General features: G+C 47.4%; 113 protein-coding genes, 1 pseudogene and 1 riboswitch (2 of these 115 running past the window's edge). Of the genes and pseudogenes, 83 read left to right on the top strand and 31 right to left on the bottom strand.

Translation table 11 applies throughout. The features are described from left to right. The 3 genes from BLV50_RS13395 to BLV50_RS13405 form a co-directional block, all read left to right on the top strand. Positions 1-256: the 3' portion of a thiol-disulfide oxidoreductase DCC family protein gene (locus BLV50_RS13395; RefSeq protein WP_063564420.1), read on the top strand. Its footprint begins 167 nt before the window's first position; 256 of the gene's 423 nt are visible here — the last part of the coding sequence; the start codon falls outside the window, past its left edge; its stop codon occupies positions 254-256. A gap of 99 nt (positions 257-355) precedes the next feature. Next, a complete protein-coding gene (locus BLV50_RS13400; RefSeq protein ID WP_090808169.1) occupies positions 356-1,219 on the top strand; it encodes a DUF6612 family protein in 864 nt (287 codons plus the stop codon). A gap of 939 nt (positions 1,220-2,158) precedes the next feature. After that, entirely contained in the window at positions 2,159-2,542 is a 384-nt protein-coding gene (locus BLV50_RS13405) for a VOC family protein (RefSeq protein ID WP_079695288.1), read from the top strand. Positions 2,543-2,827: 285 nt separating this feature from the next. On the opposite strand, the gene BLV50_RS13410 is transcribed toward BLV50_RS13405, so the two are convergent. After that, positions 2,828-3,166: a BLB8/JUQZ-1 family protein gene (locus BLV50_RS13410; RefSeq protein ID WP_090808171.1), complete on the bottom strand. Its 339-nt coding sequence runs from the start codon at positions 3,164-3,166 to the stop codon at positions 2,828-2,830. 485 nt (positions 3,167-3,651) lie between these two features. On the opposite strand from BLV50_RS13410, the gene BLV50_RS13415 reads away from it, so the two are divergent. The 10 genes from BLV50_RS13415 to BLV50_RS13460 all read left to right on the top strand — a co-directional run bounded on the left by BLV50_RS13415 (position 3,652) and on the right by BLV50_RS13460 (position 14,494). Further along, a complete protein-coding gene (locus BLV50_RS13415; RefSeq protein ID WP_143038121.1) occupies positions 3,652-4,875 on the top strand; it encodes a nucleotide-binding protein in 1,224 nt (407 codons plus the stop codon). Continuing rightward, on the top strand, positions 4,875-6,176 hold the full coding sequence (locus BLV50_RS13420; protein ID WP_371129248.1) for a TadA family conjugal transfer-associated ATPase: 1,302 nt from the start codon (positions 4,875-4,877) through the stop codon (positions 6,174-6,176). The genes BLV50_RS13415 and BLV50_RS13420 overlap by 1 nt, the downstream gene beginning before the upstream one ends. A 19-nt stretch (positions 6,177-6,195) precedes the next feature. Then, positions 6,196-6,963, top strand: coding sequence for a type II secretion system F family protein (locus BLV50_RS13425; RefSeq protein WP_072734284.1), 768 nt, complete (start codon positions 6,196-6,198; stop codon positions 6,961-6,963). 12 nt (positions 6,964-6,975) lie between these two features. Next, positions 6,976-7,845 carry a type II secretion system F family protein gene (locus BLV50_RS13430; protein WP_090808177.1) on the top strand — a complete coding sequence of 290 codons (870 nt, stop codon included), beginning with the start codon at positions 6,976-6,978 and terminating at the stop codon, positions 7,843-7,845. Positions 7,846-7,857: 12 nt separating this feature from the next. Continuing rightward, positions 7,858-8,049: a Flp1 family type IVb pilin gene (locus BLV50_RS13435; protein WP_064639984.1), complete on the top strand. Its 192-nt coding sequence runs from the start codon at positions 7,858-7,860 to the stop codon at positions 8,047-8,049. Next, entirely contained in the window at positions 8,030-8,707 is a 678-nt protein-coding gene (locus BLV50_RS13440) for a TadE/TadG family type IV pilus assembly protein (RefSeq protein ID WP_090808179.1), read from the top strand. The genes BLV50_RS13435 and BLV50_RS13440 overlap by 20 nt, the downstream gene beginning before the upstream one ends. Positions 8,708-8,764: 57 nt before the next feature. Continuing rightward, entirely contained in the window at positions 8,765-10,915 is a 2,151-nt protein-coding gene (locus BLV50_RS13445) for a hypothetical protein (protein WP_090808181.1), read from the top strand. Positions 10,916-11,118: 203 nt separating this feature from the next. Then, complete coding sequence (locus tag BLV50_RS13450) at positions 11,119-12,030, top strand: TadE/TadG family type IV pilus assembly protein (protein WP_371129257.1); 912 nt, start codon at positions 11,119-11,121, stop codon at positions 12,028-12,030. A gap of 8 nt (positions 12,031-12,038) precedes the next feature. After that, positions 12,039-12,551: an A24 family peptidase gene (locus tag BLV50_RS13455; protein WP_090808186.1), complete on the top strand. Its 513-nt coding sequence runs from the start codon at positions 12,039-12,041 to the stop codon at positions 12,549-12,551. A gap of 26 nt (positions 12,552-12,577) precedes the next feature. Next, positions 12,578-14,494, top strand: coding sequence for a DUF6382 domain-containing protein (locus BLV50_RS13460; RefSeq protein WP_090808188.1), 1,917 nt, complete (start codon positions 12,578-12,580; stop codon positions 14,492-14,494). On the opposite strand, the gene BLV50_RS13465 is transcribed toward BLV50_RS13460, so the two are convergent. Continuing rightward, complete coding sequence (locus tag BLV50_RS13465; RefSeq protein ID WP_090808190.1) at positions 14,483-15,394, bottom strand: TIGR01777 family oxidoreductase; 912 nt, start codon at positions 15,392-15,394, stop codon at positions 14,483-14,485. The genes BLV50_RS13460 and BLV50_RS13465 overlap by 12 nt on opposite strands. Positions 15,395-15,551: 157 nt before the next feature. After that, a complete protein-coding gene (locus tag BLV50_RS13470; protein ID WP_090808192.1) occupies positions 15,552-16,022 on the bottom strand; it encodes a DUF2621 domain-containing protein in 471 nt (156 codons plus the stop codon). 170 nt (positions 16,023-16,192) lie between these two features. Between BLV50_RS13470 and BLV50_RS13475 the strand changes: the two genes are divergently transcribed. After that, positions 16,193-17,320: a deoxyribonuclease IV gene (locus tag BLV50_RS13475; RefSeq protein WP_063564407.1), complete on the top strand. Its 1,128-nt coding sequence runs from the start codon at positions 16,193-16,195 to the stop codon at positions 17,318-17,320. Positions 17,321-17,342: 22 nt separating this feature from the next. Beyond that, positions 17,343-18,236, top strand: coding sequence for a formyltetrahydrofolate deformylase (gene purU / locus BLV50_RS13480; protein WP_063564406.1), 894 nt, complete (start codon positions 17,343-17,345; stop codon positions 18,234-18,236). A 79-nt stretch (positions 18,237-18,315) separates the two neighbouring features. Here the strand turns inward: purU and BLV50_RS13485 are convergent, their stop codons facing one another. Beyond that, on the bottom strand, positions 18,316-18,816 hold the full coding sequence (locus BLV50_RS13485; protein WP_090808194.1) for a hypothetical protein: 501 nt from the start codon (positions 18,814-18,816) through the stop codon (positions 18,316-18,318). A gap of 433 nt (positions 18,817-19,249) precedes the next feature. Here BLV50_RS13485 and tkt point away from each other — a divergent pair, with 433 nt between their 5' ends. From tkt to BLV50_RS13510, 5 genes are all read left to right on the top strand, one after another. Further along, a complete protein-coding gene (gene tkt / locus BLV50_RS13490) occupies positions 19,250-21,292 on the top strand; it encodes a transketolase (RefSeq protein ID WP_063564404.1) in 2,043 nt (680 codons plus the stop codon). Positions 21,293-21,433: 141 nt separating this feature from the next. After that, complete coding sequence (locus tag BLV50_RS13495) at positions 21,434-21,751, top strand: pyrimidine/purine nucleoside phosphorylase (protein ID WP_053781719.1); 318 nt, start codon at positions 21,434-21,436, stop codon at positions 21,749-21,751. A gap of 186 nt (positions 21,752-21,937) precedes the next feature. Further along, the gene (locus BLV50_RS13500) at positions 21,938-23,293 is read left to right on the top strand and encodes a glucose-6-phosphate isomerase (protein WP_063564402.1); all 1,356 of its coding nucleotides are present in this window, start codon (positions 21,938-21,940) and stop codon (positions 23,291-23,293) included. A 164-nt stretch (positions 23,294-23,457) separates the two neighbouring features. After that, positions 23,458-24,090 carry a YigZ family protein gene (locus BLV50_RS13505; RefSeq protein ID WP_063564401.1) on the top strand — a complete coding sequence of 211 codons (633 nt, stop codon included), beginning with the start codon at positions 23,458-23,460 and terminating at the stop codon, positions 24,088-24,090. 5 nt (positions 24,091-24,095) lie between these two features. Further along, positions 24,096-24,698, top strand: a complete 603-nt coding sequence (locus BLV50_RS13510) for a TetR/AcrR family transcriptional regulator (protein ID WP_063564400.1) — start codon at positions 24,096-24,098, stop codon at positions 24,696-24,698. Between the two features lie 193 nt (positions 24,699-24,891). Here the strand turns inward: BLV50_RS13510 and BLV50_RS13515 are convergent, their stop codons facing one another. Continuing rightward, entirely contained in the window at positions 24,892-25,293 is a 402-nt protein-coding gene (locus BLV50_RS13515) for a secondary thiamine-phosphate synthase enzyme YjbQ (RefSeq protein WP_090808196.1), read from the bottom strand. A 363-nt stretch (positions 25,294-25,656) separates the two neighbouring features. Between BLV50_RS13515 and cysT the strand changes: the two genes are divergently transcribed. The 16 genes from cysT (at position 25,657) to BLV50_RS13595 (ending at position 40,724) form a co-directional block, all read left to right on the top strand. Then, a complete protein-coding gene (gene cysT / locus BLV50_RS13520) occupies positions 25,657-26,472 on the top strand; it encodes a sulfate ABC transporter permease subunit CysT (RefSeq protein WP_063564398.1) in 816 nt (271 codons plus the stop codon). Then, positions 26,469-27,266 (top strand): sulfate ABC transporter permease subunit, encoded by a 798-nt coding sequence (locus BLV50_RS13525; protein WP_063564397.1) that lies wholly within the window; start codon positions 26,469-26,471, stop codon positions 27,264-27,266. Before cysT ends, BLV50_RS13525 begins: the two co-directional genes overlap by 4 nt. A gap of 1 nt (position 27,267) precedes the next feature. Next, a complete protein-coding gene (locus tag BLV50_RS13530; protein ID WP_063564396.1) occupies positions 27,268-28,332 on the top strand; it encodes a sulfate/molybdate ABC transporter ATP-binding protein in 1,065 nt (354 codons plus the stop codon). 56 nt (positions 28,333-28,388) lie between these two features. Further along, positions 28,389-29,453: a sulfate ABC transporter substrate-binding protein gene (locus BLV50_RS13535; RefSeq protein ID WP_072734270.1), complete on the top strand. Its 1,065-nt coding sequence runs from the start codon at positions 28,389-28,391 to the stop codon at positions 29,451-29,453. A gap of 223 nt (positions 29,454-29,676) precedes the next feature. Then, complete coding sequence (locus BLV50_RS13540; protein WP_090808198.1) at positions 29,677-31,284, top strand: ABC transporter substrate-binding protein; 1,608 nt, start codon at positions 29,677-29,679, stop codon at positions 31,282-31,284. 454 nt (positions 31,285-31,738) lie between these two features. Continuing rightward, the gene (locus BLV50_RS13545) at positions 31,739-32,689 is read left to right on the top strand and encodes an ABC transporter permease (RefSeq protein WP_064639956.1); all 951 of its coding nucleotides are present in this window, start codon (positions 31,739-31,741) and stop codon (positions 32,687-32,689) included. A 7-nt stretch (positions 32,690-32,696) separates the two neighbouring features. Continuing rightward, a complete protein-coding gene (locus BLV50_RS13550; RefSeq protein ID WP_053781729.1) occupies positions 32,697-33,542 on the top strand; it encodes an ABC transporter permease in 846 nt (281 codons plus the stop codon). 101 nt (positions 33,543-33,643) lie between these two features. Beyond that, positions 33,644-34,669: an ABC transporter ATP-binding protein gene (locus BLV50_RS13555; RefSeq protein WP_090808200.1), complete on the top strand. Its 1,026-nt coding sequence runs from the start codon at positions 33,644-33,646 to the stop codon at positions 34,667-34,669. Then, a complete protein-coding gene (locus BLV50_RS13560; protein WP_063564391.1) occupies positions 34,666-35,601 on the top strand; it encodes an ABC transporter ATP-binding protein in 936 nt (311 codons plus the stop codon). The genes BLV50_RS13555 and BLV50_RS13560 overlap by 4 nt, the downstream gene beginning before the upstream one ends. Positions 35,602-35,656: 55 nt before the next feature. Then, positions 35,657-36,103: a hypothetical protein gene (locus BLV50_RS13565; protein WP_090808201.1), complete on the top strand. Its 447-nt coding sequence runs from the start codon at positions 35,657-35,659 to the stop codon at positions 36,101-36,103. Between the two features lie 157 nt (positions 36,104-36,260). After that, a complete protein-coding gene (locus BLV50_RS13570) occupies positions 36,261-37,040 on the top strand; it encodes an MBL fold metallo-hydrolase (protein WP_090808203.1) in 780 nt (259 codons plus the stop codon). Between the two features lie 133 nt (positions 37,041-37,173). Beyond that, positions 37,174-38,040, top strand: a complete 867-nt coding sequence (locus BLV50_RS13575; RefSeq protein ID WP_090808205.1) for an RNA polymerase sigma factor — start codon at positions 37,174-37,176, stop codon at positions 38,038-38,040. An 18-nt stretch (positions 38,041-38,058) separates the two neighbouring features. After that, a complete protein-coding gene (gene clpP, locus BLV50_RS13580; protein ID WP_062326868.1) occupies positions 38,059-38,640 on the top strand; it encodes an ATP-dependent Clp endopeptidase proteolytic subunit ClpP in 582 nt (193 codons plus the stop codon). Between the two features lie 218 nt (positions 38,641-38,858). Beyond that, on the top strand, positions 38,859-39,239 hold the full coding sequence (locus BLV50_RS13585; protein ID WP_063564387.1) for a GntR family transcriptional regulator: 381 nt from the start codon (positions 38,859-38,861) through the stop codon (positions 39,237-39,239). After that, entirely contained in the window at positions 39,239-40,105 is an 867-nt protein-coding gene (locus BLV50_RS13590) for an ABC transporter ATP-binding protein (protein WP_090808799.1), read from the top strand. The genes BLV50_RS13585 and BLV50_RS13590 overlap by 1 nt, the downstream gene beginning before the upstream one ends. Further along, the gene (locus BLV50_RS13595) at positions 40,098-40,724 is read left to right on the top strand and encodes an ABC-2 transporter permease (RefSeq protein WP_090808207.1); all 627 of its coding nucleotides are present in this window, start codon (positions 40,098-40,100) and stop codon (positions 40,722-40,724) included. The genes BLV50_RS13590 and BLV50_RS13595 overlap by 8 nt, the downstream gene beginning before the upstream one ends. A gap of 178 nt (positions 40,725-40,902) precedes the next feature. On the opposite strand, the gene BLV50_RS13600 is transcribed toward BLV50_RS13595, so the two are convergent. After that, the gene (locus tag BLV50_RS13600; protein WP_231952662.1) at positions 40,903-42,324 is read right to left on the bottom strand and encodes an aminotransferase-like domain-containing protein; all 1,422 of its coding nucleotides are present in this window, start codon (positions 42,322-42,324) and stop codon (positions 40,903-40,905) included. A gap of 120 nt (positions 42,325-42,444) precedes the next feature. Between BLV50_RS13600 and BLV50_RS13605 the strand changes: the two genes are divergently transcribed. Next, a complete protein-coding gene (locus BLV50_RS13605) occupies positions 42,445-43,383 on the top strand; it encodes a DMT family transporter (RefSeq protein ID WP_090808209.1) in 939 nt (312 codons plus the stop codon). A gap of 22 nt (positions 43,384-43,405) precedes the next feature. Beyond that, positions 43,406-43,729 carry a hypothetical protein gene (locus BLV50_RS13610; protein ID WP_143038122.1) on the top strand — a complete coding sequence of 108 codons (324 nt, stop codon included), beginning with the start codon at positions 43,406-43,408 and terminating at the stop codon, positions 43,727-43,729. Positions 43,730-43,840: 111 nt separating this feature from the next. Here the strand turns inward: BLV50_RS13610 and BLV50_RS13615 are convergent, their stop codons facing one another. Continuing rightward, complete coding sequence (locus tag BLV50_RS13615) at positions 43,841-44,644, bottom strand: Cof-type HAD-IIB family hydrolase (protein WP_090808213.1); 804 nt, start codon at positions 44,642-44,644, stop codon at positions 43,841-43,843. A gap of 233 nt (positions 44,645-44,877) precedes the next feature. Next, a complete protein-coding gene (locus tag BLV50_RS13620; protein WP_090808215.1) occupies positions 44,878-45,879 on the bottom strand; it encodes a lipoate--protein ligase in 1,002 nt (333 codons plus the stop codon). 211 nt (positions 45,880-46,090) lie between these two features. Between BLV50_RS13620 and cobD the strand changes: the two genes are divergently transcribed. The 11 genes from cobD to BLV50_RS13675 all read left to right on the top strand — a co-directional run bounded on the left by cobD (position 46,091) and on the right by BLV50_RS13675 (position 57,306). Continuing rightward, positions 46,091-47,239 (top strand): threonine-phosphate decarboxylase CobD, encoded by a 1,149-nt coding sequence (cobD, locus tag BLV50_RS13625; RefSeq protein ID WP_090808216.1) that lies wholly within the window; start codon positions 46,091-46,093, stop codon positions 47,237-47,239. After that, entirely contained in the window at positions 47,220-48,038 is an 819-nt protein-coding gene (locus BLV50_RS13630; RefSeq protein ID WP_090808218.1) for an adenosylcobinamide amidohydrolase, read from the top strand. Before cobD ends, BLV50_RS13630 begins: the two co-directional genes overlap by 20 nt. 44 nt (positions 48,039-48,082) lie before the next feature. After that, positions 48,083-49,063: an adenosylcobinamide-phosphate synthase CbiB gene (cbiB, locus tag BLV50_RS13635; protein WP_090808801.1), complete on the top strand. Its 981-nt coding sequence runs from the start codon at positions 48,083-48,085 to the stop codon at positions 49,061-49,063. Next, positions 49,054-49,701, top strand: a complete 648-nt coding sequence (locus BLV50_RS13640) for a histidine phosphatase family protein (RefSeq protein ID WP_177031182.1) — start codon at positions 49,054-49,056, stop codon at positions 49,699-49,701. The genes cbiB and BLV50_RS13640 overlap by 10 nt, the downstream gene beginning before the upstream one ends. A 166-nt stretch (positions 49,702-49,867) precedes the next feature. Beyond that, a riboswitch (cobalamin riboswitch) is annotated at positions 49,868-50,005 on the top strand. 199 nt (positions 50,006-50,204) lie between these two features. Further along, entirely contained in the window at positions 50,205-51,209 is a 1,005-nt protein-coding gene (locus tag BLV50_RS13645) for an ABC transporter substrate-binding protein (RefSeq protein ID WP_371121646.1), read from the top strand. Then, positions 51,206-52,252: a FecCD family ABC transporter permease gene (locus BLV50_RS13650; RefSeq protein ID WP_090808224.1), complete on the top strand. Its 1,047-nt coding sequence runs from the start codon at positions 51,206-51,208 to the stop codon at positions 52,250-52,252. The genes BLV50_RS13645 and BLV50_RS13650 overlap by 4 nt, the downstream gene beginning before the upstream one ends. Then, positions 52,249-53,070 carry an ABC transporter ATP-binding protein gene (locus BLV50_RS13655; RefSeq protein WP_371129249.1) on the top strand — a complete coding sequence of 274 codons (822 nt, stop codon included), beginning with the start codon at positions 52,249-52,251 and terminating at the stop codon, positions 53,068-53,070. The genes BLV50_RS13650 and BLV50_RS13655 overlap by 4 nt, the downstream gene beginning before the upstream one ends. Positions 53,071-53,117: 47 nt before the next feature. After that, positions 53,118-54,248: a nicotinate-nucleotide--dimethylbenzimidazole phosphoribosyltransferase gene (cobT, locus tag BLV50_RS13660; RefSeq protein WP_090808805.1), complete on the top strand. Its 1,131-nt coding sequence runs from the start codon at positions 53,118-53,120 to the stop codon at positions 54,246-54,248. Next, positions 54,245-54,805, top strand: a complete 561-nt coding sequence (gene cobU, locus BLV50_RS13665) for a bifunctional adenosylcobinamide kinase/adenosylcobinamide-phosphate guanylyltransferase (RefSeq protein WP_090808227.1) — start codon at positions 54,245-54,247, stop codon at positions 54,803-54,805. Before cobT ends, cobU begins: the two co-directional genes overlap by 4 nt. After that, complete coding sequence (gene cobS / locus BLV50_RS13670; protein WP_090808229.1) at positions 54,802-55,692, top strand: adenosylcobinamide-GDP ribazoletransferase; 891 nt, start codon at positions 54,802-54,804, stop codon at positions 55,690-55,692. The genes cobU and cobS overlap by 4 nt, the downstream gene beginning before the upstream one ends. 72 nt (positions 55,693-55,764) lie before the next feature. Continuing rightward, positions 55,765-57,306, top strand: coding sequence for a cobyric acid synthase (locus tag BLV50_RS13675; RefSeq protein ID WP_090808807.1), 1,542 nt, complete (start codon positions 55,765-55,767; stop codon positions 57,304-57,306). Positions 57,307-57,457: 151 nt separating this feature from the next. Here the strand turns inward: BLV50_RS13675 and BLV50_RS13680 are convergent, their stop codons facing one another. Then, a complete protein-coding gene (locus tag BLV50_RS13680; RefSeq protein WP_072734254.1) occupies positions 57,458-59,158 on the bottom strand; it encodes a methyl-accepting chemotaxis protein in 1,701 nt (566 codons plus the stop codon). A 334-nt stretch (positions 59,159-59,492) separates the two neighbouring features. On the opposite strand from BLV50_RS13680, the gene BLV50_RS13685 reads away from it, so the two are divergent. Beyond that, positions 59,493-60,890 carry an L-cystine transporter gene (locus BLV50_RS13685; protein WP_063564371.1) on the top strand — a complete coding sequence of 466 codons (1,398 nt, stop codon included), beginning with the start codon at positions 59,493-59,495 and terminating at the stop codon, positions 60,888-60,890. Between the two features lie 259 nt (positions 60,891-61,149). Next, positions 61,150-61,833: a queuosine precursor transporter gene (locus BLV50_RS13690; RefSeq protein ID WP_090808231.1), complete on the top strand. Its 684-nt coding sequence runs from the start codon at positions 61,150-61,152 to the stop codon at positions 61,831-61,833. 104 nt (positions 61,834-61,937) lie between these two features. On the opposite strand, the gene BLV50_RS13695 is transcribed toward BLV50_RS13690, so the two are convergent. Further along, positions 61,938-63,029: a M24 family metallopeptidase gene (locus tag BLV50_RS13695; protein ID WP_090808233.1), complete on the bottom strand. Its 1,092-nt coding sequence runs from the start codon at positions 63,027-63,029 to the stop codon at positions 61,938-61,940. Between the two features lie 262 nt (positions 63,030-63,291). Here BLV50_RS13695 and BLV50_RS13700 point away from each other — a divergent pair, with 262 nt between their 5' ends. Continuing rightward, positions 63,292-64,500 carry a PQQ-dependent sugar dehydrogenase gene (locus tag BLV50_RS13700; protein ID WP_090808235.1) on the top strand — a complete coding sequence of 403 codons (1,209 nt, stop codon included), beginning with the start codon at positions 63,292-63,294 and terminating at the stop codon, positions 64,498-64,500. 102 nt (positions 64,501-64,602) lie between these two features. Here the strand turns inward: BLV50_RS13700 and BLV50_RS13705 are convergent, their stop codons facing one another. Beyond that, positions 64,603-65,334, bottom strand: a complete 732-nt coding sequence (locus BLV50_RS13705; protein WP_072734250.1) for an MBL fold metallo-hydrolase — start codon at positions 65,332-65,334, stop codon at positions 64,603-64,605. Between the two features lie 67 nt (positions 65,335-65,401). Beyond that, a complete protein-coding gene (locus BLV50_RS13710; RefSeq protein WP_063564366.1) occupies positions 65,402-65,947 on the bottom strand; it encodes a hypothetical protein in 546 nt (181 codons plus the stop codon). Positions 65,948-66,076: 129 nt separating this feature from the next. Between BLV50_RS13710 and BLV50_RS13715 the strand changes: the two genes are divergently transcribed. Further along, a complete protein-coding gene (locus tag BLV50_RS13715; RefSeq protein ID WP_063564365.1) occupies positions 66,077-66,940 on the top strand; it encodes an SDR family oxidoreductase in 864 nt (287 codons plus the stop codon). Positions 66,941-67,056: 116 nt separating this feature from the next. On the opposite strand, the gene thrS is transcribed toward BLV50_RS13715, so the two are convergent. The 3 genes from thrS to BLV50_RS13730 form a co-directional block, all read right to left on the bottom strand. Beyond that, complete coding sequence (gene thrS / locus BLV50_RS13720; protein WP_256337949.1) at positions 67,057-69,033, bottom strand: threonine--tRNA ligase; 1,977 nt, start codon at positions 69,031-69,033, stop codon at positions 67,057-67,059. 477 nt (positions 69,034-69,510) lie between these two features. After that, positions 69,511-71,271, bottom strand: coding sequence for a sensor histidine kinase (locus BLV50_RS13725; RefSeq protein WP_090808237.1), 1,761 nt, complete (start codon positions 71,269-71,271; stop codon positions 69,511-69,513). Beyond that, the gene (locus BLV50_RS13730) at positions 71,268-72,035 is read right to left on the bottom strand and encodes a response regulator transcription factor (protein WP_072734248.1); all 768 of its coding nucleotides are present in this window, start codon (positions 72,033-72,035) and stop codon (positions 71,268-71,270) included. Before BLV50_RS13730 ends, BLV50_RS13725 begins: the two co-directional genes overlap by 4 nt. Before the next feature lie 217 nt (positions 72,036-72,252). On the opposite strand from BLV50_RS13730, the gene BLV50_RS13735 reads away from it, so the two are divergent. Together BLV50_RS13735 and BLV50_RS13740 are read left to right on the top strand one after the other, a co-directional pair. Continuing rightward, positions 72,253-73,401, top strand: coding sequence for a M23 family metallopeptidase (locus BLV50_RS13735; protein ID WP_083584735.1), 1,149 nt, complete (start codon positions 72,253-72,255; stop codon positions 73,399-73,401). A 100-nt stretch (positions 73,402-73,501) separates the two neighbouring features. Continuing rightward, positions 73,502-74,005 carry a GNAT family N-acetyltransferase gene (locus BLV50_RS13740; protein WP_090808239.1) on the top strand — a complete coding sequence of 168 codons (504 nt, stop codon included), beginning with the start codon at positions 73,502-73,504 and terminating at the stop codon, positions 74,003-74,005. 87 nt (positions 74,006-74,092) lie between these two features. On the opposite strand, the gene BLV50_RS13745 is transcribed toward BLV50_RS13740, so the two are convergent. Next, a complete protein-coding gene (locus BLV50_RS13745) occupies positions 74,093-74,593 on the bottom strand; it encodes a DinB family protein (protein WP_090808241.1) in 501 nt (166 codons plus the stop codon). A gap of 282 nt (positions 74,594-74,875) precedes the next feature. Between BLV50_RS13745 and BLV50_RS13750 the strand changes: the two genes are divergently transcribed. The 8 genes from BLV50_RS13750 (at position 74,876) to BLV50_RS13785 (ending at position 83,393) form a co-directional block, all read left to right on the top strand. Then, on the top strand, positions 74,876-75,289 hold the full coding sequence (locus BLV50_RS13750) for a hypothetical protein (RefSeq protein WP_063564360.1): 414 nt from the start codon (positions 74,876-74,878) through the stop codon (positions 75,287-75,289). Positions 75,290-75,291: 2 nt separating this feature from the next. Next, positions 75,292-76,581: an ammonium transporter gene (locus BLV50_RS13755; protein WP_072734246.1), complete on the top strand. Its 1,290-nt coding sequence runs from the start codon at positions 75,292-75,294 to the stop codon at positions 76,579-76,581. A gap of 155 nt (positions 76,582-76,736) precedes the next feature. Further along, a complete protein-coding gene (locus BLV50_RS13760; protein ID WP_063564358.1) occupies positions 76,737-77,681 on the top strand; it encodes a DUF1963 domain-containing protein in 945 nt (314 codons plus the stop codon). A 175-nt stretch (positions 77,682-77,856) separates the two neighbouring features. Beyond that, positions 77,857-78,324 (top strand): DinB family protein, encoded by a 468-nt coding sequence (locus BLV50_RS13765; protein WP_256336556.1) that lies wholly within the window; start codon positions 77,857-77,859, stop codon positions 78,322-78,324. A gap of 336 nt (positions 78,325-78,660) precedes the next feature. Beyond that, positions 78,661-79,383 (top strand): response regulator transcription factor, encoded by a 723-nt coding sequence (locus tag BLV50_RS13770; protein WP_063564620.1) that lies wholly within the window; start codon positions 78,661-78,663, stop codon positions 79,381-79,383. Positions 79,384-79,437: 54 nt separating this feature from the next. After that, entirely contained in the window at positions 79,438-80,574 is a 1,137-nt protein-coding gene (locus BLV50_RS13775) for a sensor histidine kinase (RefSeq protein WP_072734244.1), read from the top strand. A gap of 168 nt (positions 80,575-80,742) precedes the next feature. Next, positions 80,743-81,537, top strand: coding sequence for a hypothetical protein (locus BLV50_RS13780; RefSeq protein ID WP_090808245.1), 795 nt, complete (start codon positions 80,743-80,745; stop codon positions 81,535-81,537). Then, positions 81,534-83,393, top strand: a complete 1,860-nt coding sequence (locus tag BLV50_RS13785; protein WP_371129250.1) for a transglycosylase domain-containing protein — start codon at positions 81,534-81,536, stop codon at positions 83,391-83,393. Before BLV50_RS13780 ends, BLV50_RS13785 begins: the two co-directional genes overlap by 4 nt. Positions 83,394-83,636: 243 nt before the next feature. Here the strand turns inward: BLV50_RS13785 and BLV50_RS13790 are convergent, their stop codons facing one another. The 12 genes and pseudogenes from BLV50_RS13790 to BLV50_RS13840 form a co-directional block, all read right to left on the bottom strand. Then, positions 83,637-84,086: a threonine/serine exporter family protein gene (locus BLV50_RS13790; protein WP_063564353.1), complete on the bottom strand. Its 450-nt coding sequence runs from the start codon at positions 84,084-84,086 to the stop codon at positions 83,637-83,639. Between the two features lie 19 nt (positions 84,087-84,105). Continuing rightward, positions 84,106-84,801, bottom strand: a complete 696-nt coding sequence (locus BLV50_RS13795) for a threonine/serine exporter family protein (protein ID WP_371129258.1) — start codon at positions 84,799-84,801, stop codon at positions 84,106-84,108. Positions 84,802-85,166: 365 nt separating this feature from the next. Further along, positions 85,167-85,472 (bottom strand): hypothetical protein, encoded by a 306-nt coding sequence (locus BLV50_RS13800; protein ID WP_076291774.1) that lies wholly within the window; start codon positions 85,470-85,472, stop codon positions 85,167-85,169. 64 nt (positions 85,473-85,536) lie between these two features. Next, complete coding sequence (locus tag BLV50_RS13805) at positions 85,537-86,580, bottom strand: S66 family peptidase (protein ID WP_090808251.1); 1,044 nt, start codon at positions 86,578-86,580, stop codon at positions 85,537-85,539. A 113-nt stretch (positions 86,581-86,693) separates the two neighbouring features. Further along, positions 86,694-88,025 carry a DUF4179 domain-containing protein gene (locus BLV50_RS13810; RefSeq protein ID WP_090808252.1) on the bottom strand — a complete coding sequence of 444 codons (1,332 nt, stop codon included), beginning with the start codon at positions 88,023-88,025 and terminating at the stop codon, positions 86,694-86,696. Beyond that, positions 88,022-88,537, bottom strand: a complete 516-nt coding sequence (locus BLV50_RS13815) for an RNA polymerase sigma factor (RefSeq protein WP_090808254.1) — start codon at positions 88,535-88,537, stop codon at positions 88,022-88,024. The genes BLV50_RS13810 and BLV50_RS13815 overlap by 4 nt, the downstream gene beginning before the upstream one ends. Positions 88,538-88,771: 234 nt before the next feature. Next, positions 88,772-89,179 (bottom strand): NUDIX domain-containing protein, encoded by a 408-nt coding sequence (locus BLV50_RS13820; RefSeq protein WP_256337971.1) that lies wholly within the window; start codon positions 89,177-89,179, stop codon positions 88,772-88,774. A gap of 201 nt (positions 89,180-89,380) precedes the next feature. Further along, a pseudogene (locus BLV50_RS33440) lies at positions 89,381-89,872 on the bottom strand (GNAT family N-acetyltransferase); the annotation flags it as partial. Positions 89,873-90,101: 229 nt separating this feature from the next. Further along, complete coding sequence (gene flgB, locus BLV50_RS13825) at positions 90,102-90,512, bottom strand: flagellar basal body rod protein FlgB (RefSeq protein WP_090808256.1); 411 nt, start codon at positions 90,510-90,512, stop codon at positions 90,102-90,104. A gap of 179 nt (positions 90,513-90,691) precedes the next feature. Further along, on the bottom strand, positions 90,692-91,510 hold the full coding sequence (speD, locus tag BLV50_RS13830; RefSeq protein WP_063564347.1) for an adenosylmethionine decarboxylase: 819 nt from the start codon (positions 91,508-91,510) through the stop codon (positions 90,692-90,694). 121 nt (positions 91,511-91,631) lie between these two features. Beyond that, a complete protein-coding gene (locus BLV50_RS13835; RefSeq protein ID WP_072734237.1) occupies positions 91,632-92,210 on the bottom strand; it encodes an SLOG family protein in 579 nt (192 codons plus the stop codon). A gap of 114 nt (positions 92,211-92,324) precedes the next feature. Further along, positions 92,325-93,458 carry an RluA family pseudouridine synthase gene (locus BLV50_RS13840; RefSeq protein ID WP_072734236.1) on the bottom strand — a complete coding sequence of 378 codons (1,134 nt, stop codon included), beginning with the start codon at positions 93,456-93,458 and terminating at the stop codon, positions 92,325-92,327. Between the two features lie 189 nt (positions 93,459-93,647). Between BLV50_RS13840 and BLV50_RS13845 the strand changes: the two genes are divergently transcribed. After that, a complete protein-coding gene (locus BLV50_RS13845; RefSeq protein ID WP_063564344.1) occupies positions 93,648-94,064 on the top strand; it encodes a hypothetical protein in 417 nt (138 codons plus the stop codon). Between the two features lie 118 nt (positions 94,065-94,182). Here the strand turns inward: BLV50_RS13845 and BLV50_RS13850 are convergent, their stop codons facing one another. Next, the gene (locus BLV50_RS13850; RefSeq protein ID WP_064639872.1) at positions 94,183-94,893 is read right to left on the bottom strand and encodes a GT-D fold domain-containing glycosyltransferase; all 711 of its coding nucleotides are present in this window, start codon (positions 94,891-94,893) and stop codon (positions 94,183-94,185) included. A 355-nt stretch (positions 94,894-95,248) separates the two neighbouring features. On the opposite strand from BLV50_RS13850, the gene BLV50_RS13855 reads away from it, so the two are divergent. Genes BLV50_RS13855 through BLV50_RS13875 form a run of 5 tightly spaced genes read left to right on the top strand, consistent with a single transcriptional unit; the run spans position 95,249 to position 100,322 of the window. Beyond that, complete coding sequence (locus BLV50_RS13855; RefSeq protein WP_090808259.1) at positions 95,249-95,938, top strand: glycosyltransferase; 690 nt, start codon at positions 95,249-95,251, stop codon at positions 95,936-95,938. 18 nt (positions 95,939-95,956) lie between these two features. Next, a complete protein-coding gene (locus BLV50_RS13860) occupies positions 95,957-96,946 on the top strand; it encodes a polysaccharide biosynthesis protein (RefSeq protein ID WP_090808261.1) in 990 nt (329 codons plus the stop codon). 25 nt (positions 96,947-96,971) lie between these two features. After that, a complete protein-coding gene (locus BLV50_RS13865; RefSeq protein WP_256336574.1) occupies positions 96,972-98,399 on the top strand; it encodes a nucleotide sugar dehydrogenase in 1,428 nt (475 codons plus the stop codon). Beyond that, positions 98,386-99,132: a class I SAM-dependent methyltransferase gene (locus tag BLV50_RS13870; protein WP_063568330.1), complete on the top strand. Its 747-nt coding sequence runs from the start codon at positions 98,386-98,388 to the stop codon at positions 99,130-99,132. Before BLV50_RS13865 ends, BLV50_RS13870 begins: the two co-directional genes overlap by 14 nt. Before the next feature lie 59 nt (positions 99,133-99,191). After that, positions 99,192-100,322, top strand: a complete 1,131-nt coding sequence (locus tag BLV50_RS13875) for a glycosyltransferase family 2 protein (protein WP_256337950.1) — start codon at positions 99,192-99,194, stop codon at positions 100,320-100,322. Between the two features lie 80 nt (positions 100,323-100,402). On the opposite strand, the gene BLV50_RS13880 is transcribed toward BLV50_RS13875, so the two are convergent. Continuing rightward, positions 100,403-100,927, bottom strand: coding sequence for a DUF5412 family protein (locus BLV50_RS13880; RefSeq protein ID WP_090808263.1), 525 nt, complete (start codon positions 100,925-100,927; stop codon positions 100,403-100,405). Between the two features lie 331 nt (positions 100,928-101,258). On the opposite strand from BLV50_RS13880, the gene BLV50_RS13885 reads away from it, so the two are divergent. The 4 genes from BLV50_RS13885 (at position 101,259) to BLV50_RS13900 (ending at position 106,783) form a co-directional block, all read left to right on the top strand. Beyond that, positions 101,259-102,125 carry an Rpn family recombination-promoting nuclease/putative transposase gene (locus BLV50_RS13885; RefSeq protein ID WP_090808265.1) on the top strand — a complete coding sequence of 289 codons (867 nt, stop codon included), beginning with the start codon at positions 101,259-101,261 and terminating at the stop codon, positions 102,123-102,125. 54 nt (positions 102,126-102,179) lie between these two features. Further along, on the top strand, positions 102,180-102,449 hold the full coding sequence (locus BLV50_RS13890) for a hypothetical protein (RefSeq protein WP_090808267.1): 270 nt from the start codon (positions 102,180-102,182) through the stop codon (positions 102,447-102,449). A 344-nt stretch (positions 102,450-102,793) separates the two neighbouring features. After that, complete coding sequence (gene recQ, locus BLV50_RS13895; protein ID WP_072734229.1) at positions 102,794-104,674, top strand: DNA helicase RecQ; 1,881 nt, start codon at positions 102,794-102,796, stop codon at positions 104,672-104,674. A gap of 72 nt (positions 104,675-104,746) precedes the next feature. After that, positions 104,747-106,783 (top strand): B12-binding domain-containing radical SAM protein, encoded by a 2,037-nt coding sequence (locus BLV50_RS13900; RefSeq protein ID WP_090808269.1) that lies wholly within the window; start codon positions 104,747-104,749, stop codon positions 106,781-106,783. On the opposite strand, the gene BLV50_RS13905 is transcribed toward BLV50_RS13900, so the two are convergent. Then, a complete protein-coding gene (locus BLV50_RS13905) occupies positions 106,776-107,060 on the bottom strand; it encodes a hypothetical protein (protein ID WP_090808271.1) in 285 nt (94 codons plus the stop codon). The two genes, BLV50_RS13900 and BLV50_RS13905, sit on opposite strands and share 8 nt — an antisense overlap. Positions 107,061-107,500: 440 nt before the next feature. On the opposite strand from BLV50_RS13905, the gene thrC reads away from it, so the two are divergent. From thrC to BLV50_RS13955, 10 genes are all read left to right on the top strand, one after another. Continuing rightward, the gene (thrC, locus tag BLV50_RS13910) at positions 107,501-108,754 is read left to right on the top strand and encodes a threonine synthase (RefSeq protein ID WP_090808273.1); all 1,254 of its coding nucleotides are present in this window, start codon (positions 107,501-107,503) and stop codon (positions 108,752-108,754) included. Between the two features lie 39 nt (positions 108,755-108,793). After that, positions 108,794-109,297, top strand: coding sequence for a hypothetical protein (locus tag BLV50_RS13915; RefSeq protein WP_090808274.1), 504 nt, complete (start codon positions 108,794-108,796; stop codon positions 109,295-109,297). 9 nt (positions 109,298-109,306) lie between these two features. Beyond that, positions 109,307-109,858 carry a thiamine pyrophosphate-dependent enzyme gene (locus tag BLV50_RS13920; RefSeq protein ID WP_090808276.1) on the top strand — a complete coding sequence of 184 codons (552 nt, stop codon included), beginning with the start codon at positions 109,307-109,309 and terminating at the stop codon, positions 109,856-109,858. 47 nt (positions 109,859-109,905) lie between these two features. Continuing rightward, positions 109,906-110,916: a beta/alpha barrel domain-containing protein gene (locus BLV50_RS13925; protein ID WP_218135395.1), complete on the top strand. Its 1,011-nt coding sequence runs from the start codon at positions 109,906-109,908 to the stop codon at positions 110,914-110,916. A gap of 11 nt (positions 110,917-110,927) precedes the next feature. Next, positions 110,928-111,830, top strand: a complete 903-nt coding sequence (gene aepX, locus BLV50_RS13930) for a phosphoenolpyruvate mutase (protein WP_090808280.1) — start codon at positions 110,928-110,930, stop codon at positions 111,828-111,830. Positions 111,831-111,850: 20 nt separating this feature from the next. After that, positions 111,851-112,690, top strand: a complete 840-nt coding sequence (locus BLV50_RS13935) for a phytanoyl-CoA dioxygenase family protein (protein WP_177031184.1) — start codon at positions 111,851-111,853, stop codon at positions 112,688-112,690. Between the two features lie 71 nt (positions 112,691-112,761). Next, the gene (locus BLV50_RS13940; protein WP_177031185.1) at positions 112,762-113,802 is read left to right on the top strand and encodes a phosphoenolpyruvate carboxykinase (ATP); all 1,041 of its coding nucleotides are present in this window, start codon (positions 112,762-112,764) and stop codon (positions 113,800-113,802) included. A gap of 1 nt (position 113,803) precedes the next feature. Beyond that, complete coding sequence (locus BLV50_RS13945; RefSeq protein WP_177031186.1) at positions 113,804-114,946, top strand: nucleotidyltransferase domain-containing protein; 1,143 nt, start codon at positions 113,804-113,806, stop codon at positions 114,944-114,946. Positions 114,947-114,961: 15 nt separating this feature from the next. After that, positions 114,962-115,201 carry a hypothetical protein gene (locus BLV50_RS13950; protein WP_090808285.1) on the top strand — a complete coding sequence of 80 codons (240 nt, stop codon included), beginning with the start codon at positions 114,962-114,964 and terminating at the stop codon, positions 115,199-115,201. 23 nt (positions 115,202-115,224) lie between these two features. Continuing rightward, on the top strand, positions 115,225-115,343 hold the start of the coding sequence (locus BLV50_RS13955; RefSeq protein WP_090808287.1) for a YjbQ family protein. The gene runs 289 nt beyond the window's last position; the window shows 119 of its 408 coding nt (coding positions 1-119); its start codon is at positions 115,225-115,227; its stop codon lies off the right edge, out of view.

Below are 115,343 nucleotides of genomic sequence, written 5' to 3' on the forward strand. Positions count from 1 at the left end.
GGGCAATCTGTCCACGGACAGCATGGATACTTTTGTACTCATTGAGGATGGAAAATATTATACACGTTCAACCGCAGCGCTGCGTCTGGCCAAAGGTTTGAAATTCCCTTATCCATTATTGTACGTGTTGATTATTGTACCGAAATTTATTCGAAATGCCATATATAACACTGTAGCTCGCAACCGATATCGCTGGTTCGGTAAAGATGAAGCGTGCATGCTGCCTACACCTGAAATTAAGGATCGATTCCTTTGAAAGGCTGAAGTGTGACATATTTTATCGGTGACGATTGATTAATAACGGAAATAATTGGGTAATGAGTACGGATCAACTCTATTTTGGGAGGCAAATAACTTGAAGAAGTGGACTACATTAATTATTGGGGCATTATTAGCGGTAAGCATGACAGCTTGCGGAAGCGATGCAGATAACAGTACAGCAACGCCGCCAGCTGGAAACGAAACGTCTAACGAGGGGAATACAACTGCGGAGCAGGAGACAAAGATCCCTACATTGGACGAGTTAATTGAGAAAACGAATGCAGCTACTAAAGATATGAAAAGCTTCACTACGGAAGCCAATATCGATCAAAATTTGAAACTGGTGGCTGGTGAGCAGTCCCAGGATCAACAGGTGAAAACATCACTGAAGATGGATATCATCAAAGATCCGATGATGATCTATCAGGAGATGAAAATGGAAATGTCCGGACAGGAAGCGCAGAATGTGAAGCAGTACATCACTTCGGATAAGATTTATTCGCAGGTGGGGAACCAGTGGGTCAAAATTCCTGACGAGCAAACGAAACCACTGATTGAGCAGATGCAGGCAAGCATGAATCCGGAAGGTGAGCTGGAGCAATTCAAAAAGATTGCCGAAGACACCAAAATTACGGAAGAAGGCGACAACTACGTCATTAACGCTGACGTATCCGGTGATAACGTGAAGGAACTGGCCAAAGCGGTTATGGAGCAAAATGGATCGGATGCCCAAACTCAAGCGATGCTTGATCAAATGAATATTACCAGCATGAAAATGAAATATATGATCAACAAAGAAACCTACCTGCCTGCAAGTACGGATGTCAACATGGTTATGAATATGGAGCAGGAAGGACAGAAAATCTCGATGGACATGAAGATGACCAGTACGTTCTCTAACCATAATGGCGTGAAAGAGATCAAGATCCCGCAAGAAGCATTGGATAGTGCTAAATAAAAAGCGTTCGGATAAGCAGGTATGATTCTCTCTGATGAGAAGTTAGCCTGGTAAAGCTGCTATGATGTGGATATTCTGGAGAAGGCACTTCTGATATGAATTTGTGTGAACCGACAGGTTCGCTGAATTCAATCAGGGGTGTTTTTCTTTTTTTGTATGCATTGTGGTTATAGTATTAACAAACGGGTGAGCAGTAGCGGCTTCCATATGGGTAGTGATAAGCCTATAGACTACAGATTGCGTATTTTAGGCATAATTTCGCTTTGGCACATGATTGATCGAGCGGCGAAGTTGCATCTCTTACTTCCGCAGCTCTTCTAAGCCTTCTGCGTAGCGCACAGGCTGCCAAATTCGTTGTCTCGAAGATGAGGACTGGGAATGACTGAGGTCCCTGACGGAGCGTTTAAGCATCATAGCAACCAGATAGGTCAGAGGATTTCCTCAAATATGACTGACAGAAGCTCTCTCCCTTGGTCATACAGGGTTCGGTTGTAGACGACGTTAAGACTGATTATCCTGGCTGTATCCTCATCCTGGAAGTATCGGCGTTCGAGAACCGTCTTCCCCACTGCTACGTATTGAAAAAAAATCTATTCGAGCTTCTTCCTGGCCAAGAAAGCCAGAGTAAATGTCCCACGTAGCGCAACATACCACAACAAACAGATCGTCAGCGAAGAAAGTCTCGATGGCAATCCCTGCGTGCCGTTCGGTCCGCCGCACGACTTATCACCGGAATTAGGGGAACTGGGCACGCTTCATTATGGCTTTCGCAGCTAGTTGTTGCGAAGGCAGGTCCATAGCTGCTCTATTTTTTGCTTTTTCTGAACTTTTTTCCCTTGGCGAAAGCGCTTGGATTTTCTACAATAGTTATGTAAGCGGTTGAATTTAGAGTTGGTGGGAAGCTGAAGAAAGTCTATTTCAGGGAAGAAGGTCGAAGAAATGATTGAATATGCACATATACACCACGTGAGTCTGGCTGTACGTAATTTGGAGGTTGCGAAGAAATTCTATTCCGGTTTGCTTCGCATGCAGGAGATTGAACGTCCGCCTTTCAACTCCACGGGCACCTGGTACGCCATTGGTAGTCAACAGCTTCATCTATTACAGCATCCGCAGGGACATACGCTTCGTGAGGCTGGCATTGATACAACAGATGGACATTTTGCGATCTGGGTGAAGAGTTACAAGGAGACTTTGGTCTGGCTGGAACAGCAGGGAATTGAATATGAGGCAAGACCAGATAGTGTTGCAGGGTTCGCCCAAATTTTTGTGCTTGATCCTGACCGCAATATTATTGAGTTTGATGCACCTTATCATTCTTGATTTTTTTGAAATAGGGGACAAAGAGATAATAGAAGAACGATTTTATTTTATAATTTTTAAATACCATTTAATTCTAAATTGAGAGTTATTGATAAAATAGTACTTATGGGATTCGCCTTCCATATACTGCATGTTAGTGCGGGTATTGGATGGCGGTTTTTTTCGAGGAAGGGAATTAGAATAAAGGTCTAATAAATTTACTTTTCTAAAATTTATTAAAATATATTACATAAATTATCATAGGAAAGAGGGGATGAATTAGATCCCCTCTGATTAAGTATGAGTTTATCGTACAGTGACAGTGTAGAGTACAGTATCACCGTTAGGTAAATAACCAACTACTGTACAAACTCCAGGTGACAAACCAATTATTAATCCTTGTTGATTTAAATAAATACCGCCATAGTCCCCGCTAATCCAAAAGTTGGAGCCAGCAACTGTAATGCTCTCGCCAACTCTCAAACTAATAGGAACAGAAATTTGATCTGCAAGAGTTATTACATTGGACGTTTCTGCAGAAGTAGCACTAGGGCTTGGTGTAGTAGCAGTAGCCGCGAAAGATGTAGAACCAACAGTGAAGCACGCAACGACAGTTAATAGACCAGTAATAAGTTTCTTTTTCATCGTTATCATCCTCTCATATTTGGAATACAACTCTATTATATAGAAAATATATCCAATAGTAAACTATATTCGGAAAATAAAGTATTTTATTGGATGAATATTATGTGAACCAAGTATTAATTTTGAAATACTCAATTTTGTGAAACTGATAATGATAATTGATTTATTTCACATCAAATTGATAAAAATATAAGCTATCGTAATTAACTATTACGAACAGGGATAAGGAATAGAATGCAAATCGAACAATACTTTGTTAGACAAGGAAATGGTATAACAAATGGATACATTGTGATCTGGATGACCAGCTATAAGGAGTAGGAGATTAGTTGAAGTTGAATAAATCCCTTGCTCCCCCAGAAATTGTATGCTATATTATCCATACATTCATAGCACGTGACGGAAGCACCGTCCATACACTGCATATTTTTGCGGTTATTGGACGGTGCTTTTTTGTGCTTTTTTTTGCAGGGAGGGGAGAAGAATTGATTGTTCTTAAGGCAGTGCTGGCTTCTAAAGACAGAGAGTATATCAGCGCCTGGCTTGATTTTGTACAAGGCAGCCCGTCCGGCTCCAGTATACGATTTACCGCCTTTTCACAATGGGAAGCGTTCAGGGATCACATGAACGAACAGGAAGGCAGGGAACTGCCGGACCTGGTGATTGCGGAACCGGAATTTCTGAACAGCTGGCTGAGTCACGGTGGCGAAACCTCGGGTATTCCATGGTTGATGCTTAGTGAAGGATTAGATGAGGTGGATGAGGATAAACGGCTGATGAAATATCAACCATTGCCTACGCTGATGGATGCTGTTCTTAATGCTTGTCGGCAGCCGCGTCGGAAGAAAACCCATCGTCCAGGACAGGAGACACTTTCTATTGGAGTTGTATCAGCTTCCGGCGGGAGTGGCAAAACTGCGGTGGCGATGCATATGGCGAAGCAGCTTGGGCTTGCAGGATATGCTGTTCTGTATCTCAATCTGGAGACGTTAGATAGCTCGATGCCGTTTCTGGAGAAAGGTCTGTCTAGAAGTGGGCAGCGTACACTCGATGCAGAAACAGGGCTGTCACGTCTTCTTTACGATTTGAAGGTGGGCAGGAAGGAATCGGGCAAACAGGGACAAGCACAGTCTTCCTCCAAAGGGGTGGACGGATATGTACTTCGTCACGAAGTGCTGAAGTCGGATGTATTCTGGCCATTATCGAATCGGAAGGAATTGCTGCAAATGTCCCGTGAGGATACGATGAGCCTTATTCGGTATTTGGCGGACTGCGGGCAATATGATGTGCTCATTCTGGATGGGGACTCAGGTTGGGATGGACGCAGTGAGGGGATTTTCGATGCTGCCGATGCATTCGTGTGGCTGGTGGAGGATGACATCTCTTCCATGCACCGCTGGGGTCAATGGATTCAGCACATGGAGCGTACGTGGCCGGATCTGCATGAAAGTGTACTGGATCGTGCCCGCTTCATTGTCAACAAGTATCGGGACAGCGTCATCAATGCTTTGCCAAGATCTGATCTGCATTTGGATGGAGTGCTGCCGTATATCCCTTCCTGGAAGCAGCTGAGTCAGGAGGAAGTGATGCTCAGCTCACCGATTTTTCAACGCGAAGTGAAGAGGCTATGCGCCATGATCGTACAGGATGGGGAAGAAGAACTGAAGCAGACAGGACGAATCCAGAAGGGTGATGGGTGGTCACTATGATGGATTCATCCAAGATGATACTGGACCGTGAAGAGCAGTTTCAGATCATGCGTCGTGAGGTCAGGGAAGGCCTGGATTTAACTTCTTCTGCGGGAGACGAAGAACTGTGGCAGGGAATCGAGCGTAAAGTACTTTCTGACCCGAAACTGGATGATCTGACCTCCGGGGAGCGTCATACGCTGGTACAACGGTTATTCGACTCCTTTCGAGGGCTGGATATTCTGCAACCCTTGGTGGATCATCCCGAAATTACGGAGATTATGATTAACAGCCACCGGGAGATTTTCGTTGAGCAGGAAGGTGAAGTCAGACAGATCACGCTGGAGTTCGAGTCCAGGGAACGACTGGAAGACATTATCCAGATGATTGTATCCGGGGTGAACCGGATTGTGAATGAGTCTTCTCCAATCGTGGATGCGCGGTTGAAAGACGGCTCTCGGGTCAATATCGTGCTGCCTCCTATTGCATTGAAGGGTCCGACTATGACGATTCGGAAATTCCCAAGTGAACCGATGAAGATGTCCGATCTGATTGGTAAAGGTGCCCTGCATGAGAAAGCGGCAGAATTGCTGCAGCAGTTGGTACGCAGCAAATACAATATTTTTATCGGCGGCGGAACCGGGTCGGGGAAAACTACTTTCCTAAATGCATTATCTCAGTTTATCCCGGCGGATGAACGGATCATCACGATTGAGGACTCTGCTGAATTGCAGATTGTTACGGTACCCAATCTGGTATCGCTGGAGACGCGTAATGCCAATACCGAGGGCAAGGGGCAAATATCTATTAGGGACCTGATCAAGTCATCCTTGCGGATGCGTCCAAATCGAATTGTCATTGGTGAGGTGCGGGGGGCAGAAGCACTGGATATGTTGCAGGCCATGAACACTGGACATGATGGCTCGTTGTCCACGGGTCACGCCAATACGATCTCCGATATGATCAGCAGATTGGAGACCATGGTGCTCAGCGGAGCGGATCTTCCCATTGCGGTTGTCCGGCAGCAGATCAGCTCGGCCATTGATATCTTTGTACATTTATCCCGGCTGCGTGATCGTTCACGTCGGGTGACCGAGATTAGCGAAGTGATTGGCATGCAGGACGGAGAAGTACTGCTCAATCCACTGTTTCGTTTCCAGGAAATCGAAGAAAAAGAAGGCAAGATTATTGGCGGACTCGTGCAAGTTGGAACACTGAGACAAGTGGATAAAATTCAGATGGCTGGGCTAGCGGAATGGTTGAACGAGTACATAGAACGCAATAGTGATGAGTTGAATGGATCGGATAACAACGTAAATTAGTTGATTTCATTGGTAGGTGATGAAGTTGGGTGAGGCCAGACAGGCGTTAACAGACTACACCGTATATACGCTTTCCCGGAGACAGCGGATTGTCTGTATGCTGATTAGTAGTTTGTTGTTCTTTGGTGTCGGTATTTTGTTCTATCATCACTGGTTGGCCGGCTTGATATTAGCTGCGGGGTGTATATGGGTACCAAAACACTGGACCAAAGTACTGCTGGAACGAAGAAGAATGACTCTCAGTTTACATTTTAAGCAGGCATTATATGCGTTATCCTCTGCGCTGGCTGCGGGAAAATCAGTAGAGAACGGTTTTAAGGAATCAGTGGAGGATCTGCGCATGCTCAATCCTGAGGCGGATACAGATCTCATTCGTGAATTCACCATTCTGAGGACGCGTATGGAATATGGTCAGCCCATTGAAGAGGCGCTGCAAGACTTCTCGGATCGGGCCAAAATTGAGGATATCACAAACTTTGCCGATGTGTTCATCACTTGTAAGCGAACGGGTGGAGATCTGGTCGAAGTGGTAAGGCGAACCTCTGCGGTGATTGGTGAGAAGCTGGATATTCAGCAGGACATCATGGTAGCGGTGGCACAGAAGAAGTTTGAATCTAAAGTGATGTTTGCCGCTCCATTTATTTTTCTGATTTTTCTAAACTTTACGGCCAAGGATTTTATGGAGCCGTTATACAGCGGGATGGGATATATGATCTCCAGCGGGGCATTGGCGTTACTTGCCTGCTGTTATTTGTGGATTACACGCATTATGGATATCAAAGTATAAGGAGCTGACACGATGCTGCTTCCCGTTATTTTCGGAGGGGTGCTCGGAGCAGGGTGGCTGGTGCTTGATCGAACGCGAGGGCAGACCTACCGACATTTGCGCAAACTGGATATGGAAGGAATACGTCTGAAGAAGCTGCATGGCCCCTTTTTGTTTTTACTGGACAAGTTCGAGGTGGGCCGCAGATTGCCTGTGCTCATGTTCCGTATGCAGCATGCCATTCAGAAAATGTATGGCATACAGCATAGTGGAGAGAAAACGATGCTCTACTGTGCTGAGATGCTGACTTATTCGTGGCTGATGTTGCTCGTAGGCTGCCTTTTGGCGCTCGTTGGGGACATGGGGCTTGGGGGTATGGTAGGTGGATTGGCACTCGGTGCTGCACTGCCCTTTGCGCTCTACAAAGATCTTAACACCAAAGTACAGCGAAGAGATCAGGACATACTCATGGAGCTGCCGGAGTTATTGAACCGAATTGTTCTGCTAGTTGGTGCGGGAGAAACGGTGCAGCGTGCCATTGTTCACTGTGCAGCCAGTCAGGGAGAACGAAATCATCCCCTCTATAATGAGCTGCGAAAGATGGTTGGGGATTGGAATAACGGTTATTCGTTTCAACAATCCTTTGAACAGTTCAGTCGCCGCTGTGGTGTACAGGAAGTGACGATTTTTACAACAACAGTGCTGCTGAATTTCCGGCGAGGGGGTGGTGACTTTGTATTGGCGCTGCGTGATCTGTCCCATGTGTTGTGGGAGAAACGCAAGGCTGTTAGTCGGGCTAAGGGAGAACAGGCTTCTTCCAAACTGGTGTTTCCGATGGTACTGATCTTTTTTTTAATTGTGGTGATGATCGGGGCACCTGCTTTTATGATGATGAATATGTAGGAGGAATTGGGGATGCTGGAATTGATGAAAAGCAAGGCAACTGGATTTTGGAAGGAAGAGGATGGGCTTGGTACGTTGGAGCTGATTCTGATCATCGGCGTTATTATCATTATTGCATTAATATTCAAGAAACAAATAACTGAACTAATTACGAGCCTCCTTAGTAAAGTGGACACGAAAAGTAATGAATTTTTCCCGGGTTAGTAGATTCAAAAAGGAAGAAGGGAGCTTCACCGTTGAAGCTTCCCTGGTCTTCCCTATTGTGTTGTTTATTCTCGTGTTACTTTTATTTTTCTCCATGTACATGTATCAGAAAACATTTTTGAACCAGCATGCGTATGCAGCTTCTGAACGTGCCGCCTACAGCTGGGATAACAGCCACAAGCAGGCGATGACAGGAGAAGTTGTTGCTGGGGAACATGACAACTTGTACTGGAGACTGACCGATGATCGATTGCTCGGAGCACTGTTTGGTTGGGTGGGAGCGGACAATGAGGTTATTGTGTCAGTACCCGCAGGAGAAGGCGGAAGTCTATCGGAAAAGAAACTGTCCCAAGCGGCACAAGGTATGCCCTCTGGCATGAACGGGACAATTGAATATCAGAACTCGCTGATCCAGCGAAAAGTAACGACTAAGCTGGAGCAGGTGATTTCTTTACCGCTGCCTTCTTTTTTATTTGATTCAGGTAACAGTGTATTAACACAAGGTTCATCTGCAGTTGTAGAGCCGACGGAATTCATCCGAACGGTGGATCTGGTCCGTTATTATGCAGCCAAGTTTAAAGGCAAGGGCGGAGCCGCAGCCAGTACTGCCGCTGAAGCGGGACAGGTTGTACAGCATTTTGGCAAAACCAAAAAATGAGGAAAGGAGGAGGAAGCACTGTTCAGAAAAAAAGACGGTGAATCTGGAGCCGTAACCGTGTTCTTGATCTTGATTTTGGCTGGAATCTTTATGTTTGTTTCCATTTTCATTGATTATGCACGTATTGCTGCTTTCAAAGTACAGGCAGAACGAATGACGCATGCAGCGATGAGATCTGTGATGTCAGCCTACGATACTTCCTTGCGGGAGTATGGTCTATTTGGATACGGTGACAGCAGTGGTGACTCCATTATGGCCAAGGTGCTGAATGATAGTGTGAAGCCCTCGGCTGTGAAAGATGGGTTTCCCATTCTGGATATCCAATGGGATACGACTTCACTAAGCATGGAGCGTGAACTGGGCAGATACGATATTTTTAATCGCCAGATCCAGGAGGATATGAAATATCGTGCGCCGGTTGATTTTACCCTGGAAGTGGTCAACCGTTTTAAGCCGATGTCAGAAGAGATGAAAGAAGCTGCTCATACCGTGGATCTGCTCAAAAAATTGCAAAAACTGTATGACAAACGTGAGGAATTGCTGGACGAAGCAATAGCCAATCAGACGGAATCCGCCGATAAGCTGAAGGGTCTGCCTGCACTGATCATGAATCCGCCCTCCTCTGCCATTTACGATGAGATGTTAAGAGAGACGCCAGAGACAGCTGCCGAAGCAGCGGCGCGTTATGCGGATTATCTTAACAAAAAACAAATGGATGAGGGGCTGCCATTTAACCAGCAACAGTACATGCTAGAGCTAGCTCGTTATCGGACAGGTGTAGGGAATGTGGCGACAGGCATAAGCACGATCATACAACCAGCATTGCAGGCACACCAGACAAAATTGGAGGAAGCCCAAGCTAAGATTGAAGAAGCTCGCAAGATCAATGAGGAAATGAAGCAGGTAATCGCTGAAGGGGAGAACCGTTCACAGAATGCCAGTTATGAAAACGTAGGCAACTCAACGCTGCCTGGGACGAGCCCTCCGTCTACCGGATCAGGAAGTGAAGCCAAGAGTACACGCTCCCTTGCTTCGGAACTTGTAAGAGCAGACACGCTGTTTGATCAGTTAAATGCACATGTACGCTCACAAAATTCGGATTTTACCAATGTCAGAAATGACAGTATGGAGCTTAATACGCAGCTTCGCACTGTTACGGTAATGAGTGGTGTTTTCATTAAACCAGCGGTTAGACAGGCTAGTCAGGTCACGGAACGATACATGGACACTTATGTAAGAAGTGGTCCCTCCAATGTTATTCTCCAAAGCAAACAGCTGTTGGAGAGCGGTCGCGGATCTGATGCCCAGCGCAAAGCGAATGATAAGGAATCCAAAGGGAAGTTGAAGGAAGTTAAACGCATATTGTCACAAATCGAAAAGGGGAGCTCCGGCTCCGTGGAAGCCTTCAAACAATTGGAGGAGTACTACAACGCCAACATCGCTTTTAACCAAGCGAGCCGTGAAGAAGCCAAGAAGGCAGAGATTGCTGGAGATCCGTATGACTCCGGTGGTGACGCAATGAACGGAATGGACAGTTTGTTCGGAGGAATGTCTAATTTGCTGGATAGTTTTGGCGATGAGTTGTTCCAGAATGAGTATGCACTGGCGTATTTCAACTCAATGGATTTTGGACAGTTGTTGAGCTGGACTGAAGGTAGTGGAGATGCTGGTGAAGTGTTCAAACTGGAAAATCAGGAACTGGAGTACATCGTCTATGGTTTCCATAATCCTTCTGGGAACATTGCCGCTGCGTATGCGGAGATCTTTGGCATGCGTCTGGCGATTCGAACTGCAGAAGGACTAATTGAGAATAGCAAGCTTGGGAATCCACTACTTGTATTATCTGCTGCAATTTTATACGGAATTACAAACGCTATAGCAGATATGGTGAAACTGGCTAAAGAAGGTAGTGTGGAATTGTCCAAATATATCAAAGTCAAGCTTACATACAGGGACCATCTGCGTTTGTTCCTATTAATGCATAGCAACAATGAACGCAAAATGTCCAGAATGTTGGCTTTGATCCGATTGAATACCGGCGTGAATCCGGATGAGAAGCAGACATACGCTTCAGGAAACATGCGCAGCAGTATTAAATTGTGGTTTTTACCAGGAGTCACAAGAAGTATAGGTGCTCTCATGGGTAGTGCAGACCAGGTAGAGGATGGGCGATTTTTCATTGATCGAAAGGCCGATTATTCCTATTGAGTAATCTGGGTCGTTTCGGTGGAGGGATTATGGATAAGCAGCATCTGCAGGAAAAAATATTGGCACGATTACAGAGTCGACTTACACGAGTGCGTAGACTGGAAAGATTAAAGTCTCTGACTGAGCAGACACATTCAGTTTCCAAAGTGCGTTTTCCAAAAAAAGAAGGTTCTCCAAAAAAGACGGGTTCATCAGAAAAGGAAATGGGCAGCATCGTTTTGGAAGCCTCACTGGTTTTGCCTGTATTCCTGTTCTTTGTCATGTTCCTCATTTACATCGTACAGATGACGTTGGTATCAACAGCATTGCAGAGCACGGCAGGAGAGGCAGTAAAGCAGTTATCCACGAAAATATATCCGGTCTCCCTTGTATTCAGCCCCTCTGATTCCGCAGATGGTGAAGGTTCGGAGGGTGGGTGGAAAATACCGGAGTTGTCACTGACGGAATGGGCCGAAGAGTACGCCTCTTCACTGCCAGAGCCGCTAAGTGATTGGGTACGTGCAGCTGCTGCCAGGGGTGAACAACCGTTACAGGAGGTAAAGACATCCGTTCTTGAGACAGTACTTGATCCTACCGTTAAACCGCTGCTTGAGCCTTTTATTAATACTTCTGTACTAAATGTAGAGCGTGTGCATGTTAATGGTGTTTCCATACCTGATCTCAAAAATAAAACGAATCCTTACTTCAGGCTTGAATTGAGCTATGAATTGCCTGTTAAAGTTCCCTTTCTAGGGAAGTCTTTACGCATTCAAGCGGCTGCGGCAGAACGGGTATGGATTGGAGATACCGGAGAAGGCTCCAACAGTAGTGGGGGAGACACGGATTCAGCTGGAGCAGCAACCGTACTATCCAAGCCGGAGCCAGCATACATAGGCAACAACGCGACAATTAAGGTTCAAGTGGAGCCCGGAGCTACAGCGAACTTAACGATATTTTACAAGTCCGGTGAAAGTTCAGCCAAGCATATCGGGTGGGCGACTGCTGACGAAAATGGTGTGATTGAGTGGAACTGGTTTGTTGGTACACGTACAACGGAAGGCACATGGACATTTGTTGTAGAGACTGCGGATGGTGCCAAGACGGTGACCGAGTTTAATGTGGCTTCCAGAAAATAAGGAAGGAGATGGTGGAGGTGGAGTGGTTTTACCTGGCCTGTAGTCTGTATGTGATTGCAGCTTTTGTTACAGACGTTCGTTCGATGAAAATACCAAATCGTTTAACCTTACCAGTGACTGTCGCGGGAGTTGTGGCCCATATCATCTGGGGAGGATGGGAGGGGGCTCTATTCTCAGCAGCCGGATTCGCGATCGGGTTCGGTGTCTTATTTCTAATGTATCTGATCGGCGCAGTGGGTGCGGGAGATGTAAAATTGTTTGGAGGAATTGGAGCTTGGACAGGACTGGCCTTTGGCGTTCACGTTATTATTTACTCCGTTTTGTACGCAGGGGCAATTGGATTAGTCATTCTCTTATTTCGCAGGGATTCAGCGAAGCGGATTCGTGGCATGGCAGGAAATCTTGCCGGTTTCTTCATGCTCGGTTCGCTCAAGCTGGTCAATCAGGAAAAGACATTGAAGTTTCCTTTTATGCTGGCCGTATTGCCAGGATTCATTAGCGCCTATATCTACATGATTTAACTAAGCAATGGAAAGAGAGGATTGGCATGTATGGATTAACGAGAGATTTCATTCGAAACGGCGGATCGTTTATGGTTTTGGAGAAAGCGGAAGGGCTGCGAATGGACGAACTGAGCCGTGTGCAGACGGGCATGTTGTCTTCCAATCAAATTCCCCGACTTCTTCCCGTTCATATTCGAGAGGTAGACCGAAATGTAACGTTACAATACGATATTTCAGGATATAAGATGTTACCTCAAATGTTGAAGTTGGGAAAAATCAAGCTGCGTGTGTTATATGGTCTATTGTTTCAGCTGGCAGATACGTTTACAGAGTGTAGACAATATATGTTGGATTCGCGTAAATTACAGATTCAGGAAGAGTACATATTTATCAATGGTTCACTTGAACTGGGAGAGCTTGGCTTAGTATATATTCCAATTGTCGATGCAGTTGAGGTAGATCCGACGCCTCAGCAATTCCGCGAACTGGTTATTAGGTTAATGGCCCATGTTCAGGAACTTCAGGGCGAAGGGATTCAGCGTGTCCTCCAGCTATGTGAGATTGAACAATGGGATATTAGACAACTGCGTGAACTTTTGCTTGAATTATATGCTGATGAGCAGAGTGGTTCAGGCCAGGCAACGTTTATGTCTTCACGTGGGTCATCCGGCTCAACTGACAGTAAATTAGGAATGCCACTTTCTGCAGTTCCGGAGCAGGGAAATGATCTGTTTTCCAATAGAAGTGGGCAAGATCAGTATCGTCAGTTGGATCGAAATGGCGAAGCTGGGCAGCAGTTAAAATCAAATCATCAACCGAGGATATCTACTGCGGAGGATGACAAACCACTTAACAAACCCTTTTCAGGATTTTCGGGCAGACGTTCACCGATAGAGTCCTCATTGCAAGCGAAAGGTGTTACGAATCCGTCACAGCGCCAAATGTTTGATTCAATACAGGACGATGATATGGAAAAGGACGAGAAGGACAAGAAGCAGGATTCTTCCAAAACGACCTATATCATTCTGGGCTGTATGATTGCCATCGCGCTGGTATGGAGATTCATCTATATGGAACAACCAGGGCAGACACAAAAGATTCTATCTGCAGCATTAAGTGCTGGCTTGCTTGGGATCGCGGGTTGGGCATGGGTGACCAAAGGAAAATTCGAAAATTCGAAATCCAATTTTCTACGCAAAAAGATGCCGAATGAAGAATATGCAGATGGCGAATTACAAGAGGGCTCTACCAATAAGAAATCTGCTTTTTTTGGATTGGGAAGAGGCAAAGGTAAGCAGAAAGAAAGCCAAGAAGAGATGTTTCAGGAGAGCTGGCGTTGGAATGCAACTGAAATGTCACCAGAAGGTAACACCTATGGACAAGGTTACACGAGTCAACAGAGCTCTGGTGATATACAAAATGCTCAATCAGAACGGGGGCAATCTATTGAATCCAGGTCATCTGTAGCAGGAAATTCTCGCTTTCAAAATCTACATATACCATCTGAAGCTTCTGATGAACCTCTCGTTCAGCATACTGTCGAATCCGTGGCTGCAACATCGGAGCTCATTCGTCATCATGCGGCGGCTGATGCTACAGTAAATTTGCAGAGTGTTGCTGGCGGAAGCATTACGGGAGCAGGTCTAGTAGTACCTTCCTTTTATCTTGAACGCAGATCAGCAACAGGGGACAAAAATGAACGGATGGATGTCCGAGGAGCATCGTTTGTTATTGGCCGATCGGCGGACATGGTCCAGTGGGTAGATTCAGCAACCGGTGTGTCCCGTGCTCATGTGGAATTGAGCCGGAACAAATCGGGCTATGTCATTAAGGATTTGGGTTCTGTGAATGGAACCATTCTCAAGGGCGATGTTCTTGCTCCGTACAAAGAATATCCATTGGAAGATGGGGATACCTTTACGTTAGCTGAGTCTGTTTACACGTATCGATCAGTCGGATAGACCCCGGTGTTTTAGATCTTCCAGTGCATCGGTTAATGTAGGAAAGGTGAACTGGAATCCGTGATCCAACGCTTTTTGCGGGATAACCCGCTGTCCTTGAAGCAGCACGACAGAGAGTTCTCCGACCAGTGTTTTGATCAGAATTCCGGGTACGGGGAACCAGTGCGGACGATGATACACTTTGCCTACCGTGCGTCCGAATTCATCGTTGGTTACCGGGTTGGGCGAAGAGGCGTTCACCGGACCGGAGATTTCTTTATTTTGGATCGTGAAATCAATCAAACGCACAATATCCATAATATGAATCCAACTGGTCCACTGTTTGCCACTTCCCACCCTGCCCCCAACACCAAGCATATAAGGCAGTTTCATTAATGGAAAAGCACCTTTTTTATGACCAAGCACGAGGCTAACGCGGATTTTCACAAGTCTCACATGTTTGATGGCATCAGCAGCAACTTCCCATTGTTGAGAAACGCGGGATGGGAAATTCACCGATTTTTGAGGACTGTTCTCATCAAATGTTTCTGTAGGAGAGGTGCCATAGATTGCCATGGCAGATGCCTGTACGACCACCTCTGGTTTGTGTTCCAGTGAATCTATCAATTTGGCTACGTGTGCTACAGTAGTCACTCTGGATTCAACAATCTCCAGTTTCGCTTTTGTTGTCCAACGTTGATTCAACGTTTCTCCAGCCAGATTCACCAAGGCATCCATTCCCTCCAGCAAATGAGGCTGTTCCTCTACCTGTTCCCATGAGACATAAGTAAGGTTTTGGCTGGGATTATGTAAATTCGGCAGTTTGCGTGTAATAACTTTCACATGGTGGCCTGTCTGAAGCCAGTAATCAACGAGTGCTCCTCCGACAAAACCGGTACCTCCGCAAATCGCAATCTTCATCTTGGCGACCTCCTTGTTATTTTGACTATGCTGACATGTAATATTGGATCGACAAACAGCCCCGGGCGGTAAGCACTGCCTTGCTGGGAATGACTTACCTGACGGAGCATGTTTGCAAATATGTAAGCCTAATGCATGTTCGGCTGTATTCCATTTTCTATTTATTCATCAAATGTTTATAAGGCGAATAGTCAATTTGGTTCTTCTCCAAAAATTTCACCAGAAACTTATTATCCCGCTTCGGTGTGGCTATAATGTATCCTTTAATGCAATGATCTCTGGATACTTCAGGTGCATTATTTTCGTACGCAATTTTGCCGATTTCTGCTGCAATGGAATGTTTGGCGATATCTCGAAATGGGCCAGGAACAGGCTCCACAAGCTGGTCGAGAAAAGCTTTTGCTTCATCTGTCCATAAATGACGGCTGGTTTCAACCCAGTGGTTCTGCCAATCGAGTTTGGACTTCCCGTCTGCCTTCGGAAGCACTTTCAAAAACTTGCGCATCATAAAAAATCCGCCAACACACATACTTCCAAGCAAAAGAACGGTCCAGAATGCGATCGTGTTCATAAACCAATTGCTGGGGGAACTACTAGTCAACGTCCAAACGTAGGAGCCGAAAATCATTGCGGAGTCACCTCGGTTTATTGATTTTCACGGAAAGACGGATTCCGCCCACCCATGTTCCAAATTACAGCTGTAAAAAATAGCCTATATCCCGAATTATAGCGCATTTCTAGATTTATTTCGATAATCGCGTTAGAATAAGGGATAATTCAGAAAAAGGGGGATTAATGATGCTTAAAATCGGCTCCCATGTGTCCTTTTCGGACAAGGGATTATTGAGTGCAACGAAGGAAGCGTCCTCGTACGGTTCCAGTTCGTTTATGATATATACAGGTGCACCGCAAAATACCCGCCGCAAGCCTATTGAGTCCATGTTTATTGAGGAAGGCAAGCTTGCGATGCAAGAGGGCGGAATGGAAGATATCGTTGTCCATGCGCCATACATTATTAACCTCGGATCCTACAAAGAAAACACGTATGAGCTGGCCGTGAGTTTCCTTCAGGAAGAGATTCGTCGTACACATGCGATTGGTGTCAAAAATATCGTGCTGCATCCCGGCGCATTTACGGACAAGGATGCTCATTACGGCATCGGACGTATTGCTGAAGGCTTGAATGAAGTGCTAGACGGAGTGAAAGAGACGGATGTGAACATCGCTCTGGAAACGATGGCTGGCAAAGGAACTGAAATGGGCCGCAGCTTTGAAGAGATCGCTCAGATCATGGAGAAGGTTACACACAATGAACGCCTTACTGTATGTATGGATACATGTCACATTCACGATGCGGGTTATGATATCGTGAACGACCTGGACGGTGTTCTTGAACAATTTGATCGTACGGTAGGGCTTGACCGCATTGCCGTAATGCATATTAATGATAGTAAGAACCCTGTGGGTGCGCACAAGGACCGTCATACACCGATTGGCTCTGGCTGGATTGGTTTTGAGGCGATTAACCGCATCGTGCATCACGAGGCTCTTCAGGGACGTCCGTTTATTTTGGAAACGCCTTGGATTGGTAAAGAAGCCAAAACTCAGCGTCCTATGTATGAAGTAGAAATTGCATTGCTTCGCGGGGATGTTGCTGGTCGATTTGGTCCCGAGTTCCTGACAGAAGTGGAACAATTGCATCATTTCTTCAAAGGAAAAGAGATTGAGTCCCGTTCATATGTTCTGGATATCTGGACACTGCTCAAGAATGATGCCAAAGCGAAGAAAGCCGATCCACGTGAGCCGTTGGAACGTCTGTATGACCTCGTGGCTGAAGCCGCATTGTTCCCGCATTTGAATGAAGAACAACTGAATCATCGTTTGATCGCCTGGCTTGCAGGCAAAGAAATTTTTGTCACGGCCTAGTTGAAGGAGGAAAAATAACCCGATGGAGATTCACGCTAAACAAGTACGTCCTGATGTTAAAAACCGCGCCGATCGGGCGCGGATGCTCATTTCCTGTCCGGATGGACCGGGAATTGTTGCCGCAGTATCCCATTTCTTGCACCAGCATGGTGCAAACATTGTACAGTCGGACCAATACACAATGGACCCGGCTGGCGGCATGTTTTTTATGCGGATCGAGTTCGATCTTCCACAATTATCGTTGAACCTGCCTAAGCTGGAAGCTGATTTCGAAGAAGTGGCAAACCGTTTCAAAATGGATTGGAGTCTTTCTGCGGTTAGCCGCAAGAAGAAACTTGCCATCTTTGTATCCAAGGAGGATCACTGTCTGGTTGAGCTGTTGTGGCAATGGCAGGCTGGCGATCTGGATGCAGACATCGCGCTTGTTGTGAGCAATCATCTGGATATGAAGGACTATGTAGAATCATTTGGCATTCCTTATCACCATATTCCGGTTACAGCGGATACGAAGAAGGAAGCGGAACAACGCCAGTTGGACGTCATTGGTAATGATATCGACGTGATTATTCTTGCGCGCTACATGCAGATCATTTCTCCGATGTTCATTGAGCATTACCGCAATCGTATTATTAACATTCATCACTCGTTTCTGCCTGCCTTTGTCGGCGGTAAACCGTATGCCCAAGCGTACAACCGAGGTGTCAAAATTATCGGTGCGACAGCTCACTATGTTACGGAAGAGCTGGATGGCGGACCGATCATTGAGCAGGACGTTCAGCGTGTAAGCCACGGGGATGATGTAACCGAGTTGAAACGCATTGGACGTACCATTGAGCGTGTAGTTCTTGCTCGTGCCGTTAAATGGCATGTTGAAGACCGTGTACTGGTTCATGAAAATAAAACCGTTGTGTTTTAAGCTAATGCTTTAATACTGCGCAAGGTTGATTCGTAAAGATACAGTTCAGTTCTATTCCGAAAAAAGAAAAGGCGGTCCCCTATTCATGTCTGAAAGGGGGATCGCCTTTTTGGTTGTGCTTCTGGCTGTGCTTCCATACATGACCGCACCAACCAACGACCACGCCAAATAACAGATGCCCTGTCAGCCAGTAAAGTATCGCTTTTATATCATATAGATCAGGCACACGACTCGACAGCTGGGAGAGTGGAATATACAGCAGGGAAGAGAGAGCGCCGATCAGGACGCCTTTGGATATCGGATGACCTGAACGCTGAATCCACCATATGTAGAAGTTGCCAATGATTATGGAAACGATAAGATGCAGCCCAAATTCAATGAACTCAGGTAGCGTGGGCGGAAGCCATGGAACAAAATCAATGTTCAGCAGCAAGGTATAGACTTTTTCACCAGTGTAAGTCTGAATAGCCTTTAAAAAGAACCCGAGCACCAGTCCGGATGTAAGACCTGTTAAAACCCCGGCTTTCCAGGGTAATATGTGCTTTAGCGAATTTGTTGACTTAGCCAAATGTTCCGGCATATGTGAATCCTCCTTTCCATATGAAGTACAGCCTGATGTGCACAAAAGTCCGATTTTTCCAATCATGATCAAGGACCATTATATGCAAAATCAACTTCGATATCTAAAAAGAGTATGGTTTTCCGCTTAAAGGTTATACTTCATCCGATGGATTTGCGATGCTGGCTGAGCTAGAAGATATGCTGAAATGCTCAGTATGACACTCTTTTTGCGCAACTGGAAACAAATCCCTCGTCATAATCAGCCGAATTTTCCCGATCTTCTAAAAGAAGGTTATGGAAAACCTTCACGCCAAGTGATACAATACAAAAGTGAATAAGTCAAAATGAAACACTCAAGCGGATTCACTTATTGTGAAATTCGGTTTGCTTGTATGATGAGAGGGATTCGCTTGCGCAACCCGACTTATCTAAAGACATGAGGAGGACAAACCATGACTGACAAGAACGAAGCGATTCAAAAGGAAGAGAACAACACCATCGACAACCTGTCGATCACTACCGTACGTACACTGGCGATTGATGCAATCGAGAAGGCAAATTCCGGACACCCGGGAATGCCTATGGGCTCCGCTCCAATGGGGTACCAACTTTTTGCAAAAACGATGACACATAACCCGGACCACCCAACTTGGGTTAACCGGGACCGTTTTGTTCTGTCCGCAGGACATGGCTCCATGTTGCTGTACAGCTTACTTCACCTGAGCGGGTATGACCTGCCTATGGAACAATTGAAACAGTTCCGTCAATGGGGAAGCAAAACTCCGGGTCACCCGGAATTCGGACATACTGCAGGCGTTGACGCAACAACTGGACCACTGGGCCAAGGTATTGCAATGGCTGTAGGTATGGCTATGGCTGAAGCTCAACTGAGCGCAACATATAATAAAGACAAATTCAACGTAATCGACCACCACACTTACGCAATCTGTGGTGACGGTGACTTGATGGAAGGTGTATCCCATGAATCAGCTTCCCTGGCTGGACGTTTGCACCTGGGCAAATTGATCATGTTGTTTGACTCCAATGACATCACTTTGGATGGTAAATTGAACCTGTCTTCTTCTGAAAGCATCGCGAAGCGTTTTGAAGCTTATGGCTGGCAAGTGCTGCGCGTTGAAGATGGTAACGATCTGCCTGCAATCCAGAAAGCAATTGAGGAAGGTCAAGCAGATACGCTTCGTCCTACACTGATTGAAGTTAAAACTGTAATTGGTTACGGTAGCCCGAACAAACAAGGTAAAGGCGGCCACGGCGGTACTCACGGATCTCCACTGGGTGCAGACGAAGCTAAATTGACTAAAGAGTTTTACAAATGGGTTTACCAGGAAGATTTCCACGTTCCAACTGAAGTTCGCGAACACTTTGCACAAGTGAAAGATCGTGGTATCTCTGCTAACAAAGCATGGGACGAGAAATTTGCTGAGTACAAAAAAGCATTCCCTGAGCTGGCAGCTCAATTCGAAACGGCAATCAATGGCGATCTTCCAGAAGGTTGGGATCGCGATCTGCCTAAATATGCAGCAACAGACAAAGCTGTATCCACTCGTGTAGCATCCGGTAATGCACTGAACGGTTTGGCTCATAACGTGCCACAACTGACAGGTGGTTCTGCTGACCTTGAAAGCTCCACAATGACTCACTTGAACAACCTGGAGAACTTCTCACCTGAAGATTATTCCGGTCGCAACATCTACTTCGGTATCCGTGAATTCGGTATGGCTGGAGCAATGAACGGTATGGCACTGCACAGTGGTGTGAAAGTATTCGGAGGTACATTCTTCGTATTTACAGACTACCTGCGTCCAGCTGTTCGTCTGGCTGCCCTGATGGGTCTGCCTGTAACGTACGTCCTGACTCACGACAGTATCGCTGTTGGTGAAGACGGTCCTACTCACGAACCAATTGAGCAATTGGCATCCCTGCGTATCATTCCTAACCTGACAGTTATTCGTCCGGCTGACGGTAATGAAACTTCTGCAGCATGGGCTTACGCGCTTGAGAACAAGAGCAATCCGGTTGCACTCGTACTCACTCGTCAAAACCTGCCGATTCTGGAAGGTACCGTTGAAGGTTCACGTGAGAATGTGAAACGTGGTGCGTATGTTGTCTCTGATGCAAAAGAAGGCAAAGCTGTTGCCCAAATCATCGCGACAGGTTCCGAAGTGCAACTGGCTGTCAAAGCTCAAGCAGCACTTGCTGAACAAGGCATCCAAGTTCGTGTAATCAGCATGCCGAGCTGGGATCTGTTCGAGAAACAGGACAAAGCATACAAAGAATCCGTCCTGCTTCCAGATGTTAAAGCGCGTCTGGCGATTGAAATGGCTCACCCAATGGGTTGGGAAAAATATGTCGGCGACCAAGGCGACATTCTCGGAATCAACACATTTGGTGCATCCGCGCCTGGCGACCGTGTTATCCAAGAGTATGGTTTCACTGTGGAAAACGTGGTTAGTCGCGTAAAAGCATTGCTGTAATAGCTTGAAAAATGCTGTAGGAAGGACAGTTTAATTTCTGTCCTGCCGAGCAGCAAGTGATTTCCGGCAGAGAATGGGCGGGCAACCGCCTTGATCTGTTTTGCCTTTTGTTTTGATTAACTTCAGGGGGAGCGGGTACGCATGTCACAGTTTGATCAAGTCAGTGTAGTGAAAGAGGCCAACATTTATTATGAGGGCCAGGTAACGAGTAGAACGGTTATTTTGGGGGATGGCAGCAAGGTGACTCTGGGTATTATGCTTCCAGGTAGTTATGAGTTCGGTACAGATTCCCGTGAGATTATGGAAATACTGTCCGGCGATCTGAGAGTATTACTTCCCGGAGAAGAAGATTGGCAAGAGATTCAAGGTCAAGCTACGTTCCACGTGCCTGCCGAATCCAAATTTAAACTGGAGATACGCAGCGTTACCGACTACTGCTGTTCGTACCCGGCGGAATAATACAAGAAGGGTAACCAGAACCGCGACTCGCGGATTCGGTTAACCCTTTTTGCTTCTTAAACTCTAACGACAAAGTTCGTGCTACAAGCTTGTCAGCCCTGTGGATTTGAAGTATCCTTAGGCTAAGTTGTTTAGTATGGAAAACGGAAAAAAATACGCTACCGATATCAGGAGGTTTTATAGATCATGGCAAAAAAAGTGAAGTTTGACTACAGCACTGCCCTGCAATTTGTCAATCAACATGAAGTGGACTATTTCGCTGAACCGATTCGTTTGGCTCACGAGCAGCTCCACAACGGAACGGGAACGGGATCGGATTATCTGGGCTGGATCGACCTGCCTACCGCTTATGACAAAGAAGAGTTCTCCCGTATTCAAAAAGCGGCTGCTAAAATCCAAAGCGATTCTGAAGTACTGATCGTCATCGGTATTGGTGGATCATACCTTGGTGCACGTGCAGCGATTGAGATGCTTACGCACTCTTTCTACAACAATCTGCCTAAAGACAAACGCAAAACGCCTGAAATCTACTTTGCAGGAAACAACATCAGCTCCACGTATGTAACTCATTTGCTGGATCTGGTTGAAGGTAAAGATTTCTCCGTTAACGTTATCTCCAAATCCGGTACAACAACGGAGCCAGCGATTGCTTTCCGTATCTTCCGTGCAGCACTGGAGAAAAAATACGGTAAAGAAGAAGCTCGCAAACGTATCTATGCAACGACAGATAAAGAGCGCGGCGCACTGAAAAAACTGGCGAATGAAGAAGGCTATGAATCCTTCATTATCCCGGATGATGTAGGTGGACGTTACTCCGTTCTGACGGCTGTAGGTTTGTTGCCAATCGCAGCAGCTGGCATCAGCATTGAAGAAATGATGCAAGGTGCGGCTGACGCTTCCAAAGAATACAGCAACCCGAACGTAGCTGAGAACGAAGCATATCAATATGCAGCTGTTCGTAACGCACTGTATCGCAAAGGTAAAGGAACAGAAATCCTCGTGAACTACGAGCCATCCTTGCACTTTGTATCCGAATGGTGGAAACAGCTTTACGGAGAGAGTGAAGGTAAAGACTATAAAGGGATTTATCCTGCATCCGTTGATTTCTCGACTGACTTGCACTCCATGGGTCAATTCATTCAAGAGGGTAGCCGGAACATCTTCGAAACTGTGATTCAGGTTGCTGAAGTATCGGAGCATATTTCGATCCAAGCTGACCCGGATGATCTGGATGGTCTGAATTTCCTTGAAGGTAAAACAATGGACTTTGTTAACAAAAAAGCGTTCCAAGGAACACTGCTTGCACACACAGATGGTCAAGTACCAAACTTGATTGTGAACATTCCAGATATGTCTCCATATTCTTTCGGATATCTGGTATACTTCTTTGAAAAAGCATGCGGCATTAGTGGTTACCTGCTAGGAGTCAATCCATTTGACCAACCAGGCGTGGAAGCTTACAAGAAAAATATGTTCGCTTTGCTGGGCAAACCAGGCTTTGAAGAAGAGAAAGCAGCGCTGGAAGCGAGACTTTCTGAATAATTCATCGGTCTGCTCATATAGTTAAATAAGGTAATGTAATTACATTCGGGGAGTCATTGTGAAGCAATGGTTTCCCGGATGTTAAACCAAGGCAGTTCGTCCGCGTGCGCGCGGGGAACTGCTTTCTTGTAAAATGGATCAAATTGGTGGAAAGTTGGATAGGGATGATTGAACGTTATCGCACGGTTCGAGGACCGGGCAATCTGGAAATTGTAATCAAAAAGTCGCGATTTATCGGTCATATTATGCCGGTCACGACAGAAGAAGAAGCCAACGCTTTTATTGATGAAATCAAGAAAAAACATTGGAATGCTACTCATAACTGCTCCGCATACATAATTGGTGAGCGGGATGAGATCCAGAAGCAATCCGATGATGGCGAACCAAGCGGAACCGCTGGAAAACCGATTCTTGAAGTCATCAAAAATCAGCAATTGAAGAATGTGGCTATCGTTGTTACACGTTACTTTGGAGGAATTATGCTTGGAGCAGGTGGGTTAATTCGCGCTTATACGGATGGAGCAGTTGCAGCCATAGAAGCCGGGGAAGCGATTACCAAAGTGCTCCATCGTGAAGTGTTTGTTGAACTGGATTACACATGGCTGGGCAAAGTGGAAAATGAATTAAGGAGCCGGGAAGTCCGTACAGGTGAAACTGGGTTCACCGATAAGGTTACGTTGACTTGTCTTCCGCCGGATAGTGAAACCGAGGCATTTGTGGCCTGGATCACAGATTTGACGCAAGGGCAATCCCGGATCACGGAGGGACAGCGGCTTTATTTTATTGAAGGGGAATAAAATATATGGCTAGAAGAGCAGTCGAACAGGAGTTGTCGAGGGAGCGGATACTGGAGGCGGCAAGGCATCTTTTTATTACCAAAGGATACCGTGCCATTTCGATGCGAAGCATCGGCCAGCATCTAGGCTATAGTCATGGGTCGCTGTATTATCATTTTAAGGAAAAGGCAGAGCTGTTTTATGCCATCGTGGTTGAAGATTTCAATCATCTGGGGCATTTGCTGCTGCAAGCCATGGTCAGGCCAGTCATGGGCGGCGTGAGCAAGGTGGAACATATCATGATGGAGTTTATTCGTTTTGGTTTGGAGAATCCGTATCAGTACGAGATTATGTTCATGATTCGGGATGAGGAATTGCTATCGTATTGTCGTACGGAGCAAGGAAGATGCTTTGAATTGTTCGCCTCCATTATTCGGCAATACATGAATGAAGAGGGCTGTACGGAAGAGGATATTCAATGTGTACCACGTACGCTGTTTTTGTCCATGCACGGATTCATATCGTATTATATTCAGGACCGTTTAACCTTTGCAGAGATTGAATCGGCTGCGTTATCTCATGTCAAAGTACTCTGCCGTAATCTCCAACACCAGCCTGGCGTCCAATAAGGCGCTTTTGTCGCACTCCACACTTCAGGGCGGTGAATTGTCATAACATTAATTCTTTATAACGTTGTCTCGCGAAAGTTTTTGCGCGAAGAAGATCATTACAGGCGGGTTACATCCCTAGAATAGGGTGGGCCGCCTGTTTGTTTTTTATTTCAATCAATGGCAAATCATTAGAAATGGGGTTGAAATGGAGCTAACCTTCTATGATTTTAAGAAAATATTCCCGTTGACGAGGACCATCAAATTCGCAAAAATAGATGCCCTGCCATCTGCCAAGCAGTAATCTGCCCTCATGTATAATCACCGTTTGTGATGGTCCGGTTGTGATCGATTTCAAGTGAGAAGCCGTATTTCCTTCAGCATGCCGATATTCGGGATGTTGCCAGGGGTATACCTCGTTTAGACGAAGCAGCACGTCATGTTTGACATCCGGGTCTGCATTTTCATTAATTGCAATGCCTGCTGTCGTATGTGGACAATAAATCAATACAGTCCCATTCTGCACACCGCTGTCACGGACAACCTGCTCTACTTCCCGCGTAATATCCTTCATCTCATCCCGTCGGGATGTCGATAAATTCTTCGTATATAACATATTACTCCACTCCTTCGCTCCAAATTGTTCCTCTAGATTGTACCTTAACCATTACATACCGAACAAACCACTTAGATAAAGGGGATCAAAGAAATCTGGGGATAACAGCGATCGGAAGGTTGTTCTGGCCGCGTAGTGGCGAGTGTAATTTTTATAAAATCCATCTCATAGGTACGCCGATTTTATTCAATAAAAGCATTGACGATTAGCACTGCAAACTGGTAAAGTATCAGATAAGCAAAAACCAAGTAGACTAATGGGAATAATATTAAAGTAATAAAATCCAACTTAGGAAAATGGTTGTACCAAAGCAGGAAGACTGCCGACCGGACATAGAACCGGAGGCTGGGAGGGAATGCAGCAATGAATACCGTTCTTCGTCACAAGGGATGGACTTGGGGATTCCGCAGTACCGTATTGCTATATTTTATCGTACTCATTGTACTTCCAATCATCGGTGTGTACGTCAATTCCTTCTCTGAAGGATGGAGCAACTTTATCCAAAGTATTATGGACCCAATTGCATGGAAAGCCGTGCTGTTAACGATCCGGCTGGCTGTTATAGCTACGGTGATTAACGTCATTTTGGGAACCATGATTGCCTGGGTGCTGACACGTTATCGCTTTTTTGGGAGGTCGTTCCTTAACAGTCTGGTAGATCTTCCTTTTGCTCTTCCAACAGCCGTTGGTGGCCTGATGATTATGCTACTCCTGGGTCCGATCAGTGCCATTGGCAAACTGGCGGAATCCATGGGGTTTGAAATTGTGTTTCACCAGCCTGCGATTGTGATCGCAATGACCTTTGTTACGTTTCCATTTGTCATCCGTGCGGTGCAGCCTTTGCTCGAAGAGATCGATCCTTCGGAGGAAGAGGCATCCTACACGATGGGAGCATCGAAGGCGCGCACATTCAGGCAGGTCATTCTTCCGTCCATGGCTCCGGGCATGATTAGTGGGGGAATGCTCGCATTCTCCAGAGCACTGGCCGAATTCGGGGCTGTTGTGCTGGTGGCAGGCAATATTCCGGGAAGAACATTGACGGCTTCCGTATTTATTTACGGCGAGATCGAAAGTGACAATCCAACCGGAGCCGCGGCCGTGTCCGTACTGCTCTTAACACTCTCCTTCCTGATCCTCTGGCTCATTAATCTGGTGCAGATGCGGGGGAGAAGACGATGAGGCGACTATTAATCGGACTGACGTTTGTGGTGTTCATTGTACTGCTGATCATCCCGCTTGGACGTATTTTTATTGGTGCATTTGAAGACGGGGCAGGAGGATTCCTGGATGGGCTGTTGCGCCCTGAGGCGCTGCATGCCTTGATGATGACAGGACTTGTTGTACTTGTCGTCACACTGTTAAATACATTGTTTGGCGTTATGATGGCTATCTATCTGGTCCGCGCCGGATGGCTGAGTGACCGGGTGAAAGGGCTGCTGAACAGCATTGTGGATCTGCCCTATGCCGTATCGCCCGTCATTGGCGGATTGATGATTGTACTACTGCTGGGTCCCAACAGCATTATGGGCGCTTTTTTTGAAGGAATTGGATTTAATGTGGTGTATGCCTTCCCGGGTATGGTCATTGCAACGTTGTTTGTTACTTTTCCATTGATGGTTCGAGAGGTGATGCCTGTCTTGCAGGAGCTTGGATCTCAGCAGGAAGAGGCTGCGTCAACGCTTGGTGCATACGGCTGGAGAACGTTCTGGAGTGTTACCTGGCCTTCCATCCGCTGGGCGGTTGTGTACGGTCTTGTGCTGACGGTTGCCCGCTCGCTTGGGGAATTCGGTGCAGTGCTGGTTGTATCGGGTAACATTATGAACAAAACGCAGACGGCAACAACGCTTGTATATCAGGATGTAGAGAATTTTAACGTAGCTGCCGCAAATGGTGTGGCATTGGTACTGGTTACCTTTTCCGTCGGGCTGCTGCTTATGATGGAATGGGCCAAGAAGCGAAAGGAAGTGCATTGAGATGCATGTTGAAGTCCGTGATCTGAACAAACATTTCGGTGATTTTCATGCGGTAAAAGATGTCTCGTTCGATATTGCCAAAGGCCATCTAATCGGTTTGCTGGGACCCAGCGGAGGTGGGAAAACATCCATACTGCGTATGCTGGCAGGGCTGGAGAATCCGGGTTCCGGAGAGATTCGTTTTCACGGAAAAGTCGTAAACCATCTGCCTCCGCAGGAGCGGGGAATCGGATTTGTATTTCAGAACTATGCTTTGTTCAAACATATGACGGTATTTGAAAATATCGCCTTTGGGCTCAAGGTTAAAAAGACACCCAAAGCCCAGATCCGTGATCGGGTCATGGAGCTGGTGGAATTGACGGGGCTGAAAGGTTTCGAACAGCGTTATCCACATCAGTTGTCTGGTGGACAGCGTCAGCGCGTCGCTTTTGCCAGAGCATTAGCTCCGGAGCCACAGCTGCTGCTGCTGGATGAACCTTTTGCCGCTATTGATGCCAAGATCCGTCAGGAATTGCGTTCGTGGCTGAGAGAGCTGATTGAGCGGGTAGGCATCACTTCGATCTTTGTAACCCATGACCAGGATGAAGCGATTGAAGTTGCCGATGAAATCATGATTATCAGCCAAGGGCGCTTGGAGCAGAAGGGTACGCCATGGGATATTTACAAAAATCCAGAGACGCCATTTGTTGCTACATTTATCGGGGAATCTACCGTTGTGGAGGATGCTTCACAGCTCAAGGGCTTCGAACATGCGGTGGAAGGAGAGCGCACACGTGCATTGATCCGGCCTGAGTATATCGAGATCGGTTTGAAAAACGAGTTTAGCATGCTGTCCGCTACTGAAAAGGGTACAGTCAAACACCTTCATTTCCGTGGAAGTGAATGGATGGTGGAAGTGGAAGTTGAGGGCCATAAACTCATTACGTATCGATCCCTGGAGAAAACAACGCTGCAAGTCGGCCAACAGATTCGAGTGCTTGTGCATCGGGCATATCTGTTCAATGATACCCATAGCTGGGTTGTTGAGAACCGATTGAAGGAAGATCCAATGCCGGTCATCATCTAATCAGAACATCATTTAATTCAGGAATGATCCTTATTTTTGGAAAAGAGGGGCTGCCCATGCAGACGAGGAAGAAGAAATTCAACCCTTTATATGTTGTCCTCATACTTCTGCTCGTCTGCATGACCGTTGGATGTAGCAAGCAGGAAGATGTGAGCGGACAGAACGGAACCTCGACGGACGACCAATCCAATACGCTGGTAATCGGTGCTTACAGTGTAGCCAAAGACGCCGTCGGAGAATTGCTGCCCAAATTTCAGGAAGAATGGAAGGCAAAGACCGGACAGACGGTTCACTTTCAGGAATCCTATGAAGCTTCTGGCACACAAGCCAGAGCCATTGTTGGTGGATTCGAAGCTGATGTTGCGCTACTCGCGATGGAAAGTGATATCGACAAGCTGGTCAAAGCCGATTTGGTCAGCTCCAATTGGAAGCAGGCTCCGAATAAAGGCATGATCACCCGTTCCATTGTAGTTCTGGGTACAAGAGCAGGCAACCCGCTGGGGATTCGTGATTTTGAAGATTTAACCAAGCCGGGTGTTAAAGTGCTTTATCCTAATCCCAAGACGTCAGGCGGAGCACAGTGGGACATTAATGCCATCTATGGTGCAGGGTTGAAGTTATCTGAGAAGGAGCAAGGCAAGAAAGATCCTGCCGTGGCCAAAGCTTTTCTGGAAAAAGTACATGAGAATGTCGAGTCACTGGATAAGAGTGGTCGATCCTCCATGGCGGCTTTCGAATATGGCGTGGGTGACGTGATCGTCACGTATGAAAATGAATTGCTTGCCCGGATTGCCAAGGGTGTAAATTATGACATCGTGGTTCCCAAAAACACGATCCTGATTGAAAATCCGGCAGTTGTCGTGGACAAATATGCAGGTAAGCATGGCAATCGTGAATTGGCGGAGGCTTTTGTAGCCTATCTACGAACACCGGAAGCACAGCGCATTTTTGCCAAGCATGGTTTCCGTTCGGTAGACCCTGAAGTGTTTGCAGAGACGAAGTCCTCGTTCCCAACGCCAGAAGGTCTGTTCGATATTAACTACCTCGGCGGATGGGACAAGGTACGCAGTACACTATATTCCAAACGAGGCGTATGGTACCAGGTGTTAGCCGGGTTGTAAGCCCGTACGAGCATCGTCCTGTTATTGAATTTCAGAAGATGAATTGTCATCCAAACCTTCATTTCACTACACAACGTGAGCTGGAGGTTTTTTGCATTGCTAGACAATAATGTTATTTCATTTAAACCCGATAGGTTAAGTTGGAAAAAATCGTTGCAATTTGTCGAATCCTTGCCTATACTATCTAACAGAACGTTAAATTACAGCGAGGGGAAATATCATAATGAAATCGAAAAAAATGTGGCTGTCATTGATGCTGGTTCTGGTTGTGGCAATCATGAGTGCATGCGGAAGCAGCGGTGACGGAACAAGTTCTTCGTCTAATAACGCAGAAAATACAGCAACAACGGATGATGGGCAACCGAAAGACGGAGGAAGCATCATTATTGCCGTTCAGGACGATCCTAAAGTGATGAATCCGATCTACGCGGGTGACCGTGTAACGTTGACGATTGATCAATCCTTATATGCTCCACTGTTCAATGTGAATGATGGCAAAAAAACGTATGTGCTCGCAGAAAGCGACAGCTTCTCTGATGATCACCTGACGTATACATTGAAGCTGAAAGACGGTCTGAAATGGCATGACGGACAGCCTCTGACAGCGGATGATATTGTGTTTACAATGGATAGCATCCTTGATGAGAAACAGCACAGTTCTTCCCGTAGTCAGTATGTTTTTGATGGCAAACCGGTTAAAGTAACCAAGATCGATGACCTGACGGTAGAATTCAAATTGCCGGAAGTATCTGCTGCTTTTGAAGGAGCATTGGTTTCTTTCTCTCCAATCCCTAAACACATTTTCGAAGGCGAAGCCGATATTGAGAAAAGCGACAAAAACAACAACCCGATCGGTTCCGGTCCGTTCAAGTTCAAGGAATACCGTCCGGGCGAATACGTAACACTGGAACGTTTTGATGACTACTTTGCAGGCAAAGCTCATCTGGATAGCGTGACGTATCGTGTAGCGAAAGATCCAAATGCAGCGAACCTGGCTTTGCAAAACGGCGAGATTCAAATGCGTATGGTCGACACACAGGATTACAACAAATTGAACGACACAGGCAAATTCAACATGCTGACTTACCCAGAAGGCCGCTTGCAATACATGGTGTTCAACCTGAACGTGCCTTCGATGCAAAAGAAAGAAGTTCGTCAAGCCATCGCTTATGCTTTGGATAAAAATGAACTGATCACCGCTTCGTATTCCTCAGCTGATTTTGCTGAACCGGCTCCGTCCATTCTCACACCGGACACGCTGTACCAAACGGATGATGTTGAGAAATACGACTACAACGTGGAAAAAGCAAAACAATTGCTGGCTGATGCAGGCGTTAGCAACCTGAAATTGCGTCTTGCTTACACAAATACGAACAAACCACAAACAAGCCAAGCGCTGTACATACAGCAAAAGCTGAAAGACGTGGGCATTGAAGTGGAATTGCTGCCGATGGATGGAACGGCTTATGGTAACCGTACATTGGACATGAACAATACAGACTTTGAATTGTCCTTTGGTGGATACATCATGGGTTATGAGCCAGATGCTTATAAATCTCTCTTCCTGAGTGATGCGGCATACAACTACTCCCATTACAAAAATGCTGATTTCGACAAGCTGTGGAATGAAGCAGCCGTTCAAATTGACGAAACTAAACGTGGTGATTTGTACAAACAAATCCAACAAACTGTAGCAAACGAAATGACTGTATATCCAATCGCCTACACGAAAGCTGTAGTGGCTGTGGATAACACATACGGCGGCGTTGAAGATGCAAATCCAAAACCAGTCGTTATGCTTGAAGATCTGTCCAAAATTTATAAAAAATAATCATATAGAATGAACGTATTGTTTGAACCTTTGAGATTCACAAAGAACGTAGAGAGCAGAAAAAATCTGGAGAAACGCCTTTATCACTGAATTTCTTCGTACTATATATGTTCAACTAAACATTTACACAATAACGGAGAGGACAGAAATAACCTGAAGAAGCAAAGCGTTCGCCTTTATCCCCAGATTTCCCCTTTTTATAAAGGAATCAAAGAAATCTGGGGGTAACAGCGATCGGAAGGTTGTTCTGTCATCGGAGTGTCAGTGTAAATATTCATTAGTTGAAACTTATATAGAATACGAAATCAAGAAATCTGGTGATAACAGTGATCGGAAGATTGTTCTGCCATCGGAGTGGCCGATGTGAATCCTTTGTTCAATCCACTTGCGTTCATTCTATATAACAAGCCAATAACGCCGGCCGCGAGGCCGGCGTTGATTCGGAGGTGCCCATGTGAACAACTATATTGTCCGAAGGATCGCACAAGCGATCCCTCTTCTTTTTGTAATCTCCATCGTATCGTTCACCTTGATCAAGCTGGCGCCGGGCGATCCGGTGCTTTCCTTTGTTACCCCAAATATGGGGGCAGAAGATGTGGAGCGTATTCGGCAAAACCTCGGTCTTGATCAACCGATGTACGTGCAATATGTCGTATGGCTCAAAAATGTACTGTCTGGCGACCTTGGTTATTCACTGGTGAACCATCGCCCGGTTGCCGAAATGATTGTTGAACGCTTGCCCGCTACATTCGGATTGATGGGGGCATCGCTATTATTATCTTTGCTGATTTCTATTCCGCTGAGCATGATTGCGGGTTCGCGTCAGAACAGTCTGTTTGACCGTGGACTCAGCTTAATCTCGTATATCGGGATATCGATTCCTAGTTTCTGGTTCGGTATGATGCTGATCTATTTCTTTGCAGTAGAGCTGCACTGGTTACCAAGCATGGGTATGCGAACGGTTGGTATGGACTCCGCATGGGATATTATCAAACACGGCATTTTGCCATGTACCGTATTGACCTTCATGAACGTGTCCGTGTACATGCGGTATATTCGTTCGAATACAATCAGTCAGTTGGAAGAGGACTATGTCCAAATCCAATATGCCTACGGCGCAACCAAAGGAACGGTACTGCTTCGTCATGTGCTCAAAAATGTACTGCTGCCTGTAATCACCATTCTCGGCATGTCTTTGCCGGAGCTGATTGCGGGAGCGTTTATTACGGAGTCCGTTTTCTCGTGGCCGGGGATGGGATCTCTCGGGATTTCGGCCGTTCACGGTTTGGATTATCCAATTATTATGGGCATTACGATGATGTCCTCTGTGCTGCTGGTCGTCGGAAACCTGGTAGCTGATATCTTATATGGCGTGGTAGATCCACGAATCAAGACAACGGGGTGAGACAAAAATGAATTCAATGCGCTGGCGTAATTTACGGACGCAGTTCCGACAGCAGAAACTGGGCCTTGCGGCTGTCATCATATTGGGCATCTTTGTACTCGCATCCCTGTTTGCGTTTCTGTCTCCACATGATCCAAATGAAATTGTAGTGATGGAGCGGCTTCAACAGCCGAGTGCAGATCACTGGTTTGGTACGGACGATTACGGACGGGATTATTTGGCTCGGGCGTTATACGGAGGACGAGTGTCTCTCGCCGTAGGTTTCCTTTCGATGGCAATTGCCGTTATTATGGGAACACTGGTAGGGACGGTTAGTGGTTATTTTGGCGGCTGGGTGGATAATACGTTGATGCGTATTGTTGACGTGCTCATGTCGATTCCATCCTTCTTCCTGATGCTGATCCTGAACGCATATCTTAAGCCGGGGATCGGTACAATTATTGTTATTATCGGGGTGCTGAGCTGGATGAATATTGCCCGGATTGTCAGGGCTGAGGCGATGTCGGTCAAGCAGCGGGAATACGTACTGTATGCGCGTGTATCGGGTCAAAAGCCTGGCCGGATCATCATGAAGCACATTATTCCCAACATTATTCCAACCATTATTGTCGCAGCAACCATCAACATCGCGAGTGCGATTCTGATGGAATCGTCACTAAGCTTCCTCGGACTGGGTGTTAAACAACCGAACTCTTCTTGGGGCAGCATGTTGAATGATGCACAGGGCTTTATTAGTGAAGCGCCGTATATGGCAATTTTCCCGGGATTGTTTATTTTGCTGACGGTGCTGTCGTTTAACTTCCTGGGGGATGTGTTCCGCGTAGCCTTCGAGCCCAAAGCGAACAAGCGATAAATGTTTGAAGTTGAGTTGATCACATAGTGATCCAGTGTGAAATTAATCTTTTAACTTATATAGTCGACAACCCATATCATGTAAACAGCGGGGTGAATACAATGACAGATTTATTATCGGTCAAACAACTGAAAACGTCCTTTGCAACTCGGGAAGGTGAGGTACAGTCCGTCCGGGGTGTGAGTTTTACGTTAAAAGAAGGCGAAGTGGTTGGGCTGGTCGGCGAGTCCGGAAGTGGCAAAAGTGTTACCGCCCGTTCGCTGATTCGACTGATCCAGTCGCCGGGCCGGATTACGGATGGTCAGATTCTGTTCCGTGGAGAGGATCTGCTGACCAAGTCGGACAATGAGCTGCGCAAAATCCGGGGCAACCGCATCTCGATGATTTTCCAGGACCCGATGACATCACTTAATCCAGTGGTTCGTGTAGGCAAACAGATGACAGAGGTCATTCGTCGTCACCGGAAAATGGACAAGTCGGCTGCACGCAAGGAAGCGATTGAGTTGCTGCGGCAAGTGGGCATTCCTTCTCCGGAAGAACGGATTGACCAATATCCACACGAGTTCAGCGGAGGCATGAGACAGCGGGTAATGATCGCCATGGCTCTGTCCTGCAAGCCGGAGTTATTGATCGCGGATGAACCGACGACAGCGCTGGATGTGACCATTCAGGCACAGATTTTACAGCTGATGCAGGAACTAAAAGATTCCACGCAGACATCCATTCTGATGATTACGCATGACCTTGGTGTCGTTGCTCAGGTCTGTACCCGAGTGATTGTGATGTACGGTGGACTTATTATGGAAGAGGGGCCAGTGGAGCGTATTTTCGCTCATCCGCAGCATCCGTATACTCAGGGATTGCTGCGCTCCATTCCGAAGCACGGCGAGGAAGGTGGACGCCAGCGGCTGGCAACCATTGAAGGCACACCGCCCAATCTGCTTCATCCGCCAACCGGATGTCCGTTTATGGAACGTTGCACACACGCCATGGAAGTATGCAAACAGATGCCTAAGTATACCGAGACTGCACCCGGTCATCGAGCGCTATGCTGGTTGCTGGACGATCAAGGTCGGGAACAACAACAAGTACAAACAGGAGCATCGTCAGAGGAGGTGGAGAAATGAGTACAGGAATCGATCAGCGTGAAGTACTGCTGGACGTGCGTGGTTTGAAAAAACATTTTCCGGTACGTGGTGCTGGCAAAGGCAAAGACGTCGTGAAAGCCGTGGATAACGTCAGTTTTCATATTCACAAGGGAGAAACATTTGGACTGGTTGGTGAATCCGGCTGTGGCAAATCAACGACTGGACGCAGCATCGTGAGACTCTATGATGTGACGGACGGAAGCATTATGTTTGGCGGACAGGATGTTGCGAAAATGAATGAACGCCAGTTGAAGCCATTCCGCAAACGGATGCAGACGATTTTTCAGGACCCCTATTCTTCACTGAATCCGGGTATGAATGTTCTGCAGATTATAAGTGAACCCATGGAAATTCATAATTATGCTTCCAAGGCAGAGATGAAGGGGCGAGCGCTTGACCTAATGAACCGTGTGGGTCTTAAACCAGAGCACGCGGAGCGTTATCCACATGAATTCAGTGGGGGGCAGCGTCAGCGGATCAGCATTGCCCGTGCATTGTCGGTGAACCCGGAGTTCATTTTGTGTGATGAGCCGTTGTCTGCTCTGGATGTGTCCGTACAGGCACAGGTGGTCAATATGCTTGAAGATTTGCAGGCAGAGCTGGGACTGACCTATTTGTTCATTGCCCATGATTTGTCGATGGTACGCCACATCTCCAATCGAATCGGTGTGATGTATCGCGGTAAGCTGGTGGAAGTGGCACCAACAGAAGAACTGTACCGTAATCCGGTACATCCGTATACCCAGGCATTGCTGGCAGCAATTCCTGTACCTGATCCAACGGTACGGAACGTTATGCCACCGATCTACAGTGGGGATACCGACCCATCCGCTCGGGGACGGGATGAAGAACCGGAGTGGATGGAAGTTTCACCAGGACACTTTGTATCCGGCTATCGAGACAGGATATAATGGATTAGGAATATCATGGAATAACGATATATAGTGACAGGAAGGTGTGAGGTGGATGAGCGCTGAGTTTAAGTTGTCCCAAAATACAGCCATTCGGCTGGAACAGGCTCGTAGCAAAGGCATGTCGGATGCAGCTTTGTTGGAAGCGATACAGGCCAAAGATGTGGCTGCTTTTGATGCCGTGTCTGAGGAGCACTACAGATATGATGATCTTTTCTCCTATGCGGATGAGCATGGCGAGAATCTGGAAGGCGCGGTTAAAGACGGCTACCGGATTACCTTTAACACTCGTGGTGGTCTGGGGATCTACTTGGAGAAGTCCTTCGGATTACAGCCGGAGAGAGACTTCACAGTGGGTGAAGGCATCGTGACCGGGTTGAAATTAAAACCAGAGCAGGCAGATGTGCTGGCAAAACGCCTCGCATCAAACTGGGTGATTACCGAATCCAAAGATGTACCTGAGGGCCAAGAGCTGACGTTGAAGCTGCGGGCTTTGGTTTAGTGAAACAACAGACTGTCCCGTTTGCAGTGAATAACTGCGGCGGGATGGTCTTTTTTTTGCAAAAATAGAGGTGGCAGATTACAATTTACATATCATTAATCGGATGGAACATGAATTTGGGATGCATTGCTTCCGGGATAGAGAGGGGACTTTCATAATGAATCAGCTAACATTTCTGGGAACCGGGGATGCGATGGGTGCTCCGCGGGTGTATTGTGATTGTGACGTTTGCACAGAAGCCCGACTTACGGGGATCAATCGCCGCAAACGTGCTGCTGTTTTGATTCATAGTGATGGCGAGCACGAACCTTTCATGATTGACTGCGGACCGGACTGGAGATCACAGATGGAAGACCAGGGGATGCGGATGGTGCAGACGCTGCTGATCACTCATGCGCATTTTGATCATATTGGAGGCTTGCCCGAATGGGCAGATGCGTGTCGATGGTTGGGTGTAAAAGGGCAGTTGTATGCACCACGGGAGGTGATCGCGACCATCCAAAGTCAATTTCCATGGCTCGGTCGTCATATGAATTTCCTGGAAACGGATGCGGATATCGAACTCGGTGGGTGGAAGGTGCACTCCTGGAAAGTTTGCCACGGTCATAATGGCTATTCGTATGCGTATCGATTGGAACGTGAAGGATACACCTGGGCGTATTGCTCGGATGCCATTGATCTGAAAGCTGCGGAGAAGCAGCCGCTATACGGGCTCGATCTGCTGGTACTTGGAACGAGCTTTGTTCATGAACTTGCGGAATTCTCCACACGCTCGGTGTACGATATGGTTGAGGCGCAGGAGCTGTTGCAGGATTTGAAGCCGGGTCAGACCTATTTTACACATATGTCTCACGACGTCGATGTGCGCCAGAATTATGATCTGGATCAGGGGATTACGCTGGCACTTACCGGTCTGAAGGTGAAGCTGGGAGAATAGGACAACAATGCTAAAAATAAATTCAGAAGAGCGTATCCTTTACCGGAGGTTCTTCGTTTACATAGTGTAAGGCAATTACAGCAATTGAATTGAAGCAAGATCAATCAGGAACCAACAAAGGGGGGCCCCAAACATGGCCTTTGTGAAGTCCGTGGATTGCAGAATCAACAGACCACATAATGATAAACCAGTTGAACCATATAGCCATTCCGGTGTTCAAACCGGATATTCGTTAGAGCAAACGATTGAAGCTGCGCTTCCGAACCTGCTGGGCTCTTTATACGCCTACTGCATGTCAATAACTGGTTCAGTCTGGGAGACGGAGGATCTGGTTCAGGATACATGTGTTAAAGCATTATCCTCTTCAGCTACCCCAAGAACGGGAATGACAGAGGACATGAACTGGGAAGCCTATCTCATCCGCGTTGCACGCAACACCTGGATTGACGCCATACGGAAGCGTGAGAACTTGGCAAGCAAATTGGAAAGCATGAAGCCATTTATGCAAGAATTTGAGGAAGAAGAGCGATTCGAGGAAGTCGAGTCCGCTGTTCAAATCCTTGTGGATGAACTGCCACCGTGGCAGCGAGCGATATATATGTTACGTGATCTGATGGGATACACGACGGTAGAGACTGCTGAACTGTTGGACACGACGGAAGGGGCGGTCAAAGCTGCCCTGAGTCGTGCCCGCTCTGCTCTGGCGAAAGTGAGGCACAGCCTGAACGAAACGGATGCTGATCAGACCAATCAATTGGAAGAGTATCAGCAAAATCGGGAGGAACTGCGCAGCTATTTACTGGCGTTCCGCAGCGGTGATACAGCCCGTTTAATTGATTTATGCCTGAATCAGACCGATGATCCGATGGCTGTGGCGGGAACGATTTTGCAGCAGACTCTGCCGTCTCAATCGATGCAGCCAGTGATGTACAGTTATTCAAGCTCCGGTATGAGTTCAATGTCGTATGGGGGAGGATATACGGTCACCATGGTTGCGTAAACCGGGGAGGCAAAATGCATGAACGTGGTACCTTATGTTGTTGAACAGACAGCCCGCGGAGAGCGGAGCTATGATATTTATTCTCGTTTGCTGAAAGATCGGATCATTATGGTATCCGGGGAAATTGAGGATCAGATGGCCAATGCGATCGTGGCCCAGTTGTTGTTTCTGACCGCAGAGGACCCGGAGAAGGATATTCAAATGTATATCAACAGTCCTGGTGGTTCCGTGACTGCCGGATTCTCCATCTATGACACGATGCAATTCGTGAAACCTGACATTTCCACGATCTGCACAGGCATGGCAGCCAGCTTCGGTACGATCCTGCTGGTTGGTGGGACCAAAGGGAAACGGCTGGCGTTGCCAAACAGCGAAATCATGATTCACCAGCCGCTTGGCGGAACGCGGGGGCAGGCCTCGGATATGCTGATTCATGCCAACCGGATTATCCAGCACCGTCAGCGCCTCAATAAGCTGCTTGCCGATCATACGGGACAGCCGATGGAGCGGATTGAAAAGGATACAGACAGAGATTATTTCCTGACCGCTGCGGAAGCCGTCGAGTATGGTCTTGTGGATAAGGTGATTTCCAGTACGTAAGAAAAAAAGGTACCATACGTGCCAAGAAACACGACTAAAAAAACAAGGAAAATGAACAACAAAGTAGCCCGGGAGGTCATTCGACTTTTCGGGCTACTTTGCTGTTTTGTCTGTATTGGGAAAAAATTGAATGATTATTGACTCAGCCCATGTATAGTGTATATATTATATATATACACTATACATGGGCTGGATTGAAACCAGTGAGGTGAGAGAACATGAACATACTAATATCAAACGCATCAAGCGATCCCATCTACATGCAGATTCTAACCCAGATTAGACAGAGCATTTTAAGCGGGGAACTGGTTGCAGGGGAGAGTCTCCCCTCCATCCGTCAACTTGCAAAGGATCTGCAGGTCAGTGTAATTACTACCAAACGTGTCTATGAAGAACTTGAGAAAGAGAAACTGATTGATTCTGTCGTAGGCAAAGGCTCCTTTGTTTCCGGGGCCAATCAGGAGTTTATTCGGGAACAGCGGCTGAAACGAATCGAAGATAAAATGCTCGATATCCTTCGTGAGAGCAAGGAACTGGGCATGAGTGTTCAAGATGTAGTTAAGCATTTTACGTTGCTAGTTGAGGAGGAAGAAGCATGATGAACGCAATTGAGTTGCGCAACCTATCCAAAACGTACCCCTTATTCAAGCTGGATCATATCACTTTGGATGTAAAACAAGGTTATATTACCGGACTTATCGGCCCGAATGGAGCGGGAAAAAGCACACTGATCAACCTGATCACCGGCTTGATTCGTCCGGACTCCGGGAGTATCAAAACATTGGGAAAAGAGATGCCTGCTCAGGAAGTTAACGTTAAAGAACGCATTGGCATTGTTTCAGATGAATGTTTCTATTACGAGCATCTTACGATCCGTGAAATGAAAAGCATGATTGCTCCTTTTTATAAGAAATGGGATGAGAAGCAATTTAACAACTACCTGGAGCAATTCGAATTATCTTCCAAAAAGAAGATTGAAGAACTGTCCAAAGGCATGAAAATAAAATTTTCACTGGCTATCGCTTTATCTCACGATGCTGAGCTACTCATCATGGATGAGCCGACATCCGGGCTTGATCCTGTGTTTCGTAGAGAACTGCTTGACCTGCTTGCAGATGTAATACAGGACGAAACCAGATCCATTATTTTTTCCACTCATATTACGACTGATTTGGAGCGTATAGCAGACTATATTGCATTTATCCATAAAGGAAAGCTTGTCTTTAATGAAGCAAAGGATGATGTGCTTGAGAGATATACGATAGTAAAGGGGGACATGAAGCTGCTTGATGCAGACACCCGAAGGAAATTTGTGGGAATCCGTGAGACAGCGGTTGGTTTTGAAGGCTTGGCAGAAAACAAGGCGGAGGCAGAACGATTATTTGGCAATTATGCTCTTTTACATAGACCCTCCCTCGAAGACCTTATCTATTTTACGGCCAAGGGGGAAAAGCATCATGTTTAACTTGCTTCGCAAAGATTATATCGCTTTGAAAAGCTCGCTATGGTCCATCCTTTTTTATTTTGTTGTATTCAGTGTCGCATTTATCCCGACAGTGGAAATGTCGATGTATTTTGTAGGGATCTATACCGCTTTCGGTTCGATTATGCTTGCAACCATGATTGATATCAAAAACCATAATCATAAATTTCTTGTCACGCTCCCGCTTAGCCGCAGAAACATTGTGCAAGCGAAGTATCTGTCTGCCATTCTCTATACGCTTTTTGGAGTTTTCGCTTCGTCAGGCGCTCACTGGCTTGTTAACTTTCTTTTTCCTGAACTGAACAAGCCCGACTTATCGGTACTGGACATCCTGATTTCGGTTGGAATGGTGCTTGTTTTAATTTCAATCTATATGCCTCTTTTTTACGCCCTTAGTAAAAAGGGAGCGGGAATAATTAATACGGTTTTCATGATCGTTCTTATTATTTTAGCGCAACCTGTTGCCTCGCTCATGAATATGGCAGGCGAGAACGGAATGGCTCGTGCTTCGGTTTATGTTTTTGTTTCAGTTTGCATTCTTCTGTTGTTCATTGCCTCCTATTTTGTAACGGTCCGTCTGTTTGCAAGGAAGGATCTATAGGATGAATGGAGAGGGATTTCAATAAAAAACAATGATCTAACTAACTTTATCAGTCGAGAACAGAAGCAGCCCAAAAAGTCGCCATATGGCGACTTTTTATGTTACAGAAGATTTATAATTTGCGACCTGCTAGACAAGCTATCGTTAATCTGCAAATGCAGATTTTGCAAAAGTATCATCACGTATTTTCAGCCAACGCAATGAGTCTGCTCATGCCTTCTCGGATTTGCTGCTCGTGAGCATAGGAGAAGGAGAGACGCAGCTTGCGACTTGCGTTCGCATCGGAAGGATCGAATACCGTTCCCGGCACAAAAGCGACGGAATGCTCCATGCATCGGTGAAGCAAGCGCCCCGTATCTACACCTTCCGGAAGCTCCGCCCAGATGTTGAGTCCACCCTCAGGACGAGTCCACGTCCAATTGGTTTGTTGAAGGCACTGTTCCATTACTTCCATCCGCAGTTGAATGGCGGTACGCAGCTTGGACAAGTGCTGGTGCATGCGTGGGGACTGGAAATAACGGAGGAAAAGCTTCTGATTTAGCAGAGGTGATCCGTTATCTGTCAGTGCTTTTACGGCTTGTAATCCTGGCATGAACCGGGGACGGCACATAATGGCGGCAATCCTCAGACCCGGCACGACATATTTGCTATAGCTGCGAATATAGAGTGTATGCCCTGTAGTATCGTATGTGAAGATTGGCGCGGGAGGCTTTTCCTTGAAATAGATATCATAGGTGCTGTCGTCTTCCACCAGAAAACATCCGTACTGTTCTGCCAGTTCAGGTAGCTGTTTGCGCTGCTCGGTCGGAATATTGATGCCCGTAGGGTTTTGGAAGGTCGGCGTCATATAAAATACTCTCGGCTTTTCCTGCTTCATCAGGCGTTCAATCTGTTCCAGATCGTAGCCATGAGGATGAATATCCGTAAAAATTAACTTGGCACCTTGTTTGCGGAAAATTTCCATCGCAGGGCCATACGTTGGCCTCTCCATGAGCACACGGTCACCGGGTCTGACGAGACTGCGGGAGATTACATCAATGGCTTGCTGTGCCCCGGAAGTGATCAGCACTTCATCAGCCGAGATGTAGAAACGTTCTCTCGTCGTCAGATGGCTTGCCAAGGCACTACGCAGCTCCAGATCTCCTTGAATCGTGGAATACGTCCCAAGCAGACGGGGATATAAATCCAGCAAATCCCGCATTAATTCTCCCCAATATCGGTTTGGCAGCAGGGCGGGGTCGATCAATGATTTGGAAAATTGGTATTCCGCCTCAAGGGATTGCACGCGGGCAAGTGAATCCCAATGCAACCAGGCAGAGACTGCCGGGTCATCGGCCTGATCTGTCACGGGAGAAGGGTCAGCAGGGCTGACATAATAACCGGACTTATCCTTGACGTAAACGTTCCCCCGTTCCTTTAATTCCTGATAGGCCTTAAAAACGGTGAGGCGATGTACACCGAGCAGCTCGGACAGGCTCCGCACGGACGGCAGCTTCTCATGCTCTTTCCACTCTCCGGCTTCGATCCGTACAACCAGATAATGTACCACTTGCTCATATAGTTTCAGGCTGTTATCTGTCATCATAATGGCTTTGCCCACCCGGCTCACGCTCCTTTTGAACTCCATTGTAACAGCAAACGGGAACTAACTGTTCTGTTTTATTCATTCTGTTCTGTGGACAGTGCTATATGATGGAGAACAGATGAAGGAGGGGCTAGCATGGTTGCAGTAGCATTTACCGTAATGTGTCTTATTTTTGGAACAACGTTTCTAGCGATTAAAATTGGCGTGGAGGCAGGCATGCCGCCTTTTCTGTCGGCCGGACTACGCTTTATCATTGCAGGTGCTCTAATGTTTGCATGGATGTGGATGAAAGGGAAAGTGAACTTGTCTTTATTATGGCGGAAAGAGATGCTCTTGACGGGTGCGGGACTCACGTTCGGGACCTTTGCGACTTTGTATTGGGCTGAGCAATATGTGAGCTCGGGTGTTGGCGCGATTCTGTCAGCAACAGGTCCACTGATGATTATGGTGATGCAGACAGCGCTGTTGCGTCAAAAAACGTCTGCACGCATGATTGCGGGCTACCTGATCGGTTTTGCTGGAGTTATCCTCGTCGTGTTGCCGGGTGTATCGATTGGTGGTAGTTCCCTGTGGCTTTGGGGCTGTATTGCCGTATTGGTGGGTGAAGTCTGTTACTCGGCAGGTGCGTTGTACTCCAAAAAGGTCATTAACCAGTTTAAGGAGGCTAATCCTGTAGCGATCAATGCGGTGCAAATGATGTACGGAGGTGTACTGTTATCTGCGCTTTCAGCGGTGACCGAATCGTGGAGCACAACTGGACTGGATTGGATGCCGACGGTATCATCCCTGATCTATCTGACGGTAATCGGTTCGATGGTCGGGCACAGCTTGTTCTACTGGATCATGTCTCGTACCAACCCGTTATTCCCAGCGACCTGGTTATACATTTCCCCTCCGATTGCGGTCGGGCTTGGGGCGGTTCTCTACAATGAGCATGTAAGCTGGATTACATGGTTAGGCGTTGCGCTGATCGTTTCAGGTTTGCTGGCGATGAATGAGAAAGTGATGGGGTGGCTTAAAAAGGGAAAACGTACAACTTCATTGGGTCAGACTTCCAAATCCATGGTGAAATAGGGAATATATATTTTACGCAGGAATGAGGCGAGTAATCCATTTAAATAGACAGGGGATCGGTGCTGTTTTATTGTTTGCGGGAATCGTGCTCTATGGCATGATCCATATTGGGACCATTATTCATTTACCGGACGTAACGATCTGGTTCAATCAATGGGGCCGTTATCTGCAAGCCACTTTTGAAACGGGTGGCATCATTGGACTTATCTTGGCCATTTTTTTATTCATTATAGGAGTAACACTCCTGCTTCCTAGGCCATTGGCCGATTTATCCAAAGGGAGAGTAATGAAGGAGATCAGTGAGCGGAATCGTGAATTTGACGAGAAGTATGGCAAAATAGAATAATTAACAGTTTTATTACAGAAACAGCCCTGCACAAGCGATTCATCACCGTGCAGGGCTGTTTCATTGTATCTTGAAATAACATGTTTTATATGGATTCGACCTCTTAAAAGCTTACTCTGCGTTCAGTACAAACTTCTCAATCACTTGCTTCACGCCGTCTTCTTTATTGCTCGCGGTAATGTAATCTGCCAGCTCTTTCAGAGCAGGGATCGCATTTCCCATCGCTACACCAAGACCAGCAACTTCCAGCATCTCATGGTCATTCCAGGAATCCCCGATGGCAATGCACTCGCTCAATTGGTGACCGAAGTGTTCTGCCAGGAAGGTTAGTGCATGGCCTTTCGTTCCTTCGCGGTGCATAATTTCAAGGAAGTATGGCTTGGACTTGGTGATGTGTACTTCTGATCCGAGCAGTTCGCGCAGGGCAACCGCAACCTCATCCAAGTAATCCGGCTCATCGATGATGAGCAGTTTCGGTGTTTTTTGCTCGATCACTTTGATGAAATCCGGTTCGATGTGGTACTGAGTGCCATTCAGTTTGGCGTAGTCACGCAGCTTGTCGTTTTCTTCACGGGCGAAAAGTTTGTCGTCAATGTACGTCTGCAGGTGCAGATTATGCTCCAGGCAGTAGTCGTACAATTTGCGGGAAGCGTCCTGTGGAACGTAGCGTTCGTAGAGTACTTTTTCGTCCAGCAAGTTTTTCACCAAAGCGCCTTGATACGTAATGATTGGCACGTTCAGCTTCGTTTGGCGAGCGAGTGCTTGTGCAGAAGCATAGGCACGTCCGGTTGCCAGTGTTACAACGACACCATGAGCTACCGCTTGTTCCAGGGCAGTCTGTGTTGCAGGCGTTACTTCCTTGTTATCGTTGATCAGGGTATCATCAATGTCGATTGCGATTAATTTGTAGGTCATCTGTGTTTCTCTCCTTTTTTATCTGTATCTATTTAATTGAACTAAATAAACTCACACAAGCACTACGATGACAGAATAACCTTCCAATCACTGTTATCCCCAGATTTTTTGATCCCTCTTATAAGGGGGAAATCCGGTGATAAAGGTGAACGCTTCGCTTTTACAGGTTTTTTCTGTCCTCTCCGTTTCAGTGATCATAGTTAGTTCAAAACATCTATATACATCTAAATTGCTTACTCCTCAAGGAAGATGAGGCCAATAAAGTCCTCCAGCTCCAGGTTGCCGAAGTAATGTTTTACATCCAGACCCTTAAGTGCAGTACGCACCTCAGATTCCTCGTAACGCTTGCCACGCAGCATAGCTTCGATATCCGCCACATCGCCTACGCCGAAGAAATCACCAAAGATTTTGATATCTTCAATCCGTCCATCTTTGATATTCATGCGCAGATCGATGATACCGACAGGGAATTTACGTGTATGCTTCACATTGCTTTCCGGGGAAAGCCCGTAGTTCCAGTCCCAATTGTTATAACGCTCAGCAGAGATTTCGTTGATCTTGTCCCAGTCTTTCTCTGTGAGTTCATATTGAGGAACATCTTGTGGCTCCATACGGAAAATATGGCGGAGCAGCTCGTCCCGGAATTGTTCAATGGTCAGATTGCTGTCAATCAGATCACGAATATTCGCTACACGAGAGCGCACGGATTTGGTGCTCTTGGACTTGAACTTCTCCGGATTAACGTTGAGTGAAGCCTGGACGTGGTCGAGGTTCAGGTTAAACATTAATGTGCCGTGACTGAACATGCGGCCACGCGTAGAGAATTGGGCATTGCCCGAAATTTTCTTCTCTCCCACTTGCAGATCGTTGCGTCCCGTCAGTTCGGCATTAACGCCAAGCTCTTGCAGGGCTTCCACCACAGGCTGCGTGAATTTGCGGAAGTTGTGGAAGGATTGTCCGTCATCCTTGGTAATAAAGCTGAAATTGAGGTTGCCCAGATCGTGATAAACGGCTCCGCCTCCCGAAAGACGACGTACGACTTGAACACCGTTATCCTGAACATACTCAATGTTGATCTCTTCAATGGTATTCTGGTGTTTTCCGATAATAATGGACGGGCGGTTGATGTAAAACAGCAAGTAACTGTCATCCATCGGCAGATGCTTCAGAATGTATTCCTCAATGGCGAGGTTTACAGAAGGATCTGTAATGCCCTGGTTATCAACAAACAGCATGGTCATTCCTCCATTAATGTATGTGAGGGATGCATATCCCTTATGTAGTGATGCTTTACGGAATCGAAATTCCTTCTCTATTGTAAACGAATTGTCGAAAGGACACAAAGAAATTGAAGCCGCAAAGGGCTTGAATAGCCAAATCAGGATTGACCCCTGCCTGCCACCACATCCATAATAAAAAGGACATGCAGAAAGGATGACGGACAGGATGACCGGTTTAATTGAAGTTTTCGGACATGGCGGTGATGTGGAGACGGCCGCGGCACGTTTTGGAGGGAATCCTGCGGATTTCCTCGATTTTAGCGCAAACATAAATCCTTTGGGTCCACCTCGGGAAGTACTGGAGGCTCTGGAGCAAGGATTACATATGGTACTTCGTTACCCCGATCCGGGCCATCGGGCGTTCAAAATGTTGCTTAGTGACCGACTGGGTTTAACCCCGGATCACATATCTGTGGGCAATGGGGCGGCGGAAAGTATGGCTCTAATCTTACTTGGACTCGCGCCTCGTAGAGTAGGTACGGTAGAGCCCGGCTTTTCAGAGTACAGTGCATTATCCAGACAATTTGGAGCAGAAGTCCACCATGTTCAAGGACGGGAAGAGCTGGACTGGCGAGCAGAACCGGAAGATATTGAGAAGCTGATGGAGCGGGTGGACCTGCTATTCCTTGGACAGCCCAACAACCCCAATGGGGTACAGTATCCGGTGGACGTTCTGCAACGGCTTGCTCGTAAAGCAGAGACAACAGGCACAATATTGGTTGTCGATGAGGCATTTATCGATTTTATTGCTGAATCACAGCGGCAATCGCTGGCGTCCAGCTTGAAAGAGTATCCGCAAGTGATCATCATTCGTTCAATGACCAAGTTTTATGCGATACCAGGCCTGCGTCTGGGTTATGCGATGGGGCGTCCCGAACTGATCCGTGCCATGACAGAGAAACAAGTCACCTGGAGTGTGAATGGGCTGGCACTGATCGCAGGAGAAGCCTGTTTGCGCAGCGGAGAGGATTTTGAACAGGAGACATTGGCACTGGTTTCACACGAGCGGGGGAGATTAACGGAAGGCCTGAAGGCTTTGGGATGTAAGGTGACGCGAGGGGAAGCGAACTTTATACTGTTAGCTCTGCCAGAGCCGTGGACAGCGACGTCCATCCAGGCTGCCCTCGGTGAACGCGGTATACTGATCCGAAGCTGCGCAATGTATCCCGGACTTGGGGAACGACATGTACGTTTTGCGGTCAAGGACGCGGAGGCTAACGGACGTTTTCTGGAAACGATAGGAAATGTAATTACGTCTAATCCGACAACCGGATTAGAGGCAGGGGGACAAAGCGATGGCACTGCCATTCTATAATTATTATTCCCATGTACAAAAGGACCAAAATGAATACAGATCTTCTGTATGGCCAGGATTATTCGTCTCTGCACATGAACGGCATATTAAAGCGTCCAGCCCCTCTGTTGTAACAGCACTCTCCAGTGCCGTGTATGAGGGCGGCATGATTGAACTGGATCGTATATTCAACATCTATGTGGACAAACATTATCGCTGTGACGATCCACCACGTGATATTGCTGATCTGTTGAGTGAATGGCAGGAGCAGCAGGATCAATGTGCCGGTCTTCTGACTGCCGTTCGATTGGAGCACACAGCGATCCAGGAATACGAAAGTGATGAGTTCGGATTACTTTGCTGCACTACAGCAGGGGTATCCAATGCAGCGAGGGCAGGTTCTGCAAGAACTGTGTTCGATGCTGCGGGGAATGAGATGAGCAATGGGACGGTGTCCCAGAAAATTGGGAAGGTTTCGGCTTCAACCTATACTCCCGGTACGATCAATATCATGTTGTGGATGAATGGGCGTATGACTGCTGGAGCGATGGTGAATGCCATTCAGACTGCGGTAGAGGCGAAGGCCGCTGCGTTAGCTGATTTCGGTGTGGCCGATTCAGAGAATGGTCTAACCGCAACCGGAACAACAACGGATGCCATCGTACTCGCGGTAAGCCAGGCTGAAGTAAATAAACCGCTCATCAGTTACGCCGGGACGGCTACGGTCATGGGTGCAGCGATCGGCAGGCTGGTGTATGACACGATAATGGAAAGCCTGAAAGCCGCGCAGGAGTGGAAAGAGAGGAATAACAAGCAATGACATCTCTACTGATTCAATGGGCTTCTTGGCCGATCTGGACGGGAATGGCTGGAGCCTGGATTATTGTAGGAGCATACATATTGGATCGCTGCATCGGAGATCCACGCTGGATTCCTCATCCGGTGATTGGTATGGGAAAGGCCATCTCTGCACTGGAGCGGGCGATAAGATCGCGGGCGGACTCGAACCAGGCTCTCAAAAGAGCGGGCGTATTATTTCCCCTTTTGATTGCAGGCGGTTCTTTTGCACTGACTTGGGGATTGATCTATGTGCTGGGTCTTATTCATCCCGCTGTTGCGGTTGTGGCAGAAGTGGTGTTAATCGCAACCACCATTGCCTCGAAAGGTTTGAAGGATGCAGGTATGGAAGTTTACCGCCATCTGAGTCAACAAGATTGGCCTGCGGCGAGACGTTCACTGGGTATGATTGTAGGACGTGATACGGCTCATCTGGATGAACCGGAGGTTGTGCGTGGGACGGTAGAGACTGTGGCGGAGAATATCGTGGATGCCATCGTCTCTCCACTGTTCTATGCCCTGATTGGTGGTGCACCACTTGCCATGGCCTATCGAGCGGTGAATACACTGGATTCGATGGTAGGTTATAAAAATGAAAAATATCTGCATCTCGGTTGGGCGTCTGCCCGTCTAGATGATTGGGCCAACTGGATTCCCGCGCGGCTTACCGCCTTACTGTTAATTATGGGAGCCTGGTTCATGAAGTTGGATGCCAGAGGGGCAGCACGCATGGTGTCCCGGGATGCACGACTGCACCCAAGCCCGAATAGCGGTTTCCCCGAGTCGGCGGTGGCCGGAGCGCTGGGCATAAGACTTGGCGGGCATAACGTATATCACGGCGTGGCTTCATTTCGCGCATATATGGGCGAGCCTACTAGACGGATGGAAGCAGAAGATATTGTACGAACAACACGGCTTATGTTCTGGTCGGCAGGTTCTTTTGTTTTATTATGTTGGTTGGTCACCTTCGGGATATGGTCTGCTGGAGGTGCACTGTTATGGAGATAGAAGCTGGACATGGTGGCATGCAAAGCCGCGATATTATGTTGATACGTCATGGTACAACGGCGTGGAACTTGGAAAAAAGGTATCTTGGGCATACTGACATCGGACTGTTGCCTGAGGCAAAGCAGGAGCTATCTTCGCTGCGTGAGCAGTGTAGCGATATCACATGCGACGCCTTGTATTGCAGTGATATGCTGCGTTGTCAGCAGACACTTTCACACATTGCATCGTCCCAAATGGGACAGGCCAAGCTTGATGCCCGACTAAGGGAGATCGACTTTGGTCAGTGGGAGGGGTTGACCTACGATCAGCTCAAGGACAATTCGCAGTACCGAGACTGGATCGATGCGCCGCATGAGGTAACGCCACCGAGTGGCGAGCCTTGGACAGCATTTGCAGCGCGGATTGATTCATTTATGGAAGAGTGTCTGATGTCCTTTTCACCAATACTGCACTCTCGCAGCATAAACGTGCCAAAAGTAGCCGTGATTACGCATGGCGGTGTTATTCGTTATATTGTGTCACTTCTCATTCCGAATCAAGATTTCTGGGATACGCAGGTAGTACCAGGACAAGCGATAAAGATCCGGCTGGCTGGCGATGGGGATAGCTGGGTTGGAACCAGATTGACTTTTCCGTAAATCGGGTTGTAAGGATGTACAATATAACCTATAATCACAACAGAAGTGTGACTTAGCAAGTGCATCATCGGATGGAGGCTCAACAAGCCCTGCCAACGATGCAGGATGCTCACTTGAATGGTTAAACAATATTAGCGACCATGGGTCCCGAGTGCATGCAGTAATGTTTCATGCTTTTATATAAGGCGATGAACGGCAAACGGGTGAAATAGGGAAGCCGGTGTAAATCCGGCACGGTCCCGCCACTGTAAATCAGGATGAATTCCTGTAAGTCAGGTTACCTGCCCTGGACGTATAAACCGGTGTTCCTTCGAGGAAAGGACAGCGTTTCGGGCAGTTCTCTGTGCATATACAGCGCCAAGCTGATCATGCGCAGATCGCCACATGCGAGACGTCATCCCTGATCCTGACCCAAGGATTAGGGATTTTATTTTTTCGGAACACAAATTCAAGCGGAATTGGGACAGGAGCACTACTCACTAGAATGGATAGAGAAGGGGAGAATGAACACAATGAATTTCAAGACATGGAAAGGCGTAGCGTCACTGCTGAGCGCAGCGATGCTGGCACTGACGTTGGCCGGATGTGGTACAACAACAACGAACGAGGGTACAGGAACCTCGCAACCTGCACAGGAGCAATCCCAGGAACAGGCGAAAACAGATCTCAAAACACAATATCCACTCACGGTTACAGATGCTACGGGTGAATCATTTACCTTTGACAAAGCACCAGCCAAAATCGTATCCGTATCTCCGGCTGAAACGGAATCCCTGTTCGCACTCGGATTGGACGAGCAGATCGTAGGGGTATCCGACTATGACGATTATCCGGAAGCAGCAACAAAGAAACCAAAAATGGGCGGCATAACAAAGCCTAATGAAGAGTCGATCATTGCAGCTGAAGCTGACATCGTATTTACAGGTATCTCGATGAGCAAAGAGTCGGTGAAGAAACTGCGCGATCTGGGCATTACCATTTTCAAAACAGATCCTAAATCAGTGGATGATGTGATGAATAACATTGAAACTTTTGGTAAAATCACGGATCATCAGGAAAAAGCACAGGAGATCATCACCCAGATGAAAAAAGATGTGGCTGATGTAACTGAAGCTGTGAAGGCAGTTAAACCAGAAGAAAAGAAAAAAGTATACGTTGAATTCTCTCCAGGCTGGACTGTGGGTAAAGGCGAATTCATGGATGAATTGATCACACTTGCCGGAGGAAACAACGTAGCTTCCGACTTGACTGGCTGGAATCAGATTAATGAAGAGAACATTATTGCTTCTAACCCGGACGTCATTCTATATGCGAACGATGTCATTGATGAAAATTCCAAAACATTGGATCAAATCATCAAAGCACGCAGCGGATGGGATCAAATCACGGCTGTGAAAAACGATGCAGTCATCGGTCTGGATGCCAACCTGTTGAGCCGTCCGGGACCACGGGTAACCCAAGGTCTGAAAGAAGTAGCCAAAGCGATCTACCCTGATCTGTTCAAATGAGTAAAAAGCTGGCAGTGTACGGAACGGCCGGAATTGTGCTGCTTGTGTTAACCGTGCTCATCTGCACGGGCATCGGTTCGGTTGCCCTGCCTGTCCGGGACATTGCGGGCATCTTGCTTCATCGCATCCCCTGGCTGGGCGACTGGATTGTTCCTGACTGGAATACAGCAGCAGAACAGATTATATGGAAGGTCAGATTCCCACGTGTACTGCTTGCCGTGCTTGTAGGTGCATCGCTGGCGATTGCCGGAACTGGATTCCAGGGGGTTCTTCGTAACCCTCTGGCTGATCCGTTTACCCTGGGCGTATCGTCCGGTGCATCGGTAGGTGCGGCTTTTCTGATTTTTTTCGGATTGCAGTATGCACTGATTGGGATCTGGACTCTGCCACTGGTCGCGTTTCTGACGGGAGTAGTTACATTGTGGTTTGTGCTGGCCCTCGCTCGTGAGGGACGCAAAATACCGACACACAGCCTCATTCTGGCTGGCGTGGTCATGCAAAGTTTCCTGGGAGCCGTAGTCTCCTTCCTGTCGACCATGTCGAAGCAGACAATCAATGAAATTATATACTGGACGATGGGAAGTCTGGCACTGCGTGGGTGGTCGTATACGGCCATCCTTTTCCCGTATTTTGTGCTGGGGCTGATTTTCCTCTGGAGCCGTGCGCGTTCGTTGAATGTGCTTGCCTTGGGGGAACGACAGGCTGCTCATATCGGGGTTAAGGTGGATGGATTGAAACTGTCGGTGTTAGCTGTGGGTACGCTGCTTACGGCAGGCGCTGTCTCCGTATCCGGCGTGATTGGCTTCGTCGGATTGGTCATTCCGCATATTCTTCGGCTCATCGTCGGACCTGATTATCGATTGCTGGTGCCTTTGTCCGCGATTGGGGGAGCCATCTTCATGGTCTGGGCAGATACGATTGCACGCTCATTGCTGGCCCCAACCGAAATTCCGCTGGGTGTGGTTACGGCTTTCGTTGGAGCGCCATTCTTCGCGTATCTGCTACACCGGAACAAAAAGCTGCGGAAGGGGATGATGCCATGAGCACATTCATGAAAACAGACCTTACCGAGAGCCGGCCGATGATAGAGGTCACGGAAGCTGGTAAAATGTATGGTAACCATCGGGCTCTGCATGCAGTGGACTGGAAAGTCAAAGAGGGTGAATGGTGGGGCGTTGTTGGTCCAAACGGCAGTGGAAAATCGACCCTGATTCAGCTACTTGCCGGAACCGAACAGCCGAACGCAGGCAGCATACAGATTGATGGACGCGACATTTCCTCATACACCCGTAAAGATTTGTCACGTATGATTGCGGTCTTGCAGCAGGATGGTCTGCCGGCCATCTCTTATCCCGTAAGAGATGTTGTCGAGATGGGACGTTACCCTTATCAGAACTGGCTTGGCAAAGAATCGTCGGATGGAGCAGCAGTAGTTGATAAGGTGTTAGAGGAGTTGGGTCTGAGTGACATGGCCGAACGACCTTTGGATGCACTGAGTGGCGGGCAACGGCAGCGGGTTGCGCTTGCCAAAGTCATGGCTCAGGAACCCAGACTATTATTGCTGGACGAGCCAACCACCTTTCTCGATATCAAATATCAATTGCAATTCATGGAGTTATTATCAGCGTGGCGTCAAAAAAATCATATTACGATTGTGGCAGTGCTGCATGATCTGAATCTGGCCGCGCAATTTTGCGATCATATTCTGGCGCTACGTGACGGGACTTGTGTAGGCAGTGGCACACCCCATTCGTTGATGACGGAAGAGAACATTCGGGAGATCTTCCGGGTGAGCCCGGCCATGGTGAATCATCCCGACAATGGATTGCCACAGCTTTTGCTAAGACGAGAGAAGAAATGAATGAGGCGGGGGAGACCCCATATTTTGATAAAGGAAGTGCTGGCTGTATGAATAATGAACAGGTGTTGGAACAGTTAATGGGTCGGATCGTGGGTCCACATGAGGCAGTTGCGGCTGAAGCTTCCGCGCATGTGGATGCATTGACGAAGCCACCCGGCAGTCTGGGCAAGCTTGAACAGCTAGTTATTCGTCTGGCGGGGATCACCAGTGAGGCTCGGCCTTGCTTTGATCGAAGAGCTGTCATCGTTATGGCTGCGGATCATGGGGTGGTTGAAGAAGGGATTAGTGCTTTTCCTGCTGAGGTAACGCCGCAGATGGTCCTGAATTTCCTAGCAGGGGGAGCGGCTGTCAATGTACTTGCGCGCCACGCTGGAGCTCATGTGATCTGTGTGGATATCGGGGTGAATGCGGATCTGGATCATCCAGACCTGGTCTCCCGTAAAGTCCGTAAAGGAACAGCCAACATGGCGAAGGGTGCTGCCATGACCCGGGGCGAGGCGATTCAGGCCATTCTTGCAGGAGTTGAAGTGGTCTCCACCGAGGTTGCGAAGGGAACGAAGTTGTTTGTGACCGGAGAGATGGGGATCGGGAATACAACTGCTAGCGCTGCGGTGATGTGTGCATTAACCGGAACAGCACCTGCTTCAGCGGTTGGCCGGGGAACAGGCGTAGATGATATCGGTTTGCAGCGCAAAGCCGCAGTAGTCAGCCAAGCCCTCAGCGTGAATGCTCCGAATGCAGACGATGCACTCGATGTACTGTGCAAAGTGGGCGGACTGGAGATTGCCGGACTGACAGGCGTGATTCTTGCTGCTGCTGCAAACGGATGCCCGGTTGTCGTGGATGGATTTATCTCCACCGCTGCCGCGTTGATTGCAAGTCATCTTGCTCCGCTCAGTACAGAATACATGATTGCTTCCCACACATCGCATGAAAGTGGACATGCAGCGTTGCTGCGTGAACTGGGCCTGAAGCCCATGCTGGATCTGGACATGCGACTGGGTGAAGGTACCGGAGGCGTGCTTAGTCTTCATCTGATTGATGCGTCATGCCGCATTTTGAACGAGATGGCGACATTTGCAAGTGCGGGTGTATCTGGTGGCACGAACGAGACTCAACCTACGGAGTCTTCATCAGCTTCTGCTGATTCCTCTGTACAAGGAGAGGTATCCTCATGAGTGTACTCGTGACAGGCGGGGCGCGAAGTGGCAAAAGTTCGTTTGCCGAGCGTCTCTGTATGCAGCGATCCTCTGAGGCTTGGTATGTCGCTACGGCTCAAGCTTATGATGACGAGATGCGCGAGCGTATACGCCTGCATCAGAGCCAGCGGGATGAAGCAGGATATCTATGGCATACGGTGGAGGAACCGCTGGCATTGCCTGAGTTAATTACACGAATGGGAGAGTCCCATACAGGTACGTTTGCACCGACCGTTCTGGTAGATTGTCTGACACTGTGGCTCAGCAATGTGCTGTTAGCGCATGAACATGAACCAGTGCAGGTGCTGTACGATCATATGGATGCGCTGGTAGCGGCCATCCAGTCGTATCCGGGTCTGCTCGTGCTTGTCACCAATGAAGTAGGGGACGGTATTGTGCCGGAGTATGCGCTGGGCAGAAGATATCGGGATCTGGCGGGCATTCTCAATCAGCGGATTGCCGCGGTTTGCCGCGAAGTGTTTCTGGTGACAGTGGGCATTGCGATTGAGCTGAAAAGCAGGGAGTATCGATTATGAGTAAAGGCGATCTTGAACAAAAACATGCGGCTGCGGCCGCTTTTCAATTTCTGTCCCGTTTCCCGGTGAAAATGCAGCTTGATTTCGTCCCGCCATTATTGCGGGAGAGTGTAGTGTATTACCCGCTGGTTGGTGCGGTCATCGGATTATGCGTCTGGCTGGGCGGAGCCCTGACGGGTGCACTGCTTCCATCGTTTCCGGCAGCGGTGTTAACCTTGACGTTATGGGTATGGCTAACCGGAGGCCTTCATCTGGATGGCTGGATGGATACGGCAGATGGGCTACTCAGTTATCGAACCCGTGAGCGAATGCTGGAGATTATGAAAGACAGTCGTGTGGGGGCCATGGGCGTAATCGCCTGTGTCCTGCTGTTGATGATGAAAGCAGCATTGATTGCTGACTTTATCGCACGTGGTAACTGGGCCTATGGAGCTTTGCTCATCCTGCCGATGATCTGGAGCCGTTGGTTCATGGTATATGCCATGGCGGCCTGGCCGAATGCCCGCAAGGACGATGGACTCGCTGTCCTGTTCAAGGGATTGGGGGAACGGAGGGAAGTCCAGCGTGCACGAAGCTCCGCGGTTGGGCTAACCATTCTGGCAGGTGTGATCACATGGGCTGCGGTATGGATCTTCCAGCCGGATACAGCCATGTTCCAGGTACTGGCGACGGAGAATGGATTGGGGACGTTACCATGGTGGCTATATCCTGTTGCAGCGATCATTGTGGTACCATTGGCTGGTTATGTGATTGGCAAATTCGTTGCCGGGCGTATCAGCGAAAGGCTGGGTGGACTTACAGGGGACACATATGGAGCCATGAATGAGCTGCTTGAGGCCGCACTGCTAACGGTACTTAGTCTGTTACAGGGATTCTTTTTGATATAACGCTGAGAGTGGTGGTGAGGGAACGTGGAAGATACTTCTGCACAAACGTCCGAACAAAAGGCAGCAGTAGTAATGCTGCAAGGGACGGCATCGGATGTGGGGAAAAGTGTAATTACGACGGCCTTATGCCGAATATTCAAGCAGGATGGCTTCAGGCCGGCTCCGTTCAAATCACAGAACATGGCACTGAATTCTTACGTCACGGAAGACGGCAAGGAAATCGGAAGAGCCCAAGGAGCACAAGCCGAGGCATGCGGCATTGAAGCGACAACGGATATGAATCCAATCCTGATCAAGCCGGTTCGGGATATGCATTCCCAGATTGTCGTGCACGGTGTGCCTCTTACACAGATGAGTGCATGGGACTACCGGCAGCATTTCCTGCCCCAAGCCAAACAAACGGTCATGGATGCACTGAATCGGTTGCGCGCGACGTATGATATTGTGCTGATGGAAGGTGCAGGCAGTCCGGCGGAGATCAATCTGAAGGATCGGGATATCGTTAACATGAATCTGGCGGGCTGGGCGGATGCTCCAGTTATTCTGATCTCGGATATTGATCGTGGTGGTGTCTTTGCCTCCATTGTAGGTACACTGGAGCTGCTTGAGCCGCACGAGGTTCAGCGTGTAAAAGGATTCATCATCAACAAGTTTCGTGGAGATCTGTCCTTGCTGCAGCCTGGGTTGGACTGGCTTGAAGAACGGACAGGTATTCCCGTATTAGGCGTATTGCCTTACATAAGTGATATTCAGATTGAAGCGGAAGACTCCGTGGTACTGGATTCCATGCGACACGGCAAATCCGGTCAGCAGGAGCTGGACCTTGCGGTAATTCGTTATCCGCGTATTTCCAACTTTACAGACTTTGATGCCCTTTCCAGGGAGCCGGATGTGAATGTGCGATACGTGACTTCTCCCGATGAACTAGGGTATCCCGACGCCATTCTGCTTCCGGGTACGAAGGATACGATCGGTGATCTGACATTTCTGCGTGCGTCAGGACTGGAGCAAGCGATTGCCAGCCAGACGGAGCGTGAACACGTTCAGCTTGTCGGGATATGTGGTGGATATCAGATGCTCGGTCAGCATCTCAAAGATCCATTTGCGGTAGAAGCGAATCAGATTCAGGAAGCCCATGGATTGGGATGGCTGCCCCTATCGACAACATTTCTACAGAACAAACAAACGGTGAGAGCCTCTGGGCATGTACACGGTCTTCATCCAATTCGTTTGCCCAAGGAAAGTGATGCAGCAAACTCGTTGCCGATCAATGGATACGAGATTCATATGGGTGTTACCGAGTGTATTGAGCCTGAACGTGTAACGGCCTTATTCGAAATCGCCCATCCGGGAGGTCAATCCTTCAATGAAGGCTGGGGCACGACTGACGGCAAAGTGTGGGGAACGTACCTACATGGTTTGTTTGAAAGTGATCAATTCCGGCGCTCATGGCTTAATGGTCTACGTGAAGGAAAAGGGCTTGCTCCGTTGCTGGAGACGTACAGCGCACGTGAACGTAAGGAAATGGAGTTTGACCGTGTAGCTGAATCATTACGTTCTTCTTTGGATATGCAGCGTTTATACGAGATTATGGGCGTTCAGGCACCTGAATAAAAGGAAGCATCCTGATGTGCAGTCCAAAAGAATACCCCCATGCGTGGCAACGTTCCTTGAAACCTGGAACGATGCTGAGCATGGGGGTATTTGTGTACCTAATGTTAAAGTTTGATTCGAAGATGGAAATAATGGGTTAAAGGTATTCCGGTTAGTTTATTTTGAAGTTCTTCATGGCGGATTGCAGTTCTACCGCTTGCTCATGTAGATGACGTACCGTGCTGGAATGGGAGTCCATTTCATTCAGTTGGAGATCCGCTGTAGAAGCAATCTCTTGCATGCTTTGACGGGATTTGGACGTGATCTGAGCCGTTTCTTCCACGGAAGCACTGACTTGTTCAGCTCCAGCTGATACTTGCTGGGTAGAGGCCGATACCGTCTGAATGGTCAGATTGACGTTCTGGATCAATTCGTTAAGCTGCTGGAATGCGGAGCCTGCCTGTTGAACCACGTGAGTACCTGATCCAATCTCTTGGGTTACGCGGTTCATAGCATCAACCGAACGTTCAGCATCTTCACGGATGGTTCCCAGGTAATCGGAGATTTCCTCCGTAGCTGTTTTGGATTGCTCCGCCAGTTTGCGTACTTCTCCGGCAACAACGGCAAACCCGCGTCCATGCTCTCCAGCACGTGCTGCTTCAATGGAAGCGTTGAGGGACAGCATGTTAATCTGTTTCGTGATTTCAAAAATGGATTGAACGATAGTTCCTATCGCGATCGAGCGCTCGTTCATCGTTTCCACATAACGCAGAGATTCGCTCGCGGTCTGGCCGACACGTTCCATTTGCTGAATGGCATCCTGTGCCAGACGGTTACCGTTAACAGCTTCGTTTGCAGCATCTCCGATCTGCTCGGATACTTCGGCAGAAGAGGAGGCAATATGCATGATGCCTTGCGTGATTTCTTCCATGGCTCTGGCATTTTCGGCTGCGCTGGAAGCGATACTTACGCTGCCTTTCTCGGCACTTTCTGCAGAACGACTGGAGTCTTTCACCATACCGGACATGGATTCTACCCGTTTGAGCAAATCATTGGAGCCTTCCACAACTTCATTGGATGTGGAGAGGGCACGGCTAATCATTTCTTTCAGATTATGAGTCATCGTCTGGAAGCTTGAAGCGAGCTGTGCAATTTCATCCTTACCTTTAATCTGAAGTTCAGCAGTCAGATCTCCTTGTGATATCTGTTTGCTATGTTGAACGAGCTGAATGATCGGCTTGGTTACACGTTTGATCATGCTTGTTGAGATGAGCCATCCGAGCAAAAAGACCAATGCCGTGATACCGAGGCACAACCAGAAGATCTGTGCAATTTTGTCCTGAATGAATTGGGCATCCATGCTAACAGCCATGATCATGTTACTTCCTGCGATCGGAATAAAGGCTGCTTTATGTACACCGAAGGAATCGGCATAAACCTGGCTGATTTCCATTTCTTTTTTCTCAGTGGCCTCATTCATTGCTGCTTCTACTTTAATCTCATCTCCGGCTTTCATGCCCGAGGAGGTATTTGCGATGACAACCGTAGCTTTACCATCCTGAATAGAGACAACGTATGCTCCGTCCAGATTATGCTCTTTGGCTTTGCCAGCCAAATAGGATTCCACGGTCAGTGCAGCACCCTCAGAGCCAGCTCCGCCACTCTGTACTTGCAAAATTTTAGAAGCGGATGTGTTTTTGTATATATCCTGAATGGACGTGCCCAGGACCTTGTCGAACTGTGGAAGCACGTAACTCTGCATAATATTCATGGAGACAGCATAGAAACTGATACTAAACAACAGGGAAGCAACCAGCAGTACGAGGAACAAAGTGCCTCTGATTTTACCGGCAACGGTGCGATTTCGAAACATAGGATCATCCTTTCACGTCATGTTCATTAACATCGTCGCTTTTCCGTTATCGTAAGACTAAATACCAACGAAGAAAGGCCTAATTTTCACGTTGAGAAAACTTGGGAATAAGCGGATATACCTATATTACAAAATTAACCGGAGGTTGAATACAATAATTTTCACGATTCAGTGTATTTTTTTCAGGAATAGATGAATTTATTACACGCATATTACATAATATCAATTAATACCTACCAGAATAGTTTGTTATGTGATATATTGTTGAATATCGCTTTTGAGCGAGTAGAAAACCGGAATATCCGGTTACTCACACTGAGGAGGATTTATACAGATGAATACCTTTTTAATCATTTTGAACGTAGTGGTTATGCTCGCTCTTCTGGGTGTCCTGTTCTGGATGCAGAAGAAACATATTTCCTTTACCAAGCGTGTATTTGCGGGTTTGGGAATCGGGGTTGTATATGGCGTCATTCTGCAACTGATCTACACATCTGATTCTGAAATCATTACCAAGTCGGTCGATTGGTTTAATCTGGCCGGTTCAGGATATGTTCGTTTGTTACAAATGGTCGTGATTCCATTGATCATGGTCTCTATCATATCGGCCATCATGAATCTGAAAGGCAAGCAGAATCTCGGTAAAATGAGTGTTTCGATTATCGCGATCTTGTTGATCACGACGGCTATTGCCGCAGGGGTCAGCATTGTGACAAGCTTGAGCTTCAACCTGACTTCCATTGAGATCGAAGGTGGAGACAGAGAGCTTGCACAAGGACAGAAGATGGAGGAACGTCTCGTTGACGTGAAGGATCAGACGATTCCACAGCAAGTACTGGAGTTCATTCCGTCGAATCCATTCGCGGACATGACCGGAGAACGTCGTACATCCACACTGGCGGTTGTTATTTTCTCGGCGTTTATCGGTGTGGCGGTGCTCGGATTGGATCGCAAAAAACCACAGCAGGCGGAAACATTCCGAGGTATGGTCAATGCGGTATATGCGGTGGTTATGCGAATTGTAACACTGGTGCTCAGGCTGACGCCTTACGGGATTTTGGCTCTGATTACAAAGGTAACGGCCACCACGAATGCGGATGAGATTCTGAAGCTGATCAAATTCGTGATTGCATCCTATGTTGCGTTGCTCGTCATGTTCATCATTCATCTGATTATCATTGCGCTCTCTGGGTTCAACCCACTCACGTATCTGAAAAAGGTTCTGCCGACTCTGGTATTTGCCTTTACCTCTCGTTCAAGTGCGGCAGCAATTCCGCTTAACGTGGAGACGCAGACGAAGAAACTGGGTGTATCCGACGGGATTGCGAATCTGTCAGCAAGCTTTGGGGCCACGATTGGTCAAAACGGCTGCGCCGGGATCTATCCGGCCATGCTGGCGGTGATGATTGCTCCAACGGTCGGAATCGATCCGCTGAGCTGGGACTTCATTATTACCCTGATCCTGGTTGTCATGATCAGTTCATTCGGTGTAGCTGGTGTAGGCGGCGGGGCAACCTTCGCTTCCCTGATTGTGTTGTCCACGATGAACTTGCCGGTAGCTCTGGCAGGATTGTTGATCTCGGTTGAACCGCTGATCGATATGGGTCGTACAGCATTGAACGTGAACGGGTCCATGACTTCAGGACTTGTGACTAGCAAAATTCTGAAAGAAAACGATCATGATACATTTAATGATCAAAGTCGTGATCTGGATTCAGCCGTTCAGGCGTAATTCAGATTCATAATAGGCGGATGGCAGTTACTGCCACAAGCCATGCAAGAGCAGCCGTTCTTCGGGTTAATCCGGAGGGCGGCTTTTTGCTTTTAGCATCCGTTGGGCATACGGTGAATATCATCTGAAGCCAGTTGGAGTTATTTAGTGCTGTTCAAGCTTGGGGAAATGTGATAAAGTATTCATGTTTTGGCCCAGAGCCAAACCGCGGTTCGTAACCATCCCGCGTAATCAAAACTAGGAAGGCAGTGTATTTATATTGTTTAATTTAGGATGGGGAGCGCTTTTCGTTCTCGTAACGTACGGCTTTTTTCTTTTGTGTTACCGCTTGTTCGGTAAAAAGGGTCTTTATGCCTGGATTGGTGTGGCAACAGTCATTGCCAATATGCAGGTGACCAAAACGATAGATATTATGGGTATCGTTCTGACGCTGGGCAATACGATGTATGTCAGCATGTACTTGACCAGTGATTTGCTCAATGAGAAATATGGACCAGGTGAGGCACGTAAAGCCGTATGGTTCGGGTTCTTCACTTTGATTATGACGACAGTGCTGATGCAGATGGTATTGTTCTTTGAGCCAGCATCGACGGACTTTGCACAGGAGTCGATGGAAAAATTGTTTGGTATGCTGCCACGTCTGGCACTCGGTAGTCTGACAGCCTATTTCATCAGTCAGTTCCTGGACGTGCGACTATACACTTGGCTGCGTAAGGTGGCGCCAGGGCGTAATCAGTTGTGGATACGAACCAACGGCAGTTCGATCATCAGTTCGTTCGCGGATACGCTGGTTTTCTGCACGATTGCGTTTGCCTTCATCTATCCATGGGACGTTTGGCTTGAAATTTTCTTGACCACATACGTGATCAAATTTGTATTGACCGCGGTAGGAACGCCGTTTCTATATGCTGCACGAAGCTTTAAATTCAAGGATGAAGCTTAGATTCGTAGTTAAGTTCTTCTGCAAAATGCTGAATCCAAACACAAAAGTCCCGCAAAGCCATGCATTCATGGTTTCACGGGACTTTTGCTTATGACCAAAAAGGATTAGTCCGTCAGGATTTGCAGCTCTTTCGGATATGTCGTCAGAACTTCTACACCCGTCTCCGTCACAATTACATCATCCTCGATACGTACACCGCCTGCTCCGGTTACATAAATACCCGGCTCAATCGTAAATACCGTACCTTCCTCCAGAATGTCCATGTTCTGACCATGCAGTGAAGGATACTCATGCACGTCAATGCCCATTCCATGTCCAACTCTGTGCAGGAAACGTTCGCCGTATCCGGCTTCTTCCGTAACCTGGCGTGCTGCACGGTCAATATCCGCACAGGTGACACCTGGCTTAACTGCACGAATGGCAGCTTCGTTTGCTGCGAGCACAGTGTTATAGATGGTTTTAAGTTCAGGTGAAATGTCACCAAAGGCAAATGTGCGCGTAATATCTGATGCATACCCACCAGCGTAGACACCCATATCGAACATCAGCAGATCGCCATGCTGCAATTTCCGTTCACCTGGTGTGCCGTGTGGCAAGCCTGTTTTGGGGCCAGTGAGCACCATCGTATCGAAGGAAGGGCCGTCTGCACCCAGTTTCTTCATCTGGTATTCCATTTCGGCAACCAGTTCGATTTCGGTTACACCTGTACGAACGTGAGACAGTCCTTGGCGGAGCGTCTCTTCGATCAGATGAATGGCGTGGCGAATGCGAGCGACTTCATCCGGTGTTTTTTTCACACGCAAGGTGCGAAGCAAAGGGCCGACATCTTCAAAGTTGGCAGCGCCCAGCACGGCGGTCAACTGTTCATAACGTGCGACAGTGACGTATTCTTTTTCGAGACCTACGCGGCCCAGACGTCCTTGATAACGCTCAAATAAGGCGTAAGGATTGTCCGTATCAGTATGCGTGGCAATGTTGGATACCGAAGAAGCGGCTGCGGCGGCTTCCTCGTCGAGTGCAGGCACGATCAACAGCGGATCTTCGCCGCGTGCAAGAACAAGCCCAAGGAAACGTTCATGCGGATTACTCGCAAAACCTGTTAAATAGTAAATATGCTTCGGATCTGTAATCAGCATGGCGTCCAATCCTTGTGTAGACAGACCAGCTTCCAGCCGGGATAAAGGAGTTTGATTCATTAGTTATATGTCCACCTTTCATTCGTTCTATCTTTCTATTATAGAAGAATGTCGGGGAAATCCAAATGGAGGAAGGAATGATGACCGAAAATTAGCTTTAACTACCCGTTTGAGTGGCAGGTAGGGAGGGTAATACAGGGCGAAACCGCGTAGGGTTGCTAATTTGCTTACTCAATTACTTACTTATTTACTTACTTTGAAAATGGACAATCCTTGAAACTAGGATTACACGATATAACAAAATTAGAAGGGAGATGTATTCATGAATAATCGACTAAGCGTTCCGTTATATGCTTCTTTACTCAGTATGGCTTTGCTAACTGCTTATGCTTCGGGTGAGCCAACGACAGAATCGCAGCAGACATCACAAGGACAGGGGGCAGGTCAGGGACAGACAGCGGAAGGTGGTAATAACGGTGCGAGTGGTGGGGAAGATGAAACAGACAAAAGTACTGTAATCCCTTACGAGGCTTCCGTGCTAGTCGACGGACTCAATGTACCTTGGGAGTTGGTAAGCGTGCCTGATGGACGGATGTTTGTAACAGAGCGACCGGGTACCATTCGGGTCATCGAGAACGGAGAGCTGGCATCTGAACCTCTGATTGAATTTTCTGCACCGTTTAATGAAGAGGGGGAAGGCGGCCTGCTTGGACTTGCTGCTGATCCGGACTTTGATGATAACGGTTATCTGTATGCATACCATTCCTATCTGGAAGGTGGTGGTGACATTGCCAATCGGGTATTGCGCTTGAAGGTAAGTGACGGGAAGGCGACTATAGACAAGGAGCTGCTCCGTGACATTCCTGGTGGGGTGAATCACAATGGAGGACGGATCAAGATTGGCCCGGACAATCTGCTCTATATTACGACAGGTGAACGCTATGAGCCGGAGTTGTCCCAAAACGAAGATAGCTTGGGTGGCAAAATATTGCGGATTGGTCTCGACGGATCGATCCCAGAAGATAACCCTTGGCCAAATTCACCCGTGTACAGCATGGGGCATCGGAACGCACAGGGCCTGGCTTGGAACCCGAACAATGGCTATCTGTACGCTACAGAGCATGGTCAGCGTAATTTTGATGAAATTAACCGGATTGAAGCAGGTGAGAATTACGGCTGGCCAGAGGTAGAGGGAGACGATGATAAGAATGGCACATATCAGGCTCCGCTTGCCCATAGTGGAGATGAAACATGGGCTCCATCAGGTGTAGCCTTTATAGAGGAAGGTCCGTGGGCCGGATCACTGCTTGCTGCCAATCTGCGGGGTGAACAACTGCTTAAAATTACTCTGTCCGAAGATGGTACACAAGTAACGCAGGTAGAGCCGATTTTTAAAGACGAGTGGGGACGTATTCGCAATGTGACTGCCGGAGAAGACGGGAAGTTATACGTGCTCACGAACAACCGGGATGGCAGGGGATCGCCACGCGATGGAGATGACCAACTGATCGTTCTGACGCCGAAACCGTAACATTTACAATAGAAAAGGGGTTGTCCCGCCATGTTCATGACGTATGGGACAGCCCCTTCGCTTCATTATTTACGTAAATATAGCTTAGGTTGCAGGGACCAATTAGTCCGCACTTTCCGCGAGTTCGGCAATGCGCCGACTCGGCTCATCGGTGTACTCGCCACCATGGTAACAAAGTACCTTCTCCAGCTTCAGGCCAAGTAATCTTTTCAAGCTGCGCAGTGCTTCAGGCATGTCCGGTGTTGCGGGTGGAGAAGGACCCACCAATTCATCATCGACCACACGTAATTCATCGGCAGCGAGCAGGAATTGTTGCTCCCGGAAGTAGAGGCAGATATGTCCTGGGGTGTGTCCTGGTGTATGAATGACCTGGATGCCGCCTTGTAGAGGAAGCATGTCACCATCTTCTAGCACTTTGGATATTTTGAACTCAGTCCGTTGTGAGATCAATTGTTCCGCCAGCTCCGCTATAGGTTCAGGTAGCAACGCTTTGCGTTCTGGCGTGAACTTGATCATGGGCTCTTTGCCCGTGATATACGGAATTTCATCGCTATGCGCCCAGATTTCCACTTCGGGAACAGCATTCACCAGGGCACCAAGATTACCAATGTGGTCAATATCGGAATGTGTTACAATAATGCGCTTGATATCAGATAGCTGAACGCCTTCATGCTCCAGTGCGGACTGAAGTTCGGCGAATTGGCCAATCATGCCTGTATCCACAAGCGTAATACCATCTTCATCGCGCAACATAACAGGATAGATCGGGTTTTTACCCGCAGGTGTGACAATATGAAGATTTAGAACCGTAATATCCATGGGTTGATTGTTCATATTTGTTTCCGGATCGAATCCGGGGCACCTCCTTTGTCGTGTAGGACCATTTTGAATCATGCATTCGTCAGTTCTCTGACTGATTATATTTCAAGTGTTTTCTATACTTCTTCACTGTATCCAGGATGAATTCAAACTCTTGCTTTGCATCGTGATTTTCTCTAATAATGGAAGCATAAGAAAAGTTGGAGTGAATAAGTTTATTTCTCAGTTGAAACACTTTGGCTATTTCTTCTTCAAATTTCTCTTCTCCCGATTTCAGGGAAAGATGCTGATTTTTCAATTCAGCCTGAAGGATCTCGATATTGGATAATGAGCGGTATGCAGGAGTTTTCATCAACTGGATCGAATTAAATTTTTTTTGATACGTTTGCTGGTATAGTTGATTTAGCAGGTCTTCAATAATCGTGCATAATTCAATCGTCCATGAACTATATTTTCGCTCTTTCCGTTTTTGGGTAAGCTCACCAATCTCTTCATCGTTCCACAGTTTATCTTTTTCATACAGGGATGAGTCTATCTTTTGCTGGAGATTTTGAACTTCCTGTTCGATGAGTGCAATCTCAAGTTTCGCTTCTTTTTTCAGTTTCTTGAAGTCTTCTTTGGTTAGCATACGTATCCTCCCTATAAGACCAATATGTGTTCTTTCAATTATCTCATATTGACGTCAGTAGTGCTAAAAAAACAAGAAGACGAGAGTTCCAAAATATGAAGAACCTCTGGTTCAGAAGGGAAGTACCTGATGTCCATTCCAACAGCCATTGTTACGGGAGCCAATTCAGGCATGGGTCTGGCAACCACCATTGAACTTGCAAGGCAAGGGTATCACGTGATTATGGCGTGCCGCAGCGAGAAGCGCGGACAGCAGGCACTGGAGGAGGCTCTGCGTCAGTCTGGCTCTACTGCGATTGAATTGATGCTGTGTGACCTGGGGTCACTGGAAAGCATCCGTCATTTTGCCCAGTCCTTCCGTGAGCGTTACGACACACTTGACGTTCTCGTTAATAATGCGGGTGTCGTCATGTTGAAGCGCCAAGAAACCTCCGATGGTTTCGAGCAAGCTATCGGTATTAACCATCTTGGACATTTCCTGCTTACCTTACTCCTGATCGAACCGTTGAAGTCTGCGAAGCAGGGGCGTATAGTGAATGTTTCGTCTGGTGCCTACAAAGCCGGCAAAATACATTTCGAAGATCCCCATCTGCATAAAGGCTTCAATCCAATCAAAAGTTACGCTCAATCCAAGCTGGCTAACGTGTTGTTCACCCGTGTTCTGGCCCGCAAATTGGCGGAAACCCGGATCACGGTCAACTGCCTTCATCCCGGTGCGGTTGGTACAAGTATTGGCGTAGACCGCAATACTGGGTTTGGCACACGCATTATGGCTTTGGTGGGCAAGCTGCCGTTTTTCCTTTCACCTGAAGAAGGGGCACAAACGGCCATCTATCTCGCCACAAGCCCTGAAGTCGCCGGCGTAACCGGGCGTTACTTCTATCAACAAAAGGACCAGGAATTGAAAGCCCATGCGCTGGATGTCGCAGCTGCTGAGCGTTTCTGGACATGGAGCGAAGAGCAAGTCGGACTTAGACCAGAAGAAAAGTTGTAATTGTTGGCCGCTCGAAGCAAAAGGGGAAACATTCTTGGAACAGAATTAGAGGCAACCGTTTTCCATAATAACGGCTGCCTCTAACGTTAAGTTTCAGCCCATTCCTGATTAAGCGCTTAGGCTTTGGCCTTCACAGCTTGCTGAATCAGCTCAATAAATGCTTCAATGCGCTGAATGCCTTGATCGCCCTGACCGTATGCACGGACAGAGGCTGATGAGGCATTTTTCTCATTTTCCCCCAGTACAAGCGAGTAAGGCACTTTCTCCATCTGAGCTTCACGGATTTTGTAGCCTAGCTTCTCACTGCGCAAGTCTGTTTCTACTCGAATACCGGCAGCCCGCAGCTGGCTCTGAACTTGAAGCGCATAATCTGCGTAATGATCTGACACTGGCAGCAGCTTCACTTGCACGGGCGCGAGCCAGAGCGGAAACGCACCTGCATAATGTTCAGTCAGGATGCCGATGAAACGATCAATTGAACCATAGATGGCACGGTGGATCACGACAGGACGGTGTTTCAGGCTATCCTCGCCAATATAAGTGAGATCGAATTTCTCGGGCATTTGGAAATCGAGCTGAATTGTTCCGCACTGCCAGCTGCGCTTCAGTGCATCGAGAATGTGGAAGTCAATTTTCGGACCGTAAAAGGCACCATCACCCTCGTTAATGCGGTATTTCACACCGCGCCGATCAAGTACATTCTGCAATGCGCTTTCTGCTTGATCCCACAGCTCTTCCGATCCCATGGAATCTTCCGGACGAGTGGACAACTCAATGTTGTACTCAAATCCAAAGATGTCGTACATACGTCCGATCAATGAAATCGCCTGGTTAATCTCTTCCTCGATCTGCTCTGGCATCACATAGAGATGGGCATCATCCTGACAGAAAGTCCGCACCCGCATCATGCCGTTCAGAGCGCCTGAGAATTCGTGGCGGTGGACCTGACCGAATTCCATCATACGAATAGGCAGCTCACGATAGGAATGGAGTGTATTTTTAAAAATCAGCATGTGTCCCGGGCAGTTCATAGGTTTCAGGGCAAAAGTCGCATCGTCCACTTCCGAGAAATACATATTGTCCTTGTAATGTTCCCAGTGCCCCGATTGCTCCCACAGACGGTTGTTCATCATGAGGGGAGTACGAACTTCCTGGTAGCCTTCCTGCAGCTGCAATTCACGGGAGAATTGCTCCAGTTCTGTACGAACAGTCATGCCTTTGGGCAGATAGAACGGCATACCGGGTGCTTCTTCGGAGAACATGAACAGTTCAAGCTCTTTGCCTAGTTTACGGTGATCCCGTTTCTTCGCTTCTTCCAGCATGTGCAGATGTTCATCCAATTGGGCTTTGCCCGGGAAAGCAGTGCCGTAGATGCGTTGCAGCATTTTATTATCGGAGTTGCCGCGCCAGTATGCACCAGCCACATTCAGCAGTTTGAATGCTTTGATTCGACCAGTGGACGGGAGATGTGGGCCGCGACAGAGATCGAAGAACTCTCCTTGGTCATAAATGGAAAGCTCAGCGTCCTCCGGTAAATCCTGAATAAGTTCAAGCTTATACGGGTCCTGAATCTCTCCAAAGATGCGAAGTGCTTCCTCCCGGCTAACTACCCGGCGGCTAATCTTTTCATTTTCTTTTATGATTTTGTTCATTTCTTGCTCAATGGCAGCCAAATCACTGATCGATAGAGCATGCTCCAGATCGACATCGTAATAGAATCCATCTTCAATGACAGGCCCGATGCCCAGCTTCACTTGTTCCGCACCGTAGATGCGTTTGAGAGCCTGCGCGAGTACATGAGCTGTGCTGTGTCGGTAACGATACAGACCTTCCGCGCTGTCCAAAGTAACGATGACGAGTTCGCAATCTTGCTCAAGCTCCCAGTCGAGATCGACATTCTTACCATTTATGATTCCGCCGATGGCTTGTTTGCCCAGACTTGTGCTGATGGATGAGGCGACCGCTCCTACAGTGATGCCTGCGTTGTAAGAACGTACAGCTCCGCCTTGCAGGCGAATTTCAATCGGATGCCCGGGTTGCTGTTGGTCATTCGATTGGTTGCTGGATTGGCTGTTATTATTCGGATTACTCATGTGAACCACTCTCCAATATTCAAATTTGAAGCGCAAAAAACACCCGTCCCGGAAAAGGGACGAGTGCGCTCAGCTCGTGGTTCCACCCTAATTTGGTTATGAATGCTCCTGAACACGACCAGCCGCCGCAAACAAGAACATCATAACCCTCATTGGGATCCGTTATCGGGGATCAGGCGGTGAACTCTACTGACAGCTTTGTCCGGAATTCATGAAGAAGACCGAAAAGCTGAAGTTCGAGGTCACGGCTGCAGAGGGGTAATTCCGGTCCGTTCGCTGAAGAAGGTTTCACCAATCCCTTCTCTCTCTGGGCAGCACGCAAACGGAATCTTGTCTCTGGTCATCGCCAAATATGCAAAATCGATATCAATTGAATTGATCTTAATATCGTTGAAGTCCATATCAATATATTGGAACAGGTGTTATTGAGTGTCGATTATATAGATTGAAAATGAAAAGGTCAAGCGGAATGTTTTTTTACCCATGTTCTGATTGTCCATCCCATATTAATCGAATGACAGTACCCTCACCAGAAGTTGATTGTACTTCAATACGGCCCTGCATCGCTTCAATTAACCCTTTCGTAACCGCCATGCCAAGGCCTGATCCGACATCGGACGTACCTGTATCGGTCCCTCGGTAATATCGTTCAAACAGCCTCCAGACCAGTTCCGGGTCCATTCCTTGACCGTCATCGGCAAAATGAACACTGAACTCACCTTTCTGCTTACCCGGATGCACACTAACGGTCAGAGTTGACTCCGCTGGATTATGCAGAAGGGCATTAGCGGTCAGATTATCCACAATGCGTTCAAACGAAGGAATATGCACATGGCCGTATACCGGAACTTTCGCAGGCCGGAAAACAATACGTCCCTCGCCATATACCGGGTTGCGTTCTGCACGCTGGACGAGATCATGAAGTAGCGTATTTACGTCAGTTTCTTCCACAGGTGGCTGGTATCCACCGCTTCGCAATCGGTACGTCATGGCAAGGTCATTCACAAGTCGGTCCATATACATGGATTTATCCAGCATAATGCCCGCAAATTCTCTTACTTCTTCCGCGGACCAGCTATATTTCTGTGCTTCAAGCATATGGGCGTATCCCTGGATGGAGGATAGCGGTGTCTTGAGATCATGCGTTATTCCGGCGATCCATTCCTCACGCAGAGCTTCGGTCTGTTTACGAAGCTCTTCATCTTGTTTCAATGTTGCGGATAATGCCTGCATGGAGCGAAGCACTTCGGCATACACGTGGTATTTCCGTTTCCATTTGCCATTTCGTCGCTGACTGCGAGGTATGCCGCCAATGCCTTTGGGTTCTTCATAATGTCCTTGTTCTAGTCGTTGGAGCCATTGGAGCATATGCAGCATGGGGGAACCGAAACGATTGGCGTACCATAAGGCCAGCAGAATTAGCAAAATCACAACGGATAGGATCAGCACGATGAGCACTGGGGTCAAAATGAAGTTATAGGGATTTTCATCCCCTGTAGCAGTTGGATCGACAGGTATACTCAGCATCCAGGTCGTGCCATTCTGTTCATCGTAAAAGGTTGCGATCGATATCCCATATCGATTGGGATATCGAATACGCAAAGCCAGTTCCTGTATGTTGTAACTGTTAGGGACGCCCATGGCAGGTTTATTATAAGAAGCCAGCTCTTGACCGTAGGCATCCAAAATTTGCAGATACGCACCTTTGGAACGGATGGCATCCTCTTGTTTGGGGCGCAGCATAAGCTCTCCATCGGTGTAATGACTGTCCTCCCGGGCTTGATCGAGTAAGGATTTGGTCTGATTGCGTTCGCCGTACAGCAAGGTGAACATCTCGCCGTTTTTCTCCCGAATCAGCATGACGATCTGGTATGGGAACGGCTTCTTGGCCTCCCAGTATGCGATCAGCTCTCCAGGCTTGTATTGCTTCGGAACGTCATCCGGTGTATTAAAATCATCAATGACGTAGCCTTTTTCATCCACAACTTGAAGCCATCCCTGATTTTTCTCGACCTGCTTCAGCAGCCTGGGATCATAGCGGACCGTCCCATCGGGCATGATTTCTGCGGTATTAATCAGTTGGTCAAGACCACTGGTAGCGAAGTCGTCCACCAGGCTTACTTCATTTACCTTTTGAACAACCCAATAGGTGGCTGCAGAACCCAACAGGATGATAAGAACTACTGCGCCAGCAAGCATACCGATAAACCGGGTCATTAATCTGCGACGAATACTCATGCGCGTGACACTTGGTTAGGCTGAATGAGTTTGTACCCCAGTCCCCGAACATTGACGAGAAACGCAGGGTTAGAGGGGTCAGCTTCAATCCGCTCACGGATACGGTGAATATGAACCATAACGGTGTTGTCATCGCTGATGGCTTCCGAACCCCATACACGCTCATACAATTCCGATTTGGTGAAAATACGATTTGGATGCTTGCAGAAAAAGAGCAGCAGCTGGTAGACAAGAGCCGGACAGGTTACAGGTTGTCCTTCAACCTGAAGTTCACCGGCGTGTTCAAATACTTGAAAACGACCAAAATCATATACCCCTTCCTGCACGGCAGGAGATGACGAAGTTACGTCAGAAGAGGGTGGAGACGCCGTTGTAGTCGCCGCCATTTTGGTAGGTAAATAACGTTTCAGCAGTGATTTGATCCGGGCGACCACTTCCAGTGGATTAAATGGTTTAACGACATAATCATCGCCGCCAACGGCGAATCCGGTTAACTTGTCATAATCCGTTGTTTTGGCGGTCAGAAAAAGAATCGGTGCATCGGTCACCTGCCGCAGGAAGGGACAGATCTCCAGTCCGCTTTTGCCAGGCAGCATGATGTCCAGCACGATACAGTGATAGGTTTTATTTTCGCAGGCGGTAATCGCCTCTTCTCCAGTGGTAACGGTGTCGATGTCTACAAATTGCTCTTTGAGCAGGACGGTTTTGAGCATATGTAAAATGGCTTGTTCATCATCAACTAGCAGTATGGAGACGTGATCCATGATGTGAAATGACCTCCTAGGGCTTCCTGTTTGTTTATTGCTAATCATACCATCCGAAAGGACTATGTAGTGTGTGAGCTATCTTAACGGAATCTTAATTATGAAGCCATAGAAGACGCTACAGTTTAACTACATGTAAGGATGGGTTAGACGAAGGATAAGATTCATTCTGTACACTTAACAGGAAAGTATAACGAACACAGAAGGGATGTAGAGAATGAACAGTTTAAAAGAAGGATCTAAAATTCGTGCGAATCACTTAAATGGCGGGGGAAGTCTTCCGAAATCAGGATATGCTGCACATGAGAAGTTACAGAGCAAAAAGAGCTGGAAGTTGCTTGCCATTGCCCTTGGAGCCTGCTTGATGTTGTCTGCCTGCGGTAACAGTAACTCGATTACATCCGAGCAGGCGGAGCAGCAGTCCAAGGAACGGACGACAAATGCCAATGAAGCGAGTGAGAGTACCCATCAGGCAGAGAATTCAGGTATAGAGGTGAGCGCCATCATTACACCCGACAATTTCATCGATACGTTAATGAACGGTTCCAAGGATGCCATCTACAGTCAGATGAGTCCCGAGTTGAAGGAAGCACTAACGCTTGAACAGTTTAAATCGTCTGCGGATCAATTCCTTGAGGGCGTAACTTCCTTTGATCTAGTGGTGAATGCCAAAGTGAATCATTTAACTGAGCTCGCCTGGAAGGATCAAACAGGAGACAAAGGAATTCAAGCCTATTTTACCGAAGCAAATCAGATTGAAGGGCTGTTAATCCAACCACTGGAACCCCATGAAGATACGGATCAAACATTCACCAAAACAGAATTTCAATTCCCAATGAAGGGTGAATGGTATGTGTTCTGGGGAGGCAATGATGTGATGTCAAACTATCATTACGAGCATGAAACACAGCGCTATGCGCTAGATATCATTCGCACCAAAGCAGCTTTCAGTTACAACGGAGATGCAAAGGTGAACGAAAACTACTACGCTTTTGGTGAGCCGCTCTATGCAGCTGCGGACGGAACCGTAGTCGATATCAAGAATGATATTCCAGATAATATACCAGGTGTTATGAACCCGGAAGAACCAGCGGGTAATAATGTGGTCATTGACCATGGATACGGAGAATACAGCATCACCGGGCACATTAAGGAAGGCAGTGTGGCCGTCAAAAAAGGGGATAAAGTCAAGCAGGGAGACCTCATTGGAGAGCTGGGTAACTCAGGTAATTCCAGTGAAGCTCATCTGCACTTCCAGGTATCGGACGGCCCGGATCTATTCACTTCCCGTTCTGTTAACATTCGTTGGGCGGATCAGAGCCAGCAGTTAACCCGGGGTAACACGATTCAAGGGTTGTCTGAGTAAATATGGATTTGAGCTGAATGTTGGGGGATGACGTCGACTTCATTCCTCCGTTATAATACCGTCATAAGATAGAATCGATCTGGATGATGGAGGAGTAGACATGAAGCTGGATAGTGTACAGATTGAGTATGCGAGTCGTGAGGACTTACCAAGGATTGTGGAGATCTATAATTCTACGATTGAGAGCCGAATGGTGACGGCGGATTTGGAGCCGGTGACCGTCGAGCAACGTATTCCGTGGTTTGAGGAGCATTCTTCCGATCATCGCCCACTCTGGGTGATGAGACTTGAGGGACAGGTTGTAGCCTGGGCTAGCCTGGGTTCATTTTATGGACGATCTGCGTACAATGGGACGGTGGAAGTCAGTGTGTATGTGGATCAGCAGTGCCGGGGAATTGGGGCTGGCGGACGTTTGCTGAACACCATTTTTGACGCTTGTCCTGCGCTTGGAATCAAGACGATTCTGGGATTTGTGTTTGGACATAATGAACCGAGTCTGGGGTTATTACGCAAGCATGGCTTTGAACAGTGGGGCTATTACCCTGAAGTGGCTGTGCTGGATGGTGTCAACCGGGATTTGGCGATTTTGGGCAAAAAAATATAGCATGTTTCAAAATAAATGAAAACCTCCAGATCCACAATGCGTGGATTGGAGGTTATTTTTGCTTACATCGAGTAAATAGGGGATGACTTAGGTGTGCGACACGCCAAGCCTTTGTTTAATATCCTGAATCTGTGCCAGATGACGCTCTTCATGATAGCTTGCAAAATCGACCCACTGAGCCAGATCCATCTCACCGAAAACCGGGTGAAGAAAGGACTTGCTTCGCAGCAGTTCAGCCTCATGATCTTGTGCGAGATGCATCAACGCTTGATGGGAGTCTTCCAGGTCGTGGCGTACATTCGCCAGCGTTTTCGGTTCCGCAGGAGGCTGGAGATGAGACGGGGCGCTAACAGAGCGGCTGCGATCCAATGTAAGCTCATATGGTTTTTTGTCCACAGAAACGGTCTGTTCCTTCATTAGCGCGGTGCGGGCTTGCTTCACAATGATGTTTTCCATCAAATTCAGGTGACGGAGAACTTGCATAATACTCCAGTGGTCAGGTGTGGGTTGGAGGTTCAATTGCTCTTCAGTGAGTCCAGAGACGGCTTCCCAGATTTGGCTCCGAATGTCGTCATTACGAGTGAACATCGTGCGATCCTCTCCTTTAAATGAGTTCTATGATGTCAGCTTGTGTAAGTGTAGTGCCTAAAATGTGGATGCTTAATACACATCATAGAGGATATGAAAGGTGAATGCGAAGATGTGTTTGAATTACTTTGTTAGTTGAAGTTTTGTGCATGAGAATGAAGCTTTTTTTTATAAATGGGTCATATGAAATCATGCCATCGCCAAAAAAGGATTGACGCTAAGTAGTGGTGGACTCTATAATCGATAACAAGTAACTTGATATGTAAGGAGTCCTGACATGATATGTTAGTAATTGACGAGGTGTATCACCATACAGCATTGCAAATATCATCGTCCGATTTATTGTACCTTATCCAACAGCTCAAGGTCAAAAAAGAAAACGAGATCGAAACGCTTAAACATAAAATTGAACAATTCGAACAAAAAAAACGTGCGGAAGAAGTGGCTTATCAGTCCTTGTCGACTGTACGCAAATGGTTCGCAGGCCGCCCTGCATCCCATCACCAGGCGGTGGAATATATGGTCCAGGTGAAGGAGCGTTTTCGCAAAATGGAACAAATCCGGCGGCGGATACGAGAACTGGACCGCATTGCTGAACGAATCAAGCATCCGGACAGCATCGAACGGGATGAAATCGAGCTTACGCCCGAAACGATCCGGGAGATTAGACAGCTTAGGGAAACGGAGGATGTATAAGCATGACTTTGGAGACGTTAAGCTCCGGGATGGATACGGTCTGGGTCGTACTGAGTGCAGCCATGATTTTGTTGATGGAGGGCGGATTCGCGCTGCTGGAGGCTGGCTTTGTACGTTATAAAAATAGCGTAAATATTATTATGAAGGTTTTTGCTGACATTACGATTGGAACGTTGCTTTTCTATGCCATCGGATTTGGCTTGATGTATGGCTCTGATGCCGGAGGTTTTGTAGGCATAACCGGATTTTTCCTCAATGGAGACTTGTCTCACCTGGATGTACCCGTTTCATTGGAAACATTCTGGCTGTTCCAGGCCGCGTTCACCATTGCCGTCATTTCCATCGTATCGGGCGCTGTGGCTGAACGGATTAACTTTCGTGCCTATCTGCTGTACATCATATTGATGACGGCCATTATTTATCCGATTGGTGGACACTGGGCATGGGGCGGCGGTTGGCTCAGCAAGCTGGGGATGCAGGATTTTGCCGGTTCTGCAGTCATTCACGCGTTGGGCGGGTTCTCTGCACTGGCTGCAGCGATTATTATTGGGCCACGTAAAGGTAAATACACACCGCTTGGCGTGAGTGCCATTGCGCTTCCGAGCAATCTGCCGCTGGCATCTGTAGGCGCATTTCTGCTGTGGTTCGGCTGGTTTGGCTTCAATGCTGGAAGTACGCTCAGCGCAACTGATGTAAGGATCGGTCACATTGCCATCGTTACGATGTTATCTGCTGCTTCGGGCGGTGCGGCTACACTGCTCTACACCTTGTTCCGATTCAATCGTTCAGACGCACCATCGGTCATTAATGGCTCGCTGGCCGGTCTGGTCGGTATTACGGCGGGGTGTGCTTTTGTCGGTGATGTAGCTGCGATATTCATCGGGGCGGTATCTGGATTACTCATGATGGCTGCAACGAATTGGCTGGACCGCAGGCAGATTGATGACCCGGTGGGTGCGTTCCCTGTTCATGCTGTATCCGGAATGTGGGGAACGATTGCCGTGGGTTTGTTTGCAACCGATGGTGGCTTGTTCATGGGAGGTGGCTGGAGGCTGCTGGGTGTTCAGGCGCTCGGCCTCACGGCTTTGGTCGTCTGGGGATTTGTCATGACCTGGATTGGTCTGAAACTGATTGGCAAGATCGTTCCTGTCCGTTCCACGGAAGAAGAGGAAGATTTGGGTCTGGATATTAGTTATCATGGTGTAATGGCTGCACACCAGTCCCATGAATTTTTGGATGGCGAGGAGCATATTCGTGCTTTCCAGAATGATTCACCGAATCGGGATCGTTAAGAATGAACCGACTGGATAATAAGGAAGCAGACTGACACCGGATGTCAGTCTCTTTTTTTGCAAGAAGCAGGGAAAGAAGACTCAGCGGAAGAATATACAGGTGTGAACCTGAATATGTCTCACCATAGATGTATTGTCAGAAGGGGAGGATCTGTATGATTAAACCTGAACAATGTGAACGTCTGACCAGAAAAGCCCGGAAAACTCTTGAGGAGTATGGATTGGGTAATGCTGCCGATCTGCTGTTATCTTCAAGCCGTTGGGGAATTCGCCTTGATGTATCGACAATCGATGAGTATCGCAGAACAGGAAATTCACGTGTAGGTGGAAATCCGGATCTGCCGAGCAACATGAAATGGCCTTTGACACAGGACGGGGTGCCCATGACGTTCCTGGCCCAGTTGAATCTCGTGGATTTGACGCCATATACGCCTAATGATGGGCGCGGGAGTTTGCCCGAACGGGGCATGTTATACTTCTTCATTGGTGTGGATGAACCGGCTTATCATATTGAGCATCGTGTGATTTACGAGCCGGACGCTCATAACCTGATAAGGCGAGAGCCTGATGGCGAAACCGCGCTGGGTAAGGACGATTTTGTAGCACATTCGGTAACAGTGCTGCCTAATCTCGAGTTTCCTACATATGCATACATTGATTCTCTGGCTCTGAATGCAATCGCCGCCCCGCTGTCTGGTGGAACGGTAGCTGTCGAAGGGGAGGAAGGTCTATATGACCGATACCTGGAATTTGAGTCCAGCTGGAATCATCCGAGTACGCAGAACTGGGGTGGCATGTTTGGATACCCGGACGGTCAGCATCCGGATGCCGAACACCAGGCGCTGTTACAGATCGTACTTGGTGAAGAGTATACTTATGACGAGCAGGCGTGTGAGAGGAAGCTGACTGAACATTATGGCGGGGATGAGAAACGGACACAACAAGAGCTTGCGGATACCTTGCTTCTATTAAAAATTGATACGCATGACGCTATCGGTTTTCAATGGTGGGATTGTGGGGAATTGCAATTTTTCATTCGCAAGGCTGACTTGCTCGCAGGACGATTCGATCAAACGTATTGTTCGTTATATTCAAGTTGAGTTCGTGTTTGTTATCATCGGAGCAACAAAATGTCCCAAATTCCGTCTGTATGGGGGAGGAGGGACTTTTTTTTGTTCATTATTGTTGGTTTTCGATCAAAGCTGGTTTATATATAAAGGGGGAATTTATGGTTGATTAGCGATCATACGTTCTATATAATGGGATAAAAAGGGAGTGTTTCTGTTGATTCAGTCTGCATTTAAACATATTGATGTGGCAGTGACATCATTAATCCATTTATGTGACCAACTGTCGGAGCAAGACTTGGCTTTGACTCCGATTGAGGGCAAACGGCCGGTCGGAGAATTGCTTTCTCATCTATCCGTCATTTGTCGTGCAGATGTACATATTTCGGAGGGAGCTTCCGAAGAAGAAATGGCTTTGTTTTACGAGGAAAATCAGCCGAATTCACTGAGTGAGATCAAAGAAGCGCTGATTGCGAATCAGATGTACCTCTATCATCGATATAGACAGTTTAATACAGAGGAATTATTACAGGTGACTGACTCCTATTGGGGAGCTTCGTACAGTCGTCTGGAGTGGCTGCTTGAGATCATGGGACATGTGTATCACCACAGGGGTCAACTGCATACGATGCTGACACTGACTGGTATAGAGCCCAAAGTAGCGTTGTTTGAATAGATAGATCCAGGTCCATAATGTGAGGTTCTGCCTAAATATAGAGCAAGATTTAATAGAATACATAGAACATGTTATCCGGAACAAGCAACGGTTAAGCAAGGATTAGATCGACGATACTATATGTTAATAATAGAGATTGCGAAATGGAAGAAAACAATACTACTGATGAGAGAGAGAGGAACCTATTCAGAAGCTGCATCGGGTTTCCATAATCGTTTCCATTATTGAGGGTACTCAGTTTACCGGAAATCCAACGTTTTTGCTTCTTTCCGAGGGCGATGATTTTCGCAGATTCATTTCCTAGTGGTATACTTTGATCAAGCAATGATTCAAGGAATGGAAAGGAATAATGCCGTGGCACAGCCAGCAACCATTCTGCTTGTGGATGATGAGCAGGATATTATTAAACTGATGGAGATTTATTTTGGCAATGAAGGATACCGGGTTCTGACAGCCAGTGATGGGATCGAGGCGCTTGAGCAATTGAAGAAAGAGCCAATTGATCTGATCATTCTGGATGTCATGATGCCGAATATGGACGGAATTGAAGCATGTATGAAAATTAGGGAAGAGCAGAAAATGCCGATCATTATGCTGTCCGCCAAAAGCATGGATATGGATAAAATCACAGGGCTGAGCATCGGTGCTGATGATTATGTGACCAAGCCGTTTAACCCGCTTGAACTTGTGGCACGGGCAAAGTCACAGCTTCGCAGGTACCATACCTTCAATGAGGGCCGGGAAAGCAAGGAGCATGAGTGGGTGATTGACGATCTGGTCATCAACACCGATACGCATGAGGTCTGGGTGGATGAGCAGCCTGTTCGCTTGACTCCCCGTGAATTTGCCGTTCTGGAGCTGCTGGCACGCCATCAAGGCTCTGTGCTGAGTATGGAGCAGATCTACAGGCAGGTCTGGAAAGAGGAGTTTATGGAGTCCAACAACACTGTCATGGTGCATATCCGTAAGATTCGTGAGAAAATCGAACTCGACAGCAAACATCCCAAGTTCATACAGACGGTATGGGGTGTTGGTTATAAGATGATCAAACCACAATAAGCACGTGCGTCTATGAGGTTAATTGGATACAGAGCGTGAGCAAGGAGTTCCGAAATGAATTCAAAATTAATTAACACAGTCCGGTGGAAATTTATCTACGCATTTCTGCTGAGTGGCATTTTGACGGCGGCTATTTTGTATGGGGGCAGCAAAGTTGTACACTCCATTCTGGCGGCTCAGACCTATCCTAATTATTCGATCCCTGCAAGGGGCATCAGGTGGCTGGTGAACCATATTGGGTCGGTGCCATTAATGATTATGGTTGGCATACTTGGCTTTGTGCTGTTCTTTTTCCTGTTCACGCGCAGGGTGATGCTGGTTCTGGACGAGATTACGGCGGGAATTCAGGAAGTTGCCAAAGGGGAGCTGTCTCATCGGATCGAAGTGAAGACATCGGATGAATTTGGCGTTGTGGCTGCCAGTGTTAATCAGATGGCTGAACAATTGCAGCTGTCATTGCAGGAGGAGCGCAGCGCAGTTGCTGCCAAAAATGAATTGATTACAGGCATTTCTCATGATTTGAGGACGCCGCTGACCTCCATTCTCGGATTTTTGGAATACATAGAGAAGGATCGGTACCAGGATGAAATTGAGATGCGCTATTACGTGAGTATTGCGTACGAGAAATCCTTAACATTGAGGAAGCTGATCGACGATTTGTTCGAATATACCCGTGTCAGTGGTGGTAGCTTACCCTTGTCATTGACTTCCTTGAACCTGAATCCATTCCTGATGCAGCTTGCGGAGGAGTTCGCTCCGATGCTGGAAGAAGCGGGCATGACATACAAGATCATTGGTGGACAAGAACCTTTATGGATTCAGGCCGCTCCTGGCGAGCTTGTTCGTGCGTATGAGAACTTGTTCAGTAACGCGATCCGTTATGGGGCACAGGGTAAAGTGATGGAGATTGCGTTGTCTCTTGAAGGTGAAGAAGCTGTGGTGCGCATTAGCAATTATGGTGAACCCATTCCGGCGCAGGATTTGCCGCACTTATTCGATCGATTCTACCGGGTGGACAAATCCCGTTCTCGCGACACAGGCGGCACCGGACTGGGGCTGGCTATTGCCAAATCCATGATTGAATTACATCGCGGGAGTATCACTGCCTACAGTGAACAGGGCCGGACCGATTTTGTTACGCGTTTTCCGGTGACTGCTCCTCCGATGAACAGAGATACAGAGGAACGGTAACCTGGCAGAATCCTCTTCTTATATAAGAGAGTTTGCTTGATTCAGCATCTATGCTAGATGCTGAATTAAGAAAATGATAAGAAGTTACCCACTTCCTCCTTAAGAAATATTCGGTATTCTTAACCTCAATCGTACACATGAACTGCAAAATTGAGGAGGATACCGAATATGAGATTATTATTACGTACAGTCAGATTGAGCTACATATATATTTCCGGAGCAAGCGCGTTACTTAGCGTAGCGCTCCTATTTGTCGTTTATCACATGTTACGTTTTGCCCATCATCATATCCTATCGGAGACAACAGGAATAACTCGCATTATGTACTGGGTGATAAACCATATCGGTACAACGCCATTGGTTATATTCATCGGTGGTGGTATGTTTGCATTGTTTTTTTGGATTCGATCCCAGAAGATTGCAGATGACCTCAAGGTGATTGGTCGTGGAACTCATGAACTGGCCCATGGCCGAATTCCAGCACAGATTGAAGTGTTAAACGGAGGAGAGCTGCGGCAGATTGCCACGGATCTGAATGACGTTGCGATACGTATACAATCGGAGCGCTTAAACAGTTCAGACCAGGAGTGGATAGATCGAGAGCCGAGAGACGAAGAATGGTTCAGTTCTGGTATGTATATGTATGGCGAAGAAAGTAGCCGACAACAAATAGCGTCAGAAAGTGAGAGAAGTCATAAGCAACGTATACAAGCAGATTGGGTTGGATTACAATCTGGTCGCATAAATGCAGATCTGCCGATGAAACTTACTCTCTACGGTGTTCGTTCCTCGCTTGAAACGATCGTGGAAGGACGCTGCCGGGATGAAGCGGAGATTCAGCACTGGGTCAGGCTAGCGTATGAGCAGACGTTAAGGCTGGAGCTTGCTCTGGATTCTATGGAAATGAAGCAACAGGAACATTCAGGCTCCAATCCACATGTATTTAGGGAGCCTGAATGTTGAGATCCAGCATAAGGCGCGGAATTTATCATATATTTGATGCCTCTGTAGTAATCGTTATTTTGCTTGCGGTCGGCTATATCTATCTAGTTACTTACGGCGAAGGTGTCCTTCGCAATCATCCTGAGGCCATTTCGGTGGCCTCTTCCACGATCATTACCAATGCGGATGGAACAGAAATTTCAAGATTACAAGTACAAACCAAGGGATATGCGCTGCATGCTGATTTAAAGGATATGCCCGATCTGTTAAAGCAGGCGTTTCTGGCTACGGAAGATCGACGTTTCTATAACCACGATGGCCTGGATTTTATCGGCATTGGCAGGGCGGTTGTGCAGGATGTTTTACATATGAACCTGAGTCAAGGAGGCAGCTCGATTACACAGCAACTGGCCAGAAATCTGTATTTGAACGGAGATAAAACGCTGGTTCGCAAGGTGAATGAAATGTCGATTGCCATGGCGATGGAAAAGAGATTTAGCAAGGATGAGCTATTAGAGCTATATTTGAATCATATTTATATGGGACGCCAGCAATATGGCGTTAAAGCCGCGGCTTGGCGATACTTCGGGATTAAGGATCTACATCAGCTGGAGATCTGGCAAATGGCTACGCTGGCCGGCATTCCGAAGGGACCTTCTATATACAATCCGGTGGATCGGGAAGACCTGTCCAAAGAGAGGCGTTCTGTGGTTCTTGGTATCATGCATGAGCAAGGAATTATTACTAAAAAACAGATGGAGGAAGCGCGAAATGTGGACTATACACCGCTCAATTCTACAGTTGAATCGACTCCAGGCTCAACAGCGCCTGCTTACGTGTCTGCCTTGGATGCGGTAATTGAGGAGGCTTCTCGTCTCACAGGCAAGAGTGGAGCAGAGATTGAATCCGCAGGCTGGACCATGCGTACGGGATTGGATGATCAAGCGCAGCTGGCGATGGAGCAAGCATTCCGTGAATCTTCACGGTTCACCGATGATCATGAGGATGAGCAAGTGCAGGCGGGTATGGTCATACTGGACCAGCATAACGGTGAGGTCAAAGCGATGATGGGAGGGCGTGACCCCGTAAAAGGAGGCATTAACCGGGCAACCACGGATGCAAGGCAACCAGGCTCTGCATTTAAGCCTATTATTGCATACGGACCTGCATTGGAATCAGGTCGGTTTAAGCCAGAAAGCATGCTGCCTGATCAACGCATGAAATATGGGAGTTATCAACCAAGCAACTTGGGCGGGCGTTACAGAGGTACAGTTACGATGTCGCAAGCCATTGAACATTCCATCAATGCTCCGGCTGTATGGCTGCTGCATAAGACAGGACTGGGACGCGCACATCAATTTGCAGGTCGATTGGGCATTGAACTGGGCAAGGAGGATCTTAATCTGTCAATTGCCTTAGGTGGTTTGCATAAAGGGGTGTCTCCACTAAAAATGGCCCAGGCATATTCCGTGTTTGCCAATAACGGCAAGTTCAATACGGCACATCTAATTCGTGAAATTACGGATTCACGCGGTCGGACAATCTATGCTTTTAAGCCAGAGAACAAGCAGGTGATCTCCACCAGCACGGCAACGGCCATGACCGGCATGCTTCAAGATGTGGTCAGTCAAGGAACAGGTAGCAGGGCACAACTGAGTCAGCATAAGGTAGCGGGGAAGACAGGAACAACGCAAGCTGCATTACCTGGTGTAAACAAGGAGGCGAACAGGGATCTGTGGTTTGTAGGATATACCAGCAAGTGGACGACCGCAGTCTGGATGGGATTTGATCGTACGGATGCAGAGCATTATATGAGATCCGGAAGTGGTGTTGCGGCGGATTTATTTGCATCGGTTATGAAGCGTGCATTACCATAAAAGAGAATGGTTTACCGTACACCAATGGACAAGGATTGTCCAACAGACATGGGGAGTTCTTTTTTATGGATTGTACAGTTATCACACAAATGGATACAAGGATGAAAACAAAACACTGCAAAATTTGATGATAACGGATCAACATTGGTTGGAAATATAGAAGACCCGTTGGAGACAGCGTTTACCTTGTCTCCAACAGGCCTTTATCGTTTTAGTTTAGTGATAATATATTCTTCTGCTGTGTTAGGATTTTGCTCGCAATGATTCAGGTATACGACGAATCATCTGGTTCAACACTTCGGACAATACAAGTCCGATCGCGATGGCACCGGATAACATGAGCGCCTTGGCAGCCATCTCCATGGCAGCACCGTAGTCATTTTGCACAAAATTACGCATCGCATTGTAAGCCAGTCCACCGGGGACAAGCGGAATGATGCCTGCCACGCTAAAGATAATGACGGGCGCGCGAAACATGCGGGAGAACAGCTGGCTTATGACACCAACCGCGATGGTCGCTGCCAAGGTAGCAGGAACAGCATCCGCAGCATATTCGAGCACAATATAGATGATCCAGCCGATCATGCCGACAAATCCACCGTGAAGCAGCATGCGCCGAGGAGCGTTGAAAATAATACCGAATGCGGCCGAGGCGACAAAGCTGGTCAGGGCCTGTTCAATAAAATGAAGCATAACCTGCAACTCCTCCATCTTACGTAAAAAGTGAAAAAACAACAGCAATGCCGGTACCAATCGCAAAAGCCGTCAGAAACGCCTCGGCTCCCTTGGATAACCCGGACACGAGATGCCCGGCCATCAGGTCACGCACCGCATTGGTAATCAGCAGTCCCGGTACCAAGGGCATGACTGAGCCAATAATGATTTTGTCCCGTTCATGACCCGCGTCCATATAGACAAGCAAAAAGGCGAGCAGACCGATGACAAATGAAGCGGTCAGTTCGGCAAAAAACTTCACCAGTACTAATCGATGGAAGGCAATGACTGCTGCATAGCCAATACCACCGCAGAGAACGGCAGGGAGAAAGTCGTCCCAGCCTCCACCAAACATAATGGTAAAGCAACCACTGGATAACGCCGCCGCTGTAAGCCGCACAACTGCAGAATAGGAGGAGGGCTGTCCCTCAATCTGTTGTAACAATGCATAGGCGTCTTCAACGGACAATTCACCTTGTCCAATACGCCGGGAAACGGCATTCACTTCGGATACCTTATGTAAATCCGTGGTTCGTTCAGAGATCCGTATCAGCTTGGCAGGCTCGGTTGCATCAACCGAGAAGAAGATACCTGTGGGCACAACATAACTGTGCGAATGGGGAAGGCCCAGCGCGGCAGCCATGCGTTTCATCGTATCTTCCACACGATAGGTCTCACCGCCACTTTGCAGCATGATCTTGCCTGCCAATAGACAGATTGCAATCACGCGGGATTGTTCAGTATGATTTGTCCCAACCAGCTCCGTCTCAGACTGAGGCACGGGTGGAGGATCATGAGGGATATATTCCAACCGGATCAAGCTCCGTTCATATGAGATAAGGCTTGGTGCCGACACCATTGTATCATATTTCACACGTTAGCAAGGAAACATACCGCACGAATTACAGGAAGTCATCCAGGTTGCAGAGATTAATGCATGCATTCACACCAAATTGATAACCGATCACTCCAAAAACCCAAAAAAGGCTTCGCTCCCAGGGCCGGATGGTCAAAGGGAGAGAAGCTTCTTGGATTAGGCTCGATCGAAACAAAAAACAACTACATCAACAGGGTAATGACCAACAGCTCATACAGCACGAGTGGCAAAATAGTTGGTCCAAACAAGGCGCGTGGCTCGGGATATCCATGCATCGGCGTAACCTGGAGATACAATATTCCCCGATCTGCGCTGATAATGACACCTTCCCATACTTGGCCATCGATATTCTGGACTTGCACCTTCTTGCCTACATGCTGCCGGGCTGTATGATGAAGCATATTCCGCACACTTTGCACGGATTGGAGCATTGGTTGATTGGCTTGGTATACGACCCGTGCGGATGGTGTGGACGTGGATTCAGACATGATGCACAACCCTTCCTCAAAATCATTTCTTACTTCAAGGTATGCATCTGCCTACAAAAGGTGATCACACAAATGCCATCTCAAGTCTTCCATGCCCATTCTCATAAGCCACGCTGCCCAGTGCGCCATTCACAAAAGTTAATTGTGGCGGGATGTGACCAAGGTCCACGTCATACAATACGGGAACATCCATATCTCCGAGAGCCGAAGACAGGGCATCGATGAAGTTGAAATCTCCTGTATCCGAATAACCAGCAGGTCGGCCAAACATGAAGCCTTTAACGCCAGCAAACCAGCCAGCCTGTCTCATCTGCCACAGATGGCGGTAGATATCCCCCGCATTCATCTCACAGCTTTCCAGATACCAGATCGTTCCTTCTTCTGCACAATACTGATTAAGATACGCTTCAACAGGTGCGTAAGGCGTGCCAATCAGACAGGTGATTGTATCCATACAACCGCCGATCAACCGACCTGAGAATGTAACCTGCGAGTCTGCTCCTTCGGGTTGCCCAAGCTGTTTCCAGCGAGAAGGAGTATCCAGATTGAACGTCGACAAATCCGGTTTCCATTCCGATTGATAGTGAGTGGAAGAAGATTGAGTAACCTGCCCTCCCTGGCTAGTCTGTAATACATCAATCCAGCGGGCGGTCACCGGATCGAGTTCATTGGATCTTAGATCCACGTAGTTCGGACCATGTGCCGAAGCCGTTCCGGTGATCAGGGTGTATGCGAATAAAAAGGTGCTGATATCCGAATATCCCATAACCCATTTGGGCGGCAAGGTTTTCAAAGCTTCCCAATCGAGAAGGGGTAGAATATCCATAAGGAACTCTCCACCCCACGGAGGAATAATAGCCTGAATCTCAGGGTCGCGGAAAAATGCATTGATCTCGGCAGCGCGATCTTCCTTGGAGGAACTTACACATTTGGCGTTATGCCGTAGAAATAGGCTCTCCTGAACACCAAAACCAAGGCGCTTCATGTTGTGCCTGCTCCCTTCAAGGTAATGATGCAAGGATTCACTTACACCGCTGGATGGTGCAGCCACGCCAATGGTATTTCCCGGAGCGAGTGGCTGCGGGTAACGGATTGAACGCTTATTCATTGTGAAAACACCCTTTCCTGTGAACATATCGATTTAATTCTAGATGGTTGATATTTTCATTATAGTGCATGACTACTTCATGTGGCTTGCGGATTATGGCTGTTACATTTCCTTTAGGGAGTCACAGGGATTTCAATAGAGAACGGTGCACGACTTTGATCAGGGTAAGAGAATATTTCCATTGTCAGATTTCCTTCGGCTGCGGCTGCATTTTTAATGAAAATCCTTGCTTCGGAGATCCCATTTTCACCTGAAGGACTCCAGCCTAACTCATTAATTTCGAATGGCTTTCCTTTACTGTCCTTGATATTGGTAAATGACAGAGCAGAAATGGAATCTTGAGCGTCTGCAATAGAAAACTCGATGACCAGATCTTTACCCTTTACCTTGCTATGCAGGAATTTCAAACTCGATGGGCCCCCTTGTATTTCACCTGAAGATGGATTGATACTGATAACCAATTCATCCTTATCCACTGCTGAAAGACCAGACCCCTGCAGCGTCAGTTTTTTCGGAGTGGAGAAGTACATGCTCTCGAAAAAGACAGAACTTCCAGAGCCTCCGATGGAGGAGGAATCCGTTCGCCATGCTCGGCCTTGCTCATCTACCAATTGCAAATCACGAATTCCGAAGATTTTTTTGGTGTTGTTCCGATCATATTCGATATCAAGTACAAGGCGAGTGGGATACAGAACGGCCTGTTTTACATGAATACGCTGCCCGTCCACGGTCATTGTTTGGTTTACGGGAATGATTTTTTTCATGCCTTTCGTTAAGCTGCGATCCACGGGGAAAGTGACTTTCCACTTATTATTCGGTTCCTTACCTCGTTCCTTAAATACAACTGTCAACTCTTGTGGGGGTAAAGATTGTGTAAATGAGACATCGATTTTATCCTCATAAATGCCACTTTCTGAAGCCGGCTTAGGAGTGGAATAGCTAAACGCAACAGGCAGCTTTTTACCATGCTCATCAAGCAAATCGATGTCATACATACCCTTGTCTGGATCTTTCATGCCTTTCATCGTGTAAAAAATAACCATGCGTGACTCATCTGTAATGATGCTGTCCACGGTCACCGAAGCTCCATCATGCTCATCGGTCACACCAACCTTCTGCAAGAGGGATTGATCGATGGCCATCATTAACCCTTTGTCCTGGCGAATCATACTGACGATGCCCTCCATGCCTGGCAGTTGCTCCACAAAGGACGCAAAAGCGGGGGAGACGCGGATACATCCCGTAAACACGAGGATGATTGCGGCTGCCGATATGGAGCTCATAACCCAGCGCAGCCGGGACTTGCGCTTGCGCGCAGCCTGACGAATTCCGGCCTGTACAGCCTGATATGCTTCGGCATCCGGTACAGACATGGCGTCGTATTCTGTTTTACGATCATTCAGACGCTGCTCAATGGCTTCAAATGGCTTCATTTCATCGCTCATGATGTTACATCTCCTTTCGTTTCAAGTTGGTCCCGGAGCTGCCTAAGTGCTCGATGCAGTCGGGATTTTACGGTTCCGGTCGGAATTTCGAGAATATCAGCGACCTCTGTTAAGGAGAAACCTTCGAAATAGCTTAGAATAATAATTGGTTTGCAATCTCGATCCAGCGCAGAGACGGCTGCGGCCAGATCAGGGTCTGCGGGCTGGTCCCAGCTGCTGGGTTCATGAATTTCGGTAACGTGGCTGAACCGGCTCTTGCGTTTGCGTTCGTCTGCACAGTAGTTCAGCAGAATGCGGATTAGCCAAGTGGCGAAATAGGAGGGTTCTTTTAATTTCTTGAGCTTTCGATAAGCTCTGTAGGTGCATTCCTGTATCGCTTCCAGCGCATCGCCCTCGTTGTGCAGATAGGCACAGGCGATCCGGTACAGTCGGCTCTGATGCATCTCCATTAAGGCTGCAAAAGCCTCGGCATCCCCTTTTTGTGCGGCGATGGTCAGTTGAGCAGGGGTCACATGGCTCCTCCTTTCATGGATGTTGTTGCGTATTAGACCGTGCAAAGGGCCAAACGGTTCTTGATTTTGGAAAAAAAGTTATGTATACACGTACTGAGACTACCACAAAGAAGGAAATTGCGCAGAAAACTGAAAACAACCGCCAAGCTCTCCTTTATGTTAGAGAGAGGAGTTCGGCGGTTGTTTTTCTTTATATGACTTGTCTGACCGTAATGAGATTCGTTTCTCCCGATTTCAATCTTCCGAATAAAGATGGAGTTTCTTCGCAACTTCCAGACCAGGCACCGCGAAACTAGCAAGTGGCGATGGCAGATCATCCAGCGGGAACCAACCGATCTCACCAATCGCTCCGCCTTCTTCGAGGTTACGAGCAATGCCACCAATAACTCGAGTTGAATAGAGGACGGAAATCCAATGTTCTTGTTTTTCAGGTCGGATCGTCTCTGCGGTGCAGAGCAGCTTGTCGATGGTAATATCCAGATCGACTTCTTCCTTAATCTCCCGAATGACCGTCATTTCAATGGATTCGTATGGGTCGACTTTGCCCCCAGGGATACTCCAGGTGTACTGTTCAGGCTGACGATTCCGCCAAACCAAAAGGACTTCATTACGTTCGTTGAGGATGACCGCTCCGACACCAATCCGAGGTTGCACAGGAGAGTTCTCTGTACCTTTGGTGTTAAGTAAGGACAACGCAGATCCTTCGGCAGCGACCAATCGTGAGTCTGAGTGATCTTCCGTCTGTTTAGCTCCTTGGACATGAGTAGACTGAAACGCGAGCGGAAGTTTGGTCTGCGTTGACCATTCTTCTGCAAGGATACTCATGGAGATCAGATCATAATGCGTGCCATCCCGTAGAACGGCAGAGCGCTGACGGCCTTCCTCCCGAAATCCGGCTTTCAGATAGGCGCGCCTCGCAGCTTCATTGTATTCAATCACTTCGAGCGCAATCCGGTTCAGATTCAATTCATGGAATCCATAACGAATAATCAGGGCGAGAGCATCACTGCCGTATCCTTTGCCCCGATCTTTGTCATCACCAATACCAATTGCCAGGCGTGCAGAGCGGTTATTCCACTCAATTCGGTAGAGGGCCGTGAATCCGATGAACCGATTGTCCTCGAGAGTACGCAGTGCAAATTCAAAGCCATTGTCTCTACGAACTGCGGATGACCCCGTCTCATCCGGCGTTAGCGGAACAGCAATATCGGTATCCAGATTACGCAAGTAATCATAACTGTCAGTAAAGCGGGAGAGCCGCATGCAGTCTTCTGGGCAAGGAGCAGCCAGCCGGACTTTGGAGCCTTGAAAAGCATTTAAATGACGTGGAGCCATGTTGCACCTCTTTTATTGGATATGAAATCATACATTTTATCTCATTATACTACGAAACAGAGAGGATACCGAAAAAGGGCACAAGTAGAGGAGCATATCCTCCTGATTAGGAAAAGAAAAGCGACGCTAAATGCGTTTAATATGGATCAATATAATTCAAAATAGATCATCTACATGTTTCCGAATGTAGACAAAACAAAAAGCAGCCAAAGGGCTGCTCTACCATTCATTATTTCATATCCTGCAACAGGTTTTTCATTTTCTTGTAGTGCCCGCTGACCCGATCAACCATGTAGTTATACATGAGCTGATTCTCCGAAAGGTTCGCCATTTCCTTGTCAATATCAACGTTATTGTTGTTATTATTCATGGAAGTTTCGTTGTTCTCGACAATCCGGTAGTTTACGATGGAGTCATTGGCATTACTGACCGGAAAGTGTTTTTCATGAGTCCGCTTCATATCGAGCTGATCTGTTTTGCCATTCTCAATGATACGTCTGAGCTCTTCCTCAAACTCCACCGATTTCTTTTTGTAATTGGGTGTGTCTGCATTGGCAATATTTTCAGTGGTAACCTTGTGCTGCGCGTTCAGCGCTTGTAACAGAGATTCATTGCGTCTGGAAGTGTTCGTTTCAATCAACGGCTCAGTCTCCTTCAATGGAAAATGCAATTGCTTTCATCATAAAAAAATGAGCTGCTGCCTGTCAAGTTAGGCAAAAGAAAAGGACAAGCGCATGCCGGAGGTTTCCATTACGAAATCCTGCTTCATGACATCTTATCCTTTGTCCCAGCCCGTATGAATCAGTCCTTACGAATCAGCTATGAAGAAGGACGATTGATGTTTTTGCCATAATAAATCTCATCCATTTCCAGCTTCAACCACTCCGTAATTTCCTGTTGCTCGGCTTTGCTCAGTTTATCTTTGGTATAACCAAACAGATAATTATCGAGATCGAATTCTTTCAGTTTACACTTGGTGTGAAAAATGTTCTCCTGATAGACGTTCACGTCAATCATGTCGAAGCTGCTCTTGATCTCATCCGGAATGTAATTCTGGATCGAGCCGATCTCATGATCAATGAACAGCTTGCGTCCACTCGTATCCCGTGTAAAACCACGTACCCGGTAATCCATCGTCATGATATCCGTATCGAACGAGTGGATCAGATAGTTCAATGCCTTTAGCGGCGAGATTTCACCGCAGGTAGAGACGTCAATATCTGCCCGGAACGTACTGATGCCTTCGCTCGGGTGGAATTCGGGGTACGTATGAACGGTAATATGGCTTTTGTCGAGCTGCATGACAACATTATCGGGCAGAGGGCCTGGAGATTCATCGAAGGATTCTTCAGGGATCTCCACAATGGGGCCTTCCGAGACAAGCATCGTCACACTTGCGCCCTGGGGAACATAGTCCTGTTGGGCGACATTCAGCACATGGGCACCGATAATGTCAGACACGTTGTTCAGGATTTTGCTCAACCGGGCCGCATTATATTGTTCATCAATATATTCAATGTAAGCTTCGCGCTCATCTTTGGTTTTCGTATAACAGATATCGTACATATTGAAACTCAGCGACTTGGTCAGGTTGTTGAATCCATGCAGTTGAATGCGCTGCTCTGGCGTTAATGTCATGGTTGCAGTTCCCCTTTGTCCCATACGACATGGTAATCGCAGTTTTACTACTACTTATACCCAACCTACCGCCAAAAAAAACATATGTACGTCATTCTTTGCCACTCCAGTCGTGCACAGATCAGAATGAAGAATCTTCATAATCCCCAACATCGTTCATCCGTTCATCTTCGGCGACCGATTGGATATCCTCTGAGGTGACGCTGATGATCGTATAATCTTCATTCTGCTGTTTTTTGACCGCTTTTTCCTTAATAAAACGGGGACTTCCATCCCCGGCATCTTCATCATACACGAGCAGGAGACCGTCGCTTTTGCGCAGCAGTAAGTCATCCCGCGCAGTAAACTGCCACGGGCCGATATACGGCTGATGACTAATCGCACCATAATAGTCCACACCTTGCAGAATGGAGCGATAATATTCCTGTTTGTCTTCCTTCCATTGTTCCTCGGGATTCTGAAAAGCGGTAATGATGGACAGCTTCAGATCCGGGAACGTCTTTTTCAGCTCAAGCACCACTTCGCAGGCCCACAGGTCTACACCGTATTGGCCTGGAGTCAGCACCCATTCCAGCCCGTCTTCGACCAGGGGCGTAAGACGGGAGGAGATCGCCTTTTTGATGAAAGGAATTCCCTCATGCTTCTGTCCAAAGATCTGTAGTTCATGTGCACGATAACCGGTAATCAGCAAGTTTTTCAGTATCGCTTCCTCCTTTCAGGCGTGGTCAGTCCATCGGCCAGTTCCGGCACCGAGGCTTGTCCAGAATCGGCTGAAATCGCTGAGTCAGCGATGCCTGTTCTTTGAATCATCCCGTTAGTTCGCTGGTGGAGCATCCGTACGGAATGGATAGAGGAACTGTTTCGGAATGTCGGTCTCAAATCTCATCAACTCACCCGACGTTGGATGGATGAACGAGAGAACCCGTGCATGCAGTCCCAGGCGACCCAGTGTTTTGGTATGAGCACCGTATTTTTTGTCGCCTGCGATGGGATGGCCCAGATCTTCCATATGCACACGAATCTGGTTTTTGCGTCCCGTTTCCAGACGGACTTCCAGCAAGGAGAACTCGCGGTTCGACTGTAGACGTTTGTAGTGTGTAATGGCATGTTGTCCATCATTCGGGCGAGAACTAGAATACATTTTGAGCGTTTTGGTTTCTTTCAACCATGAGGAAATGGTGCCCTCTTCTTTCGCAACGGCGCCTTCCACAAGGGCAACATACAAACGTTCCTGTACATTCTCTTTCCAATTGTCCTGCAGCTTCTGCTGCACTTCTTCACTCTTGGCAAACATCATGACACCCGAAGTGTCGCGGTCCAGACGATGGACAATAAATATTCGGTTCAGCGCGTCAGTACGGCGAACATGCTCGGTCAACTGGCGATAAGCAGTAAGATCATCACTTTTGTCAGCGGCAATGGATAGCAGTCCGGCTTCCTTGCGAATGACGATGATATCATCGTCTTCATGCAAAATGTTAATGCCCGTCAGGGAAGGAGCGGCAACTGCGCCTTCTTTGCTGATCGTTACGATTTGCCCTGGCGTCAGCTCCAGATTAAACTTGGTCACCACTTTCTGATCAACGGAAACCTGACCACGACCCAGAATGGATTTGACCGCATTCCGGCCGGACTTCAAGTGCTTCAGCAAGAAGTTGAGCAGCTCATCCGGTTCAGTAACCTTGTATGGGCGTGGTGGTTCTTGCTTGCGATAATAGGAATTGCCCGAGCGTTTGGCTGCTTTGGGTTTGGGTGCTCCGGCCTTCTTGGGAGCCGCGGAGGATTTGGCGGCTACTGGTTTCTTCGCCGCTCCTGCATTGCGTGATGCGGATGGTCCTGATGATTTGGCCGAAGTGAAAGTGGACCGACCGGACCGTGCTGTGGACGAACCTGTGGATGCTTTCCCCTTGGCCGATGTATTGCCTGTTGGGCGTTTGCGTTTATTCATAAATAATAATCTCCTTCTGAACAGCCTGTACCGCTTGTGTGCATACGATCCGTTCATTTCGTTATGCAGTTCAATATACCATTAACCGGGGGCAAATAAAAATAGGTGGATGGAATCTGTTACCCATCCAGTCCAAAGAGAGTCGAGATTCATAGAATAACGTATCCCATAGCATTGGAGGTGTTACTCATGGGTGTGTTTCTCGATATGAGAAGTTCGATGAACTCGGGATTCGTAGGACAGCCGGGTTTGTCCCTGTCTCCTTCGCCGGAAGCGTTTGGCTCCATTGGTCTGCAGACCCTTGGTGTCCCAAACCCCATTATCACCTTGAATGGCACGGTTGGCGTTACTGGAGAAGTGGGGGATACGTTCGTTGTTGAACTTGTACGGGGCAGTGTTTACGATCCGTTCTTTGTAATCTATCGCGCCGAAGGTACAGTAGGTCAGAACGGTGGCGCTGAATTTCATTCGTTCACTGCACAGGATCTGTCCGCACCGCCTGCACTGGAAAGTGTGTATACCTCGTTTATTTCAGGGGTATCCACATCGGTACGAACCGGACCCGAAGTGTTCTATGGTATTGCAGCCACCAATTGGTTCCTGTGAACAGAAGGTTCAACAGGAAGAGTGTTATCATACGGCATCTTATGATGAACAGACAAAAATCCCGGCTCCAAGGAGTCCGGGATTTTTTGTTGTAGTATCCACTTTTAACTTTTACAAACTAGTTGGCGCGGCCTTTCAAAATGATGTTGTTGGCTTTGCCGAAGTCGATGGCTACTTTGCCCGCAAGTGCCGCTGTCCGCTCCGCAAGGACAACCGCGTTCACACCACAGGAGAAGAGAGCTACATCGAAGGTATCCTGATTCGTTTGAATCCATTGCAGTGTCTCCTGCATCTGATCCCAGCCGTCGAAGGGCAGCGCAGCTGTAATATTCAGGTGATACGGCTCCTGAACGAGCATGGCCCGCAACTGTTCAATCTCGCGGGTAACGAGCAGTATACGCTTGCCTGCGAGCATACTCCAGAAGCGGGGCACCTGCGCGAGTTCCCGATTGACACAGGCATGGCAAGTCAGTGCCGGAGAAATGCCGAAATGCGCGAACACCGTGTCGGTCAGCTGTCTTTTGAGATGCTCCGGGGCTTTGATAGTACTGTCCCCGTGTGGAAGAACGCCTACGATATTCGCCCGTTGTAAGGAAGCGGCTACCTCATCCCGGAGCTGCAGATTGGGTAGACGCAGTCCTTTTTGACCCAGATTGGCCTTGATGGCCCAACGCTCTTGCAGAACCTGTTCCGTGGTCCAGACCGTTTCCTGGGACATGACGATATTCTCCCCATCACCCACACGGACCAGAGAGAAAGGACGCTGCTCTCTCACCGCGGCTTCAAGTTGATCCAGCACACCATCCATTTCAAGATAGATTGCATTCATTCTGGTATAAGGCCCCCTTTGAAAATTCAATTGCTCTATTCTATGTTGCGGATTCGACTACGTATTGTGCGTTCGACCCGCAGGGCGCATCTTCGGGTATATATCAATCTACTTCCGGTACAGGTGAGCGCTGGCGGGCTTATGTAAAAGCTGATTTATGGAAGAACACGTGCAAGAGTCCGGACCGGTTCTATTATTTTTTCATACGTTATAGAGTCGGCTGGATTGACTAGAGCTTCTGTATGGCAGCTTCAAGCAGACAGAGGCCGTTTTTGGCGTGGAAAGGGCTGCAAAGACTATGAAAATAGTCTGACTGAATTGAAAGAAGATCACAGAATGAATGAGGAGGAAGGGTATGTCCAGAAGAGTGGTTATTGAGATTAACTTCAACAATTATGGGATGGACCCGCAGCGGCTGACGAGAGAATGGCTGGAGCGGCGGGTGGGTATTTTTCGTAGATTCACCTTGCATTGCCTTAAGGCCCAGACGAATCAGGATTTCCTGACCGTGGTGAAGCTGTCCAAGGAATCCGGGGAACTGATGCAAGAGATTTTGGCTGAACAGGAGCCATTGCCTTCCAATATCCGTTTTGGAACAAATATCGAAAGTGTGCGTGCCATTCTGGCTTTTGCCGAGGGAGCAGAGGATATCTATATAGCCCGACTGGATTCAGATGATCTGTATCACAAGACGTTTGTTCAACAGCTCTATGATGTGCAGCCGCAGCCCGGAACGATGGCACTCATTAATCAGAATGGATATCTGTGGGACAGCGTGAATCATGAGATGGCTCCAGCGTTCCATCGTTCCCCGCAGTTCTATGTCTACCTATATAAAACGGCGGAGTACGCAGCAGGATACCGGGTGAAGCTGCCGGGCCGGGGAACACATGGCAATGTCATTGAGCTTCCGCATGAGCTGCTAGTTCCGCGCAATTACGTGAATATTGTGCATTCCAGCAATACTTCGATCAAAAAAGTACCGCCCAAAGATCGGTTAAACCGGGAAGAGATGGCTGCGGTATTACGCGAATTCATGATCTGAACAAGGAGGGATTCAACCATGATTAAAGGACAAACGATTCTGATCACCGGAGGAACAGGCTCCTGGGGACAAAAACTGACTGAGGTGCTGCTGGAGCAGAATCCGGCCGAGATTCGGATTCTCTCGCGTAATGAGTACGCCCAGATTGCGATGCAGCGGGATTTCGGTCATGATGCACGTTTGCGTTTTGTCATCGGGGACATTCGCGACTATCGTGCTGTGGAGGAAGCCTGTCGTGGGGTGGATGTTCTCTTCCATCTGGCTGCACTGAAGCATGTTCCGGTATGCGAGGATCAGCCGGATGAAGCATTCAAGACCAACGTCATCGGCACGCAGAATATTATTCGCGCTGCGATTCACATGCAGGTTGCCAAAGTCATTGACGTGTCCACCGACAAGGCGGTAGATCCGATTAACGTTTATGGCATGACCAAGGCTCTGGGTGAGAAGATGATGATTCGTGCCAATGGACTGAGCGAGTCCACCCGTTTTGTGTGTATTCGTGGGGGGAATGTGCTCGGAACCAGCGGCAGTGTTGTTCCATTATTCCGTCGTCAGATTGATGAAGGCAAGAGCCTGACCATTACGGACAAAGGCATGACCCGCTTTTTCCTGACGCGAACGGAGGCCATCCATTTGTTATTGAAGGCGGCTGAGGCATCAGTGGGCGGTGAGACGTTTGTGATGAAAATGAAGGCCTGCAAGATGACGGATCTGGCTTCGGTCATGCTGGAACAGGCAGGTCGTCCGGCTCACGATTATAAAGTAACCGGGATTCGTCCAGGCGAAAAATTGCATGAAGTACTCATTTCTCCATTCGAGGCACCACGTACCTACAAATATGACGAGCAATATTATGTGATTTTGCCACAAGAACCGGACAAAAGCCTGACAGATCCGTATAGTGGTCTGCCTCGTGTGACCTTTTCCGAGTATCGTTCGGATAGCGCGATGATGAACCGGTCAGCGATTGCCCAATTTTTGCGTGCAGGCGGCTTTATCGATTAATAGAAGGGAGGCGGACCGTTTGGAGGTGGAAGGAATGGTAGAGAGCAGCAAGCACGAAGGAAATAAGGAAACACAGGAACGTACCACGCTTCAAAACATAAACAACCGCTCCCTGAAAGCTGCCGTCATTGGTCTCGGGTATGTTGGGTTACCCATGGCGGTGGAGATGGCGCAGGCTGGATATCAGGTGCACGGAATTGACATCGATGGTGCGAAGGTGGCTAAGCTGCGTGCCGGGAAATCGTATGTGATCGGCATTGAGGATAAGGTGGTGCAATCCCTTGCTCAGGCCGGGTTGTTCATGGTAGGCACGGATTTCACAGCAGTGGCGCAGGCCGATGTCATAGTTATCTGTGTGCCTACGCCTTTGACCGCCGAGCATCAGCCGGACATTTCATTTATCGCTGCAGCGGTGGATGGCATAACGCCTTATCTTCAGGAGGGCAGCCTTGTCATATTGGAAAGTACCACATATCCTGGCACCACCGAAGAGCGTGTGAAGCATCCGATCGAAGCTGCGAAAGGGTGGAAAGTAGGACAGCAGTTCCATGTCTGTTATTCTCCAGAGCGGGTAGATCCCGGAAGTGTGCATTACGGGGTGAAAAATACACCGAAGATTATTGGCGGCTCCACGCCGTCCTGTCTGTCTTATGGAAAAGCATTCTACGGTTCGTTCCTGAACGAAATCGTTCCCGTTAGTTCAACGACAGTGGCGGAGACGGCAAAGTTGTTCGAAAATACGTTTCGCAGCGTGAACATCGCGCTCGTGAACGAACTGACACCTGCCTGTGAGCAAATGGGCGTGAACATCTGGGAGGTGCTGGACGCTGCGGCAACCAAGCCGTTCGGTTATATGCCGTTCTATCCGGGTCCGGGTATTGGTGGACACTGTATTCCAATTGACCCGATCTATCTGTCCTGGGCCGCTGGCCGTCAGGGATCGGAACTGCAATTCATTTCGCTTGCAGATGCGACCAATCGGCAAATGCCGGAAAGAGTCGTCAAGCGTGCCGCCGAGCTGCTCGAACAGAACGGTTCATCGATGCAGGGAGCCCGAATTGTGCTGGCGGGTATGGCGTACAAAAAAGATATCGACGACTTGCGTGAATCGCCAGCGCTGGATGTCTATAGACTGCTTCGTGAAGCAGGGGCAGACGTGGTCTTCACCGATCCTATGGTGCCTGTGTTCCGCAAGGATGATGGCACGGTTGCTCATGCTCAACCAGCATCACCAGCATTGTGGGCCGGGGCTGATCTGGTCATGATTACGACGGATCATACGGGATTCGATTATCAGGAGATGGCGGATCATGCCAAGCTGATCTTCGATACACGTAATGCCACAGCCGGATGTGTCGGTGGAAATATAGTGGTGCTTGGACAGCCGACTCGGCCGGATGTGAGCCCTGAAAGCTTGAGGGAAACGTCAGGAGGCAGCCATGGCGAATCATGATCGGGTAAGTGAGCGTTATTATGGCGAGATCAATTCGGAGGAATCGCATGAAGCCACACGTACCCGCATTCACTGGATGTGCCGGGAAGCGACAGGTAAACGAATTCTGGATATTGGATGCAGCCAGGGCATCACCTCCATTTTGCTGGCACGGGAAGGCTTTCGGGTAACGGGGATTGATCTGGAAGAAGAGAGCATTCGGTATGCCAAGCAAGAGCTGGCGAAGGAATCGAAGCCGGTACAGGATAAAGTGGATTTTCGTATGCTGGATATTACCCAGTGGAAAGGCAGAACACCGTTCGATACGGTGCTGCTGGGTGAAGTGCTGGAGCATTTTGCCCATCCCGAAACGTTGTTAATGAATATTCATCGCCTTTTGCATGAAAAAGGGACGCTGGTCGTCACAGTTCCTTACGGGTATCATCCGTTCTACGATCACAAGCAGACATTCTACGCCGGGAACCTGGCGATGTGCCTGATGCCTTATTTTGAAGTATTGAAGCTGGAAATTCATCATAAATATCTATGTTGCGTGGCACGCAGGCGGCGGGAAACGCAGCTGCATGTCTCACCTACCACAAGCCAACTGACGGAGTGGATGAAGCTGGATCATGTACATTTTGCCGCCGTGGAACAGAATCACCTTCGTCTGATGAATCAACGCAAAAAGGCGTTGGACAATGCGGTGGAGCAGGTTAAACGTCTGCGTCGTCAGGAGACTGGGGAAGGGTAGCAGATAAGGCTGAGAAGAAAAAAACTGCAATACGCGTAAGACAGGAAGGGGCTTAAACCGTGATCACCATCAGTCTGTGTATGATTGTGAAGAACGAACAACGCACGCTTGCTCGCTGTCTCGACTCGGTCGCCGGCATCGTGGACGAGATCGTTATTGTAGATACCGGTTCATCTGACCGTACGAAAGAGATAGCCGCGCAATACACCGACCGGGTCTACACGTATGAGTGGAAGGACGATTTTGCTGCAGCGCGGAATTATTCTTTCGACCAGGCCACGCAGGAATATATCCTGTGGCTGGATGCGGATGATGTGCTGCTGCCCGCGGAACGGGCGAAGCTTGAAAGGTTGAAGCAGCAGCTGCCGTCCGGCGGTGAGACGGCTGCTGTGATCTTGGGCTATACGCTGGCCGAGGGGCCGGAGGGAAGTCCGCTCGTGACGGACCGACGGTTGCGCCTCGTCAAGCGGGAAGCGGGCTGCCGCTGGCATGGCCGGCTGCACGAGCAGTTAGGCTTCCCGCAGAGCGGTGTCATTACGGCAGACATTGCCGTCACGCACCGCCGCGAAGCGGGCCATCATTCGGCGCGAAACGTGCGCATTCTGCGCAAATGGATCGCCGAAGAGGGCGCAGCCCAGGGACGCCTGCTGTTCTATTATGCAGGCGAATGTTATGACCGCCGGCGTTATGCGGCGGCGGTTCGGGCGTATGCGAAGCTGCTGCTGGAGCCGAGCGGCTATCGCGAGGATCGGCTCATCGCCTGCGCGCGGCTGGCGGAATGTTATGAACGGCTTGGCGAGCCGGGGCGAAAGCTGGGTGCGCTGCTGCAATCATTTCAATTCGACCTGCCGCATGCCGACTTCTGCTGCGCCATCGCTGCTTGCTTCCATGAGCGGCAGGAGCTAGTCTCCGCCATCTACTGGTACATGCAAGCGCTCGATGTCAGCAGCCGCGATCCAGGTCTACGTCCCGTGCCTGCGGCATGCCGCACTTGGCTGCCACACGCCAGGCTCTCCCTTTGTTACGCTCACATGGGAAACTGGGAGCAGGCGCTTCTGCATAACAGCAAAGCAAGGGATTATCTGCCGAATGACCCCGGCCTGCTCGCCAATCGGCAGAAGCTTGAGGCGGTGGTGAGTAGGGTGAACAGCGGCTTGGAAGAGAAAGAGAAAGAGAAAGAGAAAGAGTAGTGTTGATCCTTTCTAGAGGTGGAATAAGAGCAGCCCCGCTTGCCGTGAGAGTCGGCGAGAGGGGCTGCTTATTTGTGTTTTTATTTTTCGGGTGCTAGACACCGAACGTACTGGTCTTTCGTACGCAGGCTTTGGCATGCCCAGCCCCAACCGTCATAGATTTCTTCATCGATGTTTAGCGTAATGGTTTCATCTACATACTCATTCCAGTTTTCGATTCGGAGGGTATTTTCACTTTCCCATTCCAGATGGTCATGTCCGTGGTACTCGGCGCGATATATGTTTTTTACGGTAGAATCATTCGGATCATTCGTTTTCTTCACGTCGACCCACATAGTAACTCCACCTGCCGCACCACCATAAGGCACGCCGAAAATCTCGGCGGTATATTCTCCGTTTCTTGAAGGCATGGAGTAGCTCAGATCTCCTTGTTCGGATCGATCAAACGTGGAGAAGTAAGGGCGAAGCCAGAAATAGAGGAATACAGCGGCGAATAGAACAAAAATCAATATTGAAAGTGCAGTGAATATCGGGTGTCGGCGTATCCACGATTTTGGTGGTGAGATGTTTGAAGAGTCACTAGCATGTGCATGTTGTTTCGACATAAATAAACCGGCCCTCCTTTAATGGTAGTGGGATCGAACGATATAGGGTAATGGATATGTAGGTACGAAAATGTCTTTTCTGTAAGCTAATCATTAATCGATGGTAACACATTGCGAATATTAATTAATAACAAATAAGTTAAAATAATCCTTAATTAAGCGGGAGTTAAGTTAAATGGAGGAAGAGAGCCTTCTTAGCAAATTCAAGACTTGAAGAAGCAGTAAGAGACCGTAGTTTGGTGTGGAATGTTTAACTTGCCCAAAGGTGGTTGATGCTGCAATTAAGCATGCCAAGCATGGTATAATAGAAAGAAACGGAGTTGATGGTCAGATGTCTGATTTGCTCGATCCTCGGAACGATTTTGTTTTCAAGCGTATTTTTGGCAGTGAAGAAAATAAAGATGTACTGCTAGTGTTCTTGAACCGAACGTTTGCAGAATCGGGGGAACAGCCGCTGACGGAGATTGTACTCCTTAATCCGTATACCGATAAAGATGCTCCGCTGGATAAACAGTCCATATTTGATATTTGGGCGAAAACAGCTGAAGGTAAATTGATCAACATTGAGATGCAGTTATTTAATAAATACGATATTGAAAAGCGGACCTTATACTATTGGAGCAAGCGTTATTCCAGTCAGTTGCAGGAAGGCCAAACTTACAAGGAACTGAAAAAGTGTGTGACAATTAATATTTTAAATTACTCGTTTATCGAAAATGAGCGTTATCATAATGTATTTCATCTGAGGGAAGACCACACTGGACTTGAATTGAGTGATGATCTCGAAGTTCATTTTATGGAGCTGTCCAAGCTGGATGATCAATCCGTTCCGATGGAAGGTGGTCTGATTAACTGGCTTTTGTTCCTGAAAGGTGCTGACAAATCAAATTGGGAGGTGCTACAAATGAATGAACCTACGTTGAAGAAAGCGATGGATACGCTGGAGTTTCTGAGTCAGGATCGTGAGGCGCGTCGCTTGTATGAAGAACGGCAGAAGTATTTGCACGATGAAGCCTCGATGATTGAGTGGGCTACGGAGAAGGGGATTGCTAAGGGAATCGAAAAAGGATTAGTGGAAGGTGAAAAAAGAAAGGCGATTGAAATAGCTAAAAATATGCTTTCATTCGGCATTGAAGGTTCAATCATTGCCAAAACGAGTGGTCTAACTGAATCTGAAGTTGAGGCGCTAAAAGATTAGCAACGCAACCCACAGAAAAAAACTCGTCCCCACAAACAATGGGAGGTGCTGCAAATGAATGAACCTACGTTGAAGAAAGCGATGGATACGCTGGAGTTTCTAAGTCAGGATTGTGAAGCATGTCGTTTTTATGAAGAGCGGCAAAAGTATTTGCACGATGAAGCCTCAATGATTGAATGGGCTACGGAAAAGGGATTAGCGGAAGGTGAAAAAAGAAAGGCTTTTGAAATAGCTAAAAATATGCTTTCATTCGGCATTGAAGTTTCTATCATTGTCAAAACGAGTGGTCTAACTGAATCTGAAGTTGAGGCGCTAAAAGATTAGCAAATGCACTTTAAATCCAAACAATCGTCTTGTCCTCAAAAGGGCAGGCGGTTGTTTTTTAATTTGTCCTAGAATGTTCACTCAGACCTGATTTTACTTGCATTCTTTCCGGATCACTTAGGTTATACCGCTGTTACACATTTGCCAAAGATCGTTTTACAGTAAAACGCGGTTGCTCATTCGGGGCTGGGCCGTTAAACTAAAGGGAGCGGCGTTTGCTTGACGGACAAGTCATGAGAACGCCATTTTGTTGTCAAGGATGCGGTATAATCCGCTTTCGGATGTCAGAATCGGATCGGACCAAGCTGGTGGAAGAACACCGGTGATAAGTAAGGAGTCTTTACATGAGTGTGCAAACACCTACATTAGAAGAAGCGCAGGGTCTCCTGCAAAAATATTATGGCTATCCCGACTTCCGTGAGGGACAGAAAAAGATTGTAGCCAGCCTGCTCGAACGCGAAGATACGCTTGGCATTATGCCAACCGGGGGCGGGAAGTCGATCTGTTATCAGATCCCCGCTTTGTTATATTCGGGTCTGACGCTGGTCGTCTCCCCGTTGATCTCATTAATGAAGGACCAGGTCGATGCCCTGACCACGGCTGGTATTGCAGCCGCCTATATTAATAGTACGCTCAGCGGCAAAGAAGTGAATGATCGTATCCGCGCAGCGCAGCGCGGTGAGCTGAAGCTGCTCTACGTCGCGCCTGAGCGACTGGAGCTAGACTGGTTCCGCGAGGAGATGGGCTATTTGCCGATCTCGTGCGTTGCTGTGGATGAGGCCCACTGTGTGTCGCAGTGGGGGCATGATTTTCGGACAAGCTACCTGGCGGTAGCGCCGTTTGTGGACAGTTTGCCGGAGCGGCCGGTGGTTGCGGCCTTTACGGCTACAGCGACGCCCGAAGTCATGGGAGATATTCTGCGGCTCCTGCGTTTGCAGGACCCGCAGACGTATGTGACCGGACTTGGGCGAGATAATCTGGCGTTCAGCGTGCTGCGCGGCGAGAGCAAAAAGGACTTTGTCCTGAATTACGCGCGCGAGCACGCCAGCGAGCCGGGTATTGTGTACGCCGCGACCCGCAAGGACGTGGACGATTTGCATCAGCGTTTGCTGCAGGCGGGATTACCCGCAGGACGCTACCATGCCGGGATGACGGACGATGAACGGTCCCAGAGCCAGGAAGCTTTTTTGTACGATGATATCCGGGTGATGGTGGCCACGAATGCGTTCGGGATGGGGATTGATAAATCCAACGTACGTTACGTTATTCATAACAGCATGCCGAAGAACATGGAGGCATATGTGCAGGAAGCCGGTCGTGCGGGACGGGACGGAGAGCCGAGCCAGTGCATTTTGTTATTCGGGGCACAGGACATTATCACCCAGAAGTTCCTGATCGAGCAGAACCCGATGGAGGGCGACCGCAAACAAAACGATTACCGGAAGCTGCAACAGATGGTGGACTACTGTTACACGACGCGTTGTTTGCGCAGTGCACAGCTGGATTATTTCGGTGAGGTGCATGAGGACAAGCCATGCGGCATTTGCAGTTCATGTACGGACGACCGTGAGCTGGTGGATATGACGATTGATGCGCAGAAAATATTCAGCTGCATTCACCGCATGCGTGAACGGTATGGTGTATCGTTGGTTGCTTCGGTGCTCAAAGGTTCCCGTGCCAAAAAAGTGCTCGATTACGGCTTCAACTCTCTGCCAACCTATGGTGTGATGGGCAATCGTACGGAACGTGAGATCGCAGAGATCATCAACGTGATGGTATCGGAAGGGTATCTGATGCTGTCCGAGGGGCAGTATCCGGTTGTTCGTTTGCAGCCACTGGCGGTGGAAGTGCTCAAAGGTCAGCGTGAAGTGATGCAGCGGGTGGTCCGCAAGACGGCGGCGACGGCTTCGGGTACAAACTATGGCGGACGTCGTGGACGAGATGCAATGCCATCTGCGGTTAACGAGACGGTATTTGAGCAGCTGCGTCTGATCCGTCGTGATCTGGCGGCGAAAGAGCATGTGCCGTCGTACATTATTTTCAATGATGCGACCTTGCGCGAGATGAGCGTGGTATGTCCAAGGACAGAACGTGACATGCTGGATATTAAAGGGGTCGGTGAGGTCAAGTACCGCAAGTACGGGCTGCCGTTCCTCGAGTTTTTCCAGAAGCAAACGGGCGAAGACGTGGATACGGATGATGATGCTTTTTATGAATACGAGTGAGATGTTGGATGAAGATTCTTACGTTTTGAAATGAAAAATATAGTCTGGTGGTCCAGACAAAGGTTGTGAACCATGAAAGTTATTCTCTCTACATTAAATGCAAAGTACATCCATACCTCTTTGGCCTTGCGGTGTCTGAAGGCGTACAGTGAGAAGGATTTTGATATTGAGCTGGCCGAGTATACGATTAAGGACCCGGTCATGAATATCGTGTCCGATCTGTATCAGCGCGGTGCTGACATGATCGGGTTCTCGTGTTACATCTGGAACATTGAAGAGACAATCAAGGTCATTGATATTTTGAAAAAGGTTATGCCTGAGGTGAAAATTCTGCTCGGCGGGCCTGAAGTGTCCTACGACACGGAATATTGGATGAACCGGATTCCCAATGTCGATTTCATCGTGATGGGTGAAGGGGAAGAGACGCTGCATCAGCTTTTGACGGAGCTGGAGGGGGACAAGAAGTTCCACTTCGTCTATGGACTGGCGTATCGCAAAGGGGAAGAAGTCATTCTCATGCCGGGACGGCCAAAAGCGGATCTGAATGATTTGCCGTCACCGCACCGTTTTGAAGAGGATATCCCGGAGCTCGGGAAACGGGTTGTATATTTTGAGACTAGTCGGGGCTGTCCGTTCAGTTGTCAGTTCTGTCTGTCCAGTATCGAGGTCGGCGTGCGGTATTACGATATTGAGCGGACAAAGTCGGACATTCTGTACCTGATCGAGAAGGGCGCGAAGCTAATCAAGTTTGTGGACCGGACATTTAACATCAAGCGGGATTATGCGCTCGAAATGTTCAAATTCCTGATCGAGAATCATCAGGGGACGGTGTTCCAGTTTGAAATTACGGCTGATATTATGCGTCCCGAGGTACTGGACTATCTGGCAGAGAATGCGCCGCCAGGCACATTCCGGTTCGAAATTGGGGTTCAGTCCACGAATGATCCGACCAATGAACTGGTAAAACGACGCCAGAACTTCTCGAAGCTGAGTCGTACCGTGAACAAGGTAAAAGCCAGCGGTAAAATCGATCAGCATCTGGATCTCATCGCCGGACTGCCGGAGGAAGATTACAATACGTTCAGGAAGACGTTTAACGATGTTTTTGCTCTGGGGCCGGAAGAGCTTCAGCTTGGATTCCTCAAAATGCTTCGTGGTACCGGTCTGCGTCTGGATGCGGAGAAGTATAACTACACGTATATGGATCACGCGCCGTATGAGATTCTGGGCAGTGACGTGCTGCCGTTCAGCGACATCGTGCGCTTGAAGCGGCTGGAAGATGTGCTGGAGAAATACTGGAACGCACACCGAATGGACCATACGCTGAAGTATCTGATGGAGCAGGAGTTCGATTCGCCATTTGACTTCTTCCAGGCGTTCGGGGATTACTGGGAGGGTCAGGGCTGGCAGAAGATCGGTCACCAGCTGGAGGATCTGTTCACTCGTCTGCACAGCTTCCTGGAGTCGCGCAACACGCCGCATATGGATATTGTGCTCGGCTTGATGAAGCTGGATTATTTCCTCGGCCACAAGTACAAACCACGCAAAATCTGGTGGGAAGATCCACTCCAGAAAGACCAGTGGGCGGGTTATATGAAAACGTTGGCTGAACGTCCGGAAGACGTTCGCCTGCCGCGTATTGCCGGTGCCACAGGCACGGCGTGGCTGGAAAGCAGCGGCACGAGTGCGATTACCGCTGCGGGAAGTTCGGCTGCTGCCGGTGAAGACTCTGCCGCGGATGCGGCGGGTGTGATCGGCAGCGATGGCGCGGCGTCGCTTCCTGGGGGCGACGCAACAGGGTCCGCCGCTGTTGGAGCGGCGGACGGGGTGGACGACAACGCTTCGCGTGCTTTGCCGATGACCTCAGCCATGACCGCACAGACGGTCATGGGTGCCCGTGCTTTCGCCGACCTCGGTCTCGGCGAAAAGGAACTGCAGAAGCACACCGTACTGGATGTGCTTCCGTTCCGGCTTGAGCGGGTGCTAGCTGGCGCCAGCCCGCTTGCCGCGAAAGGTCGGACGCTGCTGGTCGTTGTGTACCAGCAGCATGAAGGGCAGCAGGCGCAGTATTACACGCTGCCGCTGGGAGAAGAAGCCGCTGCTATGTAGGTGCAGCGGCTTGAGATAAGCACCGCAAGTATTGACGCGGTGCAACCTCATGAGATGCTGCACCCATTAGGCGCCGCATCTCACCCTTACGCGGCTTGCTATTGCACAAGCCGCGCCCCGCTCTGCCTTTTACCATATCCATATGTTCCAAAAGTATCGGAAGGTCGTCTAATTCCCCAACTGGGAAGAAGAAGGCCTTTCTTTTTTGTGTTGGAGATGCCTCTAACCGAGTAACGATGGCCCCATTCTCGTCTGACATGACCTTGATATGGATCATACGTCCGGAACTCTACCACTCGTTAATAGCTTGTCTTCCTTTTACCAGTTGGTCTGTTTATGGCTGGCTTTCCTCCTTGTAGAACGGTTCTTTTTTTATTTGATTCAATTTATACCGATGTTCCGAAGTAGTTTATTCTCCATACTATATACTCAAAAATTGTAATTATATAGAATATTATGTGATATAAAACTAACTTTTTCTTTTAAATTTAAAAATATGCAAAAAGTGCTTTTCAAGAGTAACGTCTTAGTGTAACATAGTGGAAAATAAAACCTTTTTTTGGATAATAAACAAGAATTAAGTCTAAACGACGAAGTTTATGCGATTGAATAGAACTATCATTTTGTTGTAAAACCATCTTTAAATAACCTACCAGGGCTACATGAAGTCAGAATAAGAGGGGGATAGGATAGACCTAGGAAGTCTATCGATAAAACATGAAATATATCTGTATAAATTGTGAGACGGAGTATAGTGAATTCCGTTATACATGTACCTGCAATGGGATGCTGGATATTCAACAAGACTTTAGTGCAGTCGATACGGACGCACTAAAACATCTTTTTCATCAGCGTTTGTCTGACCGCCGATCCATATATGCCAGTGGTGTATGGAGGTATAAGGAGCTTATTTTTCCGGATGTGGAAGAAGAGATGGTTGTTTCAAAATATGAAGGGAATACAGGGTTGTACAGTACGGAAACCGTAGAGCGATATGTGGGGGCAAGATCAGTATGGTTAAAAGCGCAAAGTGAAAACCCAAGTGGTTCCTTCAAAGATAATGGCATGACCGTTGCGGTTACACATGGTAAATCCATGGGATACAGCAGATTCACTTGTACCTCCACAGGAAATACATCCTCTTCATTAGCGATGTATGCAGCAATCGCACAAACAAAGTCCTATGTTTTTGTGCCTAATAAAAATATTTCTTTAAATAAAGTACTGCAGACCTTGGCGTATGGTGCAAATATTTTCTCCTTCGAAGGTACATATGATAACGGAATAAAATTTTTAGAAGAACATAGTGAATCACTGGGCCTATATATTTGTAATTCGATTAACCCATTTCGGATTGAAGGTCAGAAAAGCATTGTGTATGAACTTGCACAAGACCTGAATTGGGAACTGCCGGATTGGATTGTGGTGCCAGGTGGAGCTCTGAGTAATGTATCGGCTTTAGGAAAAGGTCTTTCCGATCTGTTCGCTTTGGGTTTTATTGATAAATTGCCTAGAGTTGCTGTGATTCAGGCAGAAGGGGCCAGCCCGTTCTATAAGATGATCGCTGCACAAAAACAAGTGCTTGAACCTGAGCCAAACCCATACACCTTAGCTTCAGCCCTTAATATTGGTGACCCACCAAGTTGGCGTAAAGCGATGCGTACACTCGGGGAAACCAACGGTGTAGCCATGTCTGTCACGGATGAGGAAATTTTAAATGCGAAGGCCGTGGTAGATGCTTCTGGAATCGGTTGTGAACCTGCTTCAGCAGCAACGGTAGCCGGTGTCAAAAAGTTAATACAAGCAAAGATAATCGATAAGGACGAAACGGTTGCATGCATCTTGACAGGCCATATTTTGAAGGATACAGACGCGCTTCGTATGTATCACATCGAAAAGGACCATCCATATTCCAATAAAATTATTTTATCTTCTCTTTCTTTGGATAGCATTGTTGAGAAAGTAAGATAACGGATTATACAAACTAACGTAGAGATGGAGATATTGTGAATGAGTAATGAAGCGTTAAGCATCACAAATGAATTATATGAACAAGGCTACAATGCGTATACTGGAGTGCCATGTTCATTATTAAAGGGACTATTTAGGATTTTAGAAGATAAGGAGTATGTTGAAAAGAAAGAGATTGTCTATATGCCCGCAATTCGGGAGGATTCTGCATTAGGTGTTGCAGTAGGTATGCATTTAGGTGGCAGGAAATGTGCAATTTTAATGCAAAATTCAGGTCTGGGCTATTCCATGAATGTTCTGACATCATTATATTCAATCTATCAAATTCCAGCTTTGTTAATAATCAGTTGGAGAGGGGCTTTTGAGAATGATGCAGTCGAACATGATCTCATTGGCGAGAGGCTTCTTCATGTACTAGATGCTATTAAAATACCTTATGTGGAATTTGACAAAGAACGTAGTGCAGCTTCTGTTAAAGCTTGTACTGAGCTTATTGAAAAGAGTAGCATGCCGGTTGCTTTGTTGATTAAAGAGGCGATTTAAGGAGGGCATATGAGGAAAATAGAAGTTATAGAAAAATTGATTACAGATTACCCAGATGCTCATATTATATCAACTTGTGGATACATTACGCGAGATTTGTATAATGCCAGTGATAGGCCAGAACACTTTTATATGGTTGGTTCAATGGGAATGGCTGCACCTATTGCCTTAGGATTGGCCAAAACGAATCCTCAAAACACATTTATTGTTCTGGATGGGGATGGGTCGTTTGTAATGAATTTTGGTATTACGCTTATGATTGCCGAGCACAAACCCTCCAATCTTATCCATATTGTTTTGGATAACGAAATGCATGAAAGTACAGGGGGACAACACACTGTTCCCATCTCAAACTCAAAAGAAATTATGGAAAATATAGGGTATAACAAGGTGCATGTTATTGAATCTTTAGATCAATTCCCGGAGAAAGTGGAAGAAGGCCCCGTTATGATCCACTGCAAGGTAGAAGCTAATTCAGGGAAAATTGGAAAACGTGTAGAGTGGACACCACAAGAAATTGTAAAACGCTTTACGTCTACTTTGGCTGTAAGTGTCTCTTGATTTGTACCTGTGAAACGGAGGTTTGAACCATTAGCCCAATATCGTTGTTGGATTGCACATTGAGAGATGGCGGAAATCTTAACATGTGGAAGTTTACACCTGAAGAGATTAAACTGCTGATCCATCAATTGGATCATGCAGGCGTTGAGATTATTGAAATTGGATATCGTGGTGGATCGGGCAGCAATCGATCCACTCAGGTTGGAAGCGTTGCTAAATGTGATGCTGAATTGATTCTCTCCCTTCCACAACAACTCAGGTATTCACAGTATGCCGTCATGGTAATCCCCGAAGTATGTGCACTTAATCAACTTGAAGACTTGCGAGACTCATGTGTGACTTGGATTCGTATTGCTGCATACCCCCAACATGTTCAACATGCATTAACCTATGTCTCTGTACTGAAGGATTGGGGATTTAAAGTTTGTTTTAACTTGATGTCAGCGAGTTATATTAGTGCTGGTGAATTAGCCATGATTGCCCATGAGGCCGAACATGCAGGCGCTGACGTCTTTTATTTTGCAGATTCGTACGGCGCTTTTCATCCTGACGATATTACAACCATTGTAAATACATTGAAGAATAAGACAGAGATACCGCTTGGGTTTCATGGACATAACAATCTTGGGTTGTCTTTTGCTAATACGCTGAGAGCTTTGGATTTAGGGGTGTCTTATATTGACACATCCATATGTGGAATGGCTAGAGGAGCAGGTAATTTGGCCACGGAACAATTCACAGCGGTTATGAATAAGTGGAAGCGGTATGGAGTGAAATATGATTTAACGCCAATATTACAGCTTTCCGAGTATTTCCTTGAGAAGGTATTAAAGGTACCGATGAAAATTGCCCAGTCGGAAATAATCTGTGGACTAAATAACTTACATTACTATTATTATCAGCACATTGATCGTGTTAGCAAAACGAATGGTCTTGATCCCATGTACCTTGGCTACCGAATTGGTCAGCTGATGCCGCATGGAGTCGACGCGGATATCGTGGAAAAGATAGGAGAAATAATTCAGCTAGAACAAGGAAGTACCATTCCCAAAAAGTGAGGAGATTTATTGTGAAAGCACAAAAACTCAGAAGTTTGTTTGCTGGTGATCGAATTATCCAAATCGTTGGAGCGCATGATGGATTAAGTGCAAAGCTGGTAGAGGAAGCAGGTTTTGACGGAATATGGGCAAGTGGTCTGGAAATTTCGGCAGTAAATGCTGTGCCAGATGCGAATATCCTCACGATGACGCAATATTTACAAGCCGCTGCTTCAATGGATGCTGTAACCAACATTCCGGTGATCGCAGATTGTGATTCGGGTTATGGAAATGTAAATAATGTGATGCATTTGGTACGTGAATACGAACGTAATGGTATTGCTGCTGTCTGCATGGAAGATAAATTGTTTCCTAAGTTAAATAGTTTTGCTGGCGGAGAACAAAAGCTCGCTACCATTGAAGAGTTTTCCGGGAAAATACGAGCTGCTAAGGATACACAGCGTAACCCTGATTTTATGGTAATTGCTAGAATTGAAGCACTCATTGCGGGTGCTGGAATGGATGAAGCTGTAGCAAGAGCGGAGGCTTATGAAGAATCAGGAGCAGACGCTATATTAATTCATTCTAAGAAAAATGATCCGTCTGAAATTTTGCATTTTTTAAGTCTCTATTCCAATAGATTACCCATCATCCTGGTACCCACAACCTACCCTCAGATTAGTGCCTCAGAACTGCAAGAGTTTGGAGTAAAAATGGTTATTTATGCAAATCATGGACTCAGAACTTCCATCCACGCGATCAGACAAACATTCCAGCAAATCAAATTAGCAGGAAATACCTTACAGATCGAAGATAAAATCGCATCGGTTCAAGATGTTTTTAAATTGCAAGGGCTTCAAGAAATGCTTGATGCTGAAGACTATTATACAGAACAAAGATATAAAAAGGTGGAAGTGCCGGTTATAAGTAAATAACGATAAAGGAGCTGTTTGCCTTGTTAACCATTGATCAGCTGCAATCCTATCATAAGGATGGATTCATTTTATTAAAGAATGTAATATCAGCCGAGGATTTAGAAAGGTTGAGATCGGCTATAGAATTGGTTTATCAAAAAGTTAACAGTGATCCTTTACAGTTCAAGACCAGGTATACCCAAAAGGATGAGGACTATGATACATGGGGCGTTGCGGATATCTTATCTCCGGAACTTCGCCATCCTTCTTTTGACGAGTTATTAGCTAATCCAAAAATGATGTCTTCTATATCTCAAATTATTGGTGATCAACTTCGATTTTGGACAATGCATTCTTTCTGGGCTCCTCAAAAAGTGGATTACAATCTTGTTTGGCACCGTGATCAGCAAGATCCCTATGATTTTGATCAACAAGGACAAACTACGTTTCTGTTAGCTAATCTTTCTTTATATGAAGATGAAGCTTTTAAAGCAGTTCCTGGTACGCATATCAGAGCATTGAATGAACAAGAACTGCAAGCAATTTTAAACAGAGAATCGGACCCCCTCCCTAATGAAGTCACACTGTATTGTGAACCTGGTGATCTCGTACTATTTAACGCTTTAATTCTTCACCGTGGATCTACTAAAGCGGGGAGTGAAAGACGAACTGTCCATTTTAGCTTGCAAGCCAAGGACGAAACGAAGGGCGGATATACGTCACGCCCTTGGATGAAGGATGAAGCATATAGACAAAGTCTTCACCCTGTAACCCAAGAACTCATTACTTCCTTAATTGAATGGGAGGATGCGAATCCTATAAAGAAATCTTTGGCCGGAATGCGAAGAGCCTATAGGGATCATAATCACATTACTAAGTAATTTCTAAATATCGAATAGAGGTGTTTGAAATCAAAACGATTACACTTCATTTTCTGAATTCAAATGTTGTTATGTTAGTTGAAGATGGAGTTCAAATAGACAGGGTGATTGACTTTTTCAGCACACATTTTGTTATCCATGAACCACTGGATGATACTTCTTCATGTATAGCGACCATTCGTATACAAAAGGGAGAAGCAGATCTTGCAAATTATGCTGATAATCATGGTTGGGAATCTGTTTATATTCGAAAAAGTGCATCTGCTTTTTTCACGATTCCGGCTGTACGTCAGCAAATCGGAGAAAAAGAACATTTATTCTGCAAGCATACAAATACGCTCTTAACGTTTGATGCTTCTAATAAATCCATTGAGATTACAAGTGGCGACATAACGTCTGAAGCATTTAATTTGATTTTAATTGAGCTGATTAGAGATGTCGTGATTAAGAATGAAGAAAACGAAGGAACCGTAATTCTTCATGCTTCATGTGCTTTCCGTAATGGTTTAGCCTACTTGATTACAGGGCCTAAAGGCTCTGGGAAAACAACGACAATCATGGAGTTGGTACATCGGTTCGGCTATCAATTAATGAGCGGAGACAAAACGTTTTTATTTGAAGAAAATGGTGTTCTGATGGCCAGTGGTTGGCCAGACTACCCCCATATCGGCATAGGAACACTTACCAAATACCCGGAAGTGATCAAGAAAGTAAATATGAACATTAATGCGGAAGAAATTAAGGATATTTGGTCACCCAAACATAAGGTAGCCGTTGATCCTCAATTATTCAGAGAATTAATGCCATCATCTGAACCAGGAGTACAATGCCCGGTGGCGTATATTTTTTATCCATCGGTCTCATCTTCTCCCGATTGCTTCATTGAATCGTTATCCGATCATCAAGATAGAATAGGAGAAAATATTGAAACAATACCAGCGAACAGCGACAGTTCCTGGAACCATTATATAAAAGTTAATCATGACAAGCTTCAACTATCTGTTAGCAAAATTACAGAAATGTTAGAGCAAGTGCAAGCGCTCCGAATCATCGGTTCAGGGGTACTGCCGGAACATGAGAGTATTTTATTACCACTTCATTCAGGAGGATAAAATGAACGAAAATATACAGCTTCAAGATCATGAAAGGCTTCTACTGCTCTGCTCACGTATTGAGATGACAGTAGAAAACGAAGAAGAAGCCAAAGGCATTATTGATAAGGGATTTGATATCGATAAACTGGTTTCTTTGGCGAATCGTCACAAGGTGCTGCAGCTGATCGGTGGCCACTTACTTCGATTGGATCAAACAGGAAAAATTAAAAACATGTATAAGCGATTATTCAATTCCTACTATATCAGTAATAAACATCGTAATGAACTGATGTTTGCCGAAGGCTTGCAGGTCTTACAGGCATTTGATCAACAATCGATTAAAGCGATTCCGCTCAAAGGCTTTGTGCTTCTTCCAAAGGTGTATAAAGATATGGGTCTTCGAATTTGTAATGATTTGGACTTCTTGATTGATTTATCGGATCGAAACAAAGTTTCTCAGGTGCTTAAATCACTTGGGTATGTGATTGGTGATTATGATTGGTCCAGTAACTCGATAAACCAAGTATCGAGACAAGAGGAAATGCTCTGGAAAATGCATATTGGCAACATTTATCCGCATGTAAAACTTTCCGAGGACCCAATTTTAAGGCATATCGATATTGATTTTTCTTACGATGTTGATCTAAAGAAAAATTATCAAGCTTCAAAAGAATTACTAGATAATGCGGTAAGAACTAATTTAGAAGATACACCTGCTTTTTTACTTGAAGAAATGGATTTTTTGATCCATATCGCCATCCATTTATATAAAGAAGCAACCAACGTTCAATGGGTATTACTGCATGCCGATTTAAATTTGATTAAGTTTTGCGATTTGCGAGAATGTACGCTGAACCTGTTGGAGAGCGGTCGATTGGATTGGAATTTACTCGCAAAACGAGCGAAGGACCTGCTTGCAACCGAAGCGTTGTTCTACTCTTTTTACTATTTGGATTACTTGTATGATGAACATTATTCAGACGAACTCCAACCGATTTTAAATATTAGAGATGAAACATTCCTGGAAAAGTACGGAGAGCTGGATTATGGCAGCGCCGTGAAATGGAAGAAATCATTTGTCGAGCGCTTCTTCTCCCTTTCGAATGCGGATGAATTAGAAGGAACTTCAAGACTGGAACAATTTAAAGAAAAAATGACATGAAAAGTAGGTGGAATTATGGATAATGAGTTGAAGCAAAAAGTAATCGAAATTGTCATGACAGTTACAAAACTCGAAAAAACACCTGCAGAGCAAGAAATTTTGCCGATTGATTCCTTTGCATCCGTAGCCATTATTGTTAAATTGGAGGATGATTTCAGCATAATGTTTGATGACAAGGATCTGGTTCTTGACAACTTTTTATCAATCGGCTCCATTGTCAACATGGTGACTGAAAAGAAATCATTAGTTAGCTAAATTTACGAATGTAGGAGCGCGCGATGTTAAAAGAAATAAAAATATCTTCGAAAGGCTCTGATCATTCCTATGATATTACAGAGCAAATTGAATGCTGTCTGGCAGAGATGGAAAAAGGCAGTGGGATCGTACATGTATGTGC

The organism is Paenibacillus sp. 276b, from assembly GCF_900107875.1.
Taxonomy (GTDB): Bacteria; Bacillota; Bacilli; order Paenibacillales; family Paenibacillaceae; genus Paenibacillus; species Paenibacillus marchantiae.

Bases quoted from the DNA above. Each gene is read 5' to 3' on its own strand.
- BLV50_RS13845 (WP_063564344.1), top strand. From the start codon at position 93,648: ATGGGTGTGTTTCTCGATATGAGAAGTTCGATGAACTCGGGATTCGTA.
- BLV50_RS13610 (WP_143038122.1), top strand. From the start codon at position 43,406: ATGAGGCGAGTAATCCATTTAAATAGACAGGGGATCGGTGCTGTTTTA.
- BLV50_RS13890 (WP_090808267.1), top strand. From the start codon at position 102,180: ATGAATGAACCTACGTTGAAGAAAGCGATGGATACGCTGGAGTTTCTA.
- BLV50_RS13435 (WP_064639984.1), top strand. From the start codon at position 7,858: ATGCTGGAATTGATGAAAAGCAAGGCAACTGGATTTTGGAAGGAAGAG.
- recQ (WP_072734229.1), top strand. From the start codon at position 102,794: ATGAGTGTGCAAACACCTACATTAGAAGAAGCGCAGGGTCTCCTGCAA.
- BLV50_RS13915 (WP_090808274.1), top strand. From the start codon at position 108,794: ATGAGTAATGAAGCGTTAAGCATCACAAATGAATTATATGAACAAGGC.
- BLV50_RS13500 (WP_063564402.1), top strand. From the start codon at position 21,938: ATGGCAAAAAAAGTGAAGTTTGACTACAGCACTGCCCTGCAATTTGTC.
- BLV50_RS13620 (WP_090808215.1), bottom strand. From the start codon at position 45,879: ATGCTGTTTGTTGATAACCAGGGCATTACAGATCCTTCTGTAAACCTC.
- BLV50_RS13585 (WP_063564387.1), top strand. From the start codon at position 38,859: ATGAACATACTAATATCAAACGCATCAAGCGATCCCATCTACATGCAG.
- BLV50_RS13565 (WP_090808201.1), top strand. From the start codon at position 35,657: ATGAGCGCTGAGTTTAAGTTGTCCCAAAATACAGCCATTCGGCTGGAA.
- BLV50_RS13795 (WP_371129258.1), bottom strand. From the start codon at position 84,801: ATGCTGCAAAGTGGCGGTGAGACCTATCGTGTGGAAGATACGATGAAA.
- clpP (WP_062326868.1), top strand. From the start codon at position 38,059: ATGAACGTGGTACCTTATGTTGTTGAACAGACAGCCCGCGGAGAGCGG.
- cobD (WP_090808216.1), top strand. From the start codon at position 46,091: ATGACCGGTTTAATTGAAGTTTTCGGACATGGCGGTGATGTGGAGACG.
- BLV50_RS13575 (WP_090808205.1), top strand. From the start codon at position 37,174: ATGGCCTTTGTGAAGTCCGTGGATTGCAGAATCAACAGACCACATAAT.
- BLV50_RS13630 (WP_090808218.1), top strand. From the start codon at position 47,220: ATGGCACTGCCATTCTATAATTATTATTCCCATGTACAAAAGGACCAA.
- BLV50_RS13540 (WP_090808198.1), top strand. From the start codon at position 29,677: ATGAAATCGAAAAAAATGTGGCTGTCATTGATGCTGGTTCTGGTTGTG.
- BLV50_RS13535 (WP_072734270.1), top strand. From the start codon at position 28,389: ATGCAGACGAGGAAGAAGAAATTCAACCCTTTATATGTTGTCCTCATA.
- BLV50_RS13680 (WP_072734254.1), bottom strand. From the start codon at position 59,158: ATGTTTCGAAATCGCACCGTTGCCGGTAAAATCAGAGGCACTTTGTTC.
- BLV50_RS13905 (WP_090808271.1), bottom strand. From the start codon at position 107,060: ATGATCCATATCAAGGTCATGTCAGACGAGAATGGGGCCATCGTTACT.
- cysT (WP_063564398.1), top strand. From the start codon at position 25,657: ATGAATACCGTTCTTCGTCACAAGGGATGGACTTGGGGATTCCGCAGT.
- BLV50_RS13780 (WP_090808245.1), top strand. From the start codon at position 80,743: ATGAGATTATTATTACGTACAGTCAGATTGAGCTACATATATATTTCC.
- BLV50_RS13560 (WP_063564391.1), top strand. From the start codon at position 34,666: ATGAGTACAGGAATCGATCAGCGTGAAGTACTGCTGGACGTGCGTGGT.
- BLV50_RS13640 (WP_177031182.1), top strand. From the start codon at position 49,054: ATGGAGATAGAAGCTGGACATGGTGGCATGCAAAGCCGCGATATTATG.
- cobU (WP_090808227.1), top strand. From the start codon at position 54,245: ATGAGTGTACTCGTGACAGGCGGGGCGCGAAGTGGCAAAAGTTCGTTT.
- BLV50_RS13700 (WP_090808235.1), top strand. From the start codon at position 63,292: ATGAATAATCGACTAAGCGTTCCGTTATATGCTTCTTTACTCAGTATG.
- speD (WP_063564347.1), bottom strand. From the start codon at position 91,510: ATGACATTAACGCCAGAGCAGCGCATTCAACTGCATGGATTCAACAAC.
- BLV50_RS13805 (WP_090808251.1), bottom strand. From the start codon at position 86,580: ATGAATAAGCGTTCAATCCGTTACCCGCAGCCACTCGCTCCGGGAAAT.
- BLV50_RS13530 (WP_063564396.1), top strand. From the start codon at position 27,268: ATGCATGTTGAAGTCCGTGATCTGAACAAACATTTCGGTGATTTTCAT.
- cobT (WP_090808805.1), top strand. From the start codon at position 53,118: ATGAATAATGAACAGGTGTTGGAACAGTTAATGGGTCGGATCGTGGGT.
- BLV50_RS13425 (WP_072734284.1), top strand. From the start codon at position 6,196: ATGAAGTTGGGTGAGGCCAGACAGGCGTTAACAGACTACACCGTATAT.
- thrS (WP_256337949.1), bottom strand. From the start codon at position 69,033: ATGAGTAATCCGAATAATAACAGCCAATCCAGCAACCAATCGAATGAC.
- BLV50_RS13405 (WP_079695288.1), top strand. From the start codon at position 2,159: ATGATTGAATATGCACATATACACCACGTGAGTCTGGCTGTACGTAAT.
- BLV50_RS13880 (WP_090808263.1), bottom strand. From the start codon at position 100,927: ATGTCGAAACAACATGCACATGCTAGTGACTCTTCAAACATCTCACCA.
- cbiB (WP_090808801.1), top strand. From the start codon at position 48,083: ATGGCTGGAGCCTGGATTATTGTAGGAGCATACATATTGGATCGCTGC.
- BLV50_RS13900 (WP_090808269.1), top strand. From the start codon at position 104,747: ATGAAAGTTATTCTCTCTACATTAAATGCAAAGTACATCCATACCTCT.
- BLV50_RS13940 (WP_177031185.1), top strand. From the start codon at position 112,762: ATGTTAGTTGAAGATGGAGTTCAAATAGACAGGGTGATTGACTTTTTC.
- BLV50_RS13645 (WP_371121646.1), top strand. From the start codon at position 50,205: ATGAACACAATGAATTTCAAGACATGGAAAGGCGTAGCGTCACTGCTG.
- BLV50_RS13745 (WP_090808241.1), bottom strand. From the start codon at position 74,593: ATGTTCACTCGTAATGACGACATTCGGAGCCAAATCTGGGAAGCCGTC.
- BLV50_RS13650 (WP_090808224.1), top strand. From the start codon at position 51,206: ATGAGTAAAAAGCTGGCAGTGTACGGAACGGCCGGAATTGTGCTGCTT.
- BLV50_RS13455 (WP_090808186.1), top strand. From the start codon at position 12,039: ATGGTGGAGGTGGAGTGGTTTTACCTGGCCTGTAGTCTGTATGTGATT.
- BLV50_RS13850 (WP_064639872.1), bottom strand. From the start codon at position 94,893: ATGAATGCAATCTATCTTGAAATGGATGGTGTGCTGGATCAACTTGAA.
- BLV50_RS13550 (WP_053781729.1), top strand. From the start codon at position 32,697: ATGAATTCAATGCGCTGGCGTAATTTACGGACGCAGTTCCGACAGCAG.
- BLV50_RS13695 (WP_090808233.1), bottom strand. From the start codon at position 63,029: ATGAATCAAACTCCTTTATCCCGGCTGGAAGCTGGTCTGTCTACACAA.
- BLV50_RS13840 (WP_072734236.1), bottom strand. From the start codon at position 93,458: ATGAATAAACGCAAACGCCCAACAGGCAATACATCGGCCAAGGGGAAA.
- BLV50_RS13515 (WP_090808196.1), bottom strand. From the start codon at position 25,293: ATGTTATATACGAAGAATTTATCGACATCCCGACGGGATGAGATGAAG.
- BLV50_RS13590 (WP_090808799.1), top strand. From the start codon at position 39,239: ATGAACGCAATTGAGTTGCGCAACCTATCCAAAACGTACCCCTTATTC.
- BLV50_RS13730 (WP_072734248.1), bottom strand. From the start codon at position 72,035: ATGGATCACGTCTCCATACTGCTAGTTGATGATGAACAAGCCATTTTA.
- cobS (WP_090808229.1), top strand. From the start codon at position 54,802: ATGAGTAAAGGCGATCTTGAACAAAAACATGCGGCTGCGGCCGCTTTT.
- BLV50_RS13770 (WP_063564620.1), top strand. From the start codon at position 78,661: ATGGAAAGGAATAATGCCGTGGCACAGCCAGCAACCATTCTGCTTGTG.
- BLV50_RS13505 (WP_063564401.1), top strand. From the start codon at position 23,458: ATGATTGAACGTTATCGCACGGTTCGAGGACCGGGCAATCTGGAAATT.
- BLV50_RS13495 (WP_053781719.1), top strand. From the start codon at position 21,434: ATGTCACAGTTTGATCAAGTCAGTGTAGTGAAAGAGGCCAACATTTAT.
- BLV50_RS13460 (WP_090808188.1), top strand. From the start codon at position 12,578: ATGTATGGATTAACGAGAGATTTCATTCGAAACGGCGGATCGTTTATG.
- BLV50_RS13555 (WP_090808200.1), top strand. From the start codon at position 33,644: ATGACAGATTTATTATCGGTCAAACAACTGAAAACGTCCTTTGCAACT.
- BLV50_RS13450 (WP_371129257.1), top strand. From the start codon at position 11,119: ATGGGCAGCATCGTTTTGGAAGCCTCACTGGTTTTGCCTGTATTCCTG.
- BLV50_RS13755 (WP_072734246.1), top strand. From the start codon at position 75,292: ATGACTTTGGAGACGTTAAGCTCCGGGATGGATACGGTCTGGGTCGTA.
- BLV50_RS13470 (WP_090808192.1), bottom strand. From the start codon at position 16,022: ATGATTTTCGGCTCCTACGTTTGGACGTTGACTAGTAGTTCCCCCAGC.
- BLV50_RS13800 (WP_076291774.1), bottom strand. From the start codon at position 85,472: ATGTCTGAATCCACGTCCACACCATCCGCACGGGTCGTATACCAAGCC.
- tkt (WP_063564404.1), top strand. From the start codon at position 19,250: ATGACTGACAAGAACGAAGCGATTCAAAAGGAAGAGAACAACACCATC.
- BLV50_RS13465 (WP_090808190.1), bottom strand. From the start codon at position 15,394: ATGAAGATTGCGATTTGCGGAGGTACCGGTTTTGTCGGAGGAGCACTC.
- BLV50_RS13735 (WP_083584735.1), top strand. From the start codon at position 72,253: ATGAACAGTTTAAAAGAAGGATCTAAAATTCGTGCGAATCACTTAAAT.
- BLV50_RS13860 (WP_090808261.1), top strand. From the start codon at position 95,957: ATGATTAAAGGACAAACGATTCTGATCACCGGAGGAACAGGCTCCTGG.
- BLV50_RS13525 (WP_063564397.1), top strand. From the start codon at position 26,469: ATGAGGCGACTATTAATCGGACTGACGTTTGTGGTGTTCATTGTACTG.
- BLV50_RS13945 (WP_177031186.1), top strand. From the start codon at position 113,804: ATGAACGAAAATATACAGCTTCAAGATCATGAAAGGCTTCTACTGCTC.
- BLV50_RS13950 (WP_090808285.1), top strand. From the start codon at position 114,962: ATGGATAATGAGTTGAAGCAAAAAGTAATCGAAATTGTCATGACAGTT.
- BLV50_RS13485 (WP_090808194.1), bottom strand. From the start codon at position 18,816: ATGCCGGAACATTTGGCTAAGTCAACAAATTCGCTAAAGCACATATTA.
- thrC (WP_090808273.1), top strand. From the start codon at position 107,501: ATGAAATATATCTGTATAAATTGTGAGACGGAGTATAGTGAATTCCGT.
- BLV50_RS13760 (WP_063564358.1), top strand. From the start codon at position 76,737: ATGATTAAACCTGAACAATGTGAACGTCTGACCAGAAAAGCCCGGAAA.
- BLV50_RS13570 (WP_090808203.1), top strand. From the start codon at position 36,261: ATGAATCAGCTAACATTTCTGGGAACCGGGGATGCGATGGGTGCTCCG.
- BLV50_RS13420 (WP_371129248.1), top strand. From the start codon at position 4,875: ATGGATTCATCCAAGATGATACTGGACCGTGAAGAGCAGTTTCAGATC.
- BLV50_RS13710 (WP_063564366.1), bottom strand. From the start codon at position 65,947: ATGCTAACCAAAGAAGACTTCAAGAAACTGAAAAAAGAAGCGAAACTT.
- BLV50_RS13615 (WP_090808213.1), bottom strand. From the start codon at position 44,644: ATGACCTACAAATTAATCGCAATCGACATTGATGATACCCTGATCAAC.
- BLV50_RS13885 (WP_090808265.1), top strand. From the start codon at position 101,259: ATGTCTGATTTGCTCGATCCTCGGAACGATTTTGTTTTCAAGCGTATT.
- BLV50_RS13595 (WP_090808207.1), top strand. From the start codon at position 40,098: ATGTTTAACTTGCTTCGCAAAGATTATATCGCTTTGAAAAGCTCGCTA.
- BLV50_RS13475 (WP_063564407.1), top strand. From the start codon at position 16,193: ATGCTTAAAATCGGCTCCCATGTGTCCTTTTCGGACAAGGGATTATTG.
- purU (WP_063564406.1), top strand. From the start codon at position 17,343: ATGGAGATTCACGCTAAACAAGTACGTCCTGATGTTAAAAACCGCGCC.
- BLV50_RS13705 (WP_072734250.1), bottom strand. From the start codon at position 65,334: ATGAACAATCAACCCATGGATATTACGGTTCTAAATCTTCATATTGTC.
- BLV50_RS13655 (WP_371129249.1), top strand. From the start codon at position 52,249: ATGAGCACATTCATGAAAACAGACCTTACCGAGAGCCGGCCGATGATA.
- BLV50_RS13790 (WP_063564353.1), bottom strand. From the start codon at position 84,086: ATGCTTCATTTTATTGAACAGGCCCTGACCAGCTTTGTCGCCTCGGCC.
- BLV50_RS13430 (WP_090808177.1), top strand. From the start codon at position 6,976: ATGCTGCTTCCCGTTATTTTCGGAGGGGTGCTCGGAGCAGGGTGGCTG.
- BLV50_RS13870 (WP_063568330.1), top strand. From the start codon at position 98,386: ATGGCGAATCATGATCGGGTAAGTGAGCGTTATTATGGCGAGATCAAT.
- BLV50_RS13750 (WP_063564360.1), top strand. From the start codon at position 74,876: ATGTTAGTAATTGACGAGGTGTATCACCATACAGCATTGCAAATATCA.
- BLV50_RS13605 (WP_090808209.1), top strand. From the start codon at position 42,445: ATGGTTGCAGTAGCATTTACCGTAATGTGTCTTATTTTTGGAACAACG.
- BLV50_RS13855 (WP_090808259.1), top strand. From the start codon at position 95,249: ATGTCCAGAAGAGTGGTTATTGAGATTAACTTCAACAATTATGGGATG.
- BLV50_RS13685 (WP_063564371.1), top strand. From the start codon at position 59,493: ATGAATACCTTTTTAATCATTTTGAACGTAGTGGTTATGCTCGCTCTT.
- BLV50_RS13410 (WP_090808171.1), bottom strand. From the start codon at position 3,166: ATGAAAAAGAAACTTATTACTGGTCTATTAACTGTCGTTGCGTGCTTC.
- BLV50_RS13510 (WP_063564400.1), top strand. From the start codon at position 24,096: ATGGCTAGAAGAGCAGTCGAACAGGAGTTGTCGAGGGAGCGGATACTG.
- BLV50_RS13775 (WP_072734244.1), top strand. From the start codon at position 79,438: ATGAATTCAAAATTAATTAACACAGTCCGGTGGAAATTTATCTACGCA.
- BLV50_RS13810 (WP_090808252.1), bottom strand. From the start codon at position 88,025: ATGAGCGATGAAATGAAGCCATTTGAAGCCATTGAGCAGCGTCTGAAT.
- BLV50_RS13725 (WP_090808237.1), bottom strand. From the start codon at position 71,271: ATGAGTATTCGTCGCAGATTAATGACCCGGTTTATCGGTATGCTTGCT.
- BLV50_RS13675 (WP_090808807.1), top strand. From the start codon at position 55,765: ATGCTGCAAGGGACGGCATCGGATGTGGGGAAAAGTGTAATTACGACG.
- BLV50_RS13920 (WP_090808276.1), top strand. From the start codon at position 109,307: ATGAGGAAAATAGAAGTTATAGAAAAATTGATTACAGATTACCCAGAT.
- BLV50_RS13440 (WP_090808179.1), top strand. From the start codon at position 8,030: ATGAATTTTTCCCGGGTTAGTAGATTCAAAAAGGAAGAAGGGAGCTTC.
- BLV50_RS13715 (WP_063564365.1), top strand. From the start codon at position 66,077: ATGTCCATTCCAACAGCCATTGTTACGGGAGCCAATTCAGGCATGGGT.
- BLV50_RS13740 (WP_090808239.1), top strand. From the start codon at position 73,502: ATGAAGCTGGATAGTGTACAGATTGAGTATGCGAGTCGTGAGGACTTA.